The organism is Pseudoneobacillus rhizolycopersici, from assembly GCF_054786815.1.
Genome location: NZ_JBTOOE010000005.1, coordinates 1 through 115343, shown reverse-complemented (window position 1 = coordinate 115343; position 115343 = coordinate 1). Strand labels below are relative to the sequence as shown.

Sequence of the window (115343 nt, the reverse complement as noted above, 5' to 3'; positions counted from 1 at the left end):
GGTCCAGATGTTCAAGATCTAACAAGGGATCTTCATAACCAACATCAGTTCAAGTCTTTTGTCTATACTCCTGTAGGTTTCGTTTCCGATCATCTAGAAGTTTTATATGATAATGATATCGAATGTAAAGTTGTAACTGATGAAGTTGGGGCTAGTTACTATCGTCCGGAAATGCCAAACTCACAACCGAAATTTATTGAAGCAATGACAGACGCTATTTTTAAACTAATTCAATAATTCCATATTAATCAGTGGGAGTACTTCCCACTGATTGTTTTTTAGCTTGAAATAATTTATATATCGTGATATATTCCTAAAGTAAACGTTATGACCGAATTATTCATTTGGTCATTTTAACTGTGAGGTGAATTATGTCAATTGACAGAAGGCAATTAATTTTGGAGGCTGCTTCTAAATCGTTTACGATGTTTGGTTATAAAGCGACCACAATGGACCAAGTGGCCAAGTTAGCAAATGTCGGAAAGGGGACTATTTATACTTTTTTTAAAAATAAAGAAGAGCTTTTTGAAGAAATTATTAAAGCCTTAATAAGAGAAATGAAAGTTGCAGCAGAAGAAGCGTATGACGAGACAAAAACATTTCATGAGAACGTTCATACATCATTAATGAGTATTTTGGAATTCCGAAAAGAACATCATTTAACTATTAAACTTTTCCAGGAAGAAAAGGAAATCGGAACTCCGGCGGTTACCGAGGTGATTCACAATCTTGAAAAGGTGATCTTAAACTTTATCAAGGAAAAAGTGATCCATGCAATTAACCACGGCGATATTAAGGAATGTGACCCTGATATTACCGCCTTCATAATGTTGAAATTATATGTGGCGTTAATCTTTGACTGGGAAAAAACACATTCACCATTAGAAAAGGAACAAATTTTAAACTTATTTCAGCAATATATTTTTGATGGATTATCCAAATAGGATATCCGTTATTTTTTACATTAAAATGACCAGATGAACAAAATGGTCAATATGGAGGAATGGGTAATGAAGAACAGTTTATTTAAAAAGGAGTTAATGGCTATTTTAAAAAGTAAAAAGCTATTGATTCCAATCATTGCCGTGTTATTCATTCCTGTATTATATAGTGGAATGTTTTTATGGGCATTTTGGGATCCGTATGATCAATTAAGTGATCTGCCGGTAGCTGTTGTTGACAATGATATGGGGGCAAAGTTTGAAGACAAAAGCTTGACCTTAGGAAGAGACTTAGTTGATAAATTAAAAGAAAGTCATGACTTTAACTTTATTTTCGTAGACCAGGAGGAAGGCTTAAAGGGATTACAAAATCAAAAATATTATATGATGATTGAAATTCCTGAGAATTTCTCGGAAAATGCAACGACTTTAATCGATGACCAGCCAAAAAAGCTTGAATTAATCTATAAACCAAACGAGAGCTATAATTTCCTATCATCGCAAATCGGCTCAACGGCTATAGAAAAGATAAAAGCATCCTTGTCGGCAAAAATTTCGGAAACCTATGCGGAGACTATTTTTTCTAAAATGGATGATTTATCAAATGGGCTAGTGGATGCAAGTGATGGTGCTCTAGAACTATCAGATGGTGCGAATAAGCTTGAAACAGGGGCAACTGACCTTCAGAAAGGGCTTGCGACATTAGCAGAAAAGTCAATTGAATTTAACGAAGGGGTAAGTCAAATTGATATTGGTACTAGTCAATTAAAAACTGGCGCTGGAAAACTTGCAAATGGCCTAGGGCTTTTAGATGAAAATTATCAAAAGCTTGAGGCTGCAAGTGGCCAACTTGTTGCCGGCAGTACAGTGCTTCAGGAAGGATTCTCAACTGCTGTGGCGGGAATCCATCAATTACAAAGCAAGGCACCGGAACTTGTCTCTGGAACAGAAAAGCTTGAATCAGGGGCAAAACAATTGAATTCATCGGTAAAAGAATGGCAAAAAGGAGCGGAGGCTACGGCTGACGGTGCAGCTAAAGTCAAAGCCGGTTTAATAGCCTTATCTCCGCAAATCGAGTTGGTTCTGTCGAACAACCCTGATCTACCTGCTGAACAAAAAGCGGTTTTACAAAAAACGTTACAGCAGCTAGTTGCCGGAAGTCAGCAGGTTGCTTTAGGTACTTCAGAATTGTCTGAAGGGGCCAAAATAATTGAATCTGGTTCAAATGCTCTAGCATCCAATCTGTCCGCAATAAAAGATGGCGAAAATCGATTATTAGGTGGTATTAACCAACTTGCTACAGGGGCAACTGAGCTAGACCAAGGGTTAATGAATTTTGTGTCTGGTCAACAACAATTTCAAGATGGGATGCACCTTTTTGGTACGAAGATGACAGAGGCAAAAAACGCATCATTAGCTTTAGCAAGCGGTTCAACCGAATTAGCGTCAGGGTTAGATAAACTGTCGAGCGGCTCAAATGCTTTAACTGAGGGTGTAGCAATAGTAAAAGACGGTTCCGACCAATTAAGTGTCGGTCAAACACAACTTTCTCATGGAGCAAATGAACTAGCGACTGGACTTTCAGATGGTAAGGAAAAGTTATCACAATTTCATCCAACCAAAAAAACAAGCAATATGATTGGTGATCCGGTTGTGATAAAAAATGATAAAATAAACGAAGTACCGAATTATGGAACTGGGTTTACACCATATTTTCTATCGCTGGGCTTATTTGTTGGAGCACTGCTAATCTCCATCGTGTTTCCTCTAAAAGAACCTGTTGATGTACCAAAAAACGGATTTAGTTGGTTTATTGGAAAATTCGGTGTGCTAGTTTTAGTAGGTGTGGTTCAAGCACTTGTAGCTTCAGGACTTCTCCTTGTTGGGCTTGGTTTACAGGTCGAGAGTGTTCCATTCTTCATTCTATTTGCGGTGGTTACAAGCTTAACCTTCTTGGCGTTAATTCAGTTGCTTGTCACTACAATGGGTGACCCTGGACGATTCCTAGCGATTGTGATCTTGATATTACAATTAACGACCAGTGCCGGAACATTCCCACTAGAGTTAATTCCAAATGCATTACAGCCGATTAATGCATTGCTTCCAATGACCTATTCGGTAATGGGATTTAAAGCGGTCATTTCAAGTGGGGATTTCAGCTTTATGTGGCATAATGCTCTGATATTGATAGGGTATCTTGCGGTATTCATGATTTTAACTTTGACATTTCTTCAATTTAAGCATAAACGCCAATTTGAGGTATTCGCTTCAGCGAAATAAAAGAACCAGTCGTCCGTATCGGGCGACTGGTTTCACTTATTAGTCATTAATTTTTTATTTCTGTTACCTCAAGGCACTTGTCACATTTGTCACCGTAGCATTCGTGCTGTTCTTCAATCATTTCGCCACATGAACTGCAAACTTTAGGAGGAAGATTTTTGAAAAATTCTAGTACGTTTTCTAGCATTCGGATGACCTCCAGTTAATAGGTTGGTAACTTCGTATTACTAGTTTATTACGAAAATCACCTAATAGCACAGCAAGGTTAAGAACATTTTGTGAATTGTTGGGATGTGAAAAAAGTCAGCAAATCGGCTATAGTATAGATGGGACAATTTTTCATCATGGAGGTATTCTATGAAGCTTACGGTTGTTGGTTTTTGGGGTGGTTATCCAAAGAAAAATGAAGCTAGCTCAGGTTATTTATTGGAGCATGATGGTTTTCATTTATTAATTGATTGTGGTAGTGGTGTTTTATCTTTATTACAAAATTACATAGAGCCTGAACAGTTGGATGCCGTGGTGATTTCGCATTATCATCCAGATCATATCGCTGACATTGGCGTACTTCAACATGCTAGACTCATTCAAGGCTTTTTAGGAAAAAGCTTTGGAACGCTGCCAATATATGGCCATCCTTTTGATGAGCAGGAATTCGCCAAACTTTCTTATAAAAATATTACGGAGGGAATCGGTTACGACCCCGAGCATGCTTTGAACATTGGCCCCTTTTCGATTTCGTTTTTAAAAACGAACCATCCGGTTGATTGCTATGCGATGCGGATTGAAGCAGATGGGAAGGTGTTAGTTTATACGGCGGATACTTCCTTTAAGGAGGAGTTGATTCCGTTTTGCCGAAAAGCCGATGTATTGCTTTGTGAATGCAACTTTTATGAAGGGCAGGATGGCCGGAATGCCGGGCATATGAACAGTATGGATGCCGGGAATTTGGCGGAGGAATCAGGAGTTAAGAAGTTGATTCTTACACATTTGCCCCATTATGGAGAGCTGCCTTTATTGATTGAGCAGGCTAGTAAGAAATTCTCAGGTGAAATGTTATTGGCAAGTCAAGGTTTAAACATTGAGATATAAGGGAGAGAAGTAAGAGATGCTATTTATTGATAATAAAGGAATACATGATCCAAGAATTAATTTAGCGATTGAAGAATATGCGTTAAAAAATCTTGATATTAATGAAACGTATTTATTATTCTACATAAATGAACCGTCAATTATCATTGGGAAAAATCAAAACACAATTGAGGAAATCAATACTGATTACGTTGAAAGTAATGGAATCCATGTGGTGCGTCGTTTGTCCGGTGGTGGGGCGGTGTATCATGATTTAGGGAACTTAAACTTTAGCTTTATTACAAAGGATGACGGGGAAAGCTTTCATAATTTCCGGAAATTCACAGAACCGGTTGTGGATGCTTTAAAGAAACTAGGTGTAAATGCTGAACTAAGTGGACGAAATGATTTAGTTGCAGAAGGACGGAAAATCTCTGGAAACGCCCAGTTTTCGACTAAAGGAAGAATGTTTAGCCATGGAACCTTATTGTTTGATTCGGAAATTGACCATGTTGTTTCTGCATTAAGAGTAAAGCAAGATAAGATAGAGTCAAAGGGTATAAAATCAATTAGAAGTCGTGTTGCGAATATCTCTGAGTTCTTAAACGAAAAAATCACCATTGAAGAGTTCCGTTGTCAATTACTTGAGAGTATCTTCGCTGGTGCGACTGAGATCCCTGAGTATGTGTTAACGGATGAAGATTGGGCTAAGATTCATGAGATTTCCAAAGAACGTTATCAAAATTGGGATTGGAACTATGGAAAATCACCTAAGTTTAATTCCCAGCATACTCATCGTTTTCCTGTAGGTCAAATCGACGTTCGCTTGGAAGTTGAAAAGGGGATAATCGAAAATTGTAAAATATTTGGAGATTTCTTTGGGGTCGGCGATGTCAGCGAAATTGAAGAATTGTTAGTAGGGCAAAAATACGAAAAAACATCACTCGAAAATACCCTAGCAAACATCAACATCCAGCACTACTTTGGCAACATCACCAAAGAAGACTTCATCAACCTAATCTACTAAAAAAATAAACGCTTTAGCGCTTTAAAGCATGTGGGGACAGTCCCCAAGTGCTTTAAAGCGTTAAAGCGTTTTTATTTTATGTGGGGTTTAGGTTAAGAAAGGATTTTTCAATGATATATCGAATTAGATATTGTTCATATTGTTGAAAAAGGGGAATCGTTTGGTGGAAAATATCCTATTAGAAATAAAGGACCATATTGCCGTGGTAACTATTAACCGCGAAGAAGCGTTGAATGCATTTAATTTTGAAACCTTAAAGGAACTTCAGGAAACGGTTGAGGCAATTAGAGTAAATTCCGAAGTCAGATTCGTCATTTTTACAGGCGCCGGCGAAAAGGCATTCAGTGTTGGTGCTGACCTAAAGGAGAGAAAAACGCTAACTACTGAAGAAGTGAAAAGAAATATTTTTAAAATTAATGAGGTATTTAATGCAGTTGACCAGCTGCCGCAGCCGACGATCGCCTTGATGAACGGCTATGCTTTTGGCGGCGGTATGGAGCTTGCTTTAGCCTGTGATTTCCGTATTGTTACGGAGAATACGCTGATGGGCCTGACTGAAACAAGCTTGGCAATTATTCCAGGTGCAGGTGGTACACAAAGGCTACCACGGCTAATCGGTCAAGCAAAAGCATTGGAATTAATTTTAACAGCAAAACGAATTTCTTCAGAAGACGCTTATAAAATTGGTCTCGTCACTCAAGTAGTAGAACGTGAAAAGCTATTGGAAACTGCACAAGAATGGGCGGGGATGATCTTACAAAATGGACCAGTTGGTGTTCAGCAGGCGAAATTTGCCATTAAACAAGGTATGAACGTCGATTTAGCGACAGGGTTACAAATAGAGCGAAAAGCTTACGAAGTAACCATTCCGACTGAGGACCGCTTAGAGGCACTTCAAGCTTTTAGTGAAAAAAGAAAGCCTGCATTTAAAGGGCGCTAATCAACAAAAAGCTCCTCTGTCTTTATAGTAAAACAAACAAGGGCCCCCTGATAGGTGGCCCTCACACTAGGAATTAAACGTTACAGATTTTGTTGATTCCTTAGGTGCTGTTCTGCCAAGGCAACAAGACGTTTGGTCATTTCGCCCCCAACAGAACCGTTTGCTCGTGCGGTCGTATCTGCACCAAGTTGAACTCCAAACTCATTGGCGATTTCCTCTTTCATCTGATTCAGAACATTTTCCGCCCCAGGTACCAAAAGTTTGTTTCTGCTCATGTACATCACTCCCGACGAAAGTTTTGAGCAAGCAATCTCTTGCTCGTTTATAACGTACCCATTTTGCTCTTAAAGATTCTAGAACCGTTTAGGCATTGACGTTCCCAAGTACCCCATTCGTTGCAGTCATTCCAATAATGACACAGCCCCACATATGTTTATAAGCAGTGACCATATCATCGCAGGTAAAACGGATTCGTTTCGGCGCTATTAGGGTGACAGATGGGATGGTTGTCGTCATCAGTGCTTGATTCGTTGCTTTAAATTCAAGCTCAAAAACAATAGGGCCATTTACTTTTAATGGAGAAATTTCCTGAATTCGTTTGACGGCCATTTCTGATTTTTCGCGAATTAGTTGCTGTGCCTTTTCAGGGTGTATTAATTCGGCAGCAAAACGATCAATTCCTCGTTTTACAATTGCTGCCTCAACCTCCGGCAAGGTTTCCTGCACTTCCCTTACATAGGCATCATCACCTGAAATAAAGATGGCTGGAACATTAAATTCACCGGCCACCATTGCATTCATTTCCGTTTCGCCGACAACCTTTCCATTAATTTGCATTTCGTTTACACAAATGCCGGCTAGAGTGTGGCTAATGACTGTTCTTTCTGAGCCGTTTTCACGACCATGATGACCGACAAACATTATTGCATCAAAGCTTTCATCTAGGCCTTCAAGTTGACACATGACTCGGTTGCTACCTTGGACAAGGCGAGCTCGCGGGTCAAGATCCTCGATAAAAATATTGGACATATTGCCATGTCCATCTGCAACAATCACTTCTGTTGCCCCACCATTAAAAGCACCTTCAATAGCGGCATTGACATCCTGTGTCATTAATTTCCGAAAGCGCTGATATTCGCTAGGTGTCTTTAATTGTTGATTTGTCGCTACTCCTGAAATACCTTCAATGTCTGCTGAAATAAATATTTTCATCTTCATTCTCCTAAAATGATAATAAATTTATTTTAATAATAGATTGATTATTCCAAAATTTCAAGTAATATATACTATAACAGAAATGTAATTTGGAAAATATTAGAATAATATATTTTTGTAAAAATACATTGATTAATAGATTCATTATTTGATATACTTTAGCGCATAAAAGCATAAAAGCATAAAAGCATAAAAGCATAAAAGCATAAAAGCATAAAAGCGTAAAAGCGCTAAAGTAAAATAATAAATATTTTACAGAGAAAAGGGGAATAGCAAGTGAAGAAAAAGGTAAAAACTTTGGTAATGGTAGGTTTATTGAGTTCGTTAGTATTAAGCGGTTGTAAGGATGGGTCAACAGCAAGTAAGTTGCAAAATGAAAATCATTTTAAAATAGGGGTGACCCAAATTGTTGAGCATCCTTCTTTAGACGCTGCCTTTGAGGGCTTTAAAGCGGGGTTAGCGGAAAAAGGAGTTGTAGCTGATTTCGACGTTCAAATCGCTCAAGGAGATCAAAATAATAACCAAACGATTGCTAATAACTTTGTGGGGGACGGAGTTGATCTAATCTTTGCAAATTCGACACCAAGTGCTTTAGCGGCTTTAAATGCCACAAAGGATATTCCAATCGTGTTTACATCAGTGACCGATGCTGTTGGCGCGGGGCTTGTGGAATCAATGGATAATGGTAGCGGAAACGTAACTGGAACAATCGATACCCACCCAGAGGCGATTCCAAGTACAATCCAATTTATCAACGAAAACTATCCAGATAGCACAATTGGGATGGTTTATAACTCAGGCGAACAAAACTCTGTTGCCCAAATAGACATGGTCAAACAAGCGATGGAAGGTACTAGCCTTAAGTTAAAAGAGGCGACTGTTTCAACTTCTGCAGAAGTAAAACAAGCGGCAGAATCTTTAATTGGCAAAGCAGATGTCATTTATATCATCACGGATAATACGGTAGTATCCGCATTAGAATCCGTTGTCCAAGTTAGTAATGACAATGATATTCCCTTATTTGTTGGCGAACTCGATTCCGTTAAAAAAGGTGGATTCGCGGCTTACGGTTTTGATTACTTTGACATCGGGTATGAAGCAGGTGAAATGGCTGCGCAAATTCTGTTAAATAACGTAAAGCCAGCTGATTTACCTGTGCAATATCCACAAAACCTAAAACTACTAATCAACAAAAAAGCAGCACAAGAAATGAACATTGAATGGCAAGACTTCTGGAATGATTTAGCAGAAACAATCGAATAACACACAACAACACTTCACCGCGTTAAAGAAAGGGGCATACATTTAAAGGCTCTTCGTCCTTTAAATGATGTAGGGACTGTCCCCGAGTTTTTAAAATCATTAAAGCACTATCGTGCTTTAATGATTTTAAAAATATACTTGCTTTAAAGTGTTAAAGCGGTGAGGGGCATTAGGGAGGTTTGGCAGATGAGTTTAGCACTTTTTGGGGCATTTGAGGCTGGGATTCTTTATGCGATTATGGCTTTGGGGGTTTATTTGTCATTTCGTATTTTGGATTTTCCAGATTTGACGGTAGATGGTAGTTTTGTGACGGGGGCTTCGGTTGCAGCGATTTTGATAGTAGGTGGAACCAATCCTATATTGGCGACGTTAGCGGCACTTGTAGCCGGTTTTCTTGCCGGTTGTATGACTGGGATTCTCCATACAAAAGGTAAAATTAATCCGTTGTTATCGGGGATTCTTATGATGATCGCCTTATATTCTATTAATTTGCGAATTATGGGTAAATCCAATGTCCCGCTATTACGTGAAGAAACGGTGATAACCTCAGCAACAAATGGTTGGAAAAACCTCGGTTTTGATCAAATCATTCAATCCGCTCTATCGGCTATTGGGCTTTCAAGTTTTGTCCCTAAAACCTGGGCGATTGTTATCATGATGAGTGTTTTAGTGTTAATACTAAAACTTCTTCTAGATTGGTTCTTAAAGACTGAAATCGGTCTAAGCATTCGTGCCACAGGCGATAATGAAACCATGATTAAAAGTTTTGCAGCCAATACAGACACATTAAAAATTGTAGGTCTTGGTCTTTCCAATGCTCTAGTGGCCTTTTCCGGTGCGTTAGTTGCTCAATACAACGGATTTAGTGATATTGGCATGGGGATTGGAATGATCGTAATCGGTCTTGCTTCTGTTATTATAGGTGAAGCGGTATTTGGAACAAAATCGATTGTTCGAGTTACCTTTGCTGTCATTGGCGGGGCGATTTTATATCGTATCATTGTCGCCCTTGCTCTTCGGGTCGATTTCTTGGAAACAGGCGATATGAAAATGATTACGGCCTTTATCGTTATTTGTGCGTTAGTCGTTCCAAAACTGATTGGCGGATGGAAGGAACAACGTAGTAAGAAAAAGAGATTACTAGCGAAACAACAACAGGTATCTTCTGCTAATCAGAAACGAGGTGACTCTCTTGCTGCAGTTAAATCAGATCTTTAAAGTCTTCAATGAGGGATCATTGGATGAAAAAATTGCCCTAAATCACTTAAGTCTCTCCTTGAAACAAGGTGATTTTGTCACCATTATTGGAAGCAATGGTGCCGGTAAATCCACGCTTTTAAATTTAATTGCCGGTAAACTGAGCCCCGACCTTGGTGAGGTGATTATTGACACTAAGAATGTCACTCAAGTAAAGGAGCACAAACGCTCGAAGTTAATCGGAAGGGTGTTCCAAGACCCGATGGCTGGGACAGCTCCAACACTGACCATTGAAGAAAATCTAGCAATTGCTTATGCTCGAACTAAACAACGTGGGTTCGCTTTAGGGGTAACTCAAAAACGCCGAGCGTTTTTTAAGGAAAAGCTAGCAACCCTACAGCTTAATTTAGAAAATCGCCTTAATGCTAAGGTAGGGCTATTGTCTGGTGGTGAACGACAGGCTTTATCATTATTGATGGCCACGTTTACCGAACCTAAAATCCTGTTATTAGACGAACACACTGCGGCCTTAGATCCTTCTAGAGCTGAATTAATTACAACACTAACAAAAAAAATAATTGATGAGAACCAACTTACCGCCCTTATGGTTACTCATAACATGCAACAAGCAATCGATCTTGGCAATCGTTTAATTATGATGGACCAAGGCGAGATTATTTTCGAAGCCAACCAAACGAATAAACAGGAGCTTACCGTTGAGCAATTACTAAGTGAGTTTCAAAAAATCCGTGGTGGAACGATGTCTGACAGGGCTGTATTAGCTTAAAATAACTGAGGAGTGGTCATTTTCTATTAACTGACCACTCTCTTTTTTATTTCCTAACTGGTCAAATTTGTTGTGAAGCCAAATGACGATTAGTATAATAAATTATTAAAATACCAAAAACAAATAAATGAGGTGGAAGAATGGCTGAGATGGTGATGGAGGGGCAGGATTCCCATTTTAAGAGAGGTCTGCAGGCTGGTGTTAGCATTGCGATTGGATATTTTCCGATTGCATTGACCTTTGGTTTGTTAGCTAAAACAACTGGTCTAACGATTTTTGAAACCATCATAATGAGTATGATTGTATTTGCTGGGGCATCCCAGTATATTTCCTTGTCCTTATTAACACTTGGCACAGGGATTTTTGAAATTATCCTTACTACCTTCATTGTCAATATTCGCCATTTGTTAATGTCGGCTTCTTTAAATGAAAAAGTGGAGGATGACCGGACCATTACAAAGGCACTTTATGCCTTTAGCATTACTGATGAAACATTTTCCGTTGTGGCTACAAAAGAAGGATCGGTTAAGACTGGCTACATATTTGGTGTTAATTCAATATCTTACGCTAGCTGGGTGGTGAATTCGGCTATCGGATTTCTGGTTGGTGCAAGTTTGCCTGAAACGCTTCAAGAAAGTATGACAGTAGCGCTTTATGCGATGTTTATTGGGCTTTTAGTGCCATCTATGAAAAAGGGGCTCAAAGCCGTCTATCTAGCCGTTCTAGCAGCCGTTTTTAATTCCATTTTTACATTTACAGAGATTCTATCAACAGGTTGGTCTATCGTGCTAGCTACATTATTATCAGCTTTTTTGATTGAAGGAATTGAAACAATAAAAAATAAGCGAGGGGGGCAAGCTACTTGAACACTGAAATTCTATGGATGATCATCGGCATGGGAATTGTCACCTATATTCCACGAATGCTGCCCTTTGTGCTTTTTAAAGGCAAGGAACTTCCTCCCTTTATTCAAGGCGTGTTAAAAAACGTCCCATTTGCCACTTTAGGTGCGCTCATTTTTCCCGGAATTTTGTTGATTCAAGAGGACATCTGGTATGGAATATTAGGTGCAGGTGTTGCTTTTTTAGCTGCATTTCTTGGGGCAAACGTCATTGTTGTCGTGTTAAGTTCAATCGCTGTTTTAACGGTTTATTCCTATTTTTTTTAGCTTGTGTCGGTCATCTAAAGACCGACTTTTTTTTAGCTTAGGTTCTAAAATTTATCTTTTTAACTAAACTTAAAATAGAAGGTGGACAATCCTATTTATAGCGGATGAATAAATGTGCCATTTTTCATCGGACAAACCGCTACTGCTTTTTATGAAAGGGGGATTAATGATGGTAAGAAAAATGGGTGTTTATGCCGTTTTGGCCTACACCTTATATGGTTTGTTTTTTTATTGGTATCTTTTCTATTTTGTCAATACGAGCCTTCCGTTTGAATACCAAGGTTCACAGGCCGACCCGACAACATTTTTAAATGGGCGGGAGCTTATGTTAAGCGAGGAATATTCAAAGACAAGAAACCTATTGTTCTTTTTATCGACTCCTCTTGAATGGCTATTTTATTTTCTAATCCTGATCACTGGTCTTTCAAAGGCAATGCAAAAGTGGGGGGAACAGACAACAAAGTATTCCTTTCTGCAAAAAGCAATATATTTGATTTGGCTATCTGTTTTTGCCTTTTTAGCGACCTTTCCATTAAGCTATATTAGCTATTCTTTGTCAAAAACGTACAATATTTCTACCCAAAGCTTCTCATCTTGGATGAAGGATGAATTAATTGATTTTTGGCTTAACTATGGCATGATGCTAGTTATCGTGGCGGTGCTATATTGGCTTATAAAAAAGAGTCGTAAACGCTGGTGGTTCTATGCTTGGCTTTTGACGGTTCCGCTTACTTTGTTTATGATGTTTGTTCAGCCGGTTATTATCGATCCACTGTATAATGATTTTTATCCATTAAAAAATAAGCAGTTGGAGGCGGAAATTCTAAGCTTAGCTAGTAAAGCCAATATTCCTGCTGATCATGTATATGAAGTAAATATGGCTGAAAAAACGAATGCTTTAAACGCCTATGTAACCGGAATTGGCTCCAACTCACGAATCGTTCTATGGGATACGACATTAAACCGCCTTAATAATGATCAGATTTTGTTTATAATGGCGCATGAAATGGCGCATTACGTTGAGAAACATTTATATTTTGGAATCGGAGGGTACTTATTACTTTCCTTACTGGGCCTCTATTTAACCTATCGCCTTATGGAATGGACTATTTCGAAATGGGGTAGAGAATTTAACATTCAAGGGGTTACAGACATTCGCTCGTTGCCGTTATTTTTAATGATTTTATCGATGTTCATGTTCGCGGCAAGCCCCTTATCCAATTTGGTTTCGCGCTACCAAGAATCGCGTGCAGATCGCTATGCAATTGAAATGATGGACAATCCTGAGGCAGCCATTACCTCTTTTCAAGAGCTGACTCGCTCTGGGCTAAGTCAAGTAAATCCGCCATCTTTGGTAAAAGTGTTCCGCTATGGTCATCCGACCATGCTTGAAAGAATATCAAGAATTGAACAATATCAAATCGAACATCGTTCAAACGATTAATATGATCGTATAAATAAAAAAGAGGGCTTACTTTTTCGGTTTTGCGAATCAGTAAGCCCTTTTTAAAATCGGTTGTTTAATTGAATGGTATTACTCATGGTGCGGAAGTCTCCTCCTCTTAGGTTCCAAATCGTTTATTAAGTTCTGTAAGCTGCCTTGAAAGCTTCATAAAGCATTCTTTGTTTCGCTGGTCAAGGCTTGAGTCAATCCTTTTCAACAATTTTTCCTTTTCGGCGCGTAGTTGGATTTCTGCTAATATCATTTCAATGTATAAATTTTGAACGAAGGTTTCTTTTTCGTTTTGTCGATTCATAGCACCGGTTTTCATTAAATTAGAGTAAGATTTGTCTTTCATTCTCATCACCCCTGATGCTTTTTTATATTATATGGAGGTGGAGGAATAAAATCAACAACATTTTTATAATTTTCTGAAAATATTTTTGTGACATTTTTTGAAACTTTTAACAAAAAATGAAATAAATTTATGTCGAAATGTTATGATAATTCCAAATAGGAAAGGAGTTGAGGAGTTTGCAAGACAGGAATTTTTCGGAATACATATTTTATAATAAGACTTATTTTGTGGAGCCAAAAATTTACGGCCAAAAAGTCTATACCCGAGTTGTTGAAGCAGATCGTGAGTTTTTAATTCCATGTAAGCCGTTAGACATCATTAAAGCAAGCTGCAATTATTATGGTTCAAGCTTTAAAGGGCGCTTAGAAGGGAGTAATCATGTTATTGGGAAAAAGCATAAAACCCCAATTGCCCTGGAATCCAACCTTTTTATCTTTCCAACTACGTCTCCAAGTCGATCTAATTGTTTTTGGGTGAATGAGCAGCATGTTTTAAATCAAGTAGCACATGCTTCTGATTCTACCGCTGTAACCTTTAAAAATAATCGGACATACCTGCTCCCTATTTCTGAGAGATCGTTTAAAAATCAATGGTTTACTGCCTCTCATTTGCGTAATAAGTGCCGGCAAAGAATTTATGATCTCGAAAACAATAAAGTTCAATTTTATTACCCAGATACCAATATTATCGAAGAAAAGGGAGAATATGGCGAATGAGATAACTTTGTTAGATGAGTCTTTTATATAAATAAAATTGCATTAATTCTTGTACTTTGTTTCGAATTCTAGGATTAAAGTAGCTATGCTGCTCTTCGTAGCCTTTATATAAAAAAGAAAACATAGTAAAGGACTCATCCCGTTTAATTTCTTTTACTTGGATTTGATTTTTTCGTAAAAATTGTTTGACTTCATAAAGCTCTTTTTGGATAACCTTCATGGCTTCTTCAACTAACTCCAAATAAGGTTTAGGTAATTTAAAGGGGCTTTTTTGAAAAAGCGTTAAGTCGCGATTAAATACGATTAAAACCATTGGCAAATAAATAGCCTTTTCAATCATATCTCGTTCCGGTTCAGGAATACGCGTCATAGCGAATGGCTCCTTTCGAAATATTAAGGAACATTTGTTCGTATATAGATTCTACAAAAAAAATGAATGAAACGCAAGTGATGAAGAAAAGAAAAAAATGTAAAAAGTGGTTTACAATGACAAAGATATCACATATAATAAAAATAATTATGAGAAAGGTGGGTGAAGTGCGATGAAAAAATTAAATGTGAAAACTCTCATTGTCGAATATCGTTGCATGGCCCATCTGTGCACATAATACAGTTATGTAGAATGATTGTGTCTTCTAATGCTGATTAAAACCATGGGCTATGCGTGCTTATGGTTTTTTATTATGCTTAAAAATTGGAGGAACACAAATTGAATATAAATGTAATGGGAATGAACGAAAAGGTAGCAGCAGAATTTGGACCATATCAAGAACAGGGCTACACGCTTGGAAGAGTAGCACTGGAACATAAAAGAATGTATCGGGTTTGGACGGAAAATGGAGAACCGCTTTGCGAAGTATCAGGGAAATTTTCGTTCCAAGCAACAGGAAGAGAGGACTATCCAGCCGTTGGTGACTGGGTTGTTCTACAAGAACGACAAAATGAAAATCGCGGAACAATACACGCGATTTTGCCTAGAAGCAGTAAGTTTTCGCGAAAAACGGCCGGCCAAGTAACAGAAGAACAAATCGTTGCTGCCAATGTTGACACAATTTTCTTAGTTAACAGTTTGAACGACGACTTAAACCTAAGAAGAATGGAAAGATATCTCCTATTAACATGGGAAAGTGGCGCTACTCCGGTGATCATATTAAGCAAAGCCGATCTTTGTGAAAATGTTGCAGCCAAAATTCTCGAAGTTGAGTCGGTGGCAATGGGGGTTCCTATCATTGCCATAAGTGCCCAACAGAATGACGGACTTGAACAGCTTGACCAATACTTGCAGCCGGGTAAGACCGTTGCCCTTTTAGGATCTTCAGGTGTCGGAAAATCAACCATCACTAATCATCTGTTAGGAACGGAAAAACAGGCGGTTCAGGAAATCCGGGAAGCCGACGATAAAGGAAAGCATACGACCACTCATCGCGAAATGCTTCTGTTGCCAAACGGAGCGATTTTAATCGATACTCCGGGAATGAGAGAGCTGCAGCTTTGGGAAAGTAGTGACGGGTTAGCGGAAAGCTTTCATGATATCGAAGTCTTAGGGGAAAATTGCCGCTTCCGAGACTGTAAGCACGTAAAAGAACCGGGTTGTGCCGTACAATCGGCCATCGAGAATGGGGAACTCCCTGAAGATCGGCTATTGAGCTACAAAAAGTTATTAAAAGAACTAGCCTACCTAGATCGCAAAATGGATAAAAAAGCGCAATCTGATGAAAAAAAGCATTGGAAAAATATTAGTAAACATATAAAACAAAAAAGCAAAGCTAAATAACGACAAAATCACCTCTTCGCATGAAGAGGTTTTTATTTGTCTCTAAGTCATAAATACGGTACTTTATACATAGGACAACTAGACAAATAGAAAACTAGAGATAAAATATATAGTAAATGGGAGAAGAATGGACGGTATTTTCATGAATTCAAGATCAACGAGACATCAGAAAAAGAAACGAAGAAGACCCAATTTAAAAAGAATATTAGCAATCATTTTTATCTTGATTACGGCAGTGTTAGTTTATGCCTATGTGCAATATAAGCAGGGAGTATCACAATCCTTGGAAGATGAGGAAGCACCAGAGCAGATTGAATATGAGTTTGATGGGGCTAAAGACCAATTCGGAGGAACGAATGTGTTGGTTTTGGGAAGCGATGCAAGGAAAAATGATACCGTATCACGAGCAGACACCATCATGATTGCCCATTATAACGAGGATAAAGGAACGTTCAAGGTTACTTCAATCATGCGGGATACTTATGCCGATATACCTGGGCACGGTTATCATAAAATAAATTCAGCCTTTGCATTAGGAGGACCGGACCTTTTACGACAAACCATTAAAAAGAATTTTGATATTGATTTGCAATATTATGCAATTGTTGATTTCCAAGGCTTTGTTCGCGTTATCGATGAAGCATTTCCAAAAGGGCTAAAGGTGAATGTTGAAAAGAAAATGACGAAAGCAGACCGAATAGGTGTTGATATTGAACCAGGTGAACAATATTTAGACGGGGAGCATCTTTTAGGTTATGTTCGCTTCAGAAACGATGCCTTATCCGATTACAATCGTGTGGAAAGGCAGCAAAAAATTGTTACAGAGATTGCTGATCAATTGATGAGCATTCATAAGCTTCCGAAACTTCCTAAGCTAGTTGGGGTTGTAAAACCTTACTTAAATACAAATATTAAAACATCGAATCTCCTATTTATGGGAAAGGATTTTATCTCAGGTGACCGTTCTCCTGTTACCACCTTTCGGATACCTGTAAAAGGAACCTTTGAAGAACGCAAAATACCCGGAGCTGGTGATGTTCTCTGGATTGATGAAGAGGCAAATAAAAAAGCCTTACATGAGTTTATTCAACAGCCATAAGGTAATAATAGAGCTAGGAGCGCCATAAGCAACTGCCATTTTTAGCTTATGGCTTTTTCGTATATAATTAAGAGGAGAAAGAGAATGGATTTTTCTACGTTAAAAGAATGGTTTACTATAGAAAATATAATGGGTTTAATCCAACAATATCGAGCATTAGGACCAATACCTGGCATCGTATTACCTATGCTAGAAGCCTTCCTTCCTTTTTTACCATTGTTTTTGTTCGTAATGGCCAACGCTAGCGCATTTGGACTATGGTTAGGTTTTTTGTTTTCCTGGATTGGTGCATGTATAGGGGCGTTACTCGTGTTTCTCTTTTTCAGAAGGTTTGGCCAAAAGCGTTTTTTAAACTTTTTACATAGATATGATAAGGTGAAAAAACTAATGACATGGGTTGAAAATCATGGATTTGGACCGATTTTCCTATTATTATGTTTTCCCTTTACACCTTCAGCCCTCGTTAATATCGTGGCCGGATTGTCAAAAATAAATATCTATCAATACATGTTAGCAGTATTAATAGGAAAATTTGTGATGATTTTTATGATAAGCTTTATCGGCTATGACCTACGATCGCTAATCACTCAGCCACTTCGAACAGCTATTGTGATCGCGGTCATCATCATTCTGTGGTATGTTGGGAAGAGAATAGAAGTAAGATTAAATATAAGTGGAAAAAGAAACCAACAAACAAATTGAAAAATAAAAACTTCATAAAAAAGGGGGGATCAGTTTTGAACGAGGCGTGGAAAAAGGAAGTAAAAGAGTGGATGAAAGCTTTTGCCATTGGACTTATCATTTTTGTATTTATTCGAACCTTCTTCTTTTCCAATTATGTCGTTGAGGGTGAATCAATGATGCCTACTCTCCAGAATGGAAACAAGCTAGTTGTAAATAAAATAGGCTATCAAATCGGTGATTTTAATCGTTTTGATGTAATTGTTTTTCATGCGAACCAGGAGGAGGATTTTGTAAAAAGAATTATCGGTTTACCTGGCGATAAAATTGTTTACGAGGATGAACAGCTATTTATTAATGGGAAAAAATTCGCAGAGCCTTTCCTTGAAGAATATCGGAAAGAAGTCCTTGGTGGCAGGCTAACCGGAGATTTTACTCTTGAAGAACTTACAGGTGAAAAAGTCGTTCCAAAAAACCATTTATTTGTCTTAGGAGACAATCGCTTAGGAAGCTGGGATAGCCGCCACTTTGGCTTTATCACAGTTGACCAGGTTGTCGGAAAAGTAAATCTCCGCTATTGGCCAATTGAAGATTTAGGGGTTACATTTTAAAAGCGCAGTAAATGCGCTTTTTTTTTGCCAAAATATCCTATCATTACCTTCGGTGTCGAACGTGTATTCGTATTTATTTTATGTTATGATAATGGATAGAAAAAAAGTAGTTAGGGGGAGAATGGATGTCAGTTCGTTTGTTAATTGGTCGTACGGGAAGCGGAAAAACAACCTACTGCTTAAATGAGATTAAAAGTGAGCTAAAGGATTCTCCTGATGGGGATCCAATTATTTATTTAGTACCAGATCAAATGACGTTTTTATCCGAATATCGCCTCATTTCAAGTGAAGAGATAAAAGGAATGATACGGGCTCAAGTATTTAGCTTTACTCGACTCGCTTGGAGGGTTTTGCAGGAAACAGGTGGGATTAGCAGACAGCATTTAACAAGTGTAGGCTTAAATATGCTTATACGCAAACTTGTCGAGGATAAAAAGGAATCATTAAAAATCTTTCACCAAGCAGCCGATAAAAATGGATTTATCGAGCAAGTGGAGCGGATGCTAACCGAATTTAAGCGTTATTGTGTCCATCCCGAGGAGCTCAAAACAAAAAGAGAAGGATTTTTCCAAAACAATCAAAACAAGGTGCTTCAGGATAAGTTACATGATTTGGAGCTAATTTATCAAAGCTTCGAACAATCATTACAAGGAAAGTATCTAGATTCGGAGGATTATTTTCGTTTACTGACTGACAAGGCGAGTCTTTCCTCCTATTTGAAAAACGCACAAATTTATATTGATGGTTTCGATAGTTTTACTCCACAAGAATATGGGATTATCTCCGCTCTAATGAAAAACTGTAGACGTGTCACGATTGCCCTGACATTAGATGAACCGTATTGGCAATCAGCGCCAGAAGAGCTTCATTTATTCCGGATGTCAGGAAGTACTTGTCAAACCATTTACGATATGGCAAAAGCCGAAGGAATTACGATAGAACCGGAGCTTCGATTCAACGAACAAAAAAGATGGCAGGACGATGCGCTATTTCACTTGGAGACTCATTTTGATACAAGGCCGGTCGTGAAATATAATCAAAAGGCAAATATTCAAATAGGACAAGCTGTCAACCGCCGTGCAGAAGTCGAAGGAATAGCCCGGAAGATTAAGGAATTTGTCCGCACAAAGGAAATTGAACGATATCGTGATATTGCCATCCTTATTCGAAATGGTCATGAATATCAGGAAGTACTTCAGACAGTCTTTGAGGACTATGATATTCCATATTTTATCGACCAAAAACGAACGATGCTTCATCATCCGCTCATTGAGCTAATTCGTTCAACCATTGAAATTATACATTCGAATTGGCGCTATGAGCCAGTTTTTCGAGCAGTAAAAACGGAATTATTATTCCCTCTCAAGGAGAATGATGCCTATCTTAGACAGCAGGCTGATCAATTAGAAAACTTTGTATTAGCCTATGGCATTCAAGGAAATCAGTGGACAAAGAAGGAACGGTGGATTTATCGAAGATATAAGGGGATTGAATTTGAAACAGCTATTCAGACCGATGAAGAAAAGCGAATGGAACAAAGTCTTAATGACATTCGTTTAAAAATTACGGCACCGATTCTGAGACTATCGAGAAGATTAGCGAAAGCTGAAAAAACGCATGAGTATTGTGAGGCCTTATTTTTATTTTTAGAAGAGTTGGATATTCCAGCAAAGTTAGAGGAATGGAAACAAATCGAGGATGAAAAAGGTAATCTTCTTCGTGCACGCGAACATGACCAAGCATGGGATGCCATAATTGATTTATTAGATGAATTTGTTGAAATTCTGGGTGAAGAAAAGTTGACTGTTAAACAGTTTGCCAGTGTCCTCGACTCAGGTCTAGAAACATTAAGATTTTCGATAGTCCCCCCGTCGCTTGATCAAGTATTGGTGGCCGATTTGGAAAAGTCAAGGCTTTCTGAGATAAAGGCAGCTTTTGTGGTTGGCTTAAATGAAGGAGTATTCCCCGCAAAGTTTTCTGATGATGGTATTTTAGCAGATGATGATCGGGAACAGTTAATTTTAAATGGCTTAAACATTGGTCCAAGTAGCCGAATTAAGCTGCTTGATGAGCAATATTTAGCTTATAAAGCATTTACATTGCCATCTAAAATTTTATTTTTAACTTATCCATTAGCAAATCAGGAAGGGAAAGGTCTTATCCCTTCACCGTTTATTAATCGCATCAAGGAAATATTCCCGCAGCATATAGAACATTTCTTTGTTTCCGATTTACAGGAACTTTCCGAAAAACAGCAGCTTGAATATGCGGTTAATCGAAAAACAACCTTAAGTTATTTAACCTCACAACTGCAATTAAAGAAGCGAAATTATCCGATTTATGATTTTTGGTGGGACATTTATCGTGACTATATCGAAAATAGTGAATGGAAAAACGCAACCATCAAGGTGCTGTCTAGCTTATTTTATACGAATCAAACGATTTCGATTTCTAGCGATTTAACGAATGAGCTTTATGGGGAACAAATTCAAGCGAGTGTTTCGCGAATGGAATTATTCCACAGCTGTCCGTTTTCCCATTTTGCTAGATATGGCCTTGGTCTAAGGGACCGCCAAATTTTCCGGTTGGAAGCACCTGATATTGGTGATTTATTCCATGCAGCCTTAAAATATATTTCCGATCAGATTCTGAAGGAAAATAAATCCTGGAAGGACATAACGGAGGCAGATTGTGAAAATCTTGCCCGATTGGCAATGGAATCATTAGCACCACGACTTCAAAACGAAATTCTGTTAAGCTCAAATCGACATCATTATATTAAACGCAAACTACAGCAAATTATTAGCCGTGCATCCTATGTCTTAAGCGAGCACGCCAAAGCAAGTGGATTTGTTCCGATTGGATTAGAACTAGGTTTTGGGCCGACTGCTGACCTGCCACCACTGCAATTTGAATTGAAGAATGGGCGAAAAATGTCATTAGTTGGAAGGATTGACAGGGTTGATCAGGCTGCCAAAGAAGATGAAATCTATTTACGTGTCGTAGATTATAAGTCTAGTGCCAAGGATGTTCATTTACAGGAAGTCTACTACGGACTAGCCCTACAAATGCTTACCTATTTGGATATTATTATCACACATTCTAGTAAGCTGGTGGAAGTAAACGCAATGCCCGCGGGAGTCCTTTACTTCCATGTCCATAATCCTATCGTTCATTCAAAGAAAATACTCACATTGGAGCAAGTCGAGGCAGAGTTATACAAGAAATTTAAAATGAACGGACTCATGATTGCTGATCCGGATGTACTGAAACTCATGGACGAAGATATTGATATGGCTAAATCACCGATAATATCAGCTGGTATTAATAAAGACGGTTCGATTGCGAAGGGATCTAAAGTAGCTTCTAAAGAAGAATTCGATTTATTAAGGGGCTTTGTAAGAGAAAAATATATAGCGACAGGAAATGAATTAGTAGCTGGGAATGTGGAGATTTCTCCTTATAAGCTAAAAGATAAAACCGCTTGTACATTTTGTTCATTTAAACCGGTCTGCCATTTTGACCCGGCTATTGAAACAAATGAATACCGTGTTTTAGTTCCACAAACTAGAGAACAGGTGATGGATGGTATTAAAAAGGAGGTGACCCTAAATGTCTAAACAGCTCATTCCTGCTAAACCAGAATCGGTCACTTGGACAGACGATCAATGGAAGGCGATCTATGCGAAAGATCAAGATATTTTAGTGGCAGCAGCCGCCGGTTCGGGTAAGACAGCAGTGTTAGTTGAAAGAATTATTCAGAAAATTATCTCAGCTGAAGACCCAATGAACGTCGATGAGTTATTAGTCGTTACCTTTACCAATGCATCGGCGGCAGAAATGCGCCACCGAATCGGTGAAGCCTTAGAAAAAGCAATCAATGAAAATCCGAAATCAAACCATCTAAAGAAGCAACTGAACTTATTAAACCGGGCATCGATTTCAACACTACACTCTTTTTGTTTAGAGGTTATTAAAAAGTATTATTATTTAATTGATATCGATCCGGGGTTCCGAATTGCTAATGAAACCGAAGTTCAGTTAATCCGGGACGAAGTATTAGACGAGCTTTTTGAAGATGAATACTCGAAACCTGAAAATGAATCATTTTATCGATTAGTGGATATTTTTAGTGGCGACCGAAGTGATGTGGAGCTACAGGAAATTATTTCTGCATTGTTTGATTTTGCCGGCGCCAATGCAAATCCAGATGAATATCTCCAGAGAGTAATTGATATGTACGATGTAGATCCTAACATGCAGATTGAAGATCTCCCTTTTCTTGAGACATTACTCTTTGAAATTAGTTTACAGCTTGAGGGAGCTGAGGATATAGCCCAAGAAGGGATTAGACTGACTAAGTTGCCGGCTGGACCAGCTCCAATGGCGGAAACCTTTAACCAAGATATTGAATTAATCCAAACGCTCATACGCGCCAATCAGGAATCCTGGAAGACTTTGTACGAGACGTTTGCTCTGGTATCCTTTTCAAGACTAAAGTCTGGAAAAAAAGATGAATTTGATCCTGAGATTACAAAGAAAGCCAAAAAACTGCGCGAAAAACTCAAAAAAATAATTACCGACATAAAGGATGAACTATTCTCTCGAAAACCGGAAACCTTCCTTAAAGATATGCGAGAAATGGCGGTGTATATTCAGAGTCTAGTTGGATTAGTGAAGAAATTTTCGAAACGCTTTTCAGAAGTTAAGCGTGAAAAGGGATTAGTTGATTTTGCCGATCTGGAGCATTTATGTTTACAAATTTTAACAGTAAAATCTCCAAATGGGACACTACAGCCTTCCGAGGTGGCTTTAGCATATCGAGGTCATTATAAAGAGATTTTGGTTGATGAATACCAGGATACCAACATGGTCCAAGAAACGATCTTAAAACAAGTGGCAAAGGAATCGGAGGAAGACGGAAACTTGTTTATGGTTGGGGACGTGAAGCAGTCGATCGTGCGCCCATAAGGGTATTGTATATTTCACCATTTGGCGGTGAATAAACTACAGAAACGGTTTATATATCAGCCGACTTATCTTGGCGGGAAACCAAAAAGGGAGTGTAGCATGTCGGTTAAAGTCATAAGTTAACCTAAACGGAAGGGTTACGACTGAATGGCGAGATATAAAAGATTCGTATAAGGAAGAAGGCTAAACTGCTTGAAGAACAATCCGAGCGGGGCTATGCTGACCGTCTAGGAAACCGTTTGAAACCTAGAATCCATTCTGTTCAGCGTATTAAATGCTTGCCACTGAACATGGGGAAGTGTACTAAATTGATGCACAAACCTAGTTTCTGAATTAATAAAGAATGGACGCGTCTCAAGATTGAGGAAAAGGATGAGTGTTCCTTCCGACAACGAATCACAGCCTGTATACAATATACTAAATGGGGATTACCTAAGTTGGAATGCCACCAGGCTATGTACAAAGGTACTGAATATCCAATATGGTAACGGAGCTCCCGTAGTAGTCCGAAATAGGGAAAGCCTATTACATGGCGAAGGGGAGCAGCTTACAACGTATAAACAATGAAGAAAGGAGCGAAATGCTCTATGCAAAGTTCAGATATTGTATTATACAATCTATCGAAACAGGCAACGAAAGAAAATTATCAATATGACCGCCTATACAGAAATCTTTACAATGAAGATTTCTATCTAAAAGCATATTCTAAGATATACAAAAATAAAGGTAGTGCAACAAAAGGAATCGATGATGAAACAGCTGATGGATTCGGTGAGGAAAAGATACATGCAATTATTGACTCACTAAAAGATGAGAGCTATCAACCGAAGCCAGTCCGTAGAATAAATATCCCAAAGAAAAACGGTAAGACAAGACCATTAGGAATCCCAACATTTTCAGATCGAATTGTTCAAGAAGTTTGTCGCATGATTTTAGAAGCTATCTATGAGCCAACATTCTCACAACACTCACATGGGTTTAGGGAAGAAAGAAGTTGTCACACCGCTTTAATCGAAGTTAAAAATACATTTTCGGGCGTGAACTGGTTCATAGAAGGGGATATTAAAGGATTCTTTGACAATATTAATCATCAAGTGCTTATCAACATTCTGAGAAAGCGAATTATCGATGAGAAATTCATTCGGCTTATGTGGAAATTCCTAAAAGCAGGTTTCGTTGAAAGTTGGAGATTCAAAAACACCTATAGTGGAACACCACAAGGCGGAATCATTAGTCCAATATTAGCGAATATCTATCTGAATGAATTCGATATGTTTATTGAAAAAGAACTGAAACCATCCTTTGATATCGGAACTCCTAAGAAACGCAAAAGAAATACTGAATACCGAAAATACGATATGCGAAATCAACGATTAAAGAAGAAGATTAAGGAGACCACCGAAGAAAAACTTCGTGAGACTCTAATTAAAGAGTACAAAGAGAACAAAAAGCTTCTTTTAACCTTACCCTATTATGAGCCTAGTAATGAAGGCTATAAGAGCATGAAATACGTGAGATACGCTGATGATTTTATTATCGGTGTCAATGGCAGTAAAGAAGATTGTGAGCAACTAAAAAAATGTGTAGGTAAATTTCTAAAAGAACATCTTCAGCTAGAAATGTCGGATGAAAAAACGCTTATTACACATAGTACCAATCCAGCAAGATTCTTGGGTTATGACATTTTAATTAGTCATGACCTAAGCGCAGCAAAAGATAAAAATGGTGTGGTCAAGCGAAAATATCGAGGCTATGTACAGCTGCGAATTCCAAATGGAACGATTGAAAAAATAATTATCAGTCGAAAAATGGTCAAAGATATAGATGCGAAGCAATGGGATATGCTTCACAGACCAGCATTAATTGGTCTATCAGATTTAGAAATCATCGAAACGTATAACGCTGAACTTCGTGGATTATATCATTTTTATTGTCTAGCGGAAAACGTCAATCAAAAAATGTGGCAATTACGATACGTCATGGAATACAGTTGTTTAAAAACACTTGCGAATAAATACAAATCCACAGTTGGTAAGATGAAAGTGAAATACAGGCAAGGTAAGGACTGGGGAGTAAAGTACGAAACAAAGCATGGTGAAAAAATAGCGTATTTCTATAAAGACGGATTCGATAAAAAAATAGAATGCTACAAATTTGACATTGATGAAAAACCTAACCTTTATGTGTATCAAGGAAGAAACGACTTAGAAAAACGATTGAGTGCAAAACAATGTGAACTATGTGGAGATAATCAACCTGACACGAAATTTGAGATTCATCATATCAACAAAGTGAAGAATCTTAAAGGAAAGAAATACTGGGAATGGGCGATGATTGCAAAACAACGAAAAACATTGGTCGTATGTAAAAAATGTCATATTGATATTCATAAATAAAGATAGATATTTGTAAGTGGAGAGCCGTATACTCTGAGAGGAGTACGTACGGTTCGGGGGGGAGTTTCTAGAAACCTACTGCAGAAATGTAGCAAGGCGCTGGATTCTTACCCTACTATCGATTCCGTCTTGCTGAACCGAACCTATTCTTAGGGAAGTATAATCGTTTCCAAAAAGACCAAACAGGATTAAGGATCGATCTAGCAAAAAACTTTCGTAGTCGTAAAGAAGTTTTGGATGGAACAAATTATCTCTTTAAACAATTGATGGGGGTTAAGGTTGGAGAAATCGAATACGATGAGGCAGCTGAATTAAAGCCCGGTGCACCATATCCTGAATCTGATGATTATTCCATCGAAGTTACACTAATTGACCTTGAAAAAAATGAAGTGGATGGTAACGATGGTACGGATATTCCAGAAACAGAAAGCGACGTTGAAGCGGAATTCGATCAAATTGACCTAGAACAATCACAACTTGAAGCTCGTTTCATGGTACAAAAGATAAAAGAACTTATCGAAGAAAGGAAACCGGTGTATAATCCGAAGACAAAATCATACCGTCCAGTTACCTACCGTGATTTTGTGATTCTTTTAAGGTCCATGACATGGGCTCCTCAAATTATTGAGGAATTTAAACAACAGGGAATTCCAATATATGCGAACCTAACAACCGGATATTTTGAAGCAACTGAGGTTGCGATCATGATGTCATTATTAAAAATTATCGACAACCCGTATCAGGACATTCCGCTTGCATCGGTTTTACGTTCACCAATTGTTGGACTTAATGAGGAAGAGCTAGGGAGACTCCGTACCTTTAACCGGAAGGGTTCATTTTTTGATTCACTGCTGACTTTTAAAAAAAATAGTTCGGCTACAGAAAGTGGAAGTTTATACGAGCGAATTTCAGAGTTCATCACGTTATTATCGGATTGGCGCGGTCAGGCAAGAAAAGGCTCGTTAACGGAATTGATTTGGCAGCTTTACCGTGATACCCACTTCTACGATTTTGTTGGTGGCTTGCCAGGTGGAAAACAACGTCAGGCTAACTTAAGGGCATTGTATGATCGGGCTCATCAATATGAACAGACTTCGTTTCGTGGGTTGTTCCGTTTCTTAAGATTCGTTGAACGGATGACCGAACGAGGGGATGATCTCGGCGCGGCTAGAGCATTAGGGGAGCAAGAAGATGTTGTTAGGATCATGACAATCCATAGCAGTAAAGGCCTAGAATTTCCGTTTGTTTTTATGGCTGGTTTAGCAAGAAGTTTTAATATGATGGATATCCGAAAGTCTTATATGCTTGATAAGGATTTTGGGTTTGCCTACAAATACGTTAATCCGGAAAAAAGGTTCTCCTACCCATCATTACCGCAACTTGCTTTTAAACGGAAGAAAAAACTGGACATGCTAGCAGAGGAAATGCGAGTTTTATATGTTGGTCTAACAAGAGCTAAGGAGCAATTATTTTTAATTGCATCGATGAAATCATATGCCAAAAAGCGAGATCAATGGTTAAAAACAACTTCGCATCCTGATTGGTTGCTTAAAGAATTTGACCGTGTTTCAGCCACAGGTTATATCGATTGGATTGGACCTGCTTTAATCCGTCACCGAAATGGTTATGAGTTATTGGAAGAGGGAGCGTTTGTGAGTCAAGTAATCCCAAATGAGATAACCTCCCACCCATCTAGCTGGAGAATTAATCTTCTGAAAGCGCAAGAATTGAGTAGTTTAACAGAAGAAACGAACTTCGAGGACGATAATTATCTTGATCTTGTTGAAAAGGGTTTGTTAGTCCCTGTAAAGTCTGAATGGAATGATGCGCTGATTGAACAGTTAAATTGGAAATACCCTTTTCTGAATGCCTCTAAATTCCGCTCGAAACAATCTGTTTCCGAAATGAAGCGGCAGCGAGAGATGAGTCAAGAAAATAGTGGAGATGAGCTTTTGAGTAAATTTCAGAAGCCGATTTTAAAGCGCCCGAAGTTTTTACAAGCAAAATCGTTTTCACCAGCAGAAAAGGGAACCATTTTGCACCAAGTCATGCAGCATATTGATTTTTCAAAACCGGTTTCTCACCAGTCTCTTTCTTATTTACTTGAAGATTTAGTAAAGCGGGAGCTGTTAACAGCTGAACAAATACAAGTGGTCACCATTAATCAAGTGTTAGGCTTCTTTGAAACGGAAATTGGTCGTCGAATGTTACAGGCTGAGAAAATTCAAAGGGAAGTACCATTTAGTTTTGCGCTCCCAGCAAGTGAGGTATATCCAACTTGGAATGGACAAAATGAACCAATATTTATCCAAGGGGTTATCGACTGTCTTTTTGAAGATGAAAAAGGGATGGTTCTCTTGGATTATAAAACAGATGGCATAACCGAGCGTTTTAAAGGTGGTATCATAGAGGCTGAGCCCATCTTAAAAAATAGATACCAGCTTCAAATTGACCTGTATACACGTGCCCTAGAACAAATATGGAATAGAAAAATTAATGAACGTTATTTATTTTTCTTTGATGGTGGGCATTTGCTGAAATTATAAAAGACAGCTCTAGGGCTGTCTTTTAATTATTTCCAGTAACTGGTTGGTCTATTAGGTTCGTATCAAGAACATTGTTAACGCTAAATCCATTGGCTGTTAAAATACCAATCCCTGTATTTAATGCCCCGGCACCAGAACTAGTCTTCGCCGCTGATTTTGGAGAAACAAACAACGCATCTCCAAACTGAACAATACCGCCAGAGACAGTTGAGATTTGAACAGGGCCAACAATTGCTGGCATGTAAACCCACCTTCCTTATTCGTGAAGTAATTGTCTGATATGCTTAATGCGCGATTCCATGTAGATTTGACCGCTATTTCCAATATGGACGCCAGATGAGGTTGAAACCCCTATGATTCTTATATTTCCAACTTGAATAGCTGGTGACATATCAACTTTTTGATAAACCACCTCTTCGGTTATTAAAGGCAGCGGTATGACTTCGTTAAAAATAGAGAATTGCGAGAACTCCCCTTCATAATCGTAAAAGATTTCTGCTTGTCTTTGAACAGCTAGTGCCCTTGATAAGCCATTTACATAGGTGGAGTCACCAATCTGAAGGAACGAGGAAATAAGCATAGAGTAAACAAATAAATGATTGACTTTTGATGTCCGACTGAGCATTGTACTATACCTGAGGTGATAAAGGGACAAAAGGTCCGATGATTAATGATTCTGGCGGTGTGTCGAAAGTGGATGCCAGTTGGATTGTTTGCACATCTCCAATCATAAAAAGGGAGGAGGCAGAAACACCGGCCACTTCAATATTTGTTACACAAATATCACGGTTATAAACTTCAAATATCATCATTTAATTCATTCCTTTCGCTTCAATTGGTAGATTATTCAAGAAGGTATAAATCCCTTTATGAATATCCTGATATAACAGTTCGATAATCCTTGTATCCAACTCGCTTTGTTGGTCATCCCCTCTTTGTTCAGCAGGTATTTGATTTAGGTGATAGTGGATGCGATTAGGTAATTGCTTTTTTACATCATCCTTTATGAAGTTTACATAGGTTTCATCAATTTTTACCCTATGCTCTTGTTCATATTGTTGAACAACTTGATTAACAGTTTGATCAAGATTAGGAAGCATACTGCTTTCTATTCTCATAATGCATTGAAATGGATAAGCTAGCTGGGTTGGTGATGTGGTAGGTTGCTGATTATTAACAGCAAAATCTTCAATTCCTTGTAAGTCACTTGGATTGAGACCGATATTTAGTGTCCCATCTAACCTTTCTACCTTTAGTTGGTCAAATTTATATTCAATCCGATCGATTTGGATTGGTGGTTTGTTTTTTAATGTTTTGATTTCTTCTACAAGCTCACCGACTGTTTTTTCTAATTGTCTTATTTTTCTATCTTGTGATTCGACAAATGCATGCAGTCGATGAATGTAATCAATATAATTAGAATTCATCATTGTTTGGATCTCCCCCTAACTTTCTCTTTTTAGCTGATGGAGAACGGAACAAGAGGTGCTTCTTGACTGCTGGGTGCAGTTGGAAAAGGTCCTTTCCCGCCGATTTCACTAAGAGGTATTTTGAATCCACCACCTGGTTTTTGGACCTCTGGGGCTGGTTTTATAAAGCCTCCAGTATTAAAAAGATTTGCCGCTGGCTTAATAATCCCGGTACTCCCAATTTGGAATACACTTGAATTTGATATACCGCCTATCTTAATTAAATGAATATTGATGGATTGTTGGATGTAAAAGTTCAACGATTATCACCTTCTCTAAACGGTAAGAGTCAATATGTCATACCCTAACCAATATTAAACAAAATTCCTTGGTCAAGGCCGTCTTGGTCAAAAGTATTTGTTTGACTTTGGAAGTTATGAATATAGAGACCTTCACCTGTATTAAACGAGCCCGCTCCTGCAAATGTCTTGGCGTGGGCAATGGGCATGATTTTATAAACATCGCCAATATTAAAAATAGAGCTGGAGCTGATTGAAATAACCTGTGCGACACCGACAATTGCTGGCATTTTTGGACACCCTTTTCTTGTAATGATAAATTTCTTTATTATCCTATGTATTTTTAGGCTGAATGTGATAAAAATGCCTAATAAACACTAGCACCACGATATTTGACGGATAATGTAAATATGATAATCTAAAAGAAAAAAGTAAAAGAGGTCACTAAAAATGAGGAGTAGGGCAAATCCAATCCAAGAGAAGGAACGAATACAATCGATTGATGCAATGAGGGGATTCGCAATCCTTGGGATTTTTTTAACAAACATGATCGCATTTCATTCACCTGTACTTTATTTGAATCCATACTTATGGTGGAGTTCAAAATCCGATCAAACAATTTATAGTTTAATCGATTTTTTTGTACAAGCCAGCTTTTATCCACTTTTTGCCATGCTTTTCGGATTTGGTTTAATGATTATGAGGGAAAGATCAATCGAACGAGGATTTTCCTTTACTCCAATTGCGATGAGAAGGCTCTTAATGCTTTTAGTCATCGGTTGTATTCACGCCTTCCTCATTTGGCATGGAGATATATTAATAATATATGCACTGTTCGGATTTGTTGCCTTGCTGTTTTTGGGTTTGAGTGGAAAAGCATTGCTATGGATTGGAGTGCTTACCTATCTGATTCCCAATATTTTATTTGGTCTGCTATTATTTCTTGCTAGCCTATTTTCACCCACTGATCATTTCGCCAATCATGACAAAGCGAATCAAGCGGCGGCTATATATCAACATGGTAGCTATTCCGAAATAACCGTACAACGGATCCAAGATTGGAGTTATGTTAATAATCTTGAGAACTTAATCGTTTTATTTTTTGGGATATTTCCGCTTATTTTAATAGGGGCCGGGATTGCGAAATTAAAATGGGTTAAAAATATGATCGAACATAAAAAGCGTTTTAAGTTGTTGTTAGTGATTTTTTTGCTGGCAGGAAGCTTATTAAAGTTGCTGCCATATGCTGTTCGCAATTTATTCTCTGAATATATTCAAGATATCTTTGGTGGACCTTTGTTGGCAGTATCTTATGCAATCCTCTTCATTCTATTGATAGAGAAACATACTACTATTTTAAAACCGTTTCAAGCAGTCGGAAAAATGGCGATGAGTAATTATTTATTTCAATCCTTTGTAGCTACACTCATTTTCTATAGCTATGGTTTGGGGCTTTATGGAAAAATATCGGTTGGAACAGGAACACTATTAGTTCTAGTAATCTTTATCGTGCAAGCTCTAATTAGTATATATTGGGTAAAAAACCATTATTATGGTCCAATCGAATGGGTGTGGCGAGCTGTTACTTATTGGAAAATTCCTAAATGGAAGAAATAAAGTGTAGGACAAAGTGACCTGAATTCGACAAAGTTCTTGTATAAAATGGCTCGGATTTACTAGAAATGCTACAAATTTTTTTAAAAAGCCTAAATTCTATTAAATACATGAGGGTAAATAGACCTAAAGTGTGGGTCTATTAAATTAGTCCTTTGGTTCGATTTTCAAAAAAAATGAAAAATACTATCATAAAAGCAAGAGATCAGTCGAAATAATAGGACAAAAAACACTGAATCTCGATAAAGGCAAAACTGACGAAAGTCAGTGACGCAAAGCTACAGGGGCTAAGGTGCAAAAGCACTATGCCAGCCAGTTACCGAAAGATCAGGGTGTATTCATTGTGTTCTAATGAACCCCCCTTTCGGTAAAGGTGGGGTTATTTGAGTTGTATGCAAAATTGGAGGTGTAACAATGAAAGCCGTGAACCTATCAAATGGTACGGAAATAGCAACGGAGATTTCATTAGCCCATTCATTTTTTAAGAGATTAAAAGGCCTAATGTTTTCAACTAGTTTGCCTGAAGGTCACGGAATGCATATCCAACCCTGCCAATCCATCCATACCTTTTTTATGAACTATCCAATTGATGTCCTGTACCTCAACAAAGATTACGAGATTGTTGGGCTACAAGAATCCTTTCCACCCTCAAAAATTGGACAAGTCTATAAAGCAGGTCACTCTGTACTAGAACTGCCTCCAGGAACTTTACAGAAAACAGGAACGAAAGTCGGACACAAAATTAAATTAATATGAAGGGGTTGTATTGAAAATGATGAAAAAGATCAAAGCTTTATTCGTTGAAGAGCAAGGGCAAGGTATGACGGAGTATGGTCTTGTACTTGGAGTTGTAGCAGTAGCTGCAATCGCTATTATTGGTTTAATGGGAGAACAGATTAAAGGATTATTTGATGATATGTTTGGAAAGGTAGACGGAATTAAAGATAAGATTACTCCTTAATAAGAAGTTTAAAGTAAATAAATTTCTTATATTTTCACTGGCCTTGCGTTGAAAAATACGTGAGGCTATTTTTAATCAAAGACTTACTCTTTTGAAAGGGGTAAAGAAAAATGTGGTTAAATCTTGTATTAATTTCTCTGCTGGTCATATGTGTAACAACTGATTTAAAAAACCGAAAAATTTATAATAAGGTTTTACTTCCAGCCTTTGTTATCGCAATGATTTATCACGTTATAACAGCTGGTTTAGCGGGATTAACTAGCTCTATATTAGGTGCTCTCGTAGGCTTCTCCATTTTACTAATTCCCTACTTCATGGGTGGTATGGGTGCAGGTGATGTCAAATTATTAGCGGTGATAGGAGCAATCAAAGGAATAGGCTTTGTTTTAACGACGGCAATATTTATGGCGGTTGCTGGAGGAATAATTGGCCTTTGTATTCTATTGTTTAGAAAGGGCGTTATTTTTCGCTTAAAACAGATTTTTTATTTTATGGTTTTTAGAAGACAAGGTGTTGAAAGCCCTTTTGGTTTTGATAAAGAAGGATTAAGAACGAATTTTCCTTATGGAGTGGCAATTGCAATAGGAGCATTGATAGCCATCTATGATCCCTATAAGGACCTATTCTTATGGTAAGGAATGAAAAAGGACAATCCATAGTGGAAATGGCATTAGTCCTTCCCGTTCTTTTACTGCTTTTAGTAGGAATATTCGATTTTGGAAGAACAGTATATTCTTTTTCCAAACTTCACATGGCAGCCCAAGAAACGGTCCGAAAAGCGGGATTAGGTGCCACCGATTTGGAGATTACTCAATTTGCGAAGAATTATCTCCAACAAAGTGATGGCACTCTTCAGGTAACCATAACACCAACTCAGGCAAATCGAAAATCGGGGGAATATGTAAAAGTGACCTTGAAAAATCCGCTTAAGTTGAACACACCATTATTATCAAAAATAATACCCCTTCCTGAATATATTGAAGCAAATTCAACAGTGAGGGTGGAATAGGATGAAAAAATTAATAAAATTCGTAAATAATGAACGAGGAAATGTCTTGGTAATGGTGACACTCTCGTTTATCAGCCTATTGGGGATGGCAGGACTGGGAATCGATGCTGGTTTAATGTACATGACGAAAACTCACTTGCAAAAAACGGCCAATGCTGCGGTTCTATCTGGGGCACAAGAATTAACAACAAAAGAGGAACGAGTTAAAACAGTAGTCAATGATATCTTGAAAGCACATAAGGAGGAACACTCTCTAGAAGGTCTACAAGTGCTAATGGAGAACAAGGTTTCGATTGATTTGAAAAAAACAGTCAAGCTTACCTTTGCTAGATTATTTGGGTTTGACGAAGTAAATGTGCGGGCACATGCCGCTGCAGGAATTCGACCTATTGGTAGGGCAATAGGAGCTGCCCCTTTGGGAGTCGATGAACGGGTTCCACTTGAATACGGAACAATCCAAAAGTTAAAGGTGACTTCGGCTGAAAATATAGGTGGGAATTTTGGGATATTAGCGTTAGGAGGTCCGGGGGCCAGAACATATGAAGAAAACCTTCGGTATGGCTATCGAGAGGAAATCAAAGTAGGTATGGTCATCAATACTGAGACAGGGAATATTGCCGGGAAAACGGAAACAGTTGTTAAAGAGCTCGTTGACGGTTGCCCTTTTACTCCAGTTGAAGCAATTAGCCGTAATTGCACTAGAGTTATTCTAATACCGGTCTATAAGCCAAATCAATTGGATTCTAAGCAATTAAAAAGTGTAACCATAACTGGCTTTGCTTATTTTTACATTACTGAACCATTGGGGAAAAATGATACGTCGATAACAGGCATTTTTATTAAACGGGCAGGAAAAGGCTATGAAGAGGTTGGTAGTGTTGAAAGAGGAGCATACAAAATTCGAATAACAGAGTAGGTGAGCAAAAATTGAGGTCGAAGGTCGTTTTACTTTTAGCTCTTCTGATGGCTGTTGTGACAACAGCCTTATTCTTTCAATATTTGAATAAATACAATGAAACTCCTGTAACGGTGTCAGTCACACCAACAGTTGAGGTTGTTGTCGCTGCTGAGCAAATTGAAAGAAATGAAAAAATCCCAGCTGAAAAGCTTCAGTTAGTCCAAATGGATGAAAAAGTGGTTCACCCTGATGCGTTACGAAATATAAGTGAAGTGGTTGATAAATTAGCAACGACAACGATTTTTGAAGGTGAACAGGTTTTAAAGCCACGTATTATTTCTGAAAAAGAAGAAACACTCTATGTATCAAGAAAGATAAAGGATGGTTACCGAGCGGTTTCCGTTGGGGTTAATATTAACCAATCAGTAACCAATTTGATAGAACCAGAGGATGAAGTGGATGTTGTTTTTACAAAAAAAGTAAAGAAGGATGACAAAGAACTGGTAATATCAGAAATCATCCTAAAAAAGGTAAGGGTACTTGCAGTTGGTCGGAAAATGGTTATTCCTGAGGAATCAGAGGAACCATATGTTGAGTATAGTTCTGTCACATTAGAACTAAAACCTGAGGACTCTGTTACCCTAGTTCGATCTTCTGAAGAAGGAAGTATCCATTTTACTCTAAATCAACGACCTATTGAACCCACAAAAGAGCAAAGTTCTAGTGATAGTTAATATTTAATGGAAGGTGACGGATCATGAAAAGCCCAATTGACATGCAAACTGTAGATAAGGAAATCCCAATACGTGGGGAAATGATTGCCGTTTGCAGTGCAAAAGGCGGTATTGGACGCACCATTCTAGCAGTGAACCTTGCTTGTGCTGTATATAAAAAAAATATCTCGGTCAGTATTTTAGACGGGGACTTTCAGTTTGGTGATGTGGGACTTGCGATGGACCTCCAATCTTCTTTTACGATTAAAGAGGTTGTTGAATCGATTAATACTATCGATGAGCATAGCTTACCGAGTTATCTAAGTAACCATGAAAGTGGAGTAAAGGTACTGCCTGCACCAGATAGACCGGAATTTGCGGATTTAATTACAAAGGAAAGCGTTAATACAATATTGGACACTATGTTGACATTATTTGATTATGTTTTTGTGGACACAGGAGTTGGGTTTAATGATCACACGTTAAATCTGGTAGAAAGAGCGGATCAAATCCTGATCGTCACGAATTTGGAAATGGCAACTTTAAAGAACACTAAGTTAATGTTAGAAACTTTCGAGATGCTTGGACTTCGGGAAAAAGTAAAGGTTATTATCAATCGTGCGACAATGGAAAGTGTCATATCGGCGACTGATGCTGCGCAAATCTTGAAAGAAGAAACTCCTTACTATATTCCCAATGATTTTCAGGTGTGCTCACAATCATTAAATATTGGAATACCATTTGTGAAAAATCATAGTAAGACCGAAGTGGCAAAGGCTATTTTTAAAATGGCTGAGCAAATTACTTCAAAGCAGAAAAAGATAGTACAAAAAGCAAGTCAAAAAACCTCTTTAATGTCTAAGTTTTTTTCAAAGAAACGTTATAAAGGAGGTAACAGGGAATGAGTTTATTACATCGCATCAAGGAGAAGGGATCAACAGCAAATGACGGTCTTCCTGTTGAATCAAAGTTAGATTTAACCAGCACATTGCACGAACAAATTGTTCCTGAACCACCAAAGCAAGTAAAAACCCTAAAAATAGATAAAAATCAGGAACTCAAAAACCTGCTTCATAAAAAAATTCTGGCAGAGTTAAAGGATGATGACGTTGAATCCATCATCCCGAAACTTGATGGTTTTGCGATTGAAATAATAAAAGAAGATGAAACCTTTCGTGGGCAAACCGATCGAAAAAAAGTAGTTGATGATTTAATCAATGATCTAACTGGATTCGGACCAATAAACCCATTATTACTAGATGATGAAGTTTCTGAGGTAATGGTAAATGGACCTAACCAAGTTTATTGTGAACGAAAAGGTAAGCTCGTTTTAACATCTATTAAATTTAGAGATGACGAGCATGTTATGAGTGTAATTGAAAAAATTGTTGCGCCAATTGGAAGAAGGATTGATGAAAGTTCTCCAATGGTAGATGCAAGATTACCAGATGGGTCCCGTGTAAATGCGATTATTCCACCACTTGCCTTAAATGGACCCACTATTACCATTCGAAAATTCTCGAAAGACCCGTTTCAAATAGAGGATCTTGTAAATTTTGGAACTTTAACAGCTGATATGGCCACATTCCTCGATGCTTGTGTTAAGGCAAGATTAAATATTTTTGTAAGTGGTGGAACCGGATCTGGTAAAACAACCACTTTGAATGTTCTATCGAATTTTATTCCGGAAGATGAACGAATTGTAACCATTGAAGATGCCGCAGAGCTTCAATTAGCCCAAGAACATGTTGTTTCGCTAGAATCACGTCCAGCAAATATTGAAGGAAAAGGTGCAATAACGATTCGTGACTTAGTAAAAAACTCCCTACGAATGAGACCTGATAGAGTTGTGATAGGGGAAGTTCGCGGCTCTGAAGCATTGGACATGTTGCAAGCTATGAACACTGGACATGATGGTTCTTTGGCTACTGGGCACTCTAACAGTCCTCGTGATATGATTGCGAGATTAGAAACAATGGTTCTTTTGGCAGGTGTGGATTTGCCTGTTAGAGCCATTCGAGAACAAATTTCTGGTGCACTGGACCTAATTATCCAACAATCTCGTTTAAAAGACGGTTCACGTAAAATAACCAATATTACTGAGGTTCAAGGAATGGAAGGAGAAGTCATTGTTCTTCAAGATATATTTACCTTTGTCCAAGAGGGGGTTTCACCTGAAGGTAAGATTATTGGAATGCTTGCACCGACTGGAGTGAGACCAAAATTCTACGAAAAACTTGAATCATCAGGAATCCATATTTCAGCCAGTGTGTTTATTGGCGATGAGGTGTGGAAGTCATGAAAATACTAATTTTGTTGTTCTTTTTGCTCACTAGTTTCCTTATATTCTATTTTTTATTAAAAGTAATTTTTCCATCCGAACGGAGATTAGAACAACGATTGAAACGATATTTGTCATTAGAGGATAAACCTTTAAACCCTAAACAATTTAATCTGTTTTTGCATTTTCAAATAACAAAGCAAAAAATAAGAAAAAATGTATTAACAAGAGATAAAAATAATAAATTGGAAATTATGATTGCAAGATCGGGTCTCCCTCTAAAACCTGAAGAATATGTAATGTTTCAATGGATAAGTACGGCATTCTTTGGTGGTTTACTCTTTGTTGTTAACCGCATGTTTCTATTCTTTATTCTTGGAGCATTTATAGGGTACATTTTACCAAAATGGTATTTAAAGAAAAAACAACGAAATAGATTGGCTAAATTTAATGCGGGTTTACCAGATATGCTATCTACCGTAATTGGGTCTTTAAGAGCGGGATTTAGTTTTCCCCAAGCATTGAAATCAGTGACAGAAGAATCGGAATCTCCTATTAAGGAAGAAATGGAGACAGTTTTAAAGGAAATGCAATACGGGAGTACTTTAGAAGATTCACTGAATTCATTAAAAGAACGAATGCCAAGTGAAGACCTTGATTTAATGATTCAGGCGATTTTAATCCAGCGGCAGGTTGGTGGAAATTTGGCGACTGTGCTGGATAAAATAGTCGAAACTATTAGAGACCGTATGAAAATACAAGGACAAATTAAGACCTTAACAGCGCAAGGGAGGTTATCGGGAATTGTAATAGCATTATTACCATTGATCCTTGGGTTATTAATTTACACCATCGATCCCGAGTATATTGGTACATTATTTAACCATCCACTAGGAATCGGATTAATTATTGCAGCAATTATTTCGGGGATAATTGGCTTTATACTGATTAAAAAAGTAACGACAATTGAGGTGTAGGCAACATGATTTATATTGCATTTTTTCTGTCAATCACCTTATTCATTTACGGTGTTTTCCTAATTCGAATTGAAAAAGAGAATAAGTTAAAACAACGAATGGCTGTCTTTTTGTCTGGGGAAAAGAAAGTTGAAAGTAATTCGAAGGAACAAAGTGAACATCAGACGTTATATCAACGATTTATAAAGCCTGTTTGGGCAGATTTTAAAAAGAGCTTCAAGAAAAAAATGCCCGGTGAAAAAGAAGCAAAGCTGGAAAGAAAACTTCAGCAAGCTGGTAATCCGTTAAATATGACTCCGGTGGATTTTAGATTAATACAGATTGGTTTGATTGTCATTCTTCCTGTTGTTTTTGGTGGATATGCATTTATACTAAAGGTCAAACCTGCCATTATTCTGTTATTTATTATTGTGGGTATGTTAGTAGCCTTGTTTTTGCCAAATACGTATTTGAAGAATAAAATGAAGCTGAGAAATAAAAAAGCATTACGTGAACTACCGGATATTCTAGATTTATTAACTGTAAGTTTAGAAGCAGGGCTAGGATTTGACTCCGCCATGAATAAAGTGGTGTCCAAAAAACACGGCATTATTGCCGATGAGTTTCACCGTTGCCTTGAAGAAATCCGCTTAGGTAAAACGCGCAGAGAAGCTATGGCGGGAATTCGCGATAGAATTGAAGTAGATGAGGTACGTGGATTTATTGGAGGAATCCTCCAGGCAGAAAAATTAGGGATTGGAATGGTCCAAGTTCTCCGAGTTCAATCTCAAGAAGTAAGAGAACAAAGGAAACAACGAGCTGAAGAACAAGCCATGAAAGCTCCTATTAAAATGCTTTTTCCATTAATATTTTTTATTTTTCCAAGTCTTTTTATTGTTTTATTAGGCCCCGCTGTTATTCAATTTATACAAGCCTTTCAAAAATAAAGGACGATCCATACGGGTCGTTTTTATTTTGGGAAAACTTCATTTTCAAAGTTTCAATATTTCTAATCTCAGAAAAAGTATGCTAAGATACAGATTGTACGTTATATACATAAGGAGGCAACTTATTAATGACACATGCACATATGACAGGTTGGTTTTTGGCCATTATTTTATTGTTTGTGGCTATTTTCCTTCAAAATAGTGGCAAGGAAAAGGGCGCTAAAATTGTAACAATGATCATTCGGGTGATGTACATTGTTATTTTGGCAACAGGATTACATTTATTATTTGGTCAAGGAATGTTAAAAACGGACCTAGCATTCCAATACATCTTGAAAGCATTATCTGGAATTCTAGTAATTAGTTCCATTGAAATGATTTTAGCTAAAGCAAAGAAGAAACAACCAACTACCCCTTTTTGGATACTCTTTGTTGTTGCATTTGCTTTAGCGCTGTTTTTAGGATTTAAACTTCCGATGTAAGAAGAAAATGCTGTCATTTTGGCAGCATTTTTATTTTTTGGAGGTGTGGTTGTCAGGAAAAGAAGGTTTTATTGTGTTTTTTTAGCGAAAATGACATCATTTTAGTAATAAATGCCTTTTAAATGTGAAAAAATCTCATTTTATTGTCAAAATATCAAAAATCCAAATTGAATTTTCAAAAAATACGCACAAGTTTTTTAGGATATGCCCAACTTTACGCATATATGCCCAACTAAAAAAATATATGCCCAACTTTTAGCAACATATTTCCAACTTTTGAAATATATGCCCAACTTTCAGCAACATATTTCCAACTTTTGAAATATATGCCCAACTTTTCAGATATATGCCCAACTTTTCAGAGATAAGCCCAACTTCCCGCTCAACCACCTGAACTCCAGACCAAAAGCCTACCACAAAAAACCCCCAAGCCTTCAGCAGGGGGGCAACAAAATGAACTTATGAAATGATTTTCTCAATTACAACCCGTTTTCCATTGTTTAATGTAAACTCAAAACGGTCATTTGTTTTTTCGTGGTAACAAAAATGATGTTGAACATTGCATATATAGTCTTCATTATCGAAAATCATAAAATTGACCCCGTTTTTCCCTTCATCTCGATCTAAAAAACTTAAATGATTATAGCAATATATACAATCATAAATCGAAAACTGCATCGAATTTAGTGTCGTCACAAATTGAAAAAAAGCATCATCATTCATCTCGTTAAGTACCGTTTCTAAAGAATACAACAAATGCTTTCGGATTCTGATTTGGTCATGGTCATTTAGGAAAAGATTCTCGTTGGGGAGGCAAATCTTACCTTCCTCAAATAAAATACCTCTTCGCCAACGATTTAAACGAAGTATTTCAATTTCTTGATGGAGATAATCTTCCATTAATGAAGCTTCTTCCGTTTCATTGTCGAAGAACACCCATTGATTATTTATATATTCTACAGAACCTTCGGTAAAGGCTCTGTTTTGGTATTCCATTAATCTGCTGCGTTGCTGCTGGCTCATCTGTTTACCTCCATGAATGTAGCTCTCTTTCTCCTTTGTAGACAGAATCAACTATTTTTAAACGAAGTTCGTCATTTTTTGGACAATTTACCATTTCGCCCATGCCGAATAAAATAAAACTCTCAAATAACTTTTAGTTAAATTAATGGAAAGGGTTGGAGATAATGTGTGGTGTAACCGGCTGGATTGATTTTAAGAGAAATTTATTGAATGAAGCATTATCTATTAAAAAAATGACTGAGACTTTGGCAAAAAGAGGGCCGGATGACACCAATGTCTGGACTGCAAACCATGTTGGATTTGGACATAAGCGATTAACAGTTGTCGATCCAGTAGGTGGAAAACAGCCAATGAACAAAGAAAAAAACAACTTTTCCTATACCATTTGTTATAATGGAGAACTTTATAATACAGAGGAGATTCGAAAAGAGCTATTATTAAAAGGATATTCTTTTAGGGGGCATTCTGACACAGAAGTTCTGTTAACTGCCTATATAGAATGGGCTGAAAACTGTGTCAATTATTTGAATGGTATTTTTGCTTTTGCCGTATGGGATGAAAAAAAGGAGCAGCTATTTATTGCTCGGGATCGTTTAGGTGTAAAGCCTCTCTTTCTTAAAAATTTAGGTAGTGGTCTTCTTTTTGGTTCGGAATTAAAGGCAATTCTAGCTCATCCCGAAGTAAAGACAGAAGTTGGCAGAGATGGGTTGGCAGAAATTTTTGGGCTAGGACCATCACGCTCTCCAGGACATGGAATCTTCAAAGGGATTCAGGAACTACGGCCTGGTCATGCGTTGACCTTTAATCGCAACGGGAAAAATATTTGGCAGTATTGGAAGGTTATTAGCGAACACCACCAAGATAGCTTCGAAGAGACGGTAGAAAAGGTGCGCTTTCTAGTTTCAGATGCGATTACAAGACAACTTGTTTCCGATGTCCCACTTTGTACGTTCCTATCAGGTGGAGTCGATTCAAGTGCGATCACGGCCATTGCAGCTGCTGCCTATAAACAGGAAGGGAAGGGTGACCTTCACACCTATTCCATAGATTACGAAGGGAATCAGCATTTTTTTCAAGCAAATGAATTCCAACCAGATTCGGATTCGAAATATATTCAAATGATGGTAAATAATCTATCTACTAGGCATCATACCTGTGTGATAACTCAAGACAAACTTGTAGAAGATCTCATCGAAGCCGTCCATGTAAAAGACCTTCCTGGAATGGCGGACGTTGACTCTTCATTACTATGGTTCTGTCGTGAAATAAAAAAGGATTTTGTTGTAAGTCTGTCAGGTGAATGTGCGGATGAAATCTTTGGCGGTTATCCGTGGTTTTACCGCGAGGAAGATTTAAATCGGGAAGGATTCCCATGGATGCGTTCGACTGAAGTAAGGCAAGATTTATTACGAACTGAATGGAATCAGAAATTAAACATAAATGAATATATGATGCAGAAATACGCAGAAACCATTGCAGAAACCCCTCATCTTGAAGGAGAAAGTCAGCAGGAGCGGAAAAGAAGAGAACTTTTTTACTTGAACCAACAATGGTTCATGCAGACGTTATTGGAACGAAAAGATCGGATGAGTATGGGGGCAAGTCTGGAGGTCCGGGTCCCGTTTGCTGACCACCGCCTAGTTGAATACGTATGGAATATTCCATGGGACTATAAAAATTATCTGAACAGGGAAAAAGGTCTACTCAGAAAGGCGTTAGAAGGAATTTTACCTAACGATGTCCTTTATCGAAAGAAAAGTCCATATCCCAAAACCCATAATCCAAATTACACGAAAGCAGTCACAAAATGGCTACAGGAAATATTGCAAGACAAAAACACTGCACTGTTGGAGTTTTTTAAGAAAGAAGAATTACAAAATCTTATTGATTCAGGGGGTAGCTATTATAAAACCCCTTGGTACGGCCAATTAATGTCAGGGCCACAACTGCTCGCTCATTTAGCGCAAATTCATATATGGTTTAAGGATTACAATATTCAAGTTGTTGATTAAAGAAAAGGGGGACCCTATTAGGTGCCCCCTTTTATATGATTAGAATTCTAATAACATAAAACCAAATTCATCTAAGTCGACTAATAGATCATTGGATTCCGCTGCAAATTCTTCATTCGTCCACAGATTTCGGATTTTTTTCCCTTTTAAATTAAAGGGAAGAGGATATTTTACTGGCTGCGATTCCGAATTAATTATCACCAATATTGTTTTTGATCCATTTGAACGTGTATAAGCAATACAAGTTTGATGATAATCTGACGGAATAAAGGTAAGCTCCCCGTCATTGGCCAATAATGGTATTTCCTTGCGCAAACTAATTAGCTTTTGAACATGTGAAAATAAATCATGATTATGTTTTGACTCTTCCCACTCCATACATTTACGGCAGCCAGGGTCTTGTTCACCCGTCATGCCAATTTCGTCTCCGTAATATATACATGGTGTACCGATAAAGGTTAATAGAATTGTATAGATAAGTTTAACTTTATTAGTATCTTCGTTACATTCTGTTAGTATCCTTGGAGTATCATGACTACCCACTAAATTAAATGCGACTTCATTGACATTTTTCGGGTACATATGCAGAACTGTATTCATATTCTCAACAAATTCTTTTGCGGTAATCGACTTTTTTGCAAATAGATTAAGGATGTTGGTTGTAAACGGATAATTCATGACTGCATCGAATTGGTCACCGCGCAGCCACGGCATGGAATCATGCCAAATTTCTCCTAAAATATAAAGGTCAGGCTTTATATTCTTTACTTCTTTGCGAAATTCTCGCCAAAAGGCATGGTCAACCTCATTCGCTACATCCAAACGCCAACCATCAATGTCAAATTCTCTCACCCAGTATCTGCCAACCTCTAAGAGGTATTCCTTTACTTCAGGGTTCTCCGTATTTAATTTTGGCATAAATGGAGTAAAAGCAAAGGTGTCGTAATTAGGAGTAGGCTCAGTAACTAAAGGGAACTCCCTAGTATGGAACCAATCCTTGTATTTTGAATCGGCTCCATTTTCTAACACATCCTGAAATTGTGGAAAGTAGAAACCGCTATGGTTAAATACAGCATCAAGCATTAGTTTAATTCCCTTTTCATGGCAAGCCTTTATGAGTCGTTTAAAGGTTTCATTGTCACCAAAAGCTGGGTCGATTTCCAAATAGTCTATCGTATCATACTTATGATTCGAAAAGGCCTTAAAGATAGGTGTGAAATAAATTCCGCTTATACCAAGACTTTTCAAGTAATCAAGATGTTCGATGACTCCTTCGATATCACCACCAAAAAAGTTTGTCGGTGTAGGTTCGGCACTCCCCCACGCTAAAGTCACTTCCGGATCATTAACCTTATTGCCGTTTCCAAAACGCTCAGGAAAAATTTGATACCAAACCGTATCCTTGACCCAATCAGGTGCATGAAATATATCGGCTGTATTAACAAAAGGAAACGCAAAACAATAATAGGTATCAGTAGGTGATTCATTCATGAATCCTTTTTCAGTGTAAAAGATATTCTCCTTGTTGTCAGATAAGGAAAAAGCATACTTTAAGCGACGGAATGGCGGTTTAATGGAAGTAAACCAATAATCAAACAATTGATCTGCTCCGGTTTTTACCATTTTCTGTTCTGAAGTAATCCAACTTCCATTTTCCCAATGATAAGGGTCACCGAATATGAGTGAAACATTTTCGATATCGTTCCTTTTCGTTCGTAAGCGAATATGTAAATTCCCATCCGTGCAAGCGTATGCATAATTATCTTTAGGTCGGTGGTAAATAGCTTCCTTTAACAATTTAACAACACTCCTTTGTAACGATTAGTTAGTAATAGGGTATTCCACGTTTTTTAGAATGTCAATCTTAGACCTTAAATATCACGAGGGCAAAAAATATCTAATTTTTTATTGTCAAAGAGGTTATTTTTACCATTTTTTTCGTAACAAAAATTTCAATTCTTTTAAATTAATTTTACAAAACCTGTTGTCAAATTGAGAATTAACTTTATAATAAGAATTAGTTGTGCAATCGTTTTCGCAAAATGTAAGCGCTAATAAATTTATAAAAAAATTACATTTTAACAGACCGATTGAGCAATATATAAAAAGAATTACATATTTTTAGGAGGGGTAACCTTGAAGAAAGCATTGTCAATTTTCATGATGCTTGTGTTAATGCTTGGGGTGTTAGCTGCTTGCGGTCCTAAAGAGGAAGAGGACAACGCATCTGAACCAAACAAAACAGAGGAAGAAGCGAATAAGCCAGAAAAGCTAATTGTCTGGGAAGATAAAGACAAATCTGGTTGGCTAGAAAAAGTAGCAGCTGATTTTGAATCTGAATATGGGATCAAAATCGAATACAAAGAAGTTGAAATGGCTACAAAAATGCGTGACCAATTACGTTTAGATGGACCTGCAGGAACTGGTCCAGATATCGTCACTTTACCACATGACCAAATTGGCCAAGTGGCAACTGAAGGTTTAATCGCACCATTAAATGTAAGCGATGATACAAAGGCTTTATTCTCTGAATCTTCCATTTCTGCACAAACATTTGATGGTAAACTTTACGGATTGCCAAAATCCTCTGAAACACCAGTATTTATTTACAATAAAGATTTATTGAGCACACCTCCAGCAACAATGGATGAGCTTTACGCATTTGCGAAAGATTATACAAAAGGCGATAATTATGGATTCTTAGCGCTTTGGGATAACTTCTATTTTGCACATGGTATCATTGGTGGTATGGGTGGATATGTGTTTAACAATAACAATGGCACTTTAGATCCACAAGATTTAGGTTTAAATAATGAAGGTGCTGTTCAAGGCGCTGAATATATTCAAAAATGGTATACTGAAAAATTATTCCCTGCTGGTATCGTAGGCGAAAGTGGCGGCTCTGCAATGGATGGTTTATTCCAAGAAGGAAAAGCAGCTTCAGTTATGAGTGGACCATGGGCATTCGGACCTTATAAGGATGCTGGGGTAAACATTGGTATGGCTGCAATGCCAACACTTCCAAATGGCGAACATGTAAAAACATTTATGGGAGTTAAAGGATATCATGTATCCGCTTACTCAGAAAACCAAGAGTGGGCTACAAAATTTGTTGAATTCATGACAAGTGATGAGAACTCTAAATATCGTTTTGAACAAACAAAAGAAGTTCCAACAAACGTTGCATTATTAAATGACCCAGCTATTGCTGAAGACGAAGGTGCTAGAGCAGTTGCTGAACAGTCCCAATATGCTGTTCCAATGCCAAACATTCCAGAGATGGGTGAAGTTTGGAAGCCTATGGCTGATGCTTTACAAACAGTTGTAACTGGCAAAGCTCAACCAAAAGCAGCAATGGATGCCGCAGTGGAGCAAATTAAGCAAAACATTGAAGCAAACCATTCGAAGTAATTTTTCGGAAAAAATAGCGGTACCTCCAATTGGGGGTACTGCTCTATTTTAAAGAGTTTTGGAACTATATAGGAAATGATTGATTAGTTCAGGTGCTTCATGAGCAAAAAAACATTATTTTTTTCTCATCAAGCATCTGAAAACTGCTTATATTACTGACTAATTTGTCATTTAGAAAGGGGAAATATAGGATGTCAAAAGAGTCCTATCCAACCAATCATCGTAGAAATGCTTTAATCCTTTCAATCATTCCTGGGTTGGGGCAGCTTTATCACAAGCAATTTTTAAAAGGAATTGCCTTTTTAGTATTAGCGGCCTCCTTTTTTATTGTATTTAGTGATTTACTTAATATGGGCTTATGGGGTCTTATTACATTAGGTGAAAAACCATTCAGAGATCATTCTATCTTCCTTCTAGTAGAGGGAATCTTAGCCCTGATTGTGGTTATTTTTGGTTTAGGCTTTTATCTGTATAACCTTAGAGACGCCTATAAAAACGGCCTTAAAAGGGATGAGGGAGAAAGATTAAATTCGCTTAAAGAGCAATATAAAAATTTAATCGATAATGGATTCCCTTACCTAATCATGTCCCCTGGATTTTTATTATTAGTTTTTGTTGTTATTTTTCCAATCCTATTCGTTATTTTACTTGCTTTTACCAACTATGATTTGTATCATTCTCCACCAGCTAAATTAGTTGACTGGGTAGGCTTTAAAAACTTTATTGACATCTTTAAAATTCCAATCTGGCGTCAAACATTCTTTAGCGTACTTGGCTGGACATTGGTTTGGACATTTGTTGCAACTACTTTCCAGGTTGCCTTAGGAATTTTCTTAGCAATTATTGTAAACCAAAAAGATGTGAAAGGTAAGGCAATTATTCGGACAGTATTCATTTTACCATGGGCTGTTCCAGCTTTTGTTTCCATTCTAGTGTTTGCAGGTATGTTTAATGAATCTTTTGGAACGATTAACCGTGATATTTTAGGTTTTTTCGGTATCGAAGGGTTGAAATGGATGACTGAACCACTGTACACAAGACTAGCTTTAATTTTAATTCAATCATGGCTAGGTTTTCCGTTTATTTTTGCCATGACCACAGGAGTACTTCAGTCAATTCCAGATGAATTATATGAAGCGGCAACAGTAGATGGTGCGAGTAATTTCCAAAAGTTCAAGAATATTACATTACCGCTTGTTTTATTTGCAACCGCGCCAATTTTAATTACACAATATACATTCAATTTTAATAACTTCAATCTTATTTATCTGTTTAACGGTGGTGGACCTGCATTACCAGGGTCCAATGCAGGTGGTACAGACATTTTAATTTCATGGATTTATCGTTTAACAATGACTTCAGCCCAATACTCAAAGGCAGCCGCAATTACAATGCTCTTATCATTGATTGTTATTACTGTTGCTTTATGGCAGTTTAAACGAACAAAATCATTCCAGGAAGAGGATATGATGTAATATGAGTATAAAACGAGAGAAATTTATCAGACTGACACTTACGTATCTTGTGATTCTTGTAATGTTTGCGATTATTCTTTATCCACTTGCTTGGATTATTGGCTCGTCGTTTAATCCAGGTCAAAGCTTATCAGGATCGAGTATTATTCCGAAAAATGCAACCATTGCTCATTATCAAAAATTGTTTGATTTAGAAAAAAGTAATTACTTATATTGGTATTGGAATTCTTTAAAAGTTAGTATTTTGACAATGATTTTGACTGTTTTTCTAGTTAGCTTTACTGCTTATTCTTTTTCACGTTACCGTTTTGTCGGTCGTAAAAATGGATTATTAACATTTTTGGTGTTACAAATGATTCCAAACTTTGCTGCCTTGATTGCCATCTTTATTCTAGCGCGAATGACAAATTTGCTGGATACTCACTTAGGATTAATTTTGGTTTATGCTGGTGGTCAAATCCCAATGAACACATGGCTGATGAAGGGCTATCTGGATACGATTCCGAAAGAATTAGATGAATCTGCAAAAATTGATGGTGCTGGCCACTTAAGAATCTTTTTCCAAATTGTGATGCCACTGGCAACACCTATCATTTCAGTTGTAGCCTTATTTTCGTTTATTGCACCATTTGCTGATTTTATTATTGCAAGTATACTCCTTCGAAATGAGAAAAAATACACACTTGCCGTTGGGTTATATGACATGGTTGCGAAGCAATTTGGAGCTGAGTTCACTACATTTGCTGCAGGGGCAGTATTAATTGCCATTCCAATTGCGATACTTTTCTTATCGTTCCAAAGATATTTTGTTTCAGGTTTGACGGCTGGTGGGACAAAGGGATAATCTATACTTGAATCCAAAAAATTTAATATTGCAGGCGTATAAAACCATGCAACAAGAAGGAGGAGCGGAAATGAAAAAAGGGTTCTTAACCCTCATCTTAATTCCGTTTCTTCTTTTTTATGCTTTCCCAGTTGGGGCAGTTGAAAAAGAAGAACGAAAATGGCAAGATGAAACAATTTATTTTTTAATGGTCGATCGGTTTAATAACGGTGATTCGAAAAATGACTTCAAAATTAATACGAAAGATCCGCTTAGCTACCATGGTGGCGATTTTCAAGGAATTATTGACAAATTAGATTATTTAAAGGATATGGGCTTTACCGCCATTTGGATGACGCCGATTTTTGATAATGCTGATAAGGGCTACCATGGCTACTGGATTACTGATTTTTATAATACAGAAGAGCATTTTGGAAGTATCGAGACGTTTAAAAAGCTTGTTAAAGAGGCGCATAAACGAGATATAAAAATTATCTTGGATTTTGTAGCTAATCATGTCGCGCCTACACATCAATGGGTTAATGACCCGGCCAAAAAAGACTGGTTCCATGAAAACAAGGGAATCATGAACTGGGAAAATCAGCAAGACCTTGAAAATGGTTGGATATATGGTTTACCTGATCTAGCACAAGAAAATTCAGAAGTTGAAAACTACCTGTTAGACGTAGCAGAATGGTGGATAACGGAGACCGATATTGACGGTTATCGATTAGACACAGTCAAGCATGTTCCTGTTTCTTTTTGGGAAAAGTTTTCACAAAGAGTGAAAGAAACTAAAGAGGATTTTTACTTGCTAGGAGAGGTATGGTCTAATGACCCTAACTATATAGCTACCTATGATAAAGCGGGGATTGATGGCTTTGTCGATTACCCTCTACATGAGCAGTTAAGAACTGCTTTTGCTAAACCTGATCAAACATTGGACTGGTTGTTTACAAATTTTAAAAGAAATAACGTTATTTATGAAGAACCATATTTAATGGGGAATTTTCTAGATAATCATGATACAGTGAGATTTACATCAGATATTGTACAAAATCGACAAAATCCAGGAACACGTTGGAAATTAGCCTTGACTTATCTTTATACAACACCAGGTATTCCAATTGTTTATTATGGTTCGGAGATTGCTTTAAATGGTGGGAAAGATCCAGATAACAGAAGACAAATGAGCTTTCGTACTGATGAAGAATTAATCGATTATATTACTAAGATTGGTGAATTGCGTCAGCAGTTACCTTCCTTAACGAGAGGGACGCTGGAAGTTTTATATGAAGATAAAGGGATGGCCGTTTTCAAAAGAGTCTATCAGGATGAGGTATCCGTTATCGCAATCAATAACACATCCAAGACGCAGAATGTCACGTTAACTGCAAAGGATCTTGAATCAAATAAAGAACTTCGCGGTCTTTTAGCAAATGATTTAGTGCGTGGAACAGAAGATAAATATGAAATAATCATGGATAGAGAAATGGCGGAAATCTATGTTTTAGCTGAAAAATCAGGTATTAACTATTCTTACTTTATCGCTATGGGATTAATTATTTTTGCCTTTCTATTGTTTATTTATTTGGTTAAGAAAAAGTCTAAGCAAAATCAACCGCATTAATTCGAATGAGGAGGTGTAAAAAATGGCGGTCACCATTAAAGATGTAGCTAAGCTTGCAAATGTTGCCCCCTCAACCGTCTCCAGAGTAATTGCAAATAGTTCACGGATTAGCGAAAAAACAAAGGAGAAGGTTAGGGAAGCGATGGAACAACTTGGCTATCACCCGAATTTTATCGCCAGAAGCCTCGCCAGCCAAAGCACACAAGCTATTGGATTAGTGATGCCTAGCTCAACCGATAAGGTATTTCAAAATCCTTTTTTCCCGACTGTTCTTGCAGGGATAAGTGAAGGGGCAAATGAAAAACAATATGCCTTGCATATGACGACCGGAAAAACAGAAAATGAAATTTTTGATGGAGTTGTTCAAATGGTCCAGGGGGGCCGTGTAGATGGGGTTATTTTACTATACTCAAAGGTTGAAGATACTATTTTAACCTATTTAAAACAGAGGAAATTTCCATTTGTCGTAATTGGTAAACCCTTTAAACATGTGGAGGAAATCACCCATGTAGATAATGATAACTTTCGAGCTACAAGGGAAGTTACTGAGTATTTAATCAATTTAGGTCATAAGTCAATTGCATTTATTGGTGGTGATTTGGACTTAGTTGTAACGGTAGAACGCTTATTAGGCTATGAAAAGGCACTACGTGATTATCATCTTCCCTTAAAAAGAGAATACATTATGCATGAAGAATTTTTAAAGGAAGGTGGACAAGGAGCGGTAAAGGAGCTGTTCTCACTTGAGGAACCACCAACCGCTTTAGTCGTTACGGATGACTTAATGGCCTTAGGGGTTCTCAACTCATTAGATGAAATGGGGATTTCGGTCCCAAATGATGTTTCAGTAATTAGTTTTAATAATGTTATGCTTTCGGAAATGTCAAGACCACCATTAACATCTGTTGATATCGGAATTTTTGACCTCGGATTTGAGGCAGCAAAAAGTTTGATTCAAAAGATTGAGAATCCAAAAGAACCGGTTAAGCGAATCATCATCCAGCATAAATTAATTAAACGACTAACCTGTGACATGCCTAGTAAAATAATGAACGACTAAAAAAAGCAGCGGCGACACTGCTTTTTTTGTTATCCATTCACGATGATACCTCCATTGACATGTAACATTTGTCCGGTCATATAGGAGGAATCTTCACTTGCCAAAAAGACGTAGCTTGCTGCAAGTTCATGTGGTTGACCAGCTCTTCCCATTGGAGTAGTGCTTCCAAAGGTGGCAACTTGTTCGGCTGTGAAGGTTGAAGGAATTAGCGGAGTCCAAATTGGACCGGGTGCAACAGCATTTACCTTAATTCCTTGTTTCACTAATGAAGCTGAGAGTGATCGGGTAAAGGATACGACGGCTCCTTTTGTAGCAGAGTAATCAATTAACTGCTCATTTCCGGCATAAGCTGTTATCGAAGCCGTATTAATGATTGATGCACCGTTTTGTAGATATGGAAGTACAGCTTTTGTCAAATAGAAGATGGAAAAAATATTCGTTCTAAAAGTACTCTCCAATTGTTCAGCTGTAATATCTAAAATACTTTTTTGTGGGTGCTGTTCAGCCGCGTTATTGACGAGAATATCGATTTTCTTAAACTGAGCAATCACTTTTTGGACTAACTCTTGGCAGAATGTTTCGGATCCGATGTCACCAGGTATTAGTAAACATAATCGTCCTTCTGCCTCAACTAGCTGTTTGGTTTCCTCCGCGTCTTGATGCTCATTTAAATAGGAAATAATAATATCCGCGCCCTCTTTAGCGAAATAGATCGCAACGGATTTTCCAATTCCACTGTCACCACCTGTAATGATCGCTACCTTGTTTTTTAGTTTGTTACTACCGTGGTATCCTGGATAAGATGATTTAGGTCTAGGATTCATCTCCCTTTCTACGCCAGGCTGTTGATTTTGATGCTGCGGTGGAAAGGTTTGTTTTTGATTAGAATTTGAAGATGAGCTCATAAAATGATTCCCCCCCTTAATTTTATTCAAATCTTAATTAGCTATTCCAAGATAGGAGGGGATTCATTCATGTCCAGCCATGAAAAAAAGAGCGAAAAAAATTCGCTCCTAACAAAGTAAACTATCGATAGTTTACAAATTGGACTTCAACGGTTAAATCAGCCCCTTTAACAGCTGCGATAATTTGTTGTAGGTCATCACGGCTCTTTCCAGTTACACGAATTTGATCTTCTTGAATTTGACTTTTAACCTTTAGTCCACTATTTTTAATAACCATGTTGATTTTTTTAGCATTCTCTTTATCAATACCTTGAACCAATTTAGCTCGTTGACGGACGGTTCCACCAGATGCCCCTTCAAGTTTTCCGTAATCTAAATTCTTAATTGGAACTCCTCGCTTAATCAATTTATTTAGCAAAACATCCTTCAATTGATCAAGCTTGTACTCATCATCCGAGATTAACACCAGTTCTTCCTTATCCACCGAAACGTCACTTTTACTACCTTTAAAATCATAGCGGGTTTGAATTTCTTTCATTGTCATAGTTACGGCATTGGTGACTTCCGAAAAGTCCACTTTGGACACAATATCAAATGAAGCTTCTTTCGACATAATTCTACCTCCATCATTCACTTTATGTTCTAATTATAGTAAAATAAAGCGATTCAAACAACTTTCGGTAAAAAAGACAAATAATAGATAGCTCATTTTGAAAGGAGTCGACTAAATGTCATATATTGAAGAATCCCTAGGTGAATTAATTACGTTAACGGTGGCAAGAAAAGTAGATTTTGGATATTTTTTAACAGATGGAAAAGAGGACGTGTTACTACACAATAATGAAGCAACTAAAGACTATGAGTTGGATGAAGAGGTAGAAGTATTTATCTATATCGATTCTACAGGCAGATTGGCAGCTACTTCGAAAAAACCACTTATTCATCAAGGATTTTATGATTGGGTAAAGGTTGTTGATGTTCGTCATGACCTAGGAGTATTTTTAGATATCGGTATTCAAAAGGATCTTTTATTAGGAAAAGATGATCTACCAGTTGTCAAAGAGGTTTGGCCGCAAGTTGGGGACATGGTGTATTCGACACTACGAGTGAATCGAAATGGTAGACTATATGCAAAATTAGCTTCAGAGCAAATTGTGACAGAAGTTTCGATTAAGGCTAGCCAAAATGACTTAAATAAAAACATCCAAGGATATGTCTACCGAACTGCTAAGGTTGGTACTTGGATGATTTCCGCTGAAGGCTATCGAGGATTTATTCATGAGAGTCAACGAAAACAAGAACCGCGGCTAGGACAAAAAATAGAAGGAAGAGTGATTGATGTTAAACCGGATGGAACCATCAATGTTTCACTTCTACCAAGAAAACACGAAGCACAAGACTCTGATGCCGACATTATTATGAACTATTTGCATTCACGAAATGGTCTTATGCCGTATTGGGATAAAAGCATGCCAGAAGATATTGAAGAACGATTTAAAATGAGTAAGGGAGCCTTTAAACGAGCATTAGGAAAGTTAATGAAGGATGGAAAGGTTTATCAACAAGAAGGCTGGACTTATCTAAAAAAAGACCAAGAGCAAAACTAAATTGCTCTTGGTCTTTTCCCCTTTTATTTATGGTCTGTTTTTTTAGAGTACTGATGTTTCCCAGCCTGACGATTCTTTTCGCGAATCATATTTTTTTCGTGTCTAAAGGCGTTATTGTCTTGAGCTTTTTTATCATTATCAGATGTATGTGGCATAAAAATAACTCCCTTCATCAAAGTTGACTGTACGTTTCTATTGTCTCTTTAAATGGTAGGGAGTATGTAAGATTAGTTTTGGGTTTCACTTAGAAAAAATAACGCAATTGTTCCCGGTCCTGTGTGAGCCCCAACCGCTGATCCAATTGACGTAATTAATACCTCGCGCGGATTCAATAAATCCTCAATCATCGCCTTTAATTCTAATGCTGTTTCCATATCGTCTGCATGGCTAATTCCAATCGTTTGTTTCGAAAATGATTGGCCTCTTTCTTGCATTAGCTCCACCAAACGTTTGAGGAGCTTCTTTTTACCGCGCAATTTTTCAACCGGAACAAGCTTGCCGTCTTCGACATTTAACAGAGGCTTAATGTTTAATAAGCCACCAAGAAAAGCTGATGCCTTTGATAATCGGCCGCCTTTTGCCAAGTGGTTTAAATCGTCAACGGTAAATAAATGTTCCATATGTTGTGTGTAAAATTCAACAGTTGCAAGAATTTCTTCTTTTGAATGGTTATCGGCCGCTAAGAAAGCAGCTTCTCTAACAACTAATCCATAACCTAAAGAAGCACATTTTGTATCAACAATCGTAAGTTGGAAATCTGGATAGTTTTCCTTTACTTGCTCGAGCATCATTACAGCAGACTGGTAGGTCCCTGAAAGCTCCGAGGAAAAAGCAATATAAATGCCCTCCTGTTTTTGTTTGGCCATATCAGTAAACACTTTTTCAAAAGTGGCTGGCGATACTTGAGATGTTTTTGGCATTTTACCTGAACGAATTGCTGCATAGACAGAATCGGGTTGAATCGTTACTAAATCCTCATATTCCTTTTCATCAATCAGCACTTTTAAAGGAAGCAATTGAACTTGATATTGTTCATAAAAACTTAGTGGCAAATCACAAGCACTATCTGCCAAAATTTTAACCGCCATAAGGTCACCCTCATTCCCATTCTTGTTTTTCCTTTAGTTTATCGGTTTCGACAATAAACTTCAATTAGAATCGATGGATATTGGACGAAACTATAGTACAACTTAATGGTAAGGGGTGGTAAATTTTGATTTTGTTAGAGCTAAAGAAATTAGCTATTGTTGTCATAGGTGCATTTCTCAATGCGTTGGCAATGAATTTTTTTCTCATACCAGCAGATGTATATGCTAGTGGATTTGCTGGGATAGCTCAGTTAGTATCGCGAATTTCGACGGAATATACGCCATTTGCAATTTCAACCGGTATTTTACTTTTTATATTAAACATTCCTGTTGCGATTTTAGGATGGAGAAAAATTGGAAAAATCTTTACCTTGTATAGCTTTTTTAGTGTTTTGTTAATGTCTTTTTTTCTTGAAATTCTCCCGATTAGAAATGTTTCCGAGGATATGCTCCTAAATGCCGTTTTTGGTGGCGTAATTGCCGCTGTTGGTGTTGGTTTAACTTTAAAATGGGGTGCATCAACAGGAGGTCTGGATATTATTGCAATGATTTTATCAAGAATGAAGGACAAGCCTGTCGGTCAATACTTCTTTCTAATGAATGCAGTAATCATTATTACAGCTGGCTATTTGTTTGGTTGGGAAAAGGCCCTTTATACAATCGTTGGACTTTATGCTTCTACAAGGGTCATTGATGCGATTCATACACGCCATGAAAAATTAACCGCGATGATCGTTACAAAAAAAGCCGAGGATTTGAAAATAGCGATTCAAGCTCGACTTGTTCGTGGGATGACCGTTATTCCAGTAAAGGGTGCCTTTACGAATGAACCGAAGGAAATGTTATTTGTTGTCATCACTAGATATGAATTATTTGATTTGGAAAGAGTAATAAAAGAAACTGATCCCAATGCATTCACCAATATTGTAGAAACAGCAGGGATATTTGGTTTCTTCCGAAAGGAGTAAGCACAATTGAAAAAAATTTTGTTAGTCTTATTTTTCGTTACAAGCTTGCCATTAGTATCAAACGTTCAGGCAGAAACGAACCCAGAAAGCCAATTTCGATTTTATATTAACCCGGTTCCGGACCCGGAGGAAACCGTCATTGAAATTTTTCTTGCAAATGAAGGGAATCAAATTTTAGAGTTTGAAGCACCTACTTCACAATGGTTTGATTTTACGGTTACAAACCAAGATGAAGAGATTGTCTACCACTATTCACATGGCCGTTCTTTTTTACAAGCCTTTCAAAAACTAATATTGAGGCCAGGAGAAACAAAAAAATGGTCTGTAAATCTTAGTGAGCCACATGGTCAGAAATTAAAGCCTGGAAAATACTTAGTTAAAGCCCAACTAAAGGCCATCTCCGTAAATGGTGAGGACCTAAAAGGCTATCATCGTTTAATGGACCAAAAAGAGATGGTGATACCTGAAAAGAATCCAATTATAAAAAATGTCATAATTAAACTTAATGGAGATAGGCTTGAAATCAGTGGACATGCCAAACCCCTCCGGGGGGAATTATTTTTTGTGGTTGAGGATGGTCATCGGGAATTGGTTAAGGAGTCAATGGTAAAAGTACCTGGGAAGCCTTCAGCTTGGGGGGCCTTTTTTATCAAAGTGGACATACCAAAGGGGAGTGATTCCTTCATTCTCTACCTATATGAAAAGGATAAAAAAGGGAATATGCTTCATATTTATCCCAAAAAAGTTAAATGAAAAAGCTGGAACGCAGCGTTCCAGCTTTTTTCACTCACTGAATTTGATCTAGCTCTTTCTGCATCTCACTTAACTGAGCTTGTTCCGCAACAGTAGAGTTTGCATACGCAGAGCTTAATGCATTTTTTGCTCTTAAAATGGCAGTTTGCTTCTCATCCGACTGAGCTGTTTTCGCTAATTCGACAAAAGATCTGGCTTCTTGAAACAGTCTGTTTCCCATGTTTAAATTCCTCCGTAAGAGGAGTTTTGAACATTGGCCATCTTTTGTGCTTCGGCTTCAGCATAAGTCGTGTGATATGGGATACGTTCTGCGTGCTTAGTAACTGTGTCTAACCCTTGTTGAACAAAGCGTTTTGACTTACTACGTTTACCCATCCGTCATCCCTCCAATGATAAGAGCATTTTTAAAAAGAAACAGCAATGTCACTGCTTCATATAATAGTATGCTCATTTTGACGTGATTCAAATAGGAAACTTCAGATAAAATTAAATTGCCTTTAGATTTAATAATTCATTTAAATAAACAGCAACACCATCTTCTTCGTTACTTATCGTTACGTCATTAGCAATATTTTTGACAAGATCAATTCCATTACCCATCGCAATTCCATGTCCGGCGTATTCCAACATTTCTAGGTCATTATCTTCGTCTCCGAAGGCGATAATTCGTTCTTTCGGAATTTGGAAATACTCGGATACCCTTTTAATGCCAACAGCTTTATTTAAGCCTGATTTTACAATTTCGATGACGTGCCATGGTGCTGCCCAGCGGCGATGATCGATAACCTCCGCGTGAACATCGGATAAATGTTTCCGTATTGTTGCAACATGCTGTTCCTCTGCATGAATGAGCATACTGGTTGGTGATTGTTTCAAAAAGTCCCTGAGGTCGCCGGTTGTAACAGAAGGACTGCCCATACTAAAAAGTTCCAAAAGCTTTTGGTCGTGATAATGTAAATAAACATCATCAATTACCTCAGCAATAATATTATAGAGATTAAATTTTTGGCAAGCTTCCACAATATCCTTGGCAACCTTAATATCAAGAGGGGAATGGTAAATACCCCAGTTATGATTTAAGGGATGGTGAACGAAAGCACCATTAAAATTAACGATTGGCGTTGAAAGTTCCAATTCGCGATAATACATTTCACTTGATCGGAATGGCCGACCTGTGGCAATCATAACCTCATGCCCATTTTCCTTCGCCTTCATCAGAACTTTTTTCGTTCGATTGGAAATTGTTTTATCATCTTTTAATAACGTTCCATCTAAATCTAGAGCTATTAAATGTTTTTCAGCCATATACGTACTCCTTTAAACTTTGAGTTCAGTTATAACAACATGATATAGTTGAATTAGTAATAATAATACTATGTTAACAGTTTTTTACCTAAGTGTACAAAAATTCACTTATTCGGTCCAATTTTAACATTATACTAATAAAGTACGGAGGATATGGTAGTGATTTTGGTCGAAAAAATTTTTATCAATAAGATACCAGCCCTACATATTGTGAAAGAGGAAGTTCATCTGAGTCAATTGCCCTTTGTCATCTTTGTTCATGGATTTGGCAGCTTTAAAGAAAAGAATCTACATTATGCCTATTTACTTGCCGAAAAGGGGTTTCGAGTTGTGTTACCTGAAGCCCTATATCATGGGGAACGAGCAAATAATCAAAACCAACAAGAGTTAGCTTTTCGATTTTGGGAAATTGTACTGAAAACCATTCATGAGTTGGAGGGTATAAAGAATTATTTTCTTGATAAGGGTCTTATTGACGAAGAAAGAATCGGGCTAGCAGGCACCTCGATGGGTGGAATCATTACACATGGAGCACTTACCCAATATAAGTGGATAAAGGTTGCGGCTAGTCTAATGGGATCTCCGTACTATCTAGACTTTGCAAAAAGGCAGATGAAAGAGGTTGAATCAAAAGGTATCTCCTTGCCAATAACGGATGTCGAGCAGGAGCAGCTACTTGAGCAACTCAAGCGTTATGATCTGTCATTACAGTCTGAAAAATTAGGTAATCGTCCGATATTTTTATGGCACGGGAAGGTGGACCCAGTAGTTCCATTTGAATATTCGTCTCATTTTTATGAAATGATGGTAAAGAGGAATGCTCAAATTGACTTTTTGGTTGATGAAAAAGCAGGCCATAAAGTTAGTCATCAGGGGCTGTTAAGAATGGTGGATTGGTTTCATATCCATTTTTCATTGAAAGTGGAAACTCACAAATAAACTTTTAGGAGGAAATATAGATGATGGATGAACAATTAAAGGAAAATATTATGGGAGCACTGGAGCTTGTCATTGACCCAGAGCTTGGCGTAGACATTGTCAATCTTGGCTTGGTCTATGATGTGGAAATGGACGAGAATGGTTTTACCAAGGTTACAATGACTTTAACCTCCATGGGCTGCCCATTAGCAGGTACCATCGTTGATCAAGTTAAACGTGCATTGGCCGATATTCCTGAGGTAAATGATGTTGATGTAAGTATTGTCTTCAATCCGCCTTGGTCAAAAGATCGCATGTCTAGATATGCAAAAATTGCCCTAGGGATTAGAGGCTAATCATGAGAAACAAAGTGATATTAGTTAGTTCTGATAAATTAGGTGAAGGTGATGTGCAGTTAGGAGAATCCGTATTGGAAACTTTTTTCACCCTGCTAAAGCAACGTGAGGAGCTACCTCATGCAGTTTTTTGTATGAACCGCGGTGTGTTTACTTTAACTGATGAATCCTTTGTTTCAGTCCATCTTAAGGAATTGGCTGACAAAGGGGTCTCCATTTTTGCTTGCAAAACCTGTGTCGACCATTATGAGCTAGAGGAAAAGTTAACAGTTGGTAGTATTAGCTCGATGGGACATTTTATTGAACTAGCTGCGGAATTTGAGGTTTTAACAATAGCATAATAGTGAAAAACGGGTATTGTTGCCCGTTTTTTTATTTATGGGTAAAAAGAGTCACCAAAATCTGTTTGAAGTGACTCTTTTTTAAAATTTTTGCTTAAAAAGGGCATTAATTCTGCTTTTGGTTATAATTTATCGGTTTTTTAGTAAAAACGGTCATCAATCCGGAGGTTTTCACAAAACGGACATTGTTTCCCCGTTTAAATGAAACCAATGTGTGAGAAAGTTCACTTTTCCGCCTAATTCGGTGATTTATAATACTCCTATAAAGGCAGTTACTTATACAATGGCCTTGTAAAAGGGGGCAATTCATAATGTTTAGCAGAGATTTTAATAAAGATCCGTTTATCGTTATATGGGAATTAACAAGAGCATGCCAATTAAAGTGTTTACATTGTCGGGCTGAAGCCCAATATCGTCGCGACCCACGTGAATTAACATTTGAAGAAGGAAAGCAACTCATTGATCAAATATATGAAATGAACAACCCGATGCTTGTCTTTACTGGTGGAGATCCACTTATGCGTGAGGATGTTTTTGATATTGCCAAGTACGCCATAGACAAAGGTGTACGCGTTTCGATGACACCAAGTGCAACGCCAAATGTAACAAAAGAGGCAATTGAAAAAGCGAAAGAAATCGGCCTAGCGCGATGGGCATTTAGTTTAGATGGTCCCACAGCTGAAATCCACGACCATTTCCGTGGGACAGCAGGTTCATTTGATTTAACAATGGAACGTATCAAATATTTACATGAGGTTGGTTTACCGATTCAGATTAATACAGTTATTTCCCGTTATAATTACGACCATTTGGATGAAATGGCTGCATTAGTCGAAAAACTTGATTGTGTCCTTTGGAGTGTATTTTTCTTAGTTCCAACTGGTAGAGGTCAGGAAAAAGATATGATTTCTCCGGTTGAACATGAAAAAGTATTCCAATGGTTGAATAATCTTAGTAAGCGAGTGAAGTTTGATATTAAAACAACTGCTGCACAGCATTACCGTCGTGTTGTCATTCAACAAAAGATGCGAGAGGCAAAAGAAAGCAAAGAGGATATCCAATATCTTGATGCTTTAACACAACAAGGATTAACTGGTTCAATTGATGGTTTAGGCCGCGCGCCTAAAGGAGTTAATGATGGAAATGGATTTGTCTTTATTTCTCATGTTGGTGATGTTTATCCGAGCGGATTATTACCTGTAAAAGCAGGGAATGTACGTGAACAGCCATTAGCAGAAATTTATCGTGAATCTCCAATTTTCCAATCTTTGCGTAACCCTGATCTTTATAAAGGGAAATGTGGGGTATGTGAATTCCGACATGTATGTGGAGGATCACGTTCTCGTGCCTATGCTATGACAGGAGACTATTTGGAAAGTGAACCATTCTGCGTTTACATTCCAAAAGCATTACGGCAAAAACAAGTTCAAGCATAAAGAAAAGGGATGGTTTTGAACCATCCCTTTTTCACTATATTATTCAATACTGCAATATACGGCAGAGCAGTTTTCACAACCAATTTCATCTTTTAAATATTGAAGGTCATGGACGGTAATTTTCCCTTTTTTAATCGAAATAATTCCATCTTTCTTTAAATCATTGAGAATTCGATTGGTGCTTTCTCGCGAAGTACCACAGAAGTTGGCTAAATCTTGATTTGTAAGTGGTAAGTCAATTAAAATTCCTTCCTTCTTTTGCACACCGTAACTGTTCGTCATCCGAATTAAGGTGGAAAACAAGGCACCTTTTTTTCCGTTTAATACAAGGTCGCGAAACTTTGTTTGCGTTTTACGAAAATGATCACTCATCCACTTCATAAATTCAAATGCTAGGGTTGGGTTTTGGAAAATCTCACTTTCGATGACTTCTTTTTTAATGGCAACAATTTCGCCTTCTTCTAGAACTTTCGCGCTTAATAAATATTTTGGACTATCTGTGAATAAGGTAAGTTCACCGCAAATATCATTGGCACCACAAATTCTTAAAGAAAGCTCTCGTCCATCGGTCGTAATTTTACTAATTTGAATTTTCCCAGACATGACGATATACAGTTCTTCTGCTTCCATCCCTTCCTGGAAAAGAAAGGTATCTCTTTGGCTATAAAATTTACGATCAGCGAAGCGAAGAAGTTCTTTTATCTCTATCGAATGTGTTGGCTTTAATTGATTCACGATATCATCACCTTAATGTTATTTGATAAAAAAGTGTGACAAAACTCACAGAAATAATTTATAAAGTAATTAAAACATATTCCCCAATAAACAAAAAGGCTTTTCACAAATCCGTCAAATATAAACTATGGATATTATGGTGATAATGTTTATAACTCATTATATTTACCAACTTGTTCACTTTATTTATATTATTTTACGCTCAATTTCCATCATACATATGATAAAATGATACAAAGTATTTAAATAACAATTTCTAGATTTATGATAGGTTTTGATAACGTTTCCAAATTGGAGTTGATAATATTGGAAAAATTGATGATAAAAGATCAATTAAATCGCCCCTTAAGGGATTTAAGAATATCGGTTATTGACCGCTGTAACTTCCGTTGTCAGTATTGCATGCCGGCGGAAATTTTTGGACCGGATTTCGCCTTTTTACCAAAGAACCAGCTGTTGACATATGAAGAAATTGAGCGTTTAGCTAAACTTTTTGTTCATCTTGGGGTTGAAAAAATCCGCTTAACTGGTGGTGAGCCGTTATTACGGAAAGACTTGCCTTTATTGGTTCAGAAATTAAGTGTGATTGACGGGTTATCGGATATCGGTTTAACCACTAATGGTGTTCTCTTACCACAACATGCACAAAATCTAAAGGATGCTGGTTTAAAGCGGGTTAATGTTAGCTTAGATAGCCTAAATGATGAATTGTTTGGGCAGATTAATGGTCGTAATACTGGGACTAAGCCTGTATTAGACGGAATTCTAGCGGCAAGAAATGTCGGTCTTGGTGTTAAAATTAATATGGTCGTAAAAAAGGGGTTAAATGACTCGGAAATTTTACCAATGGCGGAGTTTTGTAAACAAGAAGGAATTGAGCTACGGTATATAGAGTTTATGGATGTTGGCTCTACAAATGGCTGGCGTATGGATGATGTCGTAACGAAAAAGGAAATTTTTAATATTCTAAATGAACAATACGAATTAATCCCAGTCGATCCGAATTACTTTGGGGAAGTGGCCAAAAGGTATTATTATAAAGATACAAATGTTGCTGTTGGATTTATTACGTCTGTTTCGGAATCATTTTGCTCGAGCTGTACTCGCTCAAGACTATCTGCTAATGGGCAGTTATTTACTTGTTTGTTTAATGGAGACGGGCATGATATTCGCGACTATATGCGTAGTGGAGTATCTGATGAAGAAATTATCAATCGCATTACAGCAATTTGGAATGGTCGAAACGACAGATATTCTGATGAACGAACCGCTGAAACCAACCGCAATCGTAAGAAAATTGAAATGTCCTACATTGGTGGTTAAAGATAAAAACTCCCTGGAACAGGGAGTTTTTTTATAAAAAGAAGACTGCGATTTTTCTTCATCGCAGTCCAATCAGAGAAAACAAATGGATTAAAAAGGTAAAAATAGGGTGGTAACAAAAGCTCCATTAAATTAAATATATCTTGGGAATAATATATTATTTTCCAAATGGACATGCATAAATGTTTCGCCCTCAAGCATTTCAAGACGTTTGTACACAAGGCGATAGGTACCGCAAGCATCGAGAGGAGGAATAAAGTCACCGGTAATATCACGTAATTCCTTTAGAATTTCACCCGCGTGATCATGTTCCTTTTCAAGCTCAGCAATTTGCATTAACGCTTCCTCGCGATCTTCCACAGCACCTGCCTCAAGTTTTAAAATAAGAGGAAAGGAAATTTCTTCTTCTTTCTTGGTGTGCTCTAGCAATTCCGTTTTCAACTCTTTGAAAAGCTCATAGACTCTCAATAGTTCCGGATGATGATCACCATGTACTTTTGCAACTTTCGTTACGTATGGACTTAATTGGGAAAGCTCTTCTTCTAGTGGACGGTGATAACGCTCGATGACATGATCAATAATCGTTTTGGAATCAGAATCCATCCAAACCTCCATGTCTGTAGCCCCTAAGTTTTGATTTTTTTCGTATAAATCCTTCAAATTAACTAGTAGGTTCTCCATATTAACTCCACTAGCGGTTGCTGCATCTAATAAGGGTGTATTTCCACCGCAGCAAAAATCAATTCTGTTCTTTTTGAACAAGTCACTTGATTTTGGAAATTCATTTACAATATCACGAACTAAGGATTGTTCAGTAAAAGGAAAAGTCATTAGGAAAAAGTCCTCCTTATAAATACATATTTTTCTTCACTGTATTAGCATACTGTATTTCCTACCCAGACTTGGTGATAACCATCACACTTCATCCGTATTTTTTGACAACTTTTCAAACGTGTAAATATGGTTTTCTCTTACCTAGGTATGATTAGTGAGGTTTGACATGTCTTTTATGATTGATTGACCGTATAATAGTACTGATATAAGTAGTAGGAGTTGATAATATGTTGGAAAAACGAATTCCTATTTCGATAGGAGAAGCGGTAAAAAAAGTATTAGCTTATGAAATCAAAGGAAATACCGAATACATACCCATCTCAAACGCCTATGGTAGATATCTATCCGAAGATTTAATCGCGACAAGTGATGTCCCTCATTTTGACCGGGCACCATATGACGGATTTGCGATTCGCTCTATGGATTCAGCAAATGCCTCCCAAGAGAATCCAGTTAAATTTCGAGTAATAGACGAAATTGGTGCTGGGATGGTTTCCAATAAAACACTTGGCGAATACGAAGCCGTAAGAATTATGACTGGAGCAATGATGCCAAAGGAAGCAGATACGGTAGTTATGCTAGAATTGACAAAGGATTTTATTGAAGGGAGTCAAACCTTTATGACGATAAAACGTCCTTTTAAAAAGGGCGATAATGTTTCTTTTATTGGTGAAGATGCTAAAAAAGGTGAAATTCTTGTGAGCAAGGGTGCGTTTATTAATCCTGGTGTCCAAGCCGTTTTGGCTACCTTCGGATATAAGGATGTGCCTGTTGCTAAACAGCCGAAAGTCGGTTTATTTGCAACTGGAACAGAGCTTTTAGAGGTTGAAGATGATTTGGTCCCAGGGAAAATTCGAAATAGCAATTCCCACATGATTTCAGCGCAAATTAAACGTGTGGGAGGGGAAGTCGTTTATTTCGGTAAACTGGTTGACGATTTTAATGAATGTTTTCAAGCCATAAAAGAATCGCTTTCAAAAGTAGATATATTAATAACAACTGGTGGGGTTTCAGTGGGAGATTATGATTATATCCCAGCGATATATGAAAAACTCGGTGCTGAGGTCCTTTTTAATAAAGTCGGCATGCGCCCAGGAAGTGTCACAACGGTAGCACATCTTGACGGAAAGCTCTTATTTGGTTTGTCAGGAAATCCATCAGCTTGTTATGTTGGATTCGAACTATTTGCAAGACCAATCATTCGAAAAATGCTTTTTGCTGATAGACCTCATTTAAAAAAGGAGAAGGCCGTTCTAGAAGCGGATTTCCCGAAAGCCAATCCTTTTGTTCGATTTGTCAGAAGTCAGGTATATGTCGAAAATGGGCAATTAAAGGTAGTGCCGAGTGGTCTTGACAAATCCAATATAGTCATGAGCTTGGCAGGAGCTAACTCATTAATGATTTTACCTGGTGGAACGAGAGGGTTTATGAACGGAACAACGGTGGACGTGCTGTTATTAGAGGATCATGTTGGAAGTGAATGGCCTTGGTAAAGCATCCGCTTATTCTTCAAGTTGTTGGATTTCAAAATAGTGGAAAAACAACTTTTATTAAACAACTTTTAGAAATGCTTTCAATAGAAAACATTCGGGCAGGGGTAATTAAGCATCATGGGCACGGTGGAAAACCAGATATTTACGAAGAAAAGGATTCAGCGACATACTGTCATAAAGGGGCTGCTGTGTCTCTTGTAGAAGGAGAAGGACGGGTTCTTATTCAAGCGGAACAACCACAATGGACATTGGAGGAGCAGATTAAACTTTTAGTTCCATTCAAACTGGACATTATTTTAATCGAGGGCCACAAAAACGAAAGCCACCCAAAAATCTTTATTGTCAGAAATCCATCCGATTTAGAAAAATTAAATCAATTAAGTAATATAATGGCCATCTTTTTAAGGGACCGATCATTAATAGCGAAAATGAATCAAAATACGTTAGTCCCCTATTTTATGTTGGATAACAATGAGCATCTGATTTGGACATTTCATTTTATCAGAGCTCTATTAGGAAAGTCTGTAAATTAGTCATAATCACAATACTAAACCCAAAAATTAATAATTTGTGAAAAGGGGGCAAAAATGCCTCCTTTCTTTGATGAAATGTGATAAGTTTCACTTTTTGAGGTTACTCATTCTTATATAGTAAAAATAAGCAATCAAGAGGAGTGATTCTCATGAAGTTATTTTTACCAAAGCAACATGGTGCATGGGCGATGTTAATTATCCCATTTTGGCTTGGAGTAGCTGCAACTAAATTTTTATGGCAACATATCCCATTTTTCATAGGATGGCTGTTATTATACTTAGCAACCTACCCAATGCTATTGTTGGTTAAACGAAAAAAGATTCCATTTTATTTAAAATGGACTTTTATTTACTTAGTTCCAGCCCTGTTATTTTTATTGATTCCACTATTGTCACAACCAAAATTAATGTATTTTGGGCTATTGATGCTCCCATTTTTTATGATTAATGCATATTATTCCCATTACAATCAGGACCGTGCATTTGGAAATGATGTTAGTGCTGTCATCGCTTTTTCGATAGCAGGAATCGGGAGTGGTTTTCTTGTGACGGAACAATTGACAAATGAATTGATCCTTGTTTTTATGACTAGTATTTTGTTTTTTCTTGGTTGTACCTTTTATGTAAAAACAATGATTCGTGAAAAAAAGAATATTCCATTTAAATGGGTATCATGGGCATTCCATTTGATGATTCCGATTGGATGGATCATTTTAGGTGAAGGGTTAATAGCTTTTGCCTTTTTACCAAGCCTAGTCAGAGCGATTGCCTTCTATGGAAAACCACTTTCGGCTAAACAGGTTGGTGTTTATGAAATTGCAAATTCAATCCTGTTCTTCATTCCGTTACTCATTCGTTTCGTTTAATGAGGCATTCTACATGGTGCAAATTCCCATTGTTATCTTGTTGAAATAGGCAATACTACTATTGATTATAGGATATGGAGGGAAGGAAAATGGGCCAAAGCCATGTTTTTAAATCAGGGCATAAAGCACCAAATAATGGAATTTATGTCGAAATTGGCGATACTGGAGATAATGTTGTGAATCCAAAACAAATAAAATTAAAAGCTGGAGATCCGTTCCCGGAAACTTCAAATGATAAACGGCACTGGACCTATAAAAGAAAACCGTAATTAAAAAAGACCATCTGTTGATGGTCTTTTTTAATGGTGATGTTGTTCAACTGGATCGTTTGGAATAACCGTAGAAACGATAAAGATTAGAACCGTAACGATAACTGCTAAAATGTTTCCAGTCATGAAATCATATGTAGTACCAGTCATGGAGGTAACAACATAGTTCATCATTTGCACTAGTAAAAATGTCCAAAATAAAGTCCAAAAATAACGCATATTTCTCACCTCTACCTATTACTATCTCCTATCATATATTATCATAAGCCAACTAAATGTGAAATGAAATTTTATTAGAGATATTTTTAGCATTGAAAACTTCATCTAAAAATAGGCATTTTCCCTTGCCAAATATGTGAAGTAACATACAATATTTAGAAGGAATATGACAAGGTATTTTTCTAAATAAAAGTGCCATGGGTAAAGGAGTTTTTTTATGGAATACCGAAACTTTAAACTGGATACGGAATGGAACATGGTTCATTACTCCGAAATACCAAACGGTTTTGGTATCCTAATTATCGGAGATGAACGACATTTTGTTGATGAACATAAAAGCTTTTGGACACAAAATGAAGGGAAACAGCTCTTATTAAACCAATTAAAACAAAATGGATATACCATTTTCTACTCTAATCTTTATGGTAGGCATTGGGGAAACAAAAAGTCGACAATGTTGGCGGAAAGATTGTATCACCACATTATGAGATCGGAAATATTAAATACTAAAATTCATATCATTGCAGAAGGGATGGGTGCCCTAATCGCCTTAGACTTAATGAAATCATTAAATGATCAGATTAGGTCTATCGTTTTTATTAATCCCATTTTCTCATTGAAAATTCAGCTTGAACTTGAAAAAGAGCAAAAATTCTTTTACAAAAAAATATTGCGTGAAATAGCGTTAGCCTATAATAACGATTTAGAAAATATCGAAAATCAAAATGAGCTACCTGAACCAAATTTGAAAATTCCGATTAAGATCATTCATGTGTTATCCGACCGAAGGTCCTATCGGCAAATGGAGTATTCTAAACAGGTTTTCCAACAATGGGAGCAGCAAAATGTACAGATTCAATTTAGTTTTCTAGTGCCTGAGAAAAAACAGCGGTTAGGTAAAATTATTCATTCCTTCTTTAAAGAAAATGAGAAAGAGCTTTAATGTTATTTGTTTTTATATCTAACAAATAATTATCTTACTCCAAGCATAGGATACAATGAGTCTTAAAAACCGTGTAAAGCACCTTTTAATTCCCAAAAAAATAAAGGTGCTTTTACAAATTGTTTTGGGGGTAATACTCTATGGACAAGGTAGTTATTTTCGGAATTTATCATTTTTTAGGATTTAATCTTTGTCAGGAGTTTTTAGAGGCGGGTATTGAGGTACAGGGCTATCGTTGGAGTGAAGATTGTATTGAAGAACATTTAGAAGAAAAACGTTTATTAATTGGAAGAAATGCCAATTTTACAGAAAAACGGTTAGATGACTTTGTTGAGGAAATTGAAACAAGTATGATTGTCTCGTATTATGATTTATATTATTCGAAAAAAGTTAATCCGATTAGTTTATTTGAACAATATACAGCTTTAAATAATCGAAATCATCATTTAGCTAAGAAACATATCGTTTTCCTGCTTCCAATAGTATTTGTGAATAGAATGCCTGAGTCATTAAATAAGCATTTCACCGACTTAGAGCAGAATCATGTGCGGTTTCAAATTATTTATTTACCTACCGTTTTTGGTCCATGGCAACCATCTGCCTTTCTTTTTCAAAAATATTTACAAGCCAATGAAACTAAAATGGAAATAGAATTGGACGAAAGAGAACTAACCGTAGATGCTATCTATATTCACGATTTAACAAAAGAAATGGCGAAAATCATGAATGATCATGAGAATTCACAATACATCATACAGAGCACTAAACCAAATCAGTGGTATGCATGTGCACGATATTTAAATCTAGAAAGGTTTATTTCCAATATTCCAGAGCAAAATAAACCAAAGATAGACGAGAGGATAAAATTAATCTCGATAAACGAGAGTATTAAGATTGAGGATGGATTAAATAAACAAAAGGTCCATCTGAAAAGGCTGCTACGGTAGCTTATTTTTTTTGATTATTATTTCTTGCAAGGAAATGTTAACATTGATAAAATTAGTACCAAGTCATAATATTTGATATAAATTAACTCAGGAATCCAAACACATCGGTAAAAGGGAGTTGGCGCAAAATGAATGCTGGAATAATTGGGTTAGGCAGATATTTACCTGAAAAAATTTTGTCTAATCATGATTTGGAAAAAATGATGGATACTTCCGATGAGTGGATTAGGACAATGACCGGTATTGAAGAAAGAAGAATTGCTGCTGATTCAGTAGATACTTCTGATATGGCCTATGAAGCGGCCTTAAAAGCAATTGAGAATGCTAAAATTAAGCCTGAAGAGATTGATTTAATTGTTGTTGCTACCGTAACCCCGGACCAACCATTTCCGTCCGTAGCTTGTATGATTCAAGATAAGCTTGGGGCCAAAAGAGCAGCTGCATTAGATGTAAGTGCTGCCTGTGCAGGTTTTATGTATGGTGTGGTAATGGCGAAGCAATTTATTGAAGTTGGCACTTATAAAAACATTCTAGTAGTTGGTGTAGAGAAACTTTCTAAGATTACTAATTGGAGTGATCGCAACACAGCTGTTCTATTTGGTGATGGTGCAGGAGCTGCTGTTTTAGGACCTGTTTCTAATGGGAGAGGCATTTTATCATTTGAACTTGGGGCAGATGGATCTGGTGGTAAACATCTATACCAGGAAAAGGATTTTATTACGATGAATGGTAGAGAAGTGTTTAAATTTGCTGTAAGACAAATGGGTGAAAGCTGTGTCAATGTTTTAGAAAAAGCAGGTTTATCCAAGGAGGATGTTGATTTCCTCATCCCGCATCAAGCGAATATTCGCATTATGGAAGCTTCAAGACAAAGATTGGAATTACCAATTGAAAAGATGTCCAAAACGATCCATAAATACGGTAATACTTCTGCTGCATCGATTCCGATTTCAATTGTCGAAGAATTAGAAGCAGGGAAAATAAAAGATGACGACTTAATTGTCCTTGTAGGGTTTGGCGGAGGTCTTACTTGGGGAGCCATTGCCTTACGTTGGGGTAGATAACTTTTAATAGGAGTGAAATGAATGAAACGTCGTGTTGTAGTAACCGGTGTTGGTGCCGTAACACCAGTTGGAAGCAATGTTGAAACGGCTTGGAATAATATTAAAAATGGCATATCCGGTATCGGGCCATTAACTAGAGTCAACGCTGATGAGTACCCTGCAAAGGTTGCAGCAGAAATTACTGATTTTAACGTCGAGGATTTCGTTGATAAAAAAGATGCAAGAAAAATGGATCGCTTTACTCATTATGCGATTGCGGCATCTCTAATGGCCGTAAAGGATGCAGATCTACTGATAAATGATGAAAATTCCCACAGAGTGGGAGTTTGGATTGGTTCAGGGATTGGCGGAATGGAAACTTTCGAAAACCAATATGAGACTTTTTTAAACCGTGGCTATCGCCGTGTTAGTCCTTTCTTTGTACCGATGATGATTCCGGATATGGCCACTGGTCAAGTATCCATCACACTTGGTGCGAGAGGATTCAATTCTTGTACGGTAACGGCTTGTGCAACCGGCACAAATTCGATTGGGGATGCTTTTAAAGTAATCCAACGTGGCGATGCAGATGTAATGGTGACAGGTGGAGCCGAAGCACCTATTACGAAAATGTCGGTAGCAGGATTCTGTGCCAATACGGCATTATCAACAAATCCAGACCCAAAGACAGCAAGTCGTCCATTTGATGCAAACCGTGATGGGTTTGTCATCGGAGAAGGGGCAGGAATTGTAATTTTGGAAGAATTAAGTCATGCGCTTGCCCGTGGAGCCAAAATCTATGCGGAAATCGTCGGTTACGGTGCGACAGGTGACGCCTATCATATTACGGCACCTGCTCCAGAAGGAGAAGGTGGTGCAAGAGCAATGAGAATGGCTTTAGATGATGCCGGACTAACACCTGAAGATATAGATTATATCAATGCACACGGTACTAGTACTGAATATAACGATAAATATGAAACAATGGCTATTAAAACAGTATTCGGAGAACATGCCTATAAGCTCGCTGTTAGCTCTACAAAATCAATGACTGGGCATTTATTAGGTGCAGCGGGAGGAGTAGAGGCCATCTTTACCGTTCTAGCGTTAAAGGAAAATGTGTTACCACCAACAATTAACTTAGAAACACCGGATCCAGAGTGTGATTTAGACTACGTTCCAAATGAAGCACGGCAAAAGGAAATGAAAGCAGCAATCAGTAATTCACTTGGTTTCGGCGGTCATAATGCAACAATTGCTTTTAAAAAATATCAGGAATAATTTGTAAGACAAGGAGTTAATCGCTAACTCCTTGTTTTTTTTATGCCACTATTTTTAATTTCATCATAAGATATTGAAAAAGCAGTTGAGGTGATGATGGTGGGGGTAGAAAATACAGATAAATGGATACTTGAGCATATGAATAACCCGATAAAAATGTGTGAGAAAATATGTAATAAAGAGGAAAAAGAAGACCCTGCTAAGCTGTATCAATATTTAACGCAATTCGGTATGTACCGACCAAGTAAAAAAACGACAGAACAATTTTATTCGTTACAGAAAAATAAGATTTGGGAAAAGGTAGATTTACTATTTAATCATTATCAAAAAAAATGGAACGGTCCCAACCTTCCCATTTATATTTTCCCGATTGGAACTACTAGAGGCGTATCTCAGCAAAGTGGAAATAAATCAGGAGTAACTTTTCCAGATAAACTCTTCTTATTTTTATCGGATATAGAGGATGTAAAAGAAGTAGAGGCATTATTTGTCCATGAATACCACCATCTATGCCGACTAAATGGTCTAAATAAATCGATCGAGGAATACACTCTATTAGATTCTCTAATCATGGAAGGCTTAGCTGAGGATGCTGTTTACGAACATCTAGGGAAAAATTATGTAGCAAAATGGAGTAATAAGTTACCTATAAGCGAGTTTAAGCAATATTGGCAACGATATTTTGAAAAAAATATCAAATTGAACAAAAAACACCCGAAACATGACCAACTATTATTTGGAAAAGGATTTATGCCAAATATGTTAGGTTACACGATGGGATACAATCTTGTAAGAAACTATCGGCAAGAAAATTCTTATTCTACGAAAGAATCTTTTCAGATTTTGTCAGAAAATTTTATCGAAAGTAACATTTGTCAAGCCTGATAATACAGGCTTTTTTTTAGTAACTCTAAACTTTTGCTTTCAAAAAGTTAAAAAAAGTGTTGCAATTGTAACAACTCTGTAATAATATTTAAATCAAATAAAACTGAATAATTCAAAAAAATAAGAGGTGTCCCTATGAGTGGAAAATTACACAAAGACGCACCTTTGCTTGAAGTGAAAAACTTGGAAACAGCCTTTGACATTGATGGTCAATTTCACAATGCTGTTGATAATGTTTCCTTCACGGTAAAGCCTCGACAAATTGTCGGGATTGTTGGTGAGTCAGGTTGCGGAAAATCCGTAATGTCCCTCTCCATCATGAAACTTTTACCAAAAGGAATTGGGAAAATTCGTTCTGGTGAGATTGTTTTTGATGGGATACATTTAGAGAAATTAACAGATAAAGAGATTAATAGAATTCGCGGAAAAGACATTTCAATGATTTTCCAAGAACCAATGACTTCATTGAATCCAGTTTTCACCATTGGGTTCCAACTTCAAGAGGTACTTTTTAATCATCAGAAAATCTCTAAACAAGAAGCACGGTTAAAAAGTATTGCTCTTCTAAAAAGTGTAGGAATATCAAGACCTGAAAAAATAATTGATGAATATCCTCATCAACTATCAGGTGGAATGAGACAAAGGGTTATGATTGCCATTGCAATCGCTTGCCAACCTAGACTGTTAATCGCTGATGAGCCAACAACAGCATTAGATGTAACAGTCCAGGCACAAATTTTAGAACTTTTAAAGGAAATTCAGCAAGTAAATGATATGTCTGTCATTTTAATTACTCACGATCTTGGTGTTGTTGCCGAAATGTGTGATGAAGTTATCGTCATGTATGCCGGTAGAATCGTTGAAAAAACAGATGTTGATACATTATTCCATGATCCAAAGCATCCATATACGAAACTATTAATGGGAGCTATTCCAAAAATGGATGAAGATGTGGAAGAACTTAGTTCTATTAAAGGGATTGTACCTTCATTAAAAAATATGCCTAAAAAGGGTTGCCGTTTTGCTGAGAGATGTCCTGCAGCAATGCCGGAATGTTTAGAATATACTCCACTTTTAGCGGAAACGGACAAAGGTCACGAAGTCGCCTGCCTTCTGTATGAAACGAGTAAGGCACATGAAGGGGTGAAAATGAAGTGAGCACAGTAGATGCAAAAAATCACACAAAGATTAAAGAAGGTAAAAATAAAGAGGCCCTTTTAGAGGTCAAAAATCTAAAAACCTATTATCCCGTAAAAGGTGGATTTTTCCGTAGAACTATAGGAAATGTTAAAGCGGTTGATGATATTTCCTTTACTATTAATAAAGGGGAAACGCTCGGTTTAGTAGGAGAGTCTGGATGTGGGAAATCTACAACCGGTAGAACCATTATCAGACTATTAAATGCAACGAGTGGAGAAATTCTCTTTGACGGTAAGGATATAACAAAGTTAAGTGGGAAAAGCCTACAAGATATTCGTCAAGATATTCAAATGGTCTTTCAAGACCCTTATGCTTCCTTAAATCCAATTCAAATGGTTGGCGATATTATTGCAGAGCCAATTAAAAATTACAAAAAAATGGGTAAAGACGATTTGAAGGCAGAAGTTATGGAACTTCTTAATAAGGTAGGTCTACCGCCTGACGCCTATTATAAATATGCCCATGAGTTTTCCGGTGGACAAAGACAGCGGATTGGAATTGCTAGATCCCTTGCTCTAAGACCCAAACTAATCATCGCTGACGAGCCGGTATCTGCTCTTGACGTATCTGTCCAATCACAGGTGCTAAATCTATTAAAAGAATTACAAGATGAATTTGAATTAACATTCTTATTTATTGCTCATGACCTTAGTGTCGTTAAGCATATGAGTGATCGCATTGGTGTTATGTATCTAGGAAATATGGTCGAAATTAGTGACAAAAATAGTCTCTATGCTGAGCCGTTACATCCATATACAAAAGCACTAGTTTCTGCGATTCCAGTGCCTGACCCAAGAAGGAAGGCTAATCGCATCGTTCTAACTGGCGATGTACCAAGTCCTTTAAATCCACCTTCAGGCTGTCCATTTCATCCTCGTTGCCCAGTAGCAAAAGATGAATGTTCAGTAACGAAGCCTGTATTAAAGGAGGTGAAACCGGGACACGAGGTGGCATGTCACCTTTACTAGGAATTGAGAAAACAATAATTTTTGGGGGGAACAAACAAAAATGAAGAAAAAATCATTATTATGGCTTTTTTCGATGATTCTTGTACTTTCTGCTTTCTTAGCAGCATGTAATAAAGATGATAAAGCCTCGAACAAACCTGACGGCGATGATGGAAAAACTCCTGTTGAAAACAACGAACCACAAGATGGTGGAACATTAACATATGCATTATCATCTGAATTTAAAGGTCTATTAAACTGGAACTTCTATGATGCAGATGGTGACGATGATATTATTGCGTTCTTTGATGATGGTTTAATTAGTTATGATGAAAATCTTAAAGCAGAGCCAAATATCGCTAGCTGGACAACTGAAGATAACCAAAATTTCACATTTACATTCCAAAAGGGTGTAAAATGGCATAATGGTGAAGAATTAACTGTTCATGACTGGGTATTTGCCCTTGAAACAATTGCTACTATTGGTGGAGAACACCAACGTTGGTCAAACGTTAACACAATTGAAGGTGCAGTAGCATTCAACGAAGGCAAAGCAGATTCAATTTCTGGTCTAGAAGTAGTTGATGATTATACTCTTAATGTAAAGTTTGACAAAGCTCGTGTAAATAACTTAGAAAACCTATGGACATACCCGCTTTCTCGTAAAGAGTTCGAAGGCGTAGATCCAAAGAAAATGGCTGAATCTCCACAGGTTCGTCAAAAGCCGGTTGGTACAGGTCCATTCAAAGTTAACAAGATCATTCCAGGTGAGTCCGTTGAATTAGTTCGTAACGATGATTACTGGAAAGGTAAGCCACATATCGAAAAAATCATTGTAAAAGTTATTGCTAGTGAGTTAACAACTGGGGAATTAAAGAATGGAACTCTTGATATGACACCATTCCACCCAAGTATTTTAGCTGAAGTAGAAGCTCTAGATAATATTGATGTAGTAAGATACCCTGGTCTTTCTTATTACTACATTGGATTTAAGTTAGGTAAGTACGATGGTAAGAAAAACGTTATGGATAAGCCGAAGTATGCTGACAAGAAACTTCGTCAAGCGATGCTATATGCAATCGATCGTGAGAAATGGGTAGATGCATTCTTTAGTGGTTTAGGAAAACCATTAAACCGTCCAGTTCCAACATCTCACTGGATTGCAGCTCCAAATGAAGATATGCCAATTCAATATGAATATGATCCAGAAAAAGCAAAACAATTACTTGATGAAGCTGGTTATAAAGATGTAAACGGCGACGGATTCCGTGAAGATCCAAATGGTAAAGAATTTGTAGTTAAATTCTCTCACTATGACACTGGTAACCCAACATTTGAAGCACGTGCAAAAGCGTTCACACAATATTGGGAAGAAGTTGGTTTAAAATCTACTCTTCAAATGACAGATGTAAACTTATACTATGATCAAATTGAAAAAGATGACCCAGCTCTAGAAGTATTCTACGGCGGATGGGGAACTGGTGCTGACCCAGATCCACTACCAACATGGGGTATTGACACAGTTTGGAACTACCCTCGTTGGGTAAGTGAAGAAGGACAACAATTATTAGAAGATGCTGTTGATCTAAGTGTAGTTGGTACAGATACTGAAAAGCGTGCTGACCTTTACAAACAATGGCAAGCTATTTTCAACGAAGAGGTTCCTGCCCTACCAATCCTAGAACTTGAAGAAGTTATGGCTGTAAGCAAACGAGTTCAAAACGTTAAATTTGATGTTTCTGGTTACAATGATCCACATGAATGGTGGATTAAGCAATAAGACAATTGATTGATTCTTTTGATAAGGAGATTGCATGATGCTTAAATATACGTTACGCCGTTTGCTCGGCATGATCCCTATGCTTTTCCTTATCTCCATTGTAGTGTTTACCCTGGCAAAGATGATGCCAGGGGACTCCCTCAGTGGGGAAATTGACCCGAATAATACGGACCCACAATATATCGAAGAAATGCGTGAAAAATTGGGCTATAACGACCCAATTCATATTCAATATTTCAACTGGATTTCCAAGTTTGTTCAAGGTGATTTTGGCCGATCTACTCGATATAAAATTCCTGCAAGTGATATTATCATGGAAAAATTGCCAAATACAGTATTATTAGGTGCAACATCACTCTTTATTACTTATGTTCTTGCTTTTATAATGGGTATTTATTCAGGACGAAAGCCATATACAATAGGTGACAATATTATTGCGGGGGCCAATTACCTCGGACTAGCATTACCTTCCTTTGTTGCAGGGGTATTTGCCATTTACTTTTTCTCCTTTAATTTAGGATGGTTTCCATCGAACGGTTCAGTCGATATTTCGGTGCAAGATGGGACATTTGCTTATTACTTAAGTAGGCTTCACCACGTATTTTTACCAGCTGTTGTATTAGGATTATTGAGTACCGCAAGTTATACGCAATTTTTGCGTAATGATATTATAGAAAATAGCCGAAGGGATTTTGTGAGAACGGCTAGAGCAAAAGGAACTTCTGAGTCAACCATTTATAACAAACACATTCTTCGTAATTCAATTATTCCTCTTATTACCTTTTTAGGATTCGATATTGTTAATATTGTTGGAGGAGCAATTATTACTGAAACGATCTTTACTTATCCGGGTCTCGGGCAATTATTCTTAAACTCATTAAGTCAGCAAGATTATCCAGTCTTTATGGCTTTAACAATGATGTTCTCGTTTTTAACTTTGTTTGGAAATCTTGTAGCGGATATCCTATACGGTATTGTTGATCCGCGCATAAGATTGGATTAGGAGGTACGGACATGGAATTATCAACTGCACCCCAAACCTCTGTGCAAGTAAAGCCGCAAAAAAGTATGTCACCATTTGCGATTGCACGTAGAAAGTTTTTGAAAAATAAGCTTGCTATGTTAAGTCTAATTTATCTAATTATCGTTACGATTGTTTCATTTTTGGCGCCATACATTACTACTTTGGACATCACTCGTATCAATATCGGTGAAATGTCATTAAGACCTTCAGCTGAACATTGGTTAGGAACAGATAAAAACGGACGGGATGTTTTTACAAGACTTTTATATGGTGGTAGGGTTTCTCTACTAGTTGGAATTTCTTGTACATTCTTTGTTGTTTTACTTGGCACAATCGTTGGTTCAGTAGCGGGCTATTTCGGTGGTAAGGTCGATAGTATGTTAATGAGATTTACTGACTTTATCTTGAATTTCCCATTTCTTGTCTTTGTTATCGTATTAGGAGCTATTTTCTTCGGTAAATTAAACGGATTAGCGGTTTTAATCATCGTTATTAGTGCGTTAAGCTGGGGAGGGGTAGCAAGGATTGTTCGAAGTAAGGTACTGGCTGAAAAAGAGAATGAATACATTTTAGCTGCAGTATCAATAGGATGTTCTCCAGTAAAGGTAATCGTTAAACACTTACTTCCAAATGTGCTTTCTACCATTATTGTACAGTCAACCTTATTATTTGCGACTATGATTGTAGCTGAATCAGGATTAAGTTACTTAGGATTTGGTGTTCCTTCTGAAATTCCAAGTTGGGGGAATATGCTTTCATTCGCAAGGGAGCCAGATGTTTTACAAGGTAAACCTTGGATTTGGATACCACCTGCATTAATCATTACCCTAACGATACTTTCTATTAACTTCGTTGGAGAAGGATTAAAGGATGCCTTTAACCCACGTTCACGAAGATAAAATCTACCATTCAAAAATGGTAGATTTTTTTTATTGGGAAGGGTCTTGTCAACTGATTTCCGGAAAATAAGATAATCATCTCAAAGCGATTTTCGTCCTTACATGTTCATAATAAAAGAGTTTTTTAGCTTATTCATTCTGATTTCATTTTATATATCATATATATGCAATATATGAGGGACGAGCCTATATAATGGATGTGGTTATTACAATGTTGTTTAGAGCATTTATATTATTAACAGGTTTTGGGCTTGCTATTTCGGGCGGAATTAGTACAATTGCCTATTTAAATCTCTTAACAACAGGCTATGGGATGATTGAATATTTGTTATTCATATCGAAAAAAATAGAGTGCCATCTTTTACCATTAGGTATCATCTTTATATGGGTAAGCATATATTTTCCCCATTCATTCTCCAAAAACAAAAAATAGATACGCCAAGGTTTCTCCATAAAAGGAATAATTTTACTAAGTACTGCCCATACTGTTGACAAACAGTTTCTTGAAGTGAGGGATTTTTGCCATGCTATATCTTCATGATGTTTGGGTAAATTGGTTTGAGGGTGAAGAGAACGGCTATAATGTCTGTCATTTTCATGAATGGAGAAAGGACGATGGGGTTGAGCTATTGGATCAAGTGCCATTAGTTAAGGTTGAACCAATCCTTTTCCATTATATTGAAAACGATTTATCAGAGCTACCGAAGCAGTTATTAGATGACATTTATCAAAAAGCATTTTTACGAAAAAACCATGAAAGAATCCAATTAGATTATTGTTTTATTGTAACAGATGGTGTAGGAATTCTTGCAGTTGATACAATTGGTTACCATATTCCAATCAGAAAAAGCAGGCTAATTCCTAGACAAGAACAGCTTGTCTATGAGATGGTTGAAAATCATTCCCCTAAGAAATATCAATTCAATCAACCATTAACTAAAAAAGACTTTCATATTCTGTCCCCTGAACCTGATTTAATGGCGGGTCTGACGCGAAGAGAACGGCAGTTAAAACAGTTATTATTTATGGCTTTGGACCAGCTGTATTCTTCAAAAAATACATCTGAAATAAGATACTGGTACACGGAATGGAATCCAGTCAAGTATTCATATTTACAAAGCATGCAATTTGAAAATATTTGGAATGAATTATTTGAGGAAATTAAGCAAGGCTGGTCTGTAAAGCATGCTAATTTTTGTGAAAATCTAATTAAAGGACAACCATTTTTCGAAAAACTTTGGGAAATGGAACATGGCCCAAAAGTAAATTAAGCGGAGCACTTTAATAAGTGTTCCGCTTTTTTATTATTTTCTTTTTCTACCTAAGCCCATCGCACTTTCCATTTTTTTAATCATTTTATTGGCGACGGCATTTGCCTTTTCTGCACCTTTATCAAGAACTTCGTCAAGATAGGAAGATTCCATTAGTTCATGATATTTTGTTTGAATTGGTTGGAGTTCATTAATTAAAACCTCGGCTAAATCAGACTTAAATACACCATATCCCTTTCCTTCATATAAAGTTTCAATTTCAGAAATTGACTTTTTCGAAACAATTGAATAAATCGAGATTAGATTAGAGATTCCAGGGCGATTTTCTCTGTCGAATTTAACGGTCCCTTCTGAATCTGTTACAGCACTTTTTATCTTCTTTTCAATTTGTTTTGGCTCATCCAGAAGACTGATAAATCCCTTTGGGTTAGGGTCTGATTTACTCATTTTTTTCGTAGGATCCTGCAAAGACATAATTCTGGCACCAATTTTAGGAATCCGAACTTCTGGAATCGTAAAAATGTCGCGATACTTTTTATTAAATCTTTCTGCAAGATCTCTTGTTAATTCTAGATGCTGCTTTTGATCTTCTCCAACAGGAACAATATTAGTATTATATAGTAAAATGTCGCCAGCCATAAGCGGTGGATAAGTTAATAAACCCGCAACTACAGCTTCTTTACCTGCAGATTTATCTTTAAACTGAGTCATACGTTCTAACTCTCCAATATAAGCAACGCATTGAAGCATCCATCCTGCTTGGGCGTGTGCAGGGACTTCCGATTGAATGAACATTGTAACCTTATCTGGGTCCATTCCTGCAGCAAGATAAAGTGCAGCAAGACTTCTAATATTCTTTCTTAAAATCTGTGGATCTTGTGGTACGGTAATGGCATGTTGGTCAACAATACAAAAGTAACAATTATACTCATGCTGAAGTTCAACAAATTGTGTTAAAGCCCCAATGTAATTCCCAAGTGTAATTGTCCCACTAGGTTGAATACCTGAAAAAATCGTTTGCATCTTTTTTAGCCTCCAAAAAAATTATTCACTTTAAGATAAAAAAAAAGACCATTCGTCCATAAATAGGGACGAATGGTCCGCGTTGCCACCCTAATTACTCCAAATGAGTCTCTCATACCCTCAATTAAGTTTCATTCATGAGGAACCTTGATAACGTAAGGTTAACGTTAAGCCATACCAGATGATAAAATCCTTCCTGCTCACAGCTCAAAAGTCCATTCCATTTACGAGGATGTTTGTTTACACCTGCCACAAACTCTCTAAAAATCCGTCGATAAATGTACTAATCTTTTTCATCGCTTTATTGAAATATTTTATTATAAATTACCTCAAAAAGTAAAAAAAAGCAAGTTTTTTGGAGGTTTCAAATTGAAAGAAAAAATTTTTTTGATGAGCAAAAAGTCGAAAAATGTCGATAGGAATATTGATAATACAATGATTTATCTAATATTATACTAGAATACTAACTACCTTATACGGAAATGATGCTTGCAATAATTTTTTTAACTATTTATAATAAATCTAACAAATGAATCTTTACTATTTTCGTAACATTCTCAGTATAAATTAGGTTATATACATTATTTTCTAAATAATTGTTAGAAAGTTGTTACTTTTCCGTTTAGAGATATTAATAGTTTCGTAAGTATACGGAAAACAATTTTATTATTTCGAAAGTATATTTTGCGCGAAAAATTAACTGACTATTCCATTAATATTTAGTGGATGGACAAATGTATTTTGGGAAAATGTAAAAAGGTAAAGATTCTTTGTGGGAAAAAAATAAGGGGGTAAAAACAATGAAGAAAAGATTATCGATCTTTTTTAGCATGTTACTAGTATTAAGTATGTTTTTAGCTGCTTGTGCTGGTAAAGACAGCAAAAATAATGCTGGCGAAGGTGATAAAGCTGCTAATGTACCTCAAGAGTTACGTATTAACATTAACTCTGAACCACCAACTCTACATCCAGGTTTAGCTAGTGACTCTACATCAGGTGGAGTTTTATTGCAAACGTTCGAAGGTTTAACTCGTCTTGATAAAGACGGAAAGCCAGAAAATGCGATGGCTGAAGATGTACAAATTTCTGATGATTTAAAGACTTATACATTCAAGTTACGTGATGCAAATTGGACTAACGGTGATCCTGTTACCGCGGAAGACTTTGTATATGCATGGAAATGGGCATTAGACCCTGCACACCAAGCTTCTTATGCGTACCAACTTTATTACATTAAGGGCGCACAAGCGGCCAACACAGGTAATGGTTCACTTGATGATATCGGAGTTAAAGCAGTAGACGAAAAAACTTTGGAAGTAACGTTGGAAAATCCAACTCCATATTTCCTAGAGTTAACAGCATTCTACACATACTACCCGATCAACCATAAGGTAGCAACTGCAAATGAAAACTGGCACACTGAGGCTGGCAAAGATAATGTATCTAATGGACCTTTTAAACTAACTGAATGGTCTCATCAAGATAAAATTGTTCTTGAAAAGAACGAAAACTATTGGGATGCAGATACAGTAAAGTTAGAAAAAATTGAAATGTATATGATTAACGACCCTAACACTGAATTATCAATGTACGATAACGGTGAATTAGACCGTGCTGGTGCTCCATTTGGAACACTTCCAACGGACGCTTTACCACAATTGAAGGAATCTGGTGACTTAGTTGTTAAGCCTATCGCAGGAACTTATTGGTACAAGTTCCAAACAGAACAAGGTCCTTTAAAGAGCAAAAATATTCGTAAAGCACTTTCTTATGCCATTAATCGTAAAGCAATTGTAGAAAACATTACGCAAGGTGGACAAATCCCTGCAATGGCAGCGGTACCTCCATCTATGATTCCTGAAAATGAACAAGGCTATTTTGCCGATCATGATATTGAAAAAGCAAAAGAATTTTTACAAAAAGGTTTAGAAGAATTAGGTTATAAAGATGTATCTGAATTACCAACAATTACTCTTTCTTACAACACAAGTGAAGGCCATCAAAAGATTGCTCAAGCTGTACAAGATATGTGGAAAAACGATCTTGGTATAAATGTAACACTTGATAATTCTGAGTGGGCAGTTTATATCGATAAGTTACACAAAGGCGATTACATGGTTGGTCGTATGGGTTGGTTAGGTGATTTCAACGACCCAATTAACTTCCTAGAGCTATACCGTGAAAAGAACGGTGGTAACAATGATACCCTTTGGGAAAATGCTGAATTCAAAAAATTACTAGATGATTCACAAAAAGAAACAGATCCAGACAAGCGGATGCAAATGCTTAAAGATGCAGAAGCCATCTTCATGGATGAAATGCCTGTTGCGCCAATCTACTTCTATACAAACGTATGGGTAGAGAAGGATAACTTAAAAGACGTTGTTGTTTCTGGTCTTGGTGATGTTCAATTAAAATGGGCTCACTTTGAATAAGGTTTGAAGTGAATAAGAATGATAATAAGGTATATGGGCTAATTGCTCATATACCTTGATTATTGAATAGGACTTTTCGAAATTTACTAACAATTGGAGGTGTGCATATTGGCGAAATACATTACAAGACGTTTGCTCTACATGTTGCTTTCATTATACTTAATCGTAACTGCAACATTCTTCCTTATGCGTCTAGCACCAGGGAATCCATTTACTTCTGAAAAACAATTACCTCCCGAAATTGAAGCAGCTTTAAATGCACATTATGGCTTAGATGATCCTTGGTATCAGCAATATGCTGATTATCTAGTTCGAATCGTGCAATGGGATTTTGGTCCATCGTTTAAATATAAAACAAGAACGGTTAATGACTTAATTAGTGAAGGGTTTCCAGTTTCGTTGGCCCTAGGTGCTCAAGCCATTTTAATTGCAGTAGCTTTAGGTCTTTTATTAGGAATTCTTGCAGCCCTTCATCATAATAAATGGCAAGATTATGGTGCAATGATTGTAGCCGTTTTTGGTATTTCTGTCCCTTCGTTTATTATGGCGACAGTCTTACAATATTTATTTGCTATCAAATGGGGACTCTTACCGGTTGCTCGCTGGGATTCATTTGCCCATACGATCTTACCATCTTTAGCATTAGCTGCCTCTCCAATGGCCTTTATCGCTCGTCTAACTCGTTCAAGTATGTTAGAGGTTTTAGCAAACGATTATATTAGAACAGCCAAAGCTAAGGGTTTAAGTAAAGGGGTTATTACGGTTAAACACGCAGTCCGTAATGCACTATTGCCTGTTGTATCGTATATGGGACCATTATCAGCTGGGATTATTACCGGAAGCTTTGTTATTGAAAAAATATTTGGTATTCCTGGATTAGGTTCACATTTTGTTACATCAATTTCAAACCGCGATTATACAGTTATTATGGGTGTCACAGTTTTCTATAGTGTAATCCTATTGATTTCTATTCTTCTAGTCGACATCGCATACGGCTTAATCGATCCACGTATCAAAATTGCCGGCGGGAAGAAAGGAGAGTAAATATGCAACCATTATCTAAAGAAAAATTTCAAATAGTGGGTAATAAAGGCATTAATGCTGAAAAAATTGAAAAGCCGAGTCTTTCGTTCTGGAAAGATGTTTCAATGCGCTTTCGAAAAAATAAGCTTGCGATGTTTGGAATTGTCTTGTTAGCCTTGTTGATCTTTTTTGCTATCTTTGGTCCTTATATGACCGGATATGATTATGCGAAAAACGATTTGATGAACACGAATAAACCCCCTTCAAGTGATCACTGGTTTGGTACAGATGACCTTGGACGTGATGTTTTTACTCGGACATGGGAAGGTGCACGAATCTCTTTAGCCATTGGGGTATTCGCTGCTTTAATCGATTTTACGATTGGGGTATTATGGGGCGGAATCTCCGGCTATAAGGGTGGTCGTGTTGACGAATTTATGATGAGAGCAGCCGACATTTTATACGGAGTTCCTTATCTTTTACTTGTCATTCTATTAATGGTCGTTTTAGGACAAAGTCTTGGTACAATGATTTTAGCAATGACAATCACAGGGTGGATTAACATGTCGCGGATTGTTCGCGGACAGGTATTATCATTAAAAGGGCAAGAATATGTTTTAGCATCCAGAACTTTAGGGGCAAGTATACCAAGAATTATGGGTAAACATTTAATTCCAAATACAATGGGTCCGATTTTAGTAACAATGACATTAACTGTTCCTTCTGCCATTTTTACGGAATCATTTCTAAGCTTTTTAGGGTTAGGTTTAACTCCTCCATTAGCAAGTTGGGGGACAATGGCCTCAGACGGATTACCAGCATTAAAATATTATCCATGGCGTCTATTCTTCCCAGCTACGTTTATTGCTTTAACCATTTTTGCATTTAACGTAATCGGCGACGGTTTACGGGATGCATTAGACCCACGATTACGCAAATAAGGAGTGAGAGTATGGAAAAAATTCTAGAAGTCAAAAATTTATCTGTCTCATTCCAAACCTATGGTGGGGAGGTTCAAGCTGTCCGCAATGTCAATTTTGACCTATACAAAGGGGAAACGCTAGCCATTGTAGGGGAATCTGGGTCAGGTAAATCTGTTACGACACAAACGATTATGAAGCTTATACCAATGCCTCCTGGAAAAATTAAAAATGGACAGATTCTCTTTGAAGGTAAAGATATCGTTTCAATGACAGACAAGGAAATGGAGTCGATTCGCGGGAAAGAAATTAGTATGATTTTCCAGGATCCGATGACCTCTTTAAATCCAACCATGAAAATTGGCCGTCAAATTATGGAAGGTCTTATTAAGCATCAAAATATGTCGACGGCAGCTGCAAAAGAACGTGCAATCGAAATGCTTCGCTTAGTAGGTATTCCGATGCCAGAAAGACGAGTAAACCAATATCCTCATGAATTTTCAGGTGGAATGAGACAACGAGCGATGATTGCAATTGCCTTAGCAGCAAACCCGAAACTATTGATTGCTGACGAACCAACGACAGCTTTGGATGTTACGATACAGGCTCAAATACTGGAGTTAATGAAAGACCTACAATCAAAGATGGATACATCCATCATTTTTATTACCCATGACTTAGGTGTTGTCGCAAACGTTGCAGATCGGGTAGCTGTTATGTATGGTGGTCAAGTTGTTGAGACAGGTACAGTGGATGAAATATTCTATGACCCTCGTCATCCATATACTTGGGGACTCCTTGCTTCTATGCCAAGTTTAGATAATGATGATAAATCTGAACTAGCAGCGATTCCTGGTACTCCACCAGATTTAACGAATCCGCCTAAAGGGGACCCTTTTGCAGCGAGAAATCCATATGCTTTAGCAATTGATTTTGAGGAAGAGCCGCCATGGTTCCAAGTTTCAGAAACACATTTTGCTAAAACTTGGTTGCTTCATCCGGATGCACCAAAGGTTGAGCCACCTGATTCAGTTAAGAAAAGGATACGTAAACTATCCTCCACTTTTGAAACACCAGTTCTTTTAGAGGGGGGGAAATAAAGTGGCAGAAAAATTATTAGAAATTAAAAATTTAAAGCAGCATTTTAATGTTGGTCGTCCCAATATGGTTAAGGCGGTAGATGGAGTTTCATTCGATATTTACCGAGGGGAAACTTTAGGTCTTGTAGGAGAATCTGGTTGTGGTAAATCCACAACAGGAAGAACGATTATCCGGCTTTACGATGCCACTGATGGACAGGTTTTATTTAATGGGGAAAATGTCCATGGGAAAAAATCAAAGGCCGAGCTTAAAAAGTTTAACAGAAAAATGCAAATGATTTTCCAAGACCCATATGCATCATTGAACCCAAGGATGACGGTTGCCGATATTATTGCCGAGGGTATCGATATCCATGGTCTAGCTAAAACAAAAGAAGAACGCATGAATCAAGTATATGCCCTATTACAGACGGTTGGTCTTAATAAGGAACATGCAAGCCGTTATCCACACGAGTTCTCCGGTGGACAAAGACAACGGATAGGAATAGCACGAGCATTAGCTGTTCAACCAGAATTTATTATTGCCGATGAGCCAATCTCTGCACTTGACGTTTCGATTCAGGCTCAGGTTGTCAACCTAATGAAAAAGCTTCAACGTGAAAAAGGATTAACCTATCTATTTATTGCTCATGACTTGTCAATGGTAAAATATATTAGTGATCGCATTGGTGTAATGTATTTTGGGAAGTTGGTGGAGCTTGCTCCTGCTGATACACTTTATCGAAATCCACTACATCCATATACCCAGTCTTTATTGTCTGCGATACCACTTCCAGATCCAGAATCGGAACGGACCAGAAGAAGAATTTCTTATGACCCAAGTGTTCATAACTATGAAGACGGCGAAAAAATTGAAATGCGCGAAGTGGCTCCAGGGCACTTTGTCTATTGTTCTGTGAAAGAGTTTAAACAATACAAAGATCAATATATAAGCTAAACAAAAAACGATCCTTTTGTGGGTCGTTTTTTGTTTCATAAAGGCTCTTTTTCGTAACTTTTGTTGATAACGGGGCACTATATCTCTGATTTGCAGTGTTTCCAGGCAATTTTCGCATACTATATTACGAAAAGTTGCCCACGAAAAAATTATAATACGGTTGAAAGAACTTATGCGAAAAGCAACAATGTATGCTTAACATAGCCGTTATAAAAAAGAACTAACCCAACAAGGTTAGTTCTGAAAAAAATTTATTTTTTATTGCCGCCAACTTGTTTCCAGCCTGATTGTACACTTGCAGACTTTTCTACAAATTCATTTTTTGTTTTACCGCCAAATAATTTTAATCCGATGCTGTTAGGGATTACACCCATAAAAGCGGTGATGCCAATAATTAAAAGCGCCACAATCGTTAAGTCAATTATGTATTCAACAAGCATGTTTATTACCTCCATTATTTAAACCTAATAAAAAGCATCCCATCTTTATTTTAAAAGAACTTCGTCAGTAAAGAAAGGGGTAAATTGTTAAAACAACAAAAACATCTAAATAAAAGTAAGCGTTTTCATTTCAGGGGGATTAATTGAGAAAAGAATACACTTAAAAAATGGGTAAAAAAAATTTAAAATTAAATGAAACCTTTTTGTCAGTAAGATCGTCTAATATGGTAGGAAGAATTTCTAAGTATAATTAGTGGTTCTTACTTCCTATTAAAAAGTTATACCTTTTTAGAAATGACTGGTGTATAATAATTGATATAAATTACTTATTTAAAGTTATTTTAATTTGTATCTTATCAAGAAATTATTGCCATAGATTTATTTTAAAGGAGTGAAGGAAATGGTAACGTTATATACTTCACCAAGTTGCACATCTTGTAGAAAAGCGAAAAGCTGGCTTGATGAACATGAAATACCATACTCAGAAAGAAATATATTTGCTGAACCACTATCAATCGAAGAGATAAAAGAAATTTTGCGAATGACTGAAGATGGAACAGATGAAATTATTTCAACAAGATCTAAAACGTTTCAAAAATTAGATGTAAACGTTGAGAATATGCCTTTACAAGAGCTTTTTGAATTAATTAAGCAAAACCCAGGCCTTTTAAGACGTCCCATCATTCTTGACGAAAAGCGTTTGCAGGTTGGATATAATGAAGATGAGATTAGAAGATTTTTACCAAGAAAAGTACGTACTTTTCAATTACTTGAAGCTCAACGCCTTGTCAATTAATAATGAGAAAACCTTCGATGTTTAGAACCATTGAAGGTTTTTTATTTTGATATGAAAATTGTTTATTTATGAAATTATTGATATAATAATTTAATACTTAAATTCGCATAAAAGGGATGTTAATCAGTACCGCTAATCAGGCTTCCCCTTTTCTATTGGGCAAATGAGGATTTTTTAGTTTTAAGCATTTTCATTTCCCATATTTCTGAATTTGTCATAAAATGAGAGTACAAGGTATAGAATATCCATTAATGCTTTATGATGAAACTAAGGATATTATGATTCCTTCAATCATATGCCAGAAGGGAGAGTGTATGATGGAAATAGAAAGAATTAATGAAAATACGGTTAAATTTTATATTTCGTATGTTGATATAGAAGAAAGAGGCTTCGACCGTGAAGAAATTTGGTACAATCGTGAACGAAGTGAGGAGCTTTTCTGGGAAATGATGGATGAGGTTCATCAAGAGGAAGAGTTTGAAGTTGAAGGTCCACTTTGGATTCAAGTTCATGCGTTAGATAAAGGTTTAGAGGTATTAGTTACCCGGGCGCAACTAGGTAAGGATGGTCAACGATTTGATTTACCAATTCCAGAAAAAATGAAGGATTTTCCTGTAGATGAACGAATTGAAGAGCTTCTAGATCAGCAGTTTAATTCAAGCAAGGATGATTTTGATGATGAACTTGATTTATTGGAGGAACCTCTAGAGTTCATGCTCTACTTTAAGGATTTTGAAGACGTCATCTCCTTATCAAAACGTCCTGGTTTAGATGACATTAACACAAGATTATTTTCATTTGAAAATAAGTATTATTTATATGTGGAATTTGACGAAGAACTCTTCACTGAAGAGGAGATTGATAATTTCTTGAGTATTTTGTTAGAGTATGGAAATGAATCACAAGTGACAATCCATCGGGTCGAGGAATACGGAAAAGAAATTATTACAGAAAATGTTTTTGAAATGATAAGAACACACTTTTCTAATTAAAATGCCGATTTCAATGGTTGAAATCGGTCTTTTTTCTATCTTATGTTTAGTGCTTTATGATTGATTGTTGATGGTAGGTGCTAAAATCATTGAAAAATACGGTTAGGATTATCTTATTTATTTTTATTTTCTCACTTGCTGGAGTTTTTTTTAAGGATTATTTCGGTCATATATTCTTTAGTTATACAAGTATTTTAATGACTTTGTCTGTTATTTTTATTGGTTTCGTTATTTTCTTAGAAAATCGTCACCCGGCTCAAACCATTACATGGCTTGTCGTTTTAGGAAGCTTTCCGTTGGTCGGGTTCTTCTTTTATCTCCTTTTTGGGCGCAATTACCGAAAGGAACGAATCTTTCGAAAAAAATATTTTCTGGACAAGCAAGCTTTTCTTAAGGTCGAAGGGGAAACGGATCCAAAAAGTGAAGAAAAGATTGAAAGAATGGGTGATCATCAGAAACGGTTGTTTGCACTTGCGCAAAGGTTAGGCAATAGCCCAATTTCATTCGGAACTTATACAAAAACATTAACAAATGGGTCTGAAACCTATCGGCATATTTTGAAGGAAATGAAAAAGGCAACCCATCATATACATCTTGAATATTATATTGTCCGTGATGATGCCCTAGGTCAAGAAATCAAATCATTATTAATCCAAAAGGCTCGTGAAGGGGTAAAGATTAGATTCTTATACGATGCCGTAGGTTCATGGAAACTATCAAAGGACTACATTAATGAATTAAATAGTGAAGGTGTTAGTATGATTCCATTTGGTCCGGTTAAATTGCCTTTCTTAAACAATAAATTTAATTTCCGGAATCATCGAAAAATCATTGTTATTGATGGAGCAGTTGGTTTTGTCGGTGGACTTAATATCGGCGATGAGTATTTGGGGAGGAGTAAACAATTTGGTTTCTGGCGCGACACCCATTTAATGCTGAGAGGGGAAGCCGTTCGATCTCTTCAATTGATATTTTTGCAGGATTGGTACTACATGACAAATCACAGTTTTTTAACTGCAGAGTATTTATCTCCCGTTTTGGAAGAAAATATTCATGGCGGTGTACAGCTTATAGCTGGAGGACCAGATAATGAGTATAGCGTCATTAAAAATATTTTCTTTTCGATGATTACATCAGCAGAAAAATCCGTTTGGATTGCCTCCCCATACTTTATTCCTGATGACGATATTTTTTCAGCAATCAAGGTGGCAGCACTGAGTGGAATTGATATCCGTATTTTAGTGCCTAAGCGACCAGATAAACGCATTGTTTTCCATGCGTCACGCTCTTATTTCCCTGAATTAATGGAAGCGGGAGTAAAGATTTATGAATATGAGCGTGGATTTATGCATAGTAAGATAGTACTTGTTGACGGTGAAATTGCCTCAATAGGTACTTCAAATATGGATATGCGAAGCTTTCACTTAAATTTCGAAGTAAATGCGTTCCTTTACCGGACTAGGAGCACAGAGAAGCTAGTGAATGACTATTTGAAGGACTTAAAAAGTTCAAAAGAAATTAATTATGAAGAATTCAAGAAACGTTCTATTGGTTTACGAATTTTTGAATCTACTGCTAGACTTCTTTCCCCACTTTTATAAAATTCCTGCCTTGAGATGGTAGGAATTTTTTTATTTCTGTGCAGGAATGTCATAAACCAAAGGAGAATTATAGAATTAATTTATGTTAAGGAGGTTTCTCAAGTTGCTTACCGCAATCATGAATAGTGGTGAAAGAATATGTCTAGGGGATAGTTGGGAGAAACGAAACTTGCTATTACTTAGAGAACAGGGTTTGTTTTATTGTCCTTATTGCCATGAAAAAGTCATCTTAAAATTAGGAGAAAAACGGATTTTTCATTTTTCCCATTTAAAAGCAAGTAATTGCCAGTTTGAACATAAGGGAGAGTCGGACTACCATCTGAATGGTAAAATCCAGCTATATCAATGGCTTAAAAAGCAAAGTCTAAACCCAGTATTAGAATTTTACGATTCCGCATTAAAACAACGTGCCGATATCATGTTTACTCATTCGAGCGAAAAGTACACATTAGAACTCCAATGTTCTGCCATTAATGAATCCACATTAAGCAAGCGTACAAAAGGGTATCAGTTGAACGGCTATACACCTATTTGGATATTAGGCGCGAACCAACTTACCAGAAAAACTTCTTCAATTACCACTTTTTCCGATTTTCATTATTCCTTTCTTCGCGAAACGTTGAATAAAACATGGATGATTCCCTTTTATTGTTCGAATGCCCAAAAATTTATTTTACATTATTCCATCCAACCCATCACCATTCGCAATGCCTTGTCAGATCAACGAATTATCAGTTTAGATAAAATGGATTTGCACCAGTTATTAAACTCCCCCAAAACTATGATAGTAAAAGCCGAAACTTGGATAAAAGAGCTGAATCGTTGGAAAACAAAGTTGATTCGTTATCTGGGAGCCTATCAGAATCCATTCCTAATTTCTTTATATCAAAATCACCTCAATTTACTAACCTTACCACCTTATCTTGGTTTTCCTGTTGAAAAAAGTCCTTGTATATTAACTCCACCATTCATTTGGCAAACCTATATACTTATTGATGTTTTGTTGAAAAAAAAGGCAGGTTGTTTCATTTCTTTTCAAGAAATTTACCAGGCATTTTTAAAGAGACAACATCTTAAGCAAATTCAAATAAGACCATTGCCTTTGATTGGACAGGTTCAGCCATCTATAGCCGTTTCTCAATTTTGTTACTATTTAGTTCATGTCGGTGTATTAACGATGATTGACGAAAATACATTTATATTAGCTAAGACATTGGAGATACCTATGTCCATCGAGGAATCTCAGATAATGGAGCAGACCTATATTAAAAATTTTCCTCAAGTGATTCGTCAAAAATGAAGGCTGATTTTGGGCATAATAGAATAGTGAGTGACCTATTCTGAAATTATGGAAGGAATTTTTAAATTTAAGTCGAATATGATTAAAGAGATTTTCGCTAGGCGAAACAGTAGGAGGGTATAAGATGACAAGTGAAACAAAAGTTAAATCGCTACCTGCGCGAAGTGAAATTGCCGCGGATGATACCTGGAGATTAGAAGACATTTTTGCAACAGATGAAACTTGGGAACAAGAATTCCAGGCTGTTAAAGGCCTTATTCCCGAAATGAAAAAGTTTGAAGGTAAATTAAGTGAGAGTGCAGATAACTTATACGAAGCACTGCAAAATCAGGACCATTTGCTTGAACGTATAAGCAAGTTATATACATATGCGCACATGCGTTATGACCAAGATACGACTAATTCTTTATATCAGGGATTGGATGACCGTATCAAAAATCTTTATTCGCAAGCGGCAAGCGCTCTAGCCTATATTGTTCCGGAAATCCTTTCGGTGGAAGAAGAGATAATTCAAGGCTTTTTAAATGAGAAAACGGAATTAAAGCTTTATGAGCATGCTTTGGAAGAAATTAATCTTCAGCGCCCCCATGTCTTAAGTGCCAAGGAAGAGGCATTGTTGGCAGAAGCGGGTGAAGTGATGGCCAGCGCCAGTACGACTTTTGGTATGTTGAACAATGCCGATATAGAATTCCCAACGATAAAGGATGAAAATGGCGAAGAAGTCGAAGTTACACATGGTCGCTATGGCCGTCTATTAGAAAATGAGAATCAGCGTGTTCGTCATGATGCTTTTAAAGCTGTCTATGATACCTATGGGAAGTTCCGAAACACGTTTGCTAGTACGCTTAGTGGTAATGTTAAAAAGGATAATTTCAATGCCAGAATACGTAATTACAGTTCTGCAAGAGCTGCTGCGTTAGCTAATAATAATATTCCAGAGACCGTTTACGACAACCTAGTAAATACAGTTAATGATAATCTTCACCTATTGCAGCGTTATGTAAAATTGCGCAAAAAAGTACTTGGTGTAGAAGAACTACATATGTATGATCTTTATACACCACTTGTAAAAAATGTGAAAATGGAAGTTACTTATAACGAAGCAAAAGAGTTGATTTTAAAAGGTTTGGCGCCACTTGGCGTAGATTATGTCAATGTCCTTAAAGAAGGATTTGAAAATCGCTGGGTTGATGTTCATGAAAATAAAGGTAAGCGAAGCGGAGCCTATTCATCGGGTACTTATGGTACCAACCCTTATATTTTAATGAACTGGCAAGACAATGTGAATAATCTATTTACTTTGGCTCATGAGTTTGGGCATTCGGTTCATAGCTATTATACAAGAAAAAACCAACCATATCCTTATGGTGATTATTCCATTTTCGTTGCAGAGGTGGCATCAACCTGTAATGAGGCTTTATTAAATGACTATTTATTAAAAACGATTGATGACGAACAGAAACGGTTATATTTATTAAATCATTATTTAGAAGGATTCCGCGGTACTGTATTCCGTCAAACGATGTTTGCTGAGTTTGAACATACCATTCACCAAAAGGCACAAAATCAAGAAGCTTTAACAGCAGACTCCTTAACTGAAATGTATTATGATTTAAATAAGAAATATTTTGGTGGCGGCGACATTATCATTGACGAACAAATTGGTTTGGAATGGGCGCGTATTCCACATTTTTACTATAATTATTATGTGTACCAATATGCAACAGGCTTTAGTGCTGCAACAGCGTTAAGCAAGCAAATCCTAGAAGAAGGCGAACCAGCAGTTAAACGTTATATTGAATTTTTAAGTGCCGGAAGCTCCGATTATCCAATCGAAGTGTTAAAGAAAGCCGGAGTTGATATGACAAGTAAACAACCAATTGCTGATGCATGTAAAGTATTTGAAGAGAAACTTAACGAAATGGAAAGCCTATTATCCTAAAAACGTGAAAAGGAACCAGGATAAATGGTTCCTTTTGCTTTACTTAAACCCTCGAAATTGATTACGTCCGTTAAGTATGGAGACGATAACAAAAAAGGTAAGAAATAATATGAAAGAGCTTATCGTGAGAGGAATAATATTCATTAATCCTAAAATCTGGAGGCCGAAGGATACAACGATTAAAAGGATCATAATGGGTAACACAATAAACCTCAAGGCTATCTCCCTCCTAGATTAACTACACTTTCTTTGAAGTATATTTAGAAAAGTGGTCAAACATGCTCACTTTTTGACAAAATTGTGAAATAAGGCACAAACTTATTGTCTGATCTATTTGTCCATGATATATTATTGATGTGAAGTTAATCACAAACAAACATATACCCCTTTGTTTGACCGTGAAGAATTTCTCCCATCCCCTTTGTTCGTATAATTATAGAAAAAGACCTTGGCAAAGAAATTTGCTAAGGTCTTTTTTATTGATCGATATATCTCCAAAACGTACCGTATTTGGCGGGAACGGATTCAACGATTTGTTTTAACATAAGTTTTTTCATTTCCCGTTCTACTTGTTGGATAGACATATTATAAACGACTGAAATTTCTTTTGAAGCGACAAGTTTAAAATGCTTCAAAAACGTTTCTAATGGTGGTGGAGTTGTTGGAACCGGTATATCCTCTAAAATTTCCATGATAATTTGAACATAGATTTCATATGGATAAAATCCGGTAATCTTAATACCCTCATCCTCGGCATTTTCATTAAAGAACACCAGTGTTGGTATCTCATCTACTTCCATTTCGTTCGTAATTTTTAAATCGCATTGAAAAGCCTTAGCCGCACTTTCTGAATGGATGTCGGTAATAAATTCTTCAATATCAAGCTCTGCACTTTTAGCAGTGTTAGTAAGTACTTCAAAAGTAGAAATATTTTGTTTATCTAAAAACAATACCTCCTGAAGTTTACGTAAAAACCTAATTCCGGCTCTTCTTCCTTGAAGCTCAGCTGCCTTAATCGCTATGGAGGCAATGTAAGGGGATGATATAGGGTTTTCAATCCACAAATCACCATCACAAGACATTCCCGTACGACTGGCTGTTTTTTCCCAATGTTCTGCTAGGCTTTCATAGTTTTTCTTTTTAGAAAAATTTAGTGACGTGATCCGGCCACTGATGACATGGCGAACGGAAAAATACTTCCCATATTCCATCATTAATTTTTTCATGATTGGTTCTAATGCCCAACATTCAGGACAGAGTGGATCGATAAAATAATAAATTTCAATTGGTTTTTTGTCAGTATTGTATGGACAATTCGACTGAATTATGTTCACTCTTCTTCACCTTCGTCAGGTGTATTAATCATATGTTGGGCAGTAAGCACTAATCGATGATAAAATTCATCTCTTAATGGGCCGGTTAATTCAACTTCATCCATTGCACTAGCCATACAAGCTAACCAAGCTTTCGCGCGTTTTGGAGTAACTTCAAAAGGTAGATGTCTAGCCCGCATCATCGGATGACCATGTTCGTTAGAATAAAGCGGTGGTCCACCTAAATATTGAGTCAAAAACTGCTTTTGTTTTCTGGCAATTTCGCTGAATCCAGATGGAAAAATCGGAGCTAAATCAGGGTCCTTGCTAACCCTAGAATAAAAGGCATCGACAAGTCGATGTAATTTTTCCTCCCCGATTACTTCAAATGGGGTGAGCGTATTATCAATCATGCCTGCAAACTCCTTTAATGATTGTATTAGATACCATTTTATCAATGGGTTATAGTTTACTCAAACAAATCGATTCAACAGAACTATTTGTGTAACTTATATCCTTATCATAATCATAAATGCTGGAGAAAACAAAAAAACTGCCTGTAAGATTCAGACAGTTTGATCTTGATTAAGCTCTTGATATTTTTTTTTATAAAAACGTTTGATTTTATTTTCTGTTTTTCGGACAGGAATCTCCATTGATGACAGTAGTTCGATAAAGTTTTTTTGACCTTCTTCAAAATCAATTACTTCATATTCCAATTCATAGTCTTCTGTATTCAAATAATAGCTTCGGTCTAATACTAGTAGCCCACTTCGATATTCCCATTCTGCCCGAATAGTGGATAAGGTACCGAAAAAACGTAATGTATTACTGTCAATTTTCAGAGAATGTATAAGTTGAATAATTTCTCCGTCCGGAATGATATTTTCAGTTATGGCTAAATGGGCTTGTTCAGCCGTCAAAATCTGGTTGGTTTCCAATAGTCCAACACTTGCGGGCTGCTTTAAAGTTAACTCGAAATCATCCGCTTTTTTACGAATTCTTAATGCTGAATGCTTTTCTTTTAATGAAAAGGTTGGCGTATCAAAATAGTGATTTACTTGTAATAAAAACTGTGAATTGTCTAATTGAAAATGTGTTTTTATTTTTTCATATTCTAATTTAGTTAATAAATTCTTAAATTCAATTTCAAGTTCCTGAGACAAAGTAATCATCCTTTCTAAAAAAGTGTACCACGTTTTCTCTAGATAAAAAACAGACTAGTTAAGTAGGTTGATTTTGTTAGAAATGTTGCCGATATGGTAAAATAAACACAAAGATGGAGGTTATAAGTTATGAAGAAAAAGATTCCAGTTTCATCGGCAAAAATCGAGGGTAATCATTTATTATTACATATTGATTCGAATTTATCTGTTAAAGATATGTCCGCTAAGGAGCAAATGCTAGTCGATTCGGACCAATTGTCATTTATTTATATAGTAGAAGCGGAAAACGAATATACATACATAGCTTTGCATAAGGAGCTATGGGAGACGTTAAAAAGAGGGCTAGAAGATAATCTTTCTGTTTACTTATCATCAAATGATAAGGCACAACTATTGTTACCTATGTTTCTCGAAGAATTGAAATACCTTATAGAGAATATTAAAGGAAATAGTAATTATGGTGAAGAAATGGTTGAAAAAGTCGAAAGTTCTTTTTAACCTTTTCATGGTCATCCTATAGAAACGTGAGAGGATACAGGTGAGGTGATCATTTTATGCAAAATTGGGAGTACTTTTTAGCACCTTATAAACAGGCTGTTGAAGAGTTAAAGATTAAATTTAAAGGGATGCGTACTCAATTTGAAATGGGCACTAGTCACAGCCCGATAGAGTTTGTGACTGGGCGTGTCAAGCCGATTGCAAGCATCCTTGATAAAGCACAGCAAAAGGGGATTGCTTTAGATCGTTTAGAAGAAGAAATGCAAGATATCGCTGGCCTGCGGATGATGTGTCAGTTTGTTGATGACATTCATACTGTGGTTAGATTATTGCGTAATCGCAATGATTTTACAGTTGTTGAAGAACGAGATTACTTATCCAACGGGAAAAAGAGTGGCTATCGTTCTTATCATATGGTTATTTTATACCCAGTTCAAACCATCCATGGGGAGAAAAAAATTCTCGTCGAAATTCAAATTCGGACATTAGCGATGAATTTTTGGGCAACAATTGAGCATTCCTTAAACTATAAATATAAGGGACAGTTCCCTGAAGAAATTAAAATGAGGCTAATACGAGCTGCAGAGGCTGCATTTCAATTAGATGAAGAGATGTCGCAAATTCGCGGTGAGATTCAAGAGGCCCAGGCTTTTTTTACTCAGAAAAGAGATACATAAGACCGAGAAATTTGATATGAGGAGTTAACGTAGATGAAATTTGCAATTACGGCTAAAGGTGATTCAAAGTCGAATACACTCATGCATAAAATGCGCACCTATTTGCAGGATTTTGATCTTAAATATGATGAAGATCAACCGGATATTGTCATTTCCGTCGGAGGAGATGGTACGTTATTATATGCGTTTCATCGTTATGCAAGCCGGCTTGATAAAACCGCATTCGTAGGTGTCCATACCGGTCACTTAGGGTTTTACGCTGATTGGGTTCCAGAGGAAATTGAAAAACTAGTGATTGCGATAGCGAAAACCCCTTATCAGGTCATCGAATATCCTCTATTAGAAGTGATTATACGCTATCAAAATGGGGGGAGAGAAACGCGCTATCTAGCACTAAATGAATCCACAGTGAAAAGTGTTGAGGGAACACTCGTGATGGATGTGGAAATTCGTGGACAGCACTTTGAGCGATTCCGGGGTGATGGCTTATGTATCTCCACTCCTTCAGGAAGTACAGCGTACAATAAGGCTCTTGGGGGAGCTATTATCCATCCATCTTTACCGTCGATCCAAGTGGCTGAGATGGCATCCATTAATAATCGTGTTTTCCGTACGGTTGGATCGCCTTTAATTTTGCCAGATCATCATACCTGTATGTTGAAACCAGTTAATCGCGTTGATTTTCAGGTGACAATTGATCATTTAACCCTGTTACATAAAGATGTCAAGTCGATTCAATTTCGCGTTGCCGATGAAAAAATCCGCTTTGCTCGCTTCCGACCTTTTCCGTTCTGGAAAAGAGTACATGACTCTTTTATTTCGGATTCTGATTGATGAGCTTGCAGCAGTTTCAGTTACGTTGGATTATTTCTGAGTCGGAAGCTGGGAAATCGATAAAGGAATTTGTAAAAGTGCATGAGATTTCGAAAGCAGCTTTGACAGATATTAAATATGATGGTGGTAAAATTTTAGTAAATGGCACTGAGAGAAGCGTCAGGCATAGCTTAGCCACAGGGGACTGTTTAGAGGTTCTTTTTCCACTAGAAGTACCTAGTGTTGGAATGATCATCGAGGATATACCATTGGAGATTGTCTATGAGGATGATTGGGTACTTGTTGTAAACAAACCCGCATTTATGAATACCATTCCATCGAGGGAACATCCTACGGGCAGCTTGGCCAATGGGTTATTAGGCTATTATCGTGAAATTGGTTTGGTTGCTGCGCCACATATTGTAACAAGATTAGACAGAAACACATCGGGACTTGTAGTGGTAGCAAAACATCGTCATGTTCATCATTTGATGAGTGAGCAACAAAAGCGCGGGCTGGTGAAAAGAACGTATGTGGCTCTCGTGGAAGGAAATCTTAAAAAGGACTTTGGAACGATTGAAGCACCAATTGCAAGGAAACCCGATAGCATTATCGAACGTGAGGTTTCTATCGATGGAAGAGGACAATATGCCTGTACTCATTATCATGTGCTGGGGCGATTTGCGGAATATAACTTAGTGGAACTCAAATTAGAAACTGGTCGTACCCATCAAATTCGTGTACATATGTCTTACATGGGACATCCTTTGTTAGGGGACGATCTTTATGGAGGAAGCACAAATAGAATTGTCCGCCAGGCCTTACATTGTCAATCTGTAGCGTTTGTCCATCCAATTGAAAAAAACTTGATTTCTTTTGAAATACCGATAGCTTCTGATATGGAAAAACTATTAAAGGCTGCCCCAATCTAGAGGTCAGCCTTTAATCAATTAATCAAATTCTTCACGAAATTTCTCAGCCACCATCGGCAACGAAGAAGATACAGAAACGGTTTCTTTTTCTGGATATCTTAATGCCGTTAAATTTCCGCCAAACACACAACCGGTATCAATGTTAACGGTATGCCCAATCCAACGAGGTTCCTTTACAGGGGTGTGACCGTACACAATCATGGCATTACCATTATAGTTCTTTGCCCAATCACGTCGGACAGGTGAACCATCAGGATGCTTTTCTCCGGTTATATCACCATATAAAACAAAGGTCTTGACACGTGAATTGTTTTTCCCGATTAAATCCTCCTTAATGCCTGCATGGGCAATCACTAGATTACCATCATCTAGTACTTGATAAAGTGGCGCAGATTCATATAGTTCGATAAATTTGCTACGAACCTGCTTTTGTTCTTTTTTTCCTAAATTTAAGTATTCTTCCACAGTGGTCTCTAGACCATGGGCAATTTGGACCTTATTCCCTAAAAAATACCGATATAGCTTGTTGCAATGATTTCCGGGACTGTAATGGGCACCGTGGTTTTTCACTAACTCATAAACGACGTCGATAACCTTTAAAGATAGGGGCCCTCGATCGGTTAAATCGCCGACAAATGCCAATTTTCTTTTATTAGGGTGAATCGGAACACTTTCGGTCCAACTGTAGCCTAGTTTTGTAGTTAGCTCCTTCAATTCCTGAAAACAACCGTGGATATCTCCAATAACATCAATTTTCATTCGCATCACCTTCTCTAAACATGTCGCGCGATTATTTTCCCCATTAGCCATAACAATAAACGATTTGTTATAAAAATATAAGGGCAAATTAAAAAGACAAAGACAACATAATAAAGTTTTGTTAGTATTATGGAGGAAAGTTTAGAATTCGTGTGAGAGGGGGTAAAGGGATGAAGGACCAAAAAGATAAATTAGAGGAACGGACAGACCAAATGGATGCTGCCATGCTAAAATCCGCTTTATTAAATGATGAAGTGGAGAGGTTCCGTGAAGAATTTCTTGAACTGCATCCTTACGACCAAGCTACTTTTTTCAAGGACCTAGATGAAGAGATTCGTACAAAGGTCTATCATTATCTTTCTCCGGAAGAAATGGCTTCCCTTTTTGAAAACTTAGAAATTGAGGAAGATGAATATAAAGACGTTCTATCCGAGATGACACCAGACTATGCCGCAGACATGTTATCGAATATGTACGCGGATGATGCGGTTGACGTATTAAACGAACTGGATAAGGATCAAGTTGCTAGCTATTTAACGATTATGGATAACGAAGCGGCTCAAGAAATTAAAGAGCTTCTTCATTATGAAGAGTACACCGCCGGTAGTATCATGACAACCGAGTTTATTGCCATCTCGATGAACCAAACAGTACGTTCAGCGATGGTTATTTTAAAAAACGAAGCTCCTAGAGCAGAGACGATTTATTACATCTATGTGGTGGATGAAGAAAAGCGTTTGACTGGGGTTATTTCCTTAAGAGATTTAATCGTTAGTGATGATGATACTTTTATTTCAGAAATTATGAATGATCGGGTCGTTTCGGTAATGGTCGGGGAAGATCAGGAGGAAGTTGCTAAAAAAATTCGAGATTATAATTTCTTAGCGGTTCCTGTTGTTGATTTTCAGAACCATATCCTTGGAATCATTACTGTTGATGATATTGTCGATGTTATGGAAGAAGAGGCATCAGATGACTATTCGAAACTGGCTGGGGTGTCAGATATGGATACACCTGACCGCAATCCAGTTGCAGCAGCAAGAAAAAGGCTTCCATGGTTAATCATCTTATTATTTTTAGGAATGATGACCGCAAGTTTAATTGGAAAATTTGAGGAAACACTTAATAAAGTAGCGATTTTAGCTACCTTTATTCCGCTAATTGCTGGAATGGCTGGAAATACAGGGACACAATCGCTTGCGGTTGCTGTTAGGGGGATTGCTACAGGAGATTTTCAGAAGGAAAGTAAGTTGAAATTAATTTTCCGTGAAGCAGGTACTGGTCTTATCACTGGTGCTACCTGTGGTACCTTAGTGATGCTGATTGTTTTCTTTTGGCACCATGATTTGTATCTAGGTTTATTGGTAGGAGTATCCATTTTTTCTACGCTAATTGTTGCCACCATTGCTGGATCATTCATTCCGTTACTCATGCATAGGTTTAAAATTGACCCTGCAGTAGCATCTGGCCCCTTCATTACGACCATCAATGACATTATTAGTATCCTGATTTATTTCGGAATGGCCAGTTTGTTTATGAATTATTTGGCGAAATAAGAGGGGGAATTCTATGGAGCATTCAGCATCGGTCACATCGTTAGTGATGGTTATGCTAGTTGCTTTTTTGACACCGATTCTTATGCATCGTTTTAAGTTATCCTTTATTCCTGTAGTGGTAGCAGAAATACTAATGGGACTTTTAATCGGAAAAAGTGGCTTCAATATTGTCCATGAAGATATGTGGTTAGAAACATTGTCTACCCTAGGGTTTATCTTTTTGATGTTTTTAAGTGGACTTGAAATTGATTTTTCCAGTTTCAAACGCAATCAAAAAAGAGAGCGACTTGCGAATGGTAAGACTGAACCAAATTCCTTTGGCGTTGCCAGTTTGATTTTTATCGGTATTTTTGTTCTCTCTTTAGCATTGTCCTATATAATCGTTTTGTTAGGTTTTGTCGACAATATTTTCCTAATGACCCTAATCATTTCAACTATTTCGTTAGGGGTTGTTCTTCCAACTTTAAAGGAGGCACAGCTTACTAAAACAGTTATAGGACAAATTATTTTATTAATTGCAGTTATCGCCGATTTAGTAACCATGATATTATTAGCTGTTTTTGTTTCGTTAAATGAAACGGACGGTGGTAACACTTGGTTGTTATTATTTTTATTTATAGCAGGGGTCGGTTTATATTTTATTGGGAAAAGGTTTAAAAATCGCGCATTTCTTGAAGTGATGTCAAAAGGGACCATTCAAATTGGGACACGGGCAGTATTTGCCTTAATCATCGTCCTAGTGGCAGTATCCGAAACGGTAGGAGCTGAGAATATTTTAGGTGCTTTTTTGGCAGGTGTGTTAGTTTCCCTTTTGTCACCAAATCAGGAGCTAGTACATAAACTGGATTCATTTGGATATGGATTTTTAATTCCGATATTCTTTGTGATGGTTGGGGTAAATTTAGATATTTGGTCTTTATTTAGTGATTTAGGGCTACTGTTACTAATTCCGATTTTATTATTCGCTCTATTCATTTCGAAGATTATTCCAGTTTATCTGTTGACACGATGGTATGACTTAAAGTCTGTTTTGGCTGCAGGGTTTTTGTTGACTTCCACTTTATCACTTGTCATAGCAGCAGCTACAATTGGTGAACGAATTGGTGTTATTACCCCAGAAATGAGTGGGACTTTTATTTTGGTTGCCATCATTACCAGTATTATTTCTCCGATATTCTTTAAGAAGCTATTTCCACAAGAACTTAATTCGGTGCGTAAACTAAGGGTAGCATTTGTTGGAGCTAATCAATTGACCTTACCGGTTTCGCTTGAACTACAATCTTCCCTATATGATACTGTTATGTACCATGTTAAACAGGATAAGGCTGAAAAATCGAATTCAAACTCCAAGTTTGAAATTATTGAACTTGAAAATTATCAATTTGTTACAATTGCTAAAGCTGGGGTAATCAATTCTGACATTATAGTCGTATCTACTGGTGATGATTATTTAAATGCAACACTAGCAGGTCAACTCAAGGAGAAAGGCGTTAATCGGGTGATTGTTCGGATTGAAGATCCGAGATTAGAAGCAGAATTAAAGGAACAAAATATCGAGGTGTTTTCTGTATTGTTGTCAACAAAAACATTAATGCGGGCATTAATTGAGTCGCCCAGTTTATTGAATATTTTAACGAATCAAGAAACCTCGCTATATGAAATACGGATGCTAAATGAACAATTTGAAGGGATATCTTTAAGGAGATTTCCGTTTACTGGTGATGTAATCTTTGTCCGAATTATCCGCGGTAAAGACGCGATTGTCCCACATGGAGACACCGAATTACAAATGTACGACCGCCTAATCGTAACAGGCACCAAGGAATATGTTGACCAACTTAAGAGAGAACTCGAACTACTTTAACCCTGTAAAGCATTCGAAATGTTAAAGTGCTAAAGCACTTTAACGCATTAACGCTTTAAAAAATTTGGGGACTGTCCCCACATGCTTTAAAGCGTTAAAATCTTTTCATTTTTTGGTTTATCGTGTATATTAGTACTAGGTACTAATAACTTGTATAATAACTGAATGGAGGCATTAATGATGAATTTTTCTATGAATAATAAGACTTTTGTTGTTATGGGTGTAGCCAATAAACGCAGTATTGCTTGGGGGATTGCCCGATCACTTCATGAGGCTGGGGCGAAATTAATCTTTACTTATGCAGGGGAAAGATTAGAGAGTAGTGTTCGTGAATTAGCTGAATCTTTAGAGCAAGAGGAAACGATTGTATTACCATGTGATGTAACAAACGACGAAGATGTTGCGAAGTGCTTTGCTGCGATTAAGGACAAGGTCGGAGTCATTCATGGGGTTGCTCATTGTATTGCTTTTGCTAATAAAGAAGAACTTCAAGGCGATTACATGAACACAACACGTGAGGGATTCCTACTTGCCCACAATATTAGTTCATATAGCTTAACAGCTGTAGCAAAGGAAGCGAAGGGGCTAATGACTGAAGGAGGCAGTATCGTAACCTTAACATACTTAGGTGGAGAACGTGTTGTTACTAACTATAACGTTATGGGAGTAGCTAAAGCTTCTCTTGACGCCAGTGTGAAGTACTTAGCAGCTGACCTTGGTAAACAAGGTATCCGCGTTAATTCAATCTCTGCTGGTCCAATTCGTACCCTGTCTGCTAAAGGGGTAAGTGACTTCAATTCAATTTTGAAAGAAATTGAGGAAAAAGCACCTTTACGCCGTACGACAACACCAGAAGAAGTTGGCGATACTGCAGTTTTCTTATTCAGTGATATGTCTCGCGGAATAACTGGGGAAAACATCCACGTTGATTCTGGGTATCATATATTAGGATAGTAATTATAACCGCTTATGGCAATTTTGCTGTAGGCGGTTTTTTGTTGGTTTTTCTATTAATTAGTTGTACTACCCATACATACAAAAAAAGTTTGCATAAGATATATGGACAAAACATTTAGGGGGCTATCAGTATGCTAAATGGTCTGCAATTTTTAATCATCATTTTTGCAAGCTTTAGACTCACCAGACTTATTGTTAATGATAAAATCACCGAATTTATACGTAAGCCATTCCATAAAACAATAGAGGAAATGACTCCGGATGGTAAAACAGAAACTTATATAGAGATTAAAGGGACAGGTTTACGTTATTGGATAGGTGAATTACTTAGCTGTCATTGGTGTACTGGAATATGGAGTGCGGCATTTCTTTATTTGATGTATATATTTTGGCCACAATATTCCTGGCCAGTTACTATGATTTTAGCTATAGCTGGTGGTGCCTCAATTCTTCAAACCATTATTGAAAAAGAATAGTCACATGTCAAAATGAATAGAAAGGATGGTCTTTTATGGGACAACAATCGGATTCAAATGGAAATGTCAATTCAGAAAAAAAAGAACAGACCACACAAGTAAAACCTTCTAGAAAAGTAAAAAAAGGATGCGGTTGTGGAAAAAACAGAAATTAGTTAGAAAACGTCCATCTATTTTTAGATGGGCGTTTTCATTTAGTAAAACCCAAACTGCATAAAAAAGGGCATTAAGCGAAAAATAGAATAAAAATGTACATGATTAGGAAGGATGAAAAATGAAAAAATTCATTGGTTTATTAACCTTAATTCAAATCCTTTCGGTTACTGGTTGTAACCAAACTGATGAAGAGAAGGAAAGCAGAGTATCCTTACTAAAGACAACGGATCCAAGCCCTGTTCAAATTACGAACAAACAAGAAAAAAATATAGCTGAAGAGGTTAAAAATGAAGTTAATAAATTCGGTGAAATCTACGATGTAGCTGTTATAACAGGAAAAAACGATACACTTGTAGTTTATAAAGTTAAGCATTTAAAACGATTTAAGATGAAACAAATTGAAAAAAAAGTCATCAATCAATTACAAGAAAAATTCCCGAAAGAAAATTTTACTGTTTCAAGTGACTATAAAATTTTTATGGAAGCCGTTGAATTAAAAGATAAAGCGGATGACCCAAAATTCTCCGATAAAAAGGCCGAAAAAGAACTGCAAAAAATTATCCGGTTAAAAAATGAACAAACTTAGGAGGATAGGAAATGGCAAACAAAAAGAAGAAAATGACACCGCAGCAACAACAATATCAACAGATTCAACAAAAGCATGAAACGAAAAGACCGGTGTTAAAAAATTGTCTGAAAGCCTTTTTAGTGGGCGGACTCATTTGTTTAATAGGACAAGCCATTTCTTATTTTTATATTGCCTATTTTAATTTTACCGAACAAACAGCGGGAAATCCTACAGTTGCGACAATGGTTTTTATATCAATGCTTCTAACCGGATTTGGAGTCTATGACAGGATTGGTCAGTTTGCAGGTGCTGGAAGTGCAGTGCCTGTCACCGGTTTTGGAAACGCTGTTATATCAGCTGCTATTGAACATCGTACGGAAGGATTTGTTTTAGGCGTTGGTGGCAATATGTTTAAACTTGCTGGGTCAGTTATATTATTCGGTGTTTTTTCGGCATTTGTTGTTGCCTTAATTAAAACAATCCTAAAAATGTGGGGGGTAATTTGATTGCTTCAAGGAAAACAATCTTGGATTTTTAAAAATCGACCCATGATTGCCTCCACCGGAGTATCAGGCGGGCCATTTGAGGCGAATGGTAGACTCGCTGATGACTTTGACATTTTACACGATGATCTATGGATGGGTCAGGATTCCTACGAAAAAGCCCATCGATTATTACTAGAAGAAGCGATGCAATCGACCCTTAAAAAGGTAGCTCTTCAAAAAGATGAAGTTGACTTTATTTTTGCGGGTGATTTAATAAACCAAATTACACCATCTAGTTTTGCTGCAAGAACGATGGCGATTCCCTATTTCGGCTTATTTGGTGCTTGTTCCACATCCATGGAAGGGTTAGCACTAGCATCGTTTGTTGTTAATTATCAAGGAGCGAAGCATGTGTTAACAGGTGCATCTAGTCACAATGCAGCGGTCGAAAAGCAGTTCCGTTATCCAACTGAATATGGTAGCCAAAAACCCCCCACTGCCCAATGGACGATAACAGGGGCTGGTGTTGCCCTTGTAACACCTAACGATGGTAGTAAAAATAAGCCAGTGATGACATCAGCAACAATTGGTAAAGTAATCGATATGGGACTTTCAGATCCCTTTAACATGGGAGGTGCAATGGCACCGGCAGCAGTGGACACCATTACCGCTCATTTTAAAGATTTGAACCTATCACCATCTGACTATGATTTAATTCTTACAGGTGATTTAGGGAAAGTTGGCCAAGAAACGGCTTATGATTTATTACAAAAAAATGGTCTTAAGTTTGAGAGAGCAAAGTTTCAGGATTGCGGCTTAATGATTTATACTGCAGATCAACCCGTTCAATCTGGAGGTAGTGGTGCCGGTTGTTCCGCAACTGTTTTATATGGTCATATCATCAATCAAATGAAAAAAGGCACTTATAAAAAAATTCTAGTTGTGGCAACAGGGGCCCTTTTATCACCATTATCGTTTCAGCAAAAAGAGAGTATTCCTTGTATAGCCCATGCGGTTTCAATTGAAATGGGTAGTTAGGAGGGTTTAGCTAATGATTGCAATGTTTTTTTGGGCTTTTGTTGTCGGAGGCATAATTTGTGTCATTGGACAGATTATGTTTGATGTATTTAAGTTAACACCAGGTCACACGTTGAGTACTCTCGTTGTTATTGGCGCAATTTTGGATGGATTTGGGCTATATGAGCCATTAATCAGTTTTGCTGGGGCAGGAGCAACCATCCCTATAACAAGTTTCGGTAACTCCTTAGTGCATGGTGCTATGCAGGAAGCAGAAAAGCATGGCATTGTTGGGGTATTAACCGGGATGTTTGAAGTAACAAGTTCCGGGATCTCTGCTGCCATAATTTTTGGTTTTATTGGAGCACTACTTTTTAAACCAAAAGGGTAGGACTTGCCTAGACCTTTATCACCATTTTATGGTTTCCTTCATACAATAAAGTAGTTTGATGAAGGAGCGTGAAATGTCCCAATGGATAATGGATTCTTTAAAAACATCGAAAAGAAAACCGGCGTCAATATGAAAGATATCTTTGACCTGGCCAATTCGTTGCAAAATGCCAATTTTAAAGATGAAAATACTGTACGTAATGTGATCAAACGCGTATCGCAAATTGCTAATAAGCCAGTTTCTAAAGAGATGGAAGAAAAAATCGTGCAGTCCATTATAAAAGATGGAAAGCAATTGGATTTTAATTCGATTTCGAAGATGATTAATAAGAAATAGAAGAGCAGGAAGGCTGATTGAAATTAATCAATCAGCCTTTATTTTATTTTAGTTTACGATGTCGAATTAATACCATCTAGTCTACAACCTAATTAGATCACCTGAATGAGACTCCCATCCACTAATTCCAATAATTTTGGAATAATATAAAGGTTTTTCAAGGTAAACTGCTTGGATTAGTTCAAGTGATTCAGCCTGAAGTAAAATGGGTATACTTTCTTTTAGAGAAAACCTCCAGTTTTCATAAAGTCGTTTTGGAAACCCATATAAAACGGTAAAAATCCCCCCATAATAATCTTTTCCTGAATATCCATCTGAATTCCAATGATTCAAATCAAAGTTTTCATTTAAGTAATATCTCCCACTTATTTTGAAATAGTAGTCAGCATCAAATGACTTTATCCATTCATTGGCCTCTAATAATCCTATTGCTTCACCTAACCCCTTGTATGGGCTATCGACGGCTTCCCTTATATCCTCTCGATCACCAAGATATAGGTACTTATCCACCATTCCCTCAATATTATAGGGGAGCCCTCTTTGTAGTCCCAATTCAATCAGTAAAATTTTTGAATCTGGTACTGCTCTCTTAATTGATTCAATTGTCATAATGGTGTGTCTTGCCCGTTCTTCAGCGGAAAAAACTGATCGTATTGGAGTATAGCATAACTTATTGGTAGTGGAATAGATTACAGAAGTTATAATAAATAATCTATTTTTTTTCATGAAAATCTCCTTTCATTTCTGTTAAGGACTGATTTGCCAGAATAGTTTCCTTATATCTATATGGAATGGATTGAATGATGTGTGGGTATGCGTATCCAGAAAATAAAAAGGGCGATACAAGCTGTGAAAAAGTGGTTTGTTTTTACACTTTTCGTTTTTATTTTCATATTAATAAAATGAAGAAATGTGTATAAGGTTTTTGTGTAAAATTAACCAATAAAGGGTGTGTGTAATGCGTAGAGCTGTCGTAGTATTTGTAGAGGAAAATAAGCATCTATTACTACAATTGGGTTGTTTATATACTTCTTTGAAATTTATCAAATCACATGATACAGATCTCGTTGTATTTGGAACGAAAGAAGCTTTGAAGAAAGTACCTAATGACTGTATTAAAGTAGAATGTGAATTGGCTAACGACCCTCCTGAGTTTCTACATTATCGATTTATCAATTCCATTAGTTGTTTGGCACTAGAACAAGCAAATTTTTTAGATGATTACGATCTTATCTTAAGAACAGATGCTGATACATTTTTAACTCCAGCATGGAATAAGTTTTATCCTGCACTTTATACAGTTGGACAAGGTGGGTATGTGAACGATGACTTGACAAGATCGAATCTAAAGAGAATCGCTGCAAAGTTTCAATTAAGGCATCAGGGGCTGCATAATCTTGGTTCGACTCACTACGGTAGCGCTAGCCTAGTAAGGGATGTTTGTAAACTAGCTACCAAAATCACGGCTCATATTTTGACTGAAGAGTTTAAAAACGGAGAAGGACAATGGCCAAGTTGGTATCGTGGGGTTGCGTCCATGTATGGTTGCGAGATTGCTGCTAACCATTTCGTTGACCAAATCATAAAAGATGGTAATAGAATTGATTTTGGCAGTGCTTCAACAGAATCTATTGATAATCATCCGCATATACACTGTTGGCATACCGATAATATGTTTTCTAAATTTCAATTTACAGCCGGAAATTATGACGATTTGAGTGTGGATGGTTTGGATATAAACAAAATTCATAATTATTGTATATTTATTGCATTAAAATCCAAGGAATATTTCCAAATTTAATAAATTTCCCCTATTACTTTATCAAAAAGTTCCAATCCCCTCCCTAGCTAGAGGGGATATTTTTTATAGTAAAAAGGGCATTATTAGTAGTTTGATTGTCCAACCATCATTTAGAAATGGACATACTATATTTCTAGAGCAGAAAAATATTTTATGCTTATATTTTGTGAAAAGGAGTGTAAAAACTAAATGCCAGTAGAAGCAAATTTTAATCTTCCTAATCAACGTGCAAGAGTTACTGTAACTGATGTAGGTGGTGGTTGTGTTGATATTAAGGTAGAAAACTTAAACAATCCAATGATAGGAGAAACAGGATTTATTGGAGATATCTGTATTAGACTGAAAACAGGAAATTTAGGACCTTTTTCCTTTGGCACCCCATCCTCCCCAGGAACGATAGATCAGCAAGGGAATATTCAATGTTCAAACTGCGGTAACAATTTTACTTTTGCGATTCGCTTAAGTGAAGGAGCGGGTCAGACAGTTGGACCAGGTCAAACAAAAACATTTAGAATTTGTGGAAATGCCAATCTTGATGAAACTGATTTTGTAGCAGTAGGATTACATTTTCAGTTTGGGCAAGGACAGAGTAACTGTACTGTAAGTAATTTTGGAGTACCGGTTACAACCACCACAACCACAACATCAACCACTACCACAACAACGACGACAACGACCACAACAACGACCACCACAACAACGACCACCACAACAACGACCACCACAACAACGACCACAACGACAACGACGACAACGACCACAACAACAACCACAACAACCACAACAACGACGACAACAACGACGACAACAACGACAACAACGACGACAACGACGACAACGACGACAACGACCACAACAACGACAACGACCACAACCACAACGACCACAACAACAACGACCACAACCACAACGACCACAACCACAACCACAACTACAACAACAACAACAACAACTACAACAACAACCACAACAACCACGACAACAACGACGACAACGACAACGACAACGACAACGACAACGACAACAACAACGACAACAACGACGACAACGACAACGACCACAACAACAACGACAACCACAACCACAACCACAACCACAACCACAACCACAACCACAACTACTTCAACAACCACAACTACTACTTCAACAACTGTTTGTCCAATTCCAAATCCTCAAACTTGCTGTCAAGTTGTTGTTGAATTTGCTACCCAACTTTTACCGCCTGCTTTAGAGGACTCTGTAACGATTGAAAATGTTATTGTTGATGCAGCAATTGAAGCTGTCTGTCCGGAAAAAGTAATTATTTGTGGTACGGTTAAAAAGATTTTCAGTTATATCGCAGTTGACATGAATGGACATCAACACAAAGAATTCAGAGAAGACGCAAGATCCTTCCAGTGCTTTATTGACCGTGATGATGCAGATGAAGGAGTTCCATCAGATTTTGTAATTGTCGGAGCAGATTTACTTTGTGATGCGTCAACATTTGTACAAAATATGGGAACTCGACCAGGACCAAATGGGGAAGGAATGGTTAACGTATTCTGGAAATTGAGAGAGAAAGACATTATTAAGGTTTGTATTAGAAAAGCAGAATAGGTAGCACATTTATTAATTATCCAATATGAAGGGCTTTTTAGCGGTATGATTCGCTTTGTATGGAATCATACCGCATCCCAAAATGATATTTGAAAGGAGAAAAAGGTATATGGCAATCAATCCTAACTGTCCTATCCCCAATCCACAAACTTGTTGTCAAGTTGTGGTCCATTTTGAAACACAGCTTGTTCCTCCCGCAATAGAAGATACCCTAGAAATCGTTGATATTAAAGTCGAAGCTGCGATCGAAGCGGTTTGTCCAGAAAAGGTAATTGTTTGTGGAAAAGTCATTAAAAAATTCACATATGATTCCATTGATTCAAGTGGTATTATTCGTAATGAAAACAGAACTGATGAACGGGCATTCCAATGCTTTATTGACCGTGATGATGCTGATGAAGGAGTGCCATCTGATTTTGTTATTACAGGGGCAGAGTTATTATGTGAAGCATCCATGTTCTTACAGAATCAAGGGACTCGTACAGATGTCAACGGTATAACACATAATGTATTTTGGAAATTTAAGGAGAAGGATATTATTAAAGTTTGTATTAGAAAAGCTAACCCATAATAGGTAGATTCAAAAAAATAACTTCCGAATGAAATAAAACGGTATGAATTCCATTAGAGATATGGGATTCATACCGTTTTTTATTTTTTTACTAAATATAAATTATCCAAATGGATCGATCATTGGTTTTAATTGATTTTGCCAAATCCATTCCGGACTATACCGCTGTCTAGCCAATGTTTTGGCTTTAATCACTTGATTTTCACGCATTTGATTGACGATAATGCCACCATGCTCTGCTAAGTAAGCTTCCTCTGAAGGATGATATTTTTCATGGGTATTGTATCCGAAATTCCGTGCATCCCATCTCATAAAATAGGAATTTAATTGCTTTCCAAGCTCGTTTAATGCTGGAACTTGTTCATTTAAAACAATAAAATTCCCCTTACTTGCAGCCTCTAAAACTGTTAATCCAAAAGACTCTGAAAATGATGGGCAGATAAATAGATTGGATAAGGAAAATAACTCTAGAACAGCTTTTCTCGGAAAACCATTTTTAAATTCATCGATGTTTGAGGTGAAAAACATATCTTCATTGTCAAGTCCATTCGCAATCCCTACTTTTTTAATCATTTTTTTATAAACAGCAGGGGCGACGTCACTTGAAGGGAAATCACAGAATATTACTTTTACACTTTTTTCATAGTTCTTTTTAATCGCTCCACACAGTGCTGCAACCTTTTCGAATTTTTTCCCATATGTCAGTCTCCCAGGATAGATGACAAGTATGTCGGGTGAAATTAGATCAGTATATTGTGCCAATAATTTAGTTTCATTACTTACGAAACTTAGGATATCTAAACTATTATTTACAACTCTACATAGACCCTCAGGGACATTGTATTGATTGGCTAAGGCAGTTAATCCTGATTGTGTAGGATAAATATAAAACGTATTTTTCATAGGGGTGTATCTTGCAGAAAATGGCCAAACAGTTTTATTTGGACGATTTACAGGTGCTGAGTGTGTAAAGGCGATAAATTTAACTTTTGGTAATTGTTCTTGTGCTTTTCGAATCGCAACATTATGAAGTAAGTGCCAACCCTGATAGTGAATATCATGCATGATACATACGTCTACATCTGTAAGTTGTTCAATAAAGTCATGGGCGATAGCATCTGCTTCATCAAAAAATGTGCTGTGTACCTTTCCATTTGGTTGAGAATAGTCTCCCCAATGCATTTGTTGACCATTCAGGGAATTAGTGATTTTAACCCATTCAATGCGTTCATCTAGAAAAATCCCAAACCTCTCATGATCTGGACAATTCTCTGTCACTAATACTTTCGTGCTTATTCCTGCATTTAATAACATTCGGAGTTGCTCAGCTACAACATTTACTAATGAATAAGTACTATCTAAACCATTAAACATGGTCAAGAGTGCTACTTTCATTAAAAAACCTCCTATTACATCATATTGACATAGTAGTATATACAGTTTGAAGAAATATGTGAGGGAATAGATGTGTTTTAATAGGTAGAATCAATTTTGTTCAAAAACAAAGGCTTGGCCGTGGTTATTAACCTATACAGGATTCATTAACTTGTCATAACATACTGTGAGTTGTTTACCCAATAATCTTTTATTAAAATGGCCAGATATAAATTTTTAATTATAACATATTTAGATTTTGACTTGTTAATTAGGGTTTGGAGGTTTTGTAAGTGAAAGAAAAATATAGGCGTGATTATTGCGAACGTTGTGATAGAAAGAAAGATTATTGTAGATGTTACAAGGAAGATAAGTGTAGGGAAGATAAAAAGTATGAAGAAAGAGGTAAGAAAGGCCCGCCAGGACCAAAAGGCCCACCGGGTCCACCCGGACCAAGAGGACCAATTGGACCGCAGGGGCCGAAGGGACCACAGGGGCCACAGGGGCCACAGGGGCCAAGGGGACCACAGGGATTACAAGGGCCACAGGGAGCGCAAGGAGCGCAAGGAGCGCAAGGAGCGCAAGGAGCACAAGGAGCGCAAGGAGCGCAAGGAGCGCAAGGAGTGCAAGGAGCACAAGGAGCGCAAGGAGCGCAAGGAGCGCAAGGAGCACAAGGGGCACAAGGAGCACAAGGAGCGCAAGGAGCGCAAGGAGCACAAGGAGCACAAGGAGCACAAGGACCACCAGCACCTCCTAAAAATCTTTGCTGCCATGTAATTATTGACCATAGGACTCAACTAGTCCCACCGGCAAAGAGAGGAACAACTAGACACACGGTAGCGATTGAAGCGGAAATTGAAAAGGTGTGTAAAGGTGTTATTGTAATATGTGGGGTTCTTCATAAAACTATTGTTTACACAGCGATTGAAGGTGGAATTGAAAAACAAAATCACATGTTATTCGATGATATATCATTTAATTGTATTATTGCTCGTGATGATATTACTGAATCTGATCAATTTATAATTAGCGAAAAGAAGGTTTTATGCGAGATTTTTGCCCATGAAGAAAATTTTGGAGAACACAATCATTCAATTGCTTGGAGTTTCCATGAAAAAGAAATTGTTAAAATATGTATTGAAAAGTTATTAATAACGGATAATGATAAATTGCTGTGAGAAATTTTTTTTCTCACAGCATATTTAATCTAAAAGTATCATAAATATCTAATCTGAAATTATTAGAAATTTTGATTACATGTGTTACACGGTCCACCAGTTGGTTGGAACACGACATTATCGATTGTTGCTTCATCACCTTGTCCAACTGTTGCGAAGTTTTGGAATGAAATACAAGCTGAATTTGCTCCAGCAGGAATACATACAACAAGAGTATAGTGTTGGAATAAAGATTGTGGCTGTCTATTAACAGGTACGATGTTCGGAATATTACCAGTTGAAAGTTGAGCTAGAGTTGGTGGACAGCTTTGATTTGGAAGATCAGGGAAGGAGACTGCGGCGACAAGTTGAGCATTAGCTCTAACATCTGCTTCAAACGAGAGTGTAAAGCAGCAACCAGGAGAAAGATTTTGAATAGTTTGAGAGATACTTCCACCAGGATTGATACGAGCTGCTTGTTGAATAAATTGACCATTTGGACCAACTACGCCACTATGTGCATCATTTGCCCCAGAGACAACTATTGCATTTACAGGGTTCCAGTTTGAGAGAGTAAGATCATTATCAAAACCTGGATTATTTAATCTGTTCGTACATGGACAACAAGCTTGGGCTGCTGGACCTTGTGGACCTTGAGCACCTTGAGCACCTTGAGCACCTTGAGCACCTTGAGCACCTTGAGCACCTTGAGCA

Annotated in this window: 122 protein-coding genes, 1 pseudogene, 1 riboswitch and 1 other annotated feature (1 of these 125 running past the window's edge); of the genes and pseudogenes, 90 read left to right on the top strand and 33 right to left on the bottom strand. The window is 37.2% G+C overall.

From position 1 onward, the window contains the following. The 3 genes from hemH to ACX9YW_RS07605 form a co-directional block, all read left to right on the top strand. Positions 1-237: the 3' end of a ferrochelatase gene (gene hemH, locus ACX9YW_RS07615; RefSeq protein ID WP_460344270.1), read on the top strand. Its footprint begins 693 nt before the window's first position; the window shows 237 of its 930 coding nt (coding positions 694-930); its start codon lies beyond the left edge, outside the window; its stop codon occupies positions 235-237. 134 nt (positions 238-371) lie between these two features. Further along, complete coding sequence (locus ACX9YW_RS07610; protein WP_460344267.1) at positions 372-944, top strand: TetR/AcrR family transcriptional regulator; 573 nt, start codon at positions 372-374, stop codon at positions 942-944. 66 nt (positions 945-1010) lie between these two features. After that, positions 1011-3221, top strand: coding sequence for a YhgE/Pip family protein (locus tag ACX9YW_RS07605; protein ID WP_460344264.1), 2211 nt, complete (start codon positions 1011-1013; stop codon positions 3219-3221). Positions 3222-3267: 46 nt separating this feature from the next. Here the strand turns inward: ACX9YW_RS07605 and yhfH are convergent, their stop codons facing one another. Next, a complete protein-coding gene (gene yhfH, locus ACX9YW_RS07600) occupies positions 3268-3408 on the bottom strand; it encodes a protein YhfH (protein WP_460344261.1) in 141 nt (46 codons plus the stop codon). A gap of 170 nt (positions 3409-3578) precedes the next feature. Between yhfH and ACX9YW_RS07595 the strand changes: the two genes are divergently transcribed. The 3 genes from ACX9YW_RS07595 (at position 3579) to ACX9YW_RS07585 (ending at position 6259) form a co-directional block, all read left to right on the top strand. Next, a complete protein-coding gene (locus ACX9YW_RS07595) occupies positions 3579-4313 on the top strand; it encodes an MBL fold metallo-hydrolase (RefSeq protein WP_460344258.1) in 735 nt (244 codons plus the stop codon). Positions 4314-4329: 16 nt separating this feature from the next. Further along, positions 4330-5319, top strand: coding sequence for a lipoate--protein ligase (lplA, locus tag ACX9YW_RS07590; RefSeq protein ID WP_460344255.1), 990 nt, complete (start codon positions 4330-4332; stop codon positions 5317-5319). 163 nt (positions 5320-5482) lie between these two features. Beyond that, positions 5483-6259 (top strand): enoyl-CoA hydratase-related protein, encoded by a 777-nt coding sequence (locus ACX9YW_RS07585; RefSeq protein WP_460344252.1) that lies wholly within the window; start codon positions 5483-5485, stop codon positions 6257-6259. 80 nt (positions 6260-6339) lie between these two features. Here the strand turns inward: ACX9YW_RS07585 and ACX9YW_RS07580 are convergent, their stop codons facing one another. Then, positions 6340-6534 carry an alpha/beta-type small acid-soluble spore protein gene (locus tag ACX9YW_RS07580; RefSeq protein WP_460344249.1) on the bottom strand — a complete coding sequence of 65 codons (195 nt, stop codon included), beginning with the start codon at positions 6532-6534 and terminating at the stop codon, positions 6340-6342. Between the two features lie 88 nt (positions 6535-6622). Continuing rightward, entirely contained in the window at positions 6623-7471 is an 849-nt protein-coding gene (locus ACX9YW_RS07575) for a M55 family metallopeptidase (RefSeq protein ID WP_460344246.1), read from the bottom strand. A 279-nt stretch (positions 7472-7750) separates the two neighbouring features. Between ACX9YW_RS07575 and ACX9YW_RS07570 the strand changes: the two genes are divergently transcribed. The 6 genes from ACX9YW_RS07570 to ACX9YW_RS07545 all read left to right on the top strand — a co-directional run bounded on the left by ACX9YW_RS07570 (position 7751) and on the right by ACX9YW_RS07545 (position 13333). Next, positions 7751-8737 carry an ABC transporter substrate-binding protein gene (locus ACX9YW_RS07570; protein WP_460344243.1) on the top strand — a complete coding sequence of 329 codons (987 nt, stop codon included), beginning with the start codon at positions 7751-7753 and terminating at the stop codon, positions 8735-8737. Positions 8738-8923: 186 nt separating this feature from the next. After that, on the top strand, positions 8924-9955 hold the full coding sequence (locus ACX9YW_RS07565; RefSeq protein ID WP_460344240.1) for an ABC transporter permease: 1032 nt from the start codon (positions 8924-8926) through the stop codon (positions 9953-9955). Further along, positions 9930-10721 carry an ABC transporter ATP-binding protein gene (locus ACX9YW_RS07560; RefSeq protein ID WP_460344237.1) on the top strand — a complete coding sequence of 264 codons (792 nt, stop codon included), beginning with the start codon at positions 9930-9932 and terminating at the stop codon, positions 10719-10721. The genes ACX9YW_RS07565 and ACX9YW_RS07560 overlap by 26 nt, the downstream gene beginning before the upstream one ends. Before the next feature lie 140 nt (positions 10722-10861). Beyond that, the gene (locus tag ACX9YW_RS07555) at positions 10862-11587 is read left to right on the top strand and encodes an AzlC family ABC transporter permease (protein WP_460344234.1); all 726 of its coding nucleotides are present in this window, start codon (positions 10862-10864) and stop codon (positions 11585-11587) included. After that, the gene (locus ACX9YW_RS07550; protein WP_460344231.1) at positions 11584-11889 is read left to right on the top strand and encodes an AzlD domain-containing protein; all 306 of its coding nucleotides are present in this window, start codon (positions 11584-11586) and stop codon (positions 11887-11889) included. Before ACX9YW_RS07555 ends, ACX9YW_RS07550 begins: the two co-directional genes overlap by 4 nt. Before the next feature lie 169 nt (positions 11890-12058). Then, complete coding sequence (locus tag ACX9YW_RS07545) at positions 12059-13333, top strand: M48 family metallopeptidase (RefSeq protein ID WP_460344649.1); 1275 nt, start codon at positions 12059-12061, stop codon at positions 13331-13333. Positions 13334-13451: 118 nt separating this feature from the next. Here the strand turns inward: ACX9YW_RS07545 and ACX9YW_RS07540 are convergent, their stop codons facing one another. Next, positions 13452-13688 carry an IDEAL domain-containing protein gene (locus tag ACX9YW_RS07540; RefSeq protein ID WP_460344228.1) on the bottom strand — a complete coding sequence of 79 codons (237 nt, stop codon included), beginning with the start codon at positions 13686-13688 and terminating at the stop codon, positions 13452-13454. Positions 13689-13864: 176 nt separating this feature from the next. Here ACX9YW_RS07540 and ACX9YW_RS07535 point away from each other — a divergent pair, with 176 nt between their 5' ends. Further along, on the top strand, positions 13865-14404 hold the full coding sequence (locus ACX9YW_RS07535; RefSeq protein WP_460344225.1) for a competence protein ComK: 540 nt from the start codon (positions 13865-13867) through the stop codon (positions 14402-14404). Positions 14405-14414: 10 nt separating this feature from the next. Here the strand turns inward: ACX9YW_RS07535 and ACX9YW_RS07530 are convergent, their stop codons facing one another. Further along, complete coding sequence (locus tag ACX9YW_RS07530) at positions 14415-14774, bottom strand: YhjD family protein (protein ID WP_460344222.1); 360 nt, start codon at positions 14772-14774, stop codon at positions 14415-14417. A gap of 339 nt (positions 14775-15113) precedes the next feature. Between ACX9YW_RS07530 and rsgA the strand changes: the two genes are divergently transcribed. The 8 genes and pseudogenes from rsgA to addA form a co-directional block, all read left to right on the top strand. Further along, positions 15114-16178 (top strand): ribosome small subunit-dependent GTPase A, encoded by a 1065-nt coding sequence (rsgA, locus tag ACX9YW_RS07525; RefSeq protein WP_460344219.1) that lies wholly within the window; start codon positions 15114-15116, stop codon positions 16176-16178. A 142-nt stretch (positions 16179-16320) separates the two neighbouring features. Continuing rightward, positions 16321-17277, top strand: a complete 957-nt coding sequence (locus ACX9YW_RS07520) for an LCP family protein (RefSeq protein ID WP_460344216.1) — start codon at positions 16321-16323, stop codon at positions 17275-17277. A gap of 84 nt (positions 17278-17361) precedes the next feature. Continuing rightward, positions 17362-17979, top strand: coding sequence for a TVP38/TMEM64 family protein (locus tag ACX9YW_RS07515; protein ID WP_460344213.1), 618 nt, complete (start codon positions 17362-17364; stop codon positions 17977-17979). Positions 17980-18014: 35 nt separating this feature from the next. Beyond that, the gene (lepB, locus tag ACX9YW_RS07510) at positions 18015-18569 is read left to right on the top strand and encodes a signal peptidase I (RefSeq protein WP_460344210.1); all 555 of its coding nucleotides are present in this window, start codon (positions 18015-18017) and stop codon (positions 18567-18569) included. A gap of 125 nt (positions 18570-18694) precedes the next feature. Further along, positions 18695-22189, top strand: coding sequence for a helicase-exonuclease AddAB subunit AddB (gene addB, locus ACX9YW_RS07505; RefSeq protein ID WP_460344207.1), 3495 nt, complete (start codon positions 18695-18697; stop codon positions 22187-22189). Continuing rightward, entirely contained in the window at positions 22182-23540 is a 1359-nt protein-coding gene (locus ACX9YW_RS07500; RefSeq protein ID WP_460344204.1) for a UvrD-helicase domain-containing protein, read from the top strand. The genes addB and ACX9YW_RS07500 overlap by 8 nt, the downstream gene beginning before the upstream one ends. Before the next feature lie 587 nt (positions 23541-24127). Continuing rightward, positions 24128-25936 carry a reverse transcriptase domain-containing protein gene (locus tag ACX9YW_RS07495; protein WP_460344200.1) on the top strand — a complete coding sequence of 603 codons (1809 nt, stop codon included), beginning with the start codon at positions 24128-24130 and terminating at the stop codon, positions 25934-25936. A 116-nt stretch (positions 25937-26052) separates the two neighbouring features. Beyond that, positions 26053-28482, top strand: a pseudogene (addA, locus tag ACX9YW_RS07490) (helicase-exonuclease AddAB subunit AddA); the annotation flags it as partial. A 22-nt stretch (positions 28483-28504) separates the two neighbouring features. Here the strand turns inward: addA and ACX9YW_RS07485 are convergent. Genes ACX9YW_RS07485 through ACX9YW_RS07460 form a run of 6 tightly spaced genes read right to left on the bottom strand, consistent with a single transcriptional unit; the run spans position 28505 to position 30480 of the window. Next, positions 28505-28723, bottom strand: coding sequence for a spore germination protein (locus tag ACX9YW_RS07485; RefSeq protein WP_460344197.1), 219 nt, complete (start codon positions 28721-28723; stop codon positions 28505-28507). A gap of 15 nt (positions 28724-28738) precedes the next feature. After that, positions 28739-29107, bottom strand: a complete 369-nt coding sequence (locus tag ACX9YW_RS07480; RefSeq protein ID WP_460344194.1) for a spore germination protein GerPE — start codon at positions 29105-29107, stop codon at positions 28739-28741. A 4-nt stretch (positions 29108-29111) separates the two neighbouring features. Next, entirely contained in the window at positions 29112-29291 is a 180-nt protein-coding gene (locus ACX9YW_RS07475; protein WP_460344646.1) for a spore germination protein GerPD, read from the bottom strand. A 3-nt stretch (positions 29292-29294) separates the two neighbouring features. Continuing rightward, a complete protein-coding gene (gene gerPC, locus ACX9YW_RS07470) occupies positions 29295-29912 on the bottom strand; it encodes a spore germination protein GerPC (protein WP_460344191.1) in 618 nt (205 codons plus the stop codon). A 29-nt stretch (positions 29913-29941) separates the two neighbouring features. Beyond that, positions 29942-30211, bottom strand: coding sequence for a spore germination protein GerPB (locus ACX9YW_RS07465; RefSeq protein ID WP_460344188.1), 270 nt, complete (start codon positions 30209-30211; stop codon positions 29942-29944). A 44-nt stretch (positions 30212-30255) separates the two neighbouring features. Then, complete coding sequence (locus ACX9YW_RS07460; RefSeq protein WP_460344185.1) at positions 30256-30480, bottom strand: spore germination protein; 225 nt, start codon at positions 30478-30480, stop codon at positions 30256-30258. Positions 30481-30640: 160 nt separating this feature from the next. On the opposite strand from ACX9YW_RS07460, the gene ACX9YW_RS07455 reads away from it, so the two are divergent. The 12 genes from ACX9YW_RS07455 to ACX9YW_RS07400 all read left to right on the top strand — a co-directional run bounded on the left by ACX9YW_RS07455 (position 30641) and on the right by ACX9YW_RS07400 (position 40051). Continuing rightward, a complete protein-coding gene (locus ACX9YW_RS07455) occupies positions 30641-31807 on the top strand; it encodes a DUF418 domain-containing protein (protein ID WP_460344182.1) in 1167 nt (388 codons plus the stop codon). Positions 31808-32041: 234 nt separating this feature from the next. Further along, positions 32042-32128: riboswitch (cyclic di-GMP riboswitch) on the top strand. A 90-nt stretch (positions 32129-32218) separates the two neighbouring features. Continuing rightward, entirely contained in the window at positions 32219-32560 is a 342-nt protein-coding gene (locus ACX9YW_RS07450; RefSeq protein ID WP_460344179.1) for a DUF192 domain-containing protein, read from the top strand. A 16-nt stretch (positions 32561-32576) separates the two neighbouring features. Beyond that, entirely contained in the window at positions 32577-32765 is a 189-nt protein-coding gene (locus ACX9YW_RS07445) for a Flp family type IVb pilin (RefSeq protein WP_460344177.1), read from the top strand. Positions 32766-32875: 110 nt separating this feature from the next. Continuing rightward, positions 32876-33400 (top strand): A24 family peptidase, encoded by a 525-nt coding sequence (locus ACX9YW_RS07440; protein WP_460344174.1) that lies wholly within the window; start codon positions 32876-32878, stop codon positions 33398-33400. Continuing rightward, positions 33394-33774, top strand: a complete 381-nt coding sequence (locus ACX9YW_RS07435; RefSeq protein WP_460344171.1) for a TadE/TadG family type IV pilus assembly protein — start codon at positions 33394-33396, stop codon at positions 33772-33774. Before ACX9YW_RS07440 ends, ACX9YW_RS07435 begins: the two co-directional genes overlap by 7 nt. Position 33775: 1 nt before the next feature. Beyond that, positions 33776-34690: a TadE/TadG family type IV pilus assembly protein gene (locus tag ACX9YW_RS07430; protein ID WP_460344168.1), complete on the top strand. Its 915-nt coding sequence runs from the start codon at positions 33776-33778 to the stop codon at positions 34688-34690. A gap of 11 nt (positions 34691-34701) precedes the next feature. Next, a complete protein-coding gene (gene cpaB, locus ACX9YW_RS07425; RefSeq protein WP_460344165.1) occupies positions 34702-35406 on the top strand; it encodes a Flp pilus assembly protein CpaB in 705 nt (234 codons plus the stop codon). A gap of 23 nt (positions 35407-35429) precedes the next feature. After that, complete coding sequence (locus tag ACX9YW_RS07420; RefSeq protein ID WP_460344162.1) at positions 35430-36290, top strand: CpaE/TadZ family protein; 861 nt, start codon at positions 35430-35432, stop codon at positions 36288-36290. Beyond that, positions 36287-37687: a TadA family conjugal transfer-associated ATPase gene (locus tag ACX9YW_RS07415; protein WP_460344159.1), complete on the top strand. Its 1401-nt coding sequence runs from the start codon at positions 36287-36289 to the stop codon at positions 37685-37687. Before ACX9YW_RS07420 ends, ACX9YW_RS07415 begins: the two co-directional genes overlap by 4 nt. Continuing rightward, on the top strand, positions 37684-38643 hold the full coding sequence (locus tag ACX9YW_RS07410) for a type II secretion system F family protein (RefSeq protein ID WP_460344156.1): 960 nt from the start codon (positions 37684-37686) through the stop codon (positions 38641-38643). The genes ACX9YW_RS07415 and ACX9YW_RS07410 overlap by 4 nt, the downstream gene beginning before the upstream one ends. A 5-nt stretch (positions 38644-38648) precedes the next feature. Further along, on the top strand, positions 38649-39569 hold the full coding sequence (locus ACX9YW_RS07405) for a type II secretion system F family protein (RefSeq protein ID WP_460344153.1): 921 nt from the start codon (positions 38649-38651) through the stop codon (positions 39567-39569). 128 nt (positions 39570-39697) lie between these two features. Next, complete coding sequence (locus ACX9YW_RS07400) at positions 39698-40051, top strand: YisL family protein (protein ID WP_460344150.1); 354 nt, start codon at positions 39698-39700, stop codon at positions 40049-40051. 459 nt (positions 40052-40510) lie between these two features. On the opposite strand, the gene ACX9YW_RS07395 is transcribed toward ACX9YW_RS07400, so the two are convergent. Beyond that, positions 40511-41074: a DUF2777 domain-containing protein gene (locus ACX9YW_RS07395; protein WP_460344147.1), complete on the bottom strand. Its 564-nt coding sequence runs from the start codon at positions 41072-41074 to the stop codon at positions 40511-40513. Between the two features lie 164 nt (positions 41075-41238). On the opposite strand from ACX9YW_RS07395, the gene asnB reads away from it, so the two are divergent. Further along, the gene (asnB, locus tag ACX9YW_RS07390; RefSeq protein ID WP_460344144.1) at positions 41239-43086 is read left to right on the top strand and encodes an asparagine synthase (glutamine-hydrolyzing); all 1848 of its coding nucleotides are present in this window, start codon (positions 41239-41241) and stop codon (positions 43084-43086) included. Positions 43087-43125: 39 nt separating this feature from the next. Here asnB and ACX9YW_RS07385 read toward each other — a convergent pair whose 3' ends face one another. Further along, positions 43126-44883 carry an alpha-glycosidase gene (locus ACX9YW_RS07385; RefSeq protein ID WP_460344141.1) on the bottom strand — a complete coding sequence of 586 codons (1758 nt, stop codon included), beginning with the start codon at positions 44881-44883 and terminating at the stop codon, positions 43126-43128. Positions 44884-45222: 339 nt separating this feature from the next. Between ACX9YW_RS07385 and ACX9YW_RS07380 the strand changes: the two genes are divergently transcribed. The 5 genes from ACX9YW_RS07380 (at position 45223) to ACX9YW_RS07360 (ending at position 51485) form a co-directional block, all read left to right on the top strand. Further along, the gene (locus tag ACX9YW_RS07380; RefSeq protein WP_460344138.1) at positions 45223-46497 is read left to right on the top strand and encodes an extracellular solute-binding protein; all 1275 of its coding nucleotides are present in this window, start codon (positions 45223-45225) and stop codon (positions 46495-46497) included. 191 nt (positions 46498-46688) lie between these two features. Continuing rightward, positions 46689-47972 carry a carbohydrate ABC transporter permease gene (locus ACX9YW_RS07375; protein WP_460344135.1) on the top strand — a complete coding sequence of 428 codons (1284 nt, stop codon included), beginning with the start codon at positions 46689-46691 and terminating at the stop codon, positions 47970-47972. A gap of 1 nt (position 47973) precedes the next feature. Continuing rightward, a complete protein-coding gene (locus ACX9YW_RS07370) occupies positions 47974-48816 on the top strand; it encodes a sugar ABC transporter permease (protein WP_460344132.1) in 843 nt (280 codons plus the stop codon). A gap of 70 nt (positions 48817-48886) precedes the next feature. After that, positions 48887-50425, top strand: a complete 1539-nt coding sequence (locus tag ACX9YW_RS07365; RefSeq protein ID WP_460344129.1) for an alpha-amylase family glycosyl hydrolase — start codon at positions 48887-48889, stop codon at positions 50423-50425. A gap of 22 nt (positions 50426-50447) precedes the next feature. Next, positions 50448-51485 (top strand): LacI family DNA-binding transcriptional regulator, encoded by a 1038-nt coding sequence (locus tag ACX9YW_RS07360; protein ID WP_460344126.1) that lies wholly within the window; start codon positions 50448-50450, stop codon positions 51483-51485. 29 nt (positions 51486-51514) lie between these two features. Here the strand turns inward: ACX9YW_RS07360 and ACX9YW_RS07355 are convergent, their stop codons facing one another. Then, complete coding sequence (locus ACX9YW_RS07355) at positions 51515-52390, bottom strand: SDR family oxidoreductase (protein WP_460344123.1); 876 nt, start codon at positions 52388-52390, stop codon at positions 51515-51517. A 121-nt stretch (positions 52391-52511) separates the two neighbouring features. Then, positions 52512-53003: a YajQ family cyclic di-GMP-binding protein gene (locus tag ACX9YW_RS07350; RefSeq protein ID WP_460344120.1), complete on the bottom strand. Its 492-nt coding sequence runs from the start codon at positions 53001-53003 to the stop codon at positions 52512-52514. Positions 53004-53118: 115 nt separating this feature from the next. On the opposite strand from ACX9YW_RS07350, the gene ACX9YW_RS07345 reads away from it, so the two are divergent. Continuing rightward, a complete protein-coding gene (locus ACX9YW_RS07345) occupies positions 53119-53997 on the top strand; it encodes a CvfB family protein (RefSeq protein WP_460344117.1) in 879 nt (292 codons plus the stop codon). A gap of 23 nt (positions 53998-54020) precedes the next feature. On the opposite strand, the gene ACX9YW_RS07340 is transcribed toward ACX9YW_RS07345, so the two are convergent. Both ACX9YW_RS07340 and ACX9YW_RS07335 read right to left on the bottom strand, forming a co-directional pair. Then, entirely contained in the window at positions 54021-54152 is a 132-nt protein-coding gene (locus ACX9YW_RS07340; RefSeq protein ID WP_460344114.1) for a DUF3941 domain-containing protein, read from the bottom strand. Between the two features lie 72 nt (positions 54153-54224). Further along, on the bottom strand, positions 54225-55085 hold the full coding sequence (locus ACX9YW_RS07335; protein WP_460344110.1) for a DegV family protein: 861 nt from the start codon (positions 55083-55085) through the stop codon (positions 54225-54227). A 125-nt stretch (positions 55086-55210) separates the two neighbouring features. Between ACX9YW_RS07335 and ACX9YW_RS07330 the strand changes: the two genes are divergently transcribed. Together ACX9YW_RS07330 and ACX9YW_RS07325 are read left to right on the top strand one after the other, a co-directional pair. Then, a complete protein-coding gene (locus ACX9YW_RS07330) occupies positions 55211-56053 on the top strand; it encodes a YitT family protein (protein ID WP_460344107.1) in 843 nt (280 codons plus the stop codon). 6 nt (positions 56054-56059) lie between these two features. Then, positions 56060-56806 (top strand): BsuPI-related putative proteinase inhibitor, encoded by a 747-nt coding sequence (locus tag ACX9YW_RS07325; RefSeq protein ID WP_460344105.1) that lies wholly within the window; start codon positions 56060-56062, stop codon positions 56804-56806. A gap of 34 nt (positions 56807-56840) precedes the next feature. Here the strand turns inward: ACX9YW_RS07325 and ACX9YW_RS07320 are convergent, their stop codons facing one another. The 3 genes from ACX9YW_RS07320 to ACX9YW_RS07310 form a co-directional block, all read right to left on the bottom strand. Beyond that, the gene (locus ACX9YW_RS07320) at positions 56841-57026 is read right to left on the bottom strand and encodes a DUF3813 domain-containing protein (RefSeq protein WP_460344102.1); all 186 of its coding nucleotides are present in this window, start codon (positions 57024-57026) and stop codon (positions 56841-56843) included. 2 nt (positions 57027-57028) lie between these two features. Continuing rightward, positions 57029-57181, bottom strand: coding sequence for a hypothetical protein (locus tag ACX9YW_RS07315; RefSeq protein WP_460344099.1), 153 nt, complete (start codon positions 57179-57181; stop codon positions 57029-57031). Positions 57182-57292: 111 nt separating this feature from the next. Beyond that, positions 57293-58111, bottom strand: coding sequence for a Cof-type HAD-IIB family hydrolase (locus ACX9YW_RS07310; protein WP_460344095.1), 819 nt, complete (start codon positions 58109-58111; stop codon positions 57293-57295). A gap of 159 nt (positions 58112-58270) precedes the next feature. Here ACX9YW_RS07310 and ACX9YW_RS07305 point away from each other — a divergent pair, with 159 nt between their 5' ends. The 4 genes from ACX9YW_RS07305 (at position 58271) to ACX9YW_RS07290 (ending at position 61162) form a co-directional block, all read left to right on the top strand. Further along, positions 58271-59050, top strand: a complete 780-nt coding sequence (locus ACX9YW_RS07305) for a prolyl oligopeptidase family serine peptidase (protein WP_460344092.1) — start codon at positions 58271-58273, stop codon at positions 59048-59050. Positions 59051-59073: 23 nt separating this feature from the next. Then, positions 59074-59385 (top strand): metal-sulfur cluster assembly factor, encoded by a 312-nt coding sequence (locus tag ACX9YW_RS07300; RefSeq protein WP_460344643.1) that lies wholly within the window; start codon positions 59074-59076, stop codon positions 59383-59385. A 2-nt stretch (positions 59386-59387) separates the two neighbouring features. After that, the gene (locus ACX9YW_RS07295; RefSeq protein ID WP_460344089.1) at positions 59388-59726 is read left to right on the top strand and encodes a DsrE family protein; all 339 of its coding nucleotides are present in this window, start codon (positions 59388-59390) and stop codon (positions 59724-59726) included. Between the two features lie 311 nt (positions 59727-60037). Then, on the top strand, positions 60038-61162 hold the full coding sequence (locus ACX9YW_RS07290; protein WP_460344086.1) for a TIGR04053 family radical SAM/SPASM domain-containing protein: 1125 nt from the start codon (positions 60038-60040) through the stop codon (positions 61160-61162). Positions 61163-61201: 39 nt separating this feature from the next. On the opposite strand, the gene ACX9YW_RS07285 is transcribed toward ACX9YW_RS07290, so the two are convergent. Then, positions 61202-61900 carry a Crp/Fnr family transcriptional regulator gene (locus ACX9YW_RS07285; protein ID WP_460344640.1) on the bottom strand — a complete coding sequence of 233 codons (699 nt, stop codon included), beginning with the start codon at positions 61898-61900 and terminating at the stop codon, positions 61202-61204. A gap of 303 nt (positions 61901-62203) precedes the next feature. Here ACX9YW_RS07285 and moaA point away from each other — a divergent pair, with 303 nt between their 5' ends. Continuing rightward, positions 62204-63220 carry a GTP 3',8-cyclase MoaA gene (moaA, locus tag ACX9YW_RS07280; RefSeq protein ID WP_460344083.1) on the top strand — a complete coding sequence of 339 codons (1017 nt, stop codon included), beginning with the start codon at positions 62204-62206 and terminating at the stop codon, positions 63218-63220. 132 nt (positions 63221-63352) lie between these two features. Here moaA and ric read toward each other — a convergent pair whose 3' ends face one another. After that, on the bottom strand, positions 63353-64051 hold the full coding sequence (ric, locus tag ACX9YW_RS07275) for an iron-sulfur cluster repair di-iron protein (protein ID WP_460344079.1): 699 nt from the start codon (positions 64049-64051) through the stop codon (positions 63353-63355). 230 nt (positions 64052-64281) lie between these two features. On the opposite strand from ric, the gene ACX9YW_RS07270 reads away from it, so the two are divergent. The 4 genes from ACX9YW_RS07270 to ACX9YW_RS07255 all read left to right on the top strand — a co-directional run bounded on the left by ACX9YW_RS07270 (position 64282) and on the right by ACX9YW_RS07255 (position 67215). Continuing rightward, positions 64282-65547: a molybdopterin molybdotransferase MoeA gene (locus ACX9YW_RS07270; RefSeq protein WP_460344076.1), complete on the top strand. Its 1266-nt coding sequence runs from the start codon at positions 64282-64284 to the stop codon at positions 65545-65547. Next, positions 65541-66080: a molybdopterin-guanine dinucleotide biosynthesis protein B gene (gene mobB, locus ACX9YW_RS07265; RefSeq protein WP_460344073.1), complete on the top strand. Its 540-nt coding sequence runs from the start codon at positions 65541-65543 to the stop codon at positions 66078-66080. Before ACX9YW_RS07270 ends, mobB begins: the two co-directional genes overlap by 7 nt. Before the next feature lie 149 nt (positions 66081-66229). After that, entirely contained in the window at positions 66230-66946 is a 717-nt protein-coding gene (locus ACX9YW_RS07260) for a YwiC-like family protein (protein ID WP_460344070.1), read from the top strand. A gap of 89 nt (positions 66947-67035) precedes the next feature. Beyond that, a complete protein-coding gene (locus ACX9YW_RS07255; protein WP_460344067.1) occupies positions 67036-67215 on the top strand; it encodes a YjzC family protein in 180 nt (59 codons plus the stop codon). A gap of 30 nt (positions 67216-67245) precedes the next feature. On the opposite strand, the gene ACX9YW_RS07250 is transcribed toward ACX9YW_RS07255, so the two are convergent. Beyond that, positions 67246-67434 (bottom strand): YjzD family protein, encoded by a 189-nt coding sequence (locus ACX9YW_RS07250; protein WP_460344064.1) that lies wholly within the window; start codon positions 67432-67434, stop codon positions 67246-67248. A 217-nt stretch (positions 67435-67651) separates the two neighbouring features. On the opposite strand from ACX9YW_RS07250, the gene ACX9YW_RS07245 reads away from it, so the two are divergent. From ACX9YW_RS07245 to ACX9YW_RS07195, 12 genes are all read left to right on the top strand, one after another. After that, entirely contained in the window at positions 67652-68377 is a 726-nt protein-coding gene (locus ACX9YW_RS07245; protein WP_460344061.1) for a hydrolase, read from the top strand. Between the two features lie 140 nt (positions 68378-68517). After that, entirely contained in the window at positions 68518-69324 is an 807-nt protein-coding gene (locus tag ACX9YW_RS07240; protein ID WP_460344058.1) for a hypothetical protein, read from the top strand. A 128-nt stretch (positions 69325-69452) separates the two neighbouring features. Continuing rightward, complete coding sequence (locus tag ACX9YW_RS07235) at positions 69453-70388, top strand: beta-ketoacyl-ACP synthase III (protein ID WP_460344055.1); 936 nt, start codon at positions 69453-69455, stop codon at positions 70386-70388. A 21-nt stretch (positions 70389-70409) separates the two neighbouring features. After that, positions 70410-71648, top strand: a complete 1239-nt coding sequence (gene fabF / locus ACX9YW_RS07230; RefSeq protein ID WP_460344052.1) for a beta-ketoacyl-ACP synthase II — start codon at positions 70410-70412, stop codon at positions 71646-71648. Positions 71649-71741: 93 nt separating this feature from the next. Further along, positions 71742-72533: a DUF2268 domain-containing putative Zn-dependent protease gene (locus ACX9YW_RS07225; RefSeq protein WP_460344049.1), complete on the top strand. Its 792-nt coding sequence runs from the start codon at positions 71742-71744 to the stop codon at positions 72531-72533. A gap of 135 nt (positions 72534-72668) precedes the next feature. Then, positions 72669-73691, top strand: coding sequence for an ABC transporter ATP-binding protein (locus ACX9YW_RS07220; protein ID WP_460344046.1), 1023 nt, complete (start codon positions 72669-72671; stop codon positions 73689-73691). Further along, a complete protein-coding gene (locus ACX9YW_RS07215) occupies positions 73688-74701 on the top strand; it encodes an ABC transporter ATP-binding protein (protein ID WP_460344043.1) in 1014 nt (337 codons plus the stop codon). Before ACX9YW_RS07220 ends, ACX9YW_RS07215 begins: the two co-directional genes overlap by 4 nt. Positions 74702-74741: 40 nt before the next feature. After that, positions 74742-76460 carry an oligopeptide ABC transporter substrate-binding protein gene (gene opp4A / locus ACX9YW_RS07210; RefSeq protein ID WP_460344041.1) on the top strand — a complete coding sequence of 573 codons (1719 nt, stop codon included), beginning with the start codon at positions 74742-74744 and terminating at the stop codon, positions 76458-76460. A gap of 37 nt (positions 76461-76497) precedes the next feature. Beyond that, entirely contained in the window at positions 76498-77463 is a 966-nt protein-coding gene (gene opp4B, locus ACX9YW_RS07205; protein ID WP_460344637.1) for an oligopeptide ABC transporter permease, read from the top strand. Positions 77464-77474: 11 nt separating this feature from the next. After that, the gene (gene opp4C, locus ACX9YW_RS07200) at positions 77475-78383 is read left to right on the top strand and encodes an oligopeptide ABC transporter permease (protein WP_460344038.1); all 909 of its coding nucleotides are present in this window, start codon (positions 77475-77477) and stop codon (positions 78381-78383) included. 193 nt (positions 78384-78576) lie between these two features. Beyond that, positions 78577-78816 (top strand): YuzI family membrane protein, encoded by a 240-nt coding sequence (locus ACX9YW_RS23895; protein WP_495994847.1) that lies wholly within the window; start codon positions 78577-78579, stop codon positions 78814-78816. Between the two features lie 91 nt (positions 78817-78907). Continuing rightward, positions 78908-79654 (top strand): YjbA family protein, encoded by a 747-nt coding sequence (locus ACX9YW_RS07195; protein ID WP_460344035.1) that lies wholly within the window; start codon positions 78908-78910, stop codon positions 79652-79654. Positions 79655-79687: 33 nt separating this feature from the next. On the opposite strand, the gene trpS is transcribed toward ACX9YW_RS07195, so the two are convergent. Continuing rightward, on the bottom strand, positions 79688-80677 hold the full coding sequence (gene trpS, locus ACX9YW_RS07190) for a tryptophan--tRNA ligase (protein WP_460344032.1): 990 nt from the start codon (positions 80675-80677) through the stop codon (positions 79688-79690). A gap of 61 nt (positions 80678-80738) precedes the next feature. Next, positions 80739-80983 (bottom strand) — a binding site (T-box leader). Between the two features lie 494 nt (positions 80984-81477). Between trpS and ACX9YW_RS07185 the strand changes: the two genes are divergently transcribed. From ACX9YW_RS07185 to ACX9YW_RS07165, 5 genes are all read left to right on the top strand, one after another. Then, entirely contained in the window at positions 81478-83112 is a 1635-nt protein-coding gene (locus ACX9YW_RS07185; protein ID WP_460344029.1) for a peptide ABC transporter substrate-binding protein, read from the top strand. Between the two features lie 108 nt (positions 83113-83220). After that, positions 83221-84156: an ABC transporter permease gene (locus tag ACX9YW_RS07180; protein WP_460344026.1), complete on the top strand. Its 936-nt coding sequence runs from the start codon at positions 83221-83223 to the stop codon at positions 84154-84156. Between the two features lie 2 nt (positions 84157-84158). Then, positions 84159-85076, top strand: coding sequence for an ABC transporter permease (locus tag ACX9YW_RS07175; protein ID WP_460344022.1), 918 nt, complete (start codon positions 84159-84161; stop codon positions 85074-85076). Between the two features lie 11 nt (positions 85077-85087). Next, positions 85088-86155: an ABC transporter ATP-binding protein gene (locus tag ACX9YW_RS07170; RefSeq protein ID WP_460344019.1), complete on the top strand. Its 1068-nt coding sequence runs from the start codon at positions 85088-85090 to the stop codon at positions 86153-86155. 1 nt (position 86156) lies between these two features. Next, on the top strand, positions 86157-87092 hold the full coding sequence (locus tag ACX9YW_RS07165; protein ID WP_460344016.1) for an ABC transporter ATP-binding protein: 936 nt from the start codon (positions 86157-86159) through the stop codon (positions 87090-87092). A gap of 251 nt (positions 87093-87343) precedes the next feature. Here ACX9YW_RS07165 and ACX9YW_RS07160 read toward each other — a convergent pair whose 3' ends face one another. Next, on the bottom strand, positions 87344-87532 hold the full coding sequence (locus ACX9YW_RS07160; RefSeq protein WP_460344013.1) for a hypothetical protein: 189 nt from the start codon (positions 87530-87532) through the stop codon (positions 87344-87346). A gap of 400 nt (positions 87533-87932) precedes the next feature. On the opposite strand from ACX9YW_RS07160, the gene spxA reads away from it, so the two are divergent. The 5 genes from spxA to pepF all read left to right on the top strand — a co-directional run bounded on the left by spxA (position 87933) and on the right by pepF (position 94163). Continuing rightward, positions 87933-88328, top strand: a complete 396-nt coding sequence (spxA, locus tag ACX9YW_RS07155) for a transcriptional regulator SpxA (RefSeq protein ID WP_460344010.1) — start codon at positions 87933-87935, stop codon at positions 88326-88328. 317 nt (positions 88329-88645) lie between these two features. Further along, a complete protein-coding gene (gene mecA, locus ACX9YW_RS07150) occupies positions 88646-89320 on the top strand; it encodes an adaptor protein MecA (RefSeq protein WP_460344634.1) in 675 nt (224 codons plus the stop codon). Positions 89321-89409: 89 nt separating this feature from the next. Beyond that, positions 89410-90921, top strand: coding sequence for a cardiolipin synthase (gene cls, locus ACX9YW_RS07145; protein WP_460344007.1), 1512 nt, complete (start codon positions 89410-89412; stop codon positions 90919-90921). 103 nt (positions 90922-91024) lie between these two features. Continuing rightward, positions 91025-92221, top strand: coding sequence for a competence protein CoiA (locus ACX9YW_RS07140; protein ID WP_460344004.1), 1197 nt, complete (start codon positions 91025-91027; stop codon positions 92219-92221). Positions 92222-92345: 124 nt separating this feature from the next. Then, positions 92346-94163 (top strand): oligoendopeptidase F, encoded by a 1818-nt coding sequence (pepF, locus tag ACX9YW_RS07135; RefSeq protein WP_460344001.1) that lies wholly within the window; start codon positions 92346-92348, stop codon positions 94161-94163. A 39-nt stretch (positions 94164-94202) separates the two neighbouring features. On the opposite strand, the gene ACX9YW_RS23890 is transcribed toward pepF, so the two are convergent. The 4 genes from ACX9YW_RS23890 to ACX9YW_RS07120 all read right to left on the bottom strand — a co-directional run bounded on the left by ACX9YW_RS23890 (position 94203) and on the right by ACX9YW_RS07120 (position 96642). Further along, the gene (locus tag ACX9YW_RS23890; protein WP_495994927.1) at positions 94203-94355 is read right to left on the bottom strand and encodes a hypothetical protein; all 153 of its coding nucleotides are present in this window, start codon (positions 94353-94355) and stop codon (positions 94203-94205) included. A 284-nt stretch (positions 94356-94639) separates the two neighbouring features. Then, positions 94640-95497, bottom strand: a complete 858-nt coding sequence (locus tag ACX9YW_RS07130; protein ID WP_460343999.1) for a ClpXP adapter SpxH family protein — start codon at positions 95495-95497, stop codon at positions 94640-94642. Next, entirely contained in the window at positions 95494-95889 is a 396-nt protein-coding gene (locus ACX9YW_RS07125; RefSeq protein WP_460343996.1) for a globin domain-containing protein, read from the bottom strand. Before ACX9YW_RS07125 ends, ACX9YW_RS07130 begins: the two co-directional genes overlap by 4 nt. Positions 95890-96042: 153 nt before the next feature. Then, positions 96043-96642, bottom strand: coding sequence for a CYTH domain-containing protein (locus ACX9YW_RS07120; RefSeq protein ID WP_460343993.1), 600 nt, complete (start codon positions 96640-96642; stop codon positions 96043-96045). A gap of 129 nt (positions 96643-96771) precedes the next feature. Here ACX9YW_RS07120 and ACX9YW_RS07115 point away from each other — a divergent pair, with 129 nt between their 5' ends. The 4 genes from ACX9YW_RS07115 to ACX9YW_RS07100 are packed head-to-tail and all read left to right on the top strand — an operon-like array spanning position 96772 to position 99562. Then, positions 96772-97140, top strand: coding sequence for a UPF0738 family protein (locus tag ACX9YW_RS07115; protein WP_460343990.1), 369 nt, complete (start codon positions 96772-96774; stop codon positions 97138-97140). A gap of 56 nt (positions 97141-97196) precedes the next feature. Further along, positions 97197-97817, top strand: a complete 621-nt coding sequence (gene yjbM / locus ACX9YW_RS07110; protein WP_460343987.1) for a GTP diphosphokinase — start codon at positions 97197-97199, stop codon at positions 97815-97817. Between the two features lie 33 nt (positions 97818-97850). Next, the gene (locus ACX9YW_RS07105; RefSeq protein WP_460343984.1) at positions 97851-98651 is read left to right on the top strand and encodes an NAD kinase; all 801 of its coding nucleotides are present in this window, start codon (positions 97851-97853) and stop codon (positions 98649-98651) included. After that, positions 98651-99562 carry an RluA family pseudouridine synthase gene (locus ACX9YW_RS07100; RefSeq protein ID WP_460343981.1) on the top strand — a complete coding sequence of 304 codons (912 nt, stop codon included), beginning with the start codon at positions 98651-98653 and terminating at the stop codon, positions 99560-99562. Before ACX9YW_RS07105 ends, ACX9YW_RS07100 begins: the two co-directional genes overlap by 1 nt. Before the next feature lie 18 nt (positions 99563-99580). On the opposite strand, the gene prpE is transcribed toward ACX9YW_RS07100, so the two are convergent. Next, positions 99581-100321: a bis(5'-nucleosyl)-tetraphosphatase PrpE gene (gene prpE / locus ACX9YW_RS07095; RefSeq protein WP_460343978.1), complete on the bottom strand. Its 741-nt coding sequence runs from the start codon at positions 100319-100321 to the stop codon at positions 99581-99583. 212 nt (positions 100322-100533) lie between these two features. Here prpE and mgtE point away from each other — a divergent pair, with 212 nt between their 5' ends. The 9 genes from mgtE to spoVIF all read left to right on the top strand — a co-directional run bounded on the left by mgtE (position 100534) and on the right by spoVIF (position 108127). Beyond that, positions 100534-101877, top strand: coding sequence for a magnesium transporter (gene mgtE, locus ACX9YW_RS07090; protein WP_460344631.1), 1344 nt, complete (start codon positions 100534-100536; stop codon positions 101875-101877). A 13-nt stretch (positions 101878-101890) separates the two neighbouring features. After that, positions 101891-103741, top strand: coding sequence for a cation:proton antiporter domain-containing protein (locus ACX9YW_RS07085; RefSeq protein ID WP_460343975.1), 1851 nt, complete (start codon positions 101891-101893; stop codon positions 103739-103741). Between the two features lie 180 nt (positions 103742-103921). Then, positions 103922-104695, top strand: coding sequence for an enoyl-ACP reductase FabI (fabI, locus tag ACX9YW_RS07080; RefSeq protein WP_460344628.1), 774 nt, complete (start codon positions 103922-103924; stop codon positions 104693-104695). A gap of 134 nt (positions 104696-104829) precedes the next feature. Next, the gene (locus tag ACX9YW_RS07075; RefSeq protein ID WP_460343972.1) at positions 104830-105174 is read left to right on the top strand and encodes a DUF1360 domain-containing protein; all 345 of its coding nucleotides are present in this window, start codon (positions 104830-104832) and stop codon (positions 105172-105174) included. A 274-nt stretch (positions 105175-105448) separates the two neighbouring features. Beyond that, entirely contained in the window at positions 105449-105916 is a 468-nt protein-coding gene (locus ACX9YW_RS07070; protein ID WP_460343969.1) for a YhcN/YlaJ family sporulation lipoprotein, read from the top strand. A gap of 11 nt (positions 105917-105927) precedes the next feature. After that, a complete protein-coding gene (gene spoVAC / locus ACX9YW_RS07065) occupies positions 105928-106404 on the top strand; it encodes a stage V sporulation protein AC (protein ID WP_460343966.1) in 477 nt (158 codons plus the stop codon). Continuing rightward, entirely contained in the window at positions 106405-107421 is a 1017-nt protein-coding gene (gene spoVAD / locus ACX9YW_RS07060) for a stage V sporulation protein AD (protein ID WP_460343963.1), read from the top strand. It begins immediately after the preceding gene. A 13-nt stretch (positions 107422-107434) separates the two neighbouring features. Continuing rightward, entirely contained in the window at positions 107435-107791 is a 357-nt protein-coding gene (spoVAE, locus tag ACX9YW_RS07055; RefSeq protein WP_460343960.1) for a stage V sporulation protein AE, read from the top strand. 81 nt (positions 107792-107872) lie between these two features. After that, positions 107873-108127, top strand: a complete 255-nt coding sequence (gene spoVIF, locus ACX9YW_RS07050) for a sporulation-specific transcription regulator SpoVIF (RefSeq protein WP_460343957.1) — start codon at positions 107873-107875, stop codon at positions 108125-108127. Between the two features lie 81 nt (positions 108128-108208). Here spoVIF and ACX9YW_RS07045 read toward each other — a convergent pair whose 3' ends face one another. Continuing rightward, a complete protein-coding gene (locus tag ACX9YW_RS07045; RefSeq protein ID WP_460343954.1) occupies positions 108209-108853 on the bottom strand; it encodes a hypothetical protein in 645 nt (214 codons plus the stop codon). 232 nt (positions 108854-109085) lie between these two features. On the opposite strand from ACX9YW_RS07045, the gene ACX9YW_RS07040 reads away from it, so the two are divergent. The 3 genes from ACX9YW_RS07040 (at position 109086) to ACX9YW_RS07030 (ending at position 112098) form a co-directional block, all read left to right on the top strand. Further along, positions 109086-109928: a DUF7164 domain-containing protein gene (locus tag ACX9YW_RS07040; RefSeq protein WP_460343951.1), complete on the top strand. Its 843-nt coding sequence runs from the start codon at positions 109086-109088 to the stop codon at positions 109926-109928. A 189-nt stretch (positions 109929-110117) separates the two neighbouring features. Further along, on the top strand, positions 110118-111527 hold the full coding sequence (locus ACX9YW_RS07035) for a hypothetical protein (RefSeq protein WP_460343948.1): 1410 nt from the start codon (positions 110118-110120) through the stop codon (positions 111525-111527). A 109-nt stretch (positions 111528-111636) separates the two neighbouring features. Further along, entirely contained in the window at positions 111637-112098 is a 462-nt protein-coding gene (locus ACX9YW_RS07030; RefSeq protein ID WP_460343945.1) for a hypothetical protein, read from the top strand. Positions 112099-112200: 102 nt separating this feature from the next. Here the strand turns inward: ACX9YW_RS07030 and ACX9YW_RS07025 are convergent, their stop codons facing one another. Beyond that, positions 112201-113493 (bottom strand): glycosyltransferase, encoded by a 1293-nt coding sequence (locus tag ACX9YW_RS07025; RefSeq protein ID WP_460343942.1) that lies wholly within the window; start codon positions 113491-113493, stop codon positions 112201-112203. 272 nt (positions 113494-113765) lie between these two features. Between ACX9YW_RS07025 and ACX9YW_RS07020 the strand changes: the two genes are divergently transcribed. After that, positions 113766-114650, top strand: a complete 885-nt coding sequence (locus ACX9YW_RS07020) for a hypothetical protein (RefSeq protein ID WP_460343940.1) — start codon at positions 113766-113768, stop codon at positions 114648-114650. Positions 114651-114712: 62 nt separating this feature from the next. Here ACX9YW_RS07020 and ACX9YW_RS07015 read toward each other — a convergent pair. Continuing rightward, a partial coding sequence (locus ACX9YW_RS07015; RefSeq protein ID WP_460343937.1) for a collagen-like protein occupies positions 114713-115343 on the bottom strand: 631 nt, incomplete at its 5' end.

Coding starts and splice junctions, on each gene's coding strand:
- ACX9YW_RS07485 (WP_460344197.1), bottom strand. CDS start 28,723: ATGCCAGCAATTGTTGGCCCTGTTCAAATCTCAACTGTCTCTGGCGGT.
- ACX9YW_RS07245 (WP_460344061.1), top strand. CDS start 67,652: ATGGAATACCGAAACTTTAAACTGGATACGGAATGGAACATGGTTCAT.
- ACX9YW_RS07555 (WP_460344234.1), top strand. CDS start 10,862: ATGGCTGAGATGGTGATGGAGGGGCAGGATTCCCATTTTAAGAGAGGT.
- ACX9YW_RS07045 (WP_460343954.1), bottom strand. CDS start 108,853: ATGAAAAAAAATAGATTATTTATTATAACTTCTGTAATCTATTCCACT.
- pepF (WP_460344001.1), top strand. CDS start 92,346: ATGACAAGTGAAACAAAAGTTAAATCGCTACCTGCGCGAAGTGAAATT.
- ACX9YW_RS07430 (WP_460344168.1), top strand. CDS start 33,776: ATGAAAAAATTAATAAAATTCGTAAATAATGAACGAGGAAATGTCTTG.
- ACX9YW_RS07410 (WP_460344156.1), top strand. CDS start 37,684: ATGAAAATACTAATTTTGTTGTTCTTTTTGCTCACTAGTTTCCTTATA.
- ACX9YW_RS07515 (WP_460344213.1), top strand. CDS start 17,362: ATGGATTTTTCTACGTTAAAAGAATGGTTTACTATAGAAAATATAATG.
- ACX9YW_RS07520 (WP_460344216.1), top strand. CDS start 16,321: ATGAATTCAAGATCAACGAGACATCAGAAAAAGAAACGAAGAAGACCC.
- asnB (WP_460344144.1), top strand. CDS start 41,239: ATGTGTGGTGTAACCGGCTGGATTGATTTTAAGAGAAATTTATTGAAT.
- ACX9YW_RS07315 (WP_460344099.1), bottom strand. CDS start 57,181: ATGGGTAAACGTAGTAAGTCAAAACGCTTTGTTCAACAAGGGTTAGAC.
- ACX9YW_RS07365 (WP_460344129.1), top strand. CDS start 48,887: ATGAAAAAAGGGTTCTTAACCCTCATCTTAATTCCGTTTCTTCTTTTT.
- spoVIF (WP_460343957.1), top strand. CDS start 107,873: ATGGATAATGGATTCTTTAAAAACATCGAAAAGAAAACCGGCGTCAAT.
- yhfH (WP_460344261.1), bottom strand. CDS start 3,408: ATGCTAGAAAACGTACTAGAATTTTTCAAAAATCTTCCTCCTAAAGTT.
- ACX9YW_RS07250 (WP_460344064.1), bottom strand. CDS start 67,434: ATGCGTTATTTTTGGACTTTATTTTGGACATTTTTACTAGTGCAAATG.
- ACX9YW_RS07240 (WP_460344058.1), top strand. CDS start 68,518: ATGGACAAGGTAGTTATTTTCGGAATTTATCATTTTTTAGGATTTAAT.
- ACX9YW_RS07225 (WP_460344049.1), top strand. CDS start 71,742: ATGATGGTGGGGGTAGAAAATACAGATAAATGGATACTTGAGCATATG.
- ACX9YW_RS07340 (WP_460344114.1), bottom strand. CDS start 54,152: ATGCCACATACATCTGATAATGATAAAAAAGCTCAAGACAATAACGCC.
- ACX9YW_RS07115 (WP_460343990.1), top strand. CDS start 96,772: ATGAAGAAAAAGATTCCAGTTTCATCGGCAAAAATCGAGGGTAATCAT.
- ACX9YW_RS07320 (WP_460344102.1), bottom strand. CDS start 57,026: ATGGGAAACAGACTGTTTCAAGAAGCCAGATCTTTTGTCGAATTAGCG.
- ACX9YW_RS07460 (WP_460344185.1), bottom strand. CDS start 30,480: ATGCCAGCAATTGTCGGTGTCGCACAGGTTATTTCAATCAGCTCCAGC.
- opp4C (WP_460344038.1), top strand. CDS start 77,475: ATGGAATTATCAACTGCACCCCAAACCTCTGTGCAAGTAAAGCCGCAA.
- addB (WP_460344207.1), top strand. CDS start 18,695: ATGTCAGTTCGTTTGTTAATTGGTCGTACGGGAAGCGGAAAAACAACC.
- ACX9YW_RS07345 (WP_460344117.1), top strand. CDS start 53,119: ATGTCATATATTGAAGAATCCCTAGGTGAATTAATTACGTTAACGGTG.
- ACX9YW_RS07235 (WP_460344055.1), top strand. CDS start 69,453: ATGAATGCTGGAATAATTGGGTTAGGCAGATATTTACCTGAAAAAATT.
- ACX9YW_RS07310 (WP_460344095.1), bottom strand. CDS start 58,111: ATGGCTGAAAAACATTTAATAGCTCTAGATTTAGATGGAACGTTATTA.
- ACX9YW_RS07565 (WP_460344240.1), top strand. CDS start 8,924: ATGAGTTTAGCACTTTTTGGGGCATTTGAGGCTGGGATTCTTTATGCG.
- ACX9YW_RS07260 (WP_460344070.1), top strand. CDS start 66,230: ATGAAGTTATTTTTACCAAAGCAACATGGTGCATGGGCGATGTTAATT.
- mgtE (WP_460344631.1), top strand. CDS start 100,534: ATGGATGCTGCCATGCTAAAATCCGCTTTATTAAATGATGAAGTGGAG.
- lplA (WP_460344255.1), top strand. CDS start 4,330: ATGCTATTTATTGATAATAAAGGAATACATGATCCAAGAATTAATTTA.
- ACX9YW_RS07075 (WP_460343972.1), top strand. CDS start 104,830: ATGCTAAATGGTCTGCAATTTTTAATCATCATTTTTGCAAGCTTTAGA.
- ACX9YW_RS07580 (WP_460344249.1), bottom strand. CDS start 6,534: ATGAGCAGAAACAAACTTTTGGTACCTGGGGCGGAAAATGTTCTGAAT.
- ACX9YW_RS07335 (WP_460344110.1), bottom strand. CDS start 55,085: ATGGCGGTTAAAATTTTGGCAGATAGTGCTTGTGATTTGCCACTAAGT.
- ACX9YW_RS07270 (WP_460344076.1), top strand. CDS start 64,282: ATGTTGGAAAAACGAATTCCTATTTCGATAGGAGAAGCGGTAAAAAAA.
- fabF (WP_460344052.1), top strand. CDS start 70,410: ATGAAACGTCGTGTTGTAGTAACCGGTGTTGGTGCCGTAACACCAGTT.
- ACX9YW_RS07030 (WP_460343945.1), top strand. CDS start 111,637: ATGGCAATCAATCCTAACTGTCCTATCCCCAATCCACAAACTTGTTGT.
- ACX9YW_RS07070 (WP_460343969.1), top strand. CDS start 105,449: ATGAAAAAATTCATTGGTTTATTAACCTTAATTCAAATCCTTTCGGTT.
- ACX9YW_RS07405 (WP_460344153.1), top strand. CDS start 38,649: ATGATTTATATTGCATTTTTTCTGTCAATCACCTTATTCATTTACGGT.
- ACX9YW_RS07445 (WP_460344177.1), top strand. CDS start 32,577: ATGATGAAAAAGATCAAAGCTTTATTCGTTGAAGAGCAAGGGCAAGGT.
- ACX9YW_RS07160 (WP_460344013.1), bottom strand. CDS start 87,532: ATGCTTGTTGAATACATAATTGACTTAACGATTGTGGCGCTTTTAATT.
- trpS (WP_460344032.1), bottom strand. CDS start 80,677: ATGCAAACGATTTTTTCAGGTATTCAACCTAGTGGGACAATTACACTT.
- ric (WP_460344079.1), bottom strand. CDS start 64,051: ATGACTTTTCCTTTTACTGAACAATCCTTAGTTCGTGATATTGTAAAT.
- opp4A (WP_460344041.1), top strand. CDS start 74,742: ATGAAGAAAAAATCATTATTATGGCTTTTTTCGATGATTCTTGTACTT.
- ACX9YW_RS07455 (WP_460344182.1), top strand. CDS start 30,641: ATGAGGAGTAGGGCAAATCCAATCCAAGAGAAGGAACGAATACAATCG.
- ACX9YW_RS07220 (WP_460344046.1), top strand. CDS start 72,669: ATGAGTGGAAAATTACACAAAGACGCACCTTTGCTTGAAGTGAAAAAC.
- ACX9YW_RS07440 (WP_460344174.1), top strand. CDS start 32,876: ATGTGGTTAAATCTTGTATTAATTTCTCTGCTGGTCATATGTGTAACA.
- ACX9YW_RS07290 (WP_460344086.1), top strand. CDS start 60,038: ATGTTTAGCAGAGATTTTAATAAAGATCCGTTTATCGTTATATGGGAA.
- spoVAE (WP_460343960.1), top strand. CDS start 107,435: ATGATTGCAATGTTTTTTTGGGCTTTTGTTGTCGGAGGCATAATTTGT.
- prpE (WP_460343978.1), bottom strand. CDS start 100,321: ATGAAAATTGATGTTATTGGAGATATCCACGGTTGTTTTCAGGAATTG.
- ACX9YW_RS07500 (WP_460344204.1), top strand. CDS start 22,182: ATGTCTAAACAGCTCATTCCTGCTAAACCAGAATCGGTCACTTGGACA.
- ACX9YW_RS07170 (WP_460344019.1), top strand. CDS start 85,088: ATGGAAAAAATTCTAGAAGTCAAAAATTTATCTGTCTCATTCCAAACC.
- ACX9YW_RS07375 (WP_460344135.1), top strand. CDS start 46,689: ATGTCAAAAGAGTCCTATCCAACCAATCATCGTAGAAATGCTTTAATC.
- ACX9YW_RS07495 (WP_460344200.1), top strand. CDS start 24,128: ATGCAAAGTTCAGATATTGTATTATACAATCTATCGAAACAGGCAACG.
- ACX9YW_RS07545 (WP_460344649.1), top strand. CDS start 12,059: ATGGTAAGAAAAATGGGTGTTTATGCCGTTTTGGCCTACACCTTATAT.
- ACX9YW_RS07395 (WP_460344147.1), bottom strand. CDS start 41,074: ATGAGCCAGCAGCAACGCAGCAGATTAATGGAATACCAAAACAGAGCC.
- ACX9YW_RS07595 (WP_460344258.1), top strand. CDS start 3,579: ATGAAGCTTACGGTTGTTGGTTTTTGGGGTGGTTATCCAAAGAAAAAT.
- mecA (WP_460344634.1), top strand. CDS start 88,646: ATGGAAATAGAAAGAATTAATGAAAATACGGTTAAATTTTATATTTCG.
- ACX9YW_RS07575 (WP_460344246.1), bottom strand. CDS start 7,471: ATGAAAATATTTATTTCAGCAGACATTGAAGGTATTTCAGGAGTAGCG.
- ACX9YW_RS07175 (WP_460344022.1), top strand. CDS start 84,159: ATGCAACCATTATCTAAAGAAAAATTTCAAATAGTGGGTAATAAAGGC.
- ACX9YW_RS07530 (WP_460344222.1), bottom strand. CDS start 14,774: ATGACGCGTATTCCTGAACCGGAACGAGATATGATTGAAAAGGCTATT.
- ACX9YW_RS07035 (WP_460343948.1), top strand. CDS start 110,118: ATGCCAGTAGAAGCAAATTTTAATCTTCCTAATCAACGTGCAAGAGTT.
- spxA (WP_460344010.1), top strand. CDS start 87,933: ATGGTAACGTTATATACTTCACCAAGTTGCACATCTTGTAGAAAAGCG.
- ACX9YW_RS07125 (WP_460343996.1), bottom strand. CDS start 95,889: ATGATTGATAATACGCTCACCCCATTTGAAGTAATCGGGGAGGAAAAA.
- ACX9YW_RS07400 (WP_460344150.1), top strand. CDS start 39,698: ATGACACATGCACATATGACAGGTTGGTTTTTGGCCATTATTTTATTG.
- ACX9YW_RS07295 (WP_460344089.1), top strand. CDS start 59,388: ATGAGAAACAAAGTGATATTAGTTAGTTCTGATAAATTAGGTGAAGGT.
- ACX9YW_RS07420 (WP_460344162.1), top strand. CDS start 35,430: ATGAAAAGCCCAATTGACATGCAAACTGTAGATAAGGAAATCCCAATA.
- ACX9YW_RS07415 (WP_460344159.1), top strand. CDS start 36,287: ATGAGTTTATTACATCGCATCAAGGAGAAGGGATCAACAGCAAATGAC.
- ACX9YW_RS07350 (WP_460344120.1), bottom strand. CDS start 53,003: ATGTCGAAAGAAGCTTCATTTGATATTGTGTCCAAAGTGGACTTTTCG.
- yjbM (WP_460343987.1), top strand. CDS start 97,197: ATGCAAAATTGGGAGTACTTTTTAGCACCTTATAAACAGGCTGTTGAA.
- ACX9YW_RS07540 (WP_460344228.1), bottom strand. CDS start 13,688: ATGAAAGACAAATCTTACTCTAATTTAATGAAAACCGGTGCTATGAAT.
- ACX9YW_RS07105 (WP_460343984.1), top strand. CDS start 97,851: ATGAAATTTGCAATTACGGCTAAAGGTGATTCAAAGTCGAATACACTC.
- ACX9YW_RS07255 (WP_460344067.1), top strand. CDS start 67,036: ATGGGCCAAAGCCATGTTTTTAAATCAGGGCATAAAGCACCAAATAAT.
- ACX9YW_RS23890 (WP_495994927.1), bottom strand. CDS start 94,355: ATGATCCTTTTAATCGTTGTATCCTTCGGCCTCCAGATTTTAGGATTA.
- ACX9YW_RS07185 (WP_460344029.1), top strand. CDS start 81,478: ATGAAGAAAAGATTATCGATCTTTTTTAGCATGTTACTAGTATTAAGT.
- gerPC (WP_460344191.1), bottom strand. CDS start 29,912: ATGATGAATTCTAATTATATTGATTACATTCATCGACTGCATGCATTT.
- ACX9YW_RS07610 (WP_460344267.1), top strand. CDS start 372: ATGTCAATTGACAGAAGGCAATTAATTTTGGAGGCTGCTTCTAAATCG.
- ACX9YW_RS07435 (WP_460344171.1), top strand. CDS start 33,394: ATGGTAAGGAATGAAAAAGGACAATCCATAGTGGAAATGGCATTAGTC.
- ACX9YW_RS23895 (WP_495994847.1), top strand. CDS start 78,577: ATGGATGTGGTTATTACAATGTTGTTTAGAGCATTTATATTATTAACA.
- spoVAC (WP_460343966.1), top strand. CDS start 105,928: ATGGCAAACAAAAAGAAGAAAATGACACCGCAGCAACAACAATATCAA.
- ACX9YW_RS07370 (WP_460344132.1), top strand. CDS start 47,974: ATGAGTATAAAACGAGAGAAATTTATCAGACTGACACTTACGTATCTT.
- ACX9YW_RS07195 (WP_460344035.1), top strand. CDS start 78,908: ATGCTATATCTTCATGATGTTTGGGTAAATTGGTTTGAGGGTGAAGAG.
- ACX9YW_RS07300 (WP_460344643.1), top strand. CDS start 59,074: ATGGATGAACAATTAAAGGAAAATATTATGGGAGCACTGGAGCTTGTC.
- ACX9YW_RS07040 (WP_460343951.1), top strand. CDS start 109,086: ATGCGTAGAGCTGTCGTAGTATTTGTAGAGGAAAATAAGCATCTATTA.
- ACX9YW_RS07360 (WP_460344126.1), top strand. CDS start 50,448: ATGGCGGTCACCATTAAAGATGTAGCTAAGCTTGCAAATGTTGCCCCC.
- ACX9YW_RS07480 (WP_460344194.1), bottom strand. CDS start 29,107: ATGCTCAGTCGGACATCAAAAGTCAATCATTTATTTGTTTACTCTATG.
- fabI (WP_460344628.1), top strand. CDS start 103,922: ATGAATTTTTCTATGAATAATAAGACTTTTGTTGTTATGGGTGTAGCC.
- ACX9YW_RS07355 (WP_460344123.1), bottom strand. CDS start 52,390: ATGAGCTCATCTTCAAATTCTAATCAAAAACAAACCTTTCCACCGCAG.
- ACX9YW_RS07100 (WP_460343981.1), top strand. CDS start 98,651: ATGAGCTTGCAGCAGTTTCAGTTACGTTGGATTATTTCTGAGTCGGAA.
- opp4B (WP_460344637.1), top strand. CDS start 76,498: ATGCTTAAATATACGTTACGCCGTTTGCTCGGCATGATCCCTATGCTT.
- ACX9YW_RS07605 (WP_460344264.1), top strand. CDS start 1,011: ATGAAGAACAGTTTATTTAAAAAGGAGTTAATGGCTATTTTAAAAAGT.
- ACX9YW_RS07475 (WP_460344646.1), bottom strand. CDS start 29,291: ATGATATTTGAAGTTTATAACCGTGATATTTGTGTAACAAATATTGAA.
- ACX9YW_RS07450 (WP_460344179.1), top strand. CDS start 32,219: ATGAAAGCCGTGAACCTATCAAATGGTACGGAAATAGCAACGGAGATT.
- ACX9YW_RS07025 (WP_460343942.1), bottom strand. CDS start 113,493: ATGAAAGTAGCACTCTTGACCATGTTTAATGGTTTAGATAGTACTTAT.
- ACX9YW_RS07085 (WP_460343975.1), top strand. CDS start 101,891: ATGGAGCATTCAGCATCGGTCACATCGTTAGTGATGGTTATGCTAGTT.